General features: G+C 61.9%; 89 protein-coding genes and 2 pseudogenes (2 of these 91 only partly in view). 29 read left to right on the top strand and 62 right to left on the bottom strand.

The annotated features are described in order from the left end of the window. The 8 genes from EK373_RS13890 to EK373_RS13845 all read right to left on the bottom strand — a co-directional run. Positions 1–807: part of a calcium-binding protein coding region (locus tag EK373_RS13890; protein WP_232831085.1), annotated on the bottom strand (this coding region is incomplete at its 3' end). 3,109 nt of the annotated region lie to the left of the window's left edge; the window shows 807 of its 3,916 annotated nt. Next, on the bottom strand, positions 807–1,169 hold the full coding sequence (locus EK373_RS13875; RefSeq protein WP_232831084.1) for a hypothetical protein: 363 nt from the start codon (positions 1,167–1,169) through the stop codon (positions 807–809). The genes EK373_RS13890 and EK373_RS13875, both read right to left, overlap by 1 nt. A gap of 9 nt (positions 1,170–1,178) precedes the next feature. Beyond that, positions 1,179–1,649: a hypothetical protein gene (locus tag EK373_RS13870; RefSeq protein ID WP_129643214.1), complete on the bottom strand. Its 471-nt coding sequence runs from the start codon at positions 1,647–1,649 to the stop codon at positions 1,179–1,181. A 26-nt stretch (positions 1,650–1,675) separates the two neighbouring features. Next, complete coding sequence (locus tag EK373_RS13865; protein WP_129643213.1) at positions 1,676–1,981, bottom strand: hypothetical protein; 306 nt, start codon at positions 1,979–1,981, stop codon at positions 1,676–1,678. Positions 1,982–2,029: 48 nt separating this feature from the next. Continuing rightward, positions 2,030–4,660 carry a cupin-like domain-containing protein gene (locus EK373_RS13860; RefSeq protein ID WP_129643212.1) on the bottom strand — a complete coding sequence of 877 codons (2,631 nt, stop codon included), beginning with the start codon at positions 4,658–4,660 and terminating at the stop codon, positions 2,030–2,032. 5 nt (positions 4,661–4,665) lie between these two features. After that, positions 4,666–6,039, bottom strand: coding sequence for an HlyD family type I secretion periplasmic adaptor subunit (locus tag EK373_RS13855; RefSeq protein WP_129643211.1), 1,374 nt, complete (start codon positions 6,037–6,039; stop codon positions 4,666–4,668). Positions 6,040–6,041: 2 nt separating this feature from the next. Then, positions 6,042–8,213, bottom strand: a complete 2,172-nt coding sequence (locus EK373_RS13850) for a peptidase domain-containing ABC transporter (RefSeq protein WP_129643210.1) — start codon at positions 8,211–8,213, stop codon at positions 6,042–6,044. Between the two features lie 307 nt (positions 8,214–8,520). Beyond that, positions 8,521–9,003 carry a winged helix-turn-helix transcriptional regulator gene (locus EK373_RS13845; RefSeq protein WP_129643209.1) on the bottom strand — a complete coding sequence of 161 codons (483 nt, stop codon included), beginning with the start codon at positions 9,001–9,003 and terminating at the stop codon, positions 8,521–8,523. Between the two features lie 219 nt (positions 9,004–9,222). On the opposite strand from EK373_RS13845, the gene EK373_RS13840 reads away from it, so the two are divergent. The 3 genes from EK373_RS13840 (at position 9,223) to EK373_RS13830 (ending at position 12,055) form a co-directional block, all read left to right on the top strand. Next, a complete protein-coding gene (locus tag EK373_RS13840) occupies positions 9,223–10,389 on the top strand; it encodes an MFS transporter (protein WP_198683289.1) in 1,167 nt (388 codons plus the stop codon). A 63-nt stretch (positions 10,390–10,452) separates the two neighbouring features. Continuing rightward, positions 10,453–11,595, top strand: coding sequence for a DEAD/DEAH box helicase (locus EK373_RS13835; protein ID WP_129643207.1), 1,143 nt, complete (start codon positions 10,453–10,455; stop codon positions 11,593–11,595). Between the two features lie 7 nt (positions 11,596–11,602). Beyond that, positions 11,603–12,055 carry a YaiI/YqxD family protein gene (locus EK373_RS13830; protein ID WP_129643206.1) on the top strand — a complete coding sequence of 151 codons (453 nt, stop codon included), beginning with the start codon at positions 11,603–11,605 and terminating at the stop codon, positions 12,053–12,055. 3 nt (positions 12,056–12,058) lie between these two features. Here EK373_RS13830 and EK373_RS13825 read toward each other — a convergent pair whose 3' ends face one another. The 6 genes from EK373_RS13825 to EK373_RS13800 form a co-directional block, all read right to left on the bottom strand. Beyond that, the gene (locus EK373_RS13825) at positions 12,059–12,916 is read right to left on the bottom strand and encodes a creatininase family protein (RefSeq protein WP_129643205.1); all 858 of its coding nucleotides are present in this window, start codon (positions 12,914–12,916) and stop codon (positions 12,059–12,061) included. Positions 12,917–12,945: 29 nt separating this feature from the next. Continuing rightward, entirely contained in the window at positions 12,946–14,019 is a 1,074-nt protein-coding gene (locus EK373_RS13820; RefSeq protein ID WP_129643204.1) for a hypothetical protein, read from the bottom strand. Between the two features lies 1 nt (position 14,020). Continuing rightward, entirely contained in the window at positions 14,021–15,352 is a 1,332-nt protein-coding gene (locus EK373_RS13815) for a COG4315 family predicted lipoprotein (RefSeq protein ID WP_198683288.1), read from the bottom strand. Positions 15,353–15,370: 18 nt separating this feature from the next. Next, a complete protein-coding gene (locus tag EK373_RS13810) occupies positions 15,371–16,705 on the bottom strand; it encodes a DUF1552 domain-containing protein (protein ID WP_129643203.1) in 1,335 nt (444 codons plus the stop codon). An 18-nt stretch (positions 16,706–16,723) separates the two neighbouring features. Next, positions 16,724–18,472: a DUF1588 domain-containing protein gene (locus tag EK373_RS13805; RefSeq protein WP_129643202.1), complete on the bottom strand. Its 1,749-nt coding sequence runs from the start codon at positions 18,470–18,472 to the stop codon at positions 16,724–16,726. Between the two features lie 82 nt (positions 18,473–18,554). Next, positions 18,555–21,617, bottom strand: coding sequence for a TonB-dependent receptor domain-containing protein (locus EK373_RS13800; protein WP_129643201.1), 3,063 nt, complete (start codon positions 21,615–21,617; stop codon positions 18,555–18,557). A 269-nt stretch (positions 21,618–21,886) separates the two neighbouring features. Between EK373_RS13800 and EK373_RS13795 the strand changes: the two genes are divergently transcribed. Continuing rightward, entirely contained in the window at positions 21,887–22,813 is a 927-nt protein-coding gene (locus EK373_RS13795; protein ID WP_198683287.1) for a PaaX family transcriptional regulator, read from the top strand. Between the two features lie 196 nt (positions 22,814–23,009). Here the strand turns inward: EK373_RS13795 and EK373_RS13790 are convergent, their stop codons facing one another. Both EK373_RS13790 and EK373_RS13785 read right to left on the bottom strand, forming a co-directional pair. Then, positions 23,010–25,940: a TonB-dependent receptor domain-containing protein gene (locus EK373_RS13790; RefSeq protein WP_129643199.1), complete on the bottom strand. Its 2,931-nt coding sequence runs from the start codon at positions 25,938–25,940 to the stop codon at positions 23,010–23,012. Between the two features lie 184 nt (positions 25,941–26,124). Then, a complete protein-coding gene (locus tag EK373_RS13785; protein ID WP_157994359.1) occupies positions 26,125–26,562 on the bottom strand; it encodes a COG4315 family predicted lipoprotein in 438 nt (145 codons plus the stop codon). A gap of 344 nt (positions 26,563–26,906) precedes the next feature. Between EK373_RS13785 and EK373_RS13780 the strand changes: the two genes are divergently transcribed. Next, positions 26,907–27,143, top strand: coding sequence for a hypothetical protein (locus tag EK373_RS13780; protein WP_129643197.1), 237 nt, complete (start codon positions 26,907–26,909; stop codon positions 27,141–27,143). A 39-nt stretch (positions 27,144–27,182) separates the two neighbouring features. Here the strand turns inward: EK373_RS13780 and EK373_RS13775 are convergent, their stop codons facing one another. From EK373_RS13775 to EK373_RS13680, 20 genes are all read right to left on the bottom strand, one after another. Continuing rightward, positions 27,183–28,286, bottom strand: a complete 1,104-nt coding sequence (locus EK373_RS13775) for a peptidyl-alpha-hydroxyglycine alpha-amidating lyase family protein (protein ID WP_129643196.1) — start codon at positions 28,284–28,286, stop codon at positions 27,183–27,185. 62 nt (positions 28,287–28,348) lie between these two features. Beyond that, the gene (locus tag EK373_RS13770; protein WP_129643195.1) at positions 28,349–31,249 is read right to left on the bottom strand and encodes a TonB-dependent receptor domain-containing protein; all 2,901 of its coding nucleotides are present in this window, start codon (positions 31,247–31,249) and stop codon (positions 28,349–28,351) included. A gap of 386 nt (positions 31,250–31,635) precedes the next feature. Next, positions 31,636–32,922: a cytochrome c gene (locus EK373_RS13765; protein ID WP_129643194.1), complete on the bottom strand. Its 1,287-nt coding sequence runs from the start codon at positions 32,920–32,922 to the stop codon at positions 31,636–31,638. Positions 32,923–32,949: 27 nt separating this feature from the next. After that, positions 32,950–33,234 carry a high-potential iron-sulfur protein gene (locus tag EK373_RS13760; RefSeq protein WP_129643193.1) on the bottom strand — a complete coding sequence of 95 codons (285 nt, stop codon included), beginning with the start codon at positions 33,232–33,234 and terminating at the stop codon, positions 32,950–32,952. Positions 33,235–33,251: 17 nt separating this feature from the next. Further along, complete coding sequence (locus tag EK373_RS13755; protein WP_157994358.1) at positions 33,252–33,680, bottom strand: c-type cytochrome; 429 nt, start codon at positions 33,678–33,680, stop codon at positions 33,252–33,254. A gap of 20 nt (positions 33,681–33,700) precedes the next feature. Continuing rightward, entirely contained in the window at positions 33,701–34,150 is a 450-nt protein-coding gene (locus tag EK373_RS13750) for a c-type cytochrome (RefSeq protein ID WP_129643191.1), read from the bottom strand. Between the two features lie 200 nt (positions 34,151–34,350). Beyond that, positions 34,351–35,466 carry an MmcQ/YjbR family DNA-binding protein gene (locus EK373_RS13745; protein WP_198683286.1) on the bottom strand — a complete coding sequence of 372 codons (1,116 nt, stop codon included), beginning with the start codon at positions 35,464–35,466 and terminating at the stop codon, positions 34,351–34,353. 54 nt (positions 35,467–35,520) lie between these two features. Beyond that, complete coding sequence (locus tag EK373_RS13740; protein WP_129643190.1) at positions 35,521–36,879, bottom strand: COG4315 family predicted lipoprotein; 1,359 nt, start codon at positions 36,877–36,879, stop codon at positions 35,521–35,523. 48 nt (positions 36,880–36,927) lie between these two features. Next, the gene (locus EK373_RS13735; RefSeq protein WP_129643189.1) at positions 36,928–38,262 is read right to left on the bottom strand and encodes a DUF1552 domain-containing protein; all 1,335 of its coding nucleotides are present in this window, start codon (positions 38,260–38,262) and stop codon (positions 36,928–36,930) included. Positions 38,263–38,282: 20 nt separating this feature from the next. Further along, a complete protein-coding gene (locus tag EK373_RS13730; RefSeq protein ID WP_129643188.1) occupies positions 38,283–39,986 on the bottom strand; it encodes a DUF1588 domain-containing protein in 1,704 nt (567 codons plus the stop codon). Positions 39,987–40,217: 231 nt separating this feature from the next. Then, a complete protein-coding gene (locus EK373_RS13725) occupies positions 40,218–41,597 on the bottom strand; it encodes a sigma-54-dependent transcriptional regulator (protein ID WP_129643187.1) in 1,380 nt (459 codons plus the stop codon). Then, positions 41,594–43,468: a sensor histidine kinase gene (locus EK373_RS13720; protein ID WP_198683284.1), complete on the bottom strand. Its 1,875-nt coding sequence runs from the start codon at positions 43,466–43,468 to the stop codon at positions 41,594–41,596. The genes EK373_RS13725 and EK373_RS13720 overlap by 4 nt, the downstream gene beginning before the upstream one ends. A 100-nt stretch (positions 43,469–43,568) precedes the next feature. After that, the gene (locus tag EK373_RS13715) at positions 43,569–44,840 is read right to left on the bottom strand and encodes an MFS transporter (RefSeq protein WP_129643746.1); all 1,272 of its coding nucleotides are present in this window, start codon (positions 44,838–44,840) and stop codon (positions 43,569–43,571) included. 384 nt (positions 44,841–45,224) lie between these two features. After that, positions 45,225–47,516 carry a YncE family protein gene (locus tag EK373_RS13710; RefSeq protein ID WP_157994357.1) on the bottom strand — a complete coding sequence of 764 codons (2,292 nt, stop codon included), beginning with the start codon at positions 47,514–47,516 and terminating at the stop codon, positions 45,225–45,227. A gap of 308 nt (positions 47,517–47,824) precedes the next feature. Continuing rightward, on the bottom strand, positions 47,825–50,743 hold the full coding sequence (locus tag EK373_RS13705) for a TonB-dependent receptor (protein ID WP_129643185.1): 2,919 nt from the start codon (positions 50,741–50,743) through the stop codon (positions 47,825–47,827). Between the two features lie 196 nt (positions 50,744–50,939). Next, positions 50,940–52,175, bottom strand: coding sequence for an AGE family epimerase/isomerase (locus EK373_RS13700; RefSeq protein ID WP_198683283.1), 1,236 nt, complete (start codon positions 52,173–52,175; stop codon positions 50,940–50,942). Further along, positions 52,160–53,062 (bottom strand): ROK family protein, encoded by a 903-nt coding sequence (locus EK373_RS13695; protein ID WP_129643184.1) that lies wholly within the window; start codon positions 53,060–53,062, stop codon positions 52,160–52,162. Before EK373_RS13695 ends, EK373_RS13700 begins: the two co-directional genes overlap by 16 nt. Before the next feature lie 124 nt (positions 53,063–53,186). Beyond that, positions 53,187–54,413, bottom strand: a complete 1,227-nt coding sequence (locus EK373_RS13690) for an ROK family transcriptional regulator (RefSeq protein WP_129643183.1) — start codon at positions 54,411–54,413, stop codon at positions 53,187–53,189. A 28-nt stretch (positions 54,414–54,441) separates the two neighbouring features. After that, complete coding sequence (locus EK373_RS13685; RefSeq protein ID WP_198683282.1) at positions 54,442–54,810, bottom strand: thiol-disulfide oxidoreductase DCC family protein; 369 nt, start codon at positions 54,808–54,810, stop codon at positions 54,442–54,444. Then, positions 54,803–55,786 (bottom strand): fatty acid desaturase family protein, encoded by a 984-nt coding sequence (locus EK373_RS13680; protein WP_157994356.1) that lies wholly within the window; start codon positions 55,784–55,786, stop codon positions 54,803–54,805. Before EK373_RS13680 ends, EK373_RS13685 begins: the two co-directional genes overlap by 8 nt. Before the next feature lie 268 nt (positions 55,787–56,054). On the opposite strand from EK373_RS13680, the gene EK373_RS13675 reads away from it, so the two are divergent. Beyond that, a complete protein-coding gene (locus EK373_RS13675; protein ID WP_129643180.1) occupies positions 56,055–56,774 on the top strand; it encodes a lysozyme inhibitor LprI family protein in 720 nt (239 codons plus the stop codon). A 180-nt stretch (positions 56,775–56,954) separates the two neighbouring features. On the opposite strand, the gene EK373_RS13670 is transcribed toward EK373_RS13675, so the two are convergent. Then, positions 56,955–58,220 (bottom strand): metal-dependent hydrolase family protein, encoded by a 1,266-nt coding sequence (locus tag EK373_RS13670; protein ID WP_198683280.1) that lies wholly within the window; start codon positions 58,218–58,220, stop codon positions 56,955–56,957. A 557-nt stretch (positions 58,221–58,777) separates the two neighbouring features. Here EK373_RS13670 and EK373_RS34270 point away from each other — a divergent pair. From EK373_RS34270 to EK373_RS13640, 6 genes are all read left to right on the top strand, one after another. Further along, on the top strand, positions 58,778–59,284 hold the full coding sequence (locus EK373_RS34270) for a GNAT family N-acetyltransferase (protein WP_129643179.1): 507 nt from the start codon (positions 58,778–58,780) through the stop codon (positions 59,282–59,284). Between the two features lie 230 nt (positions 59,285–59,514). Then, positions 59,515–62,670 carry an outer membrane lipoprotein-sorting protein gene (locus EK373_RS13660; RefSeq protein WP_129643178.1) on the top strand — a complete coding sequence of 1,052 codons (3,156 nt, stop codon included), beginning with the start codon at positions 59,515–59,517 and terminating at the stop codon, positions 62,668–62,670. A gap of 2 nt (positions 62,671–62,672) precedes the next feature. Next, positions 62,673–63,899, top strand: a complete 1,227-nt coding sequence (locus EK373_RS13655; protein ID WP_322095823.1) for a DUF1302 family protein — start codon at positions 62,673–62,675, stop codon at positions 63,897–63,899. A gap of 62 nt (positions 63,900–63,961) precedes the next feature. Continuing rightward, positions 63,962–64,312, top strand: coding sequence for a cupin domain-containing protein (locus EK373_RS13650; RefSeq protein WP_129643176.1), 351 nt, complete (start codon positions 63,962–63,964; stop codon positions 64,310–64,312). 175 nt (positions 64,313–64,487) lie between these two features. Beyond that, positions 64,488–67,376 (top strand): glycoside hydrolase family 9 protein, encoded by a 2,889-nt coding sequence (locus tag EK373_RS13645; protein ID WP_129643175.1) that lies wholly within the window; start codon positions 64,488–64,490, stop codon positions 67,374–67,376. A gap of 153 nt (positions 67,377–67,529) precedes the next feature. Beyond that, complete coding sequence (locus EK373_RS13640) at positions 67,530–68,084, top strand: hypothetical protein (RefSeq protein WP_129643174.1); 555 nt, start codon at positions 67,530–67,532, stop codon at positions 68,082–68,084. Positions 68,085–68,316: 232 nt separating this feature from the next. On the opposite strand, the gene EK373_RS13635 is transcribed toward EK373_RS13640, so the two are convergent. From EK373_RS13635 to EK373_RS13605, 7 genes are all read right to left on the bottom strand, one after another. Beyond that, positions 68,317–68,607 carry a hypothetical protein gene (locus EK373_RS13635; protein ID WP_129643173.1) on the bottom strand — a complete coding sequence of 97 codons (291 nt, stop codon included), beginning with the start codon at positions 68,605–68,607 and terminating at the stop codon, positions 68,317–68,319. Beyond that, on the bottom strand, positions 68,604–69,827 hold the full coding sequence (locus tag EK373_RS13630; protein ID WP_198683279.1) for a TolC family protein: 1,224 nt from the start codon (positions 69,825–69,827) through the stop codon (positions 68,604–68,606). Before EK373_RS13630 ends, EK373_RS13635 begins: the two co-directional genes overlap by 4 nt. Positions 69,828–69,847: 20 nt before the next feature. Continuing rightward, positions 69,848–70,153, bottom strand: a complete 306-nt coding sequence (locus EK373_RS13625) for a DUF3240 family protein (protein WP_129643171.1) — start codon at positions 70,151–70,153, stop codon at positions 69,848–69,850. After that, positions 70,150–73,236, bottom strand: a complete 3,087-nt coding sequence (locus EK373_RS13620) for a CusA/CzcA family heavy metal efflux RND transporter (RefSeq protein WP_129643170.1) — start codon at positions 73,234–73,236, stop codon at positions 70,150–70,152. Before EK373_RS13620 ends, EK373_RS13625 begins: the two co-directional genes overlap by 4 nt. 7 nt (positions 73,237–73,243) lie before the next feature. Beyond that, a complete protein-coding gene (locus tag EK373_RS13615; protein ID WP_129643169.1) occupies positions 73,244–74,365 on the bottom strand; it encodes an efflux RND transporter periplasmic adaptor subunit in 1,122 nt (373 codons plus the stop codon). Positions 74,366–74,454: 89 nt separating this feature from the next. Further along, positions 74,455–75,843, bottom strand: coding sequence for a sensor histidine kinase (locus tag EK373_RS13610; protein WP_129643168.1), 1,389 nt, complete (start codon positions 75,841–75,843; stop codon positions 74,455–74,457). Further along, positions 75,830–76,495 carry a response regulator transcription factor gene (locus EK373_RS13605; RefSeq protein ID WP_129643167.1) on the bottom strand — a complete coding sequence of 222 codons (666 nt, stop codon included), beginning with the start codon at positions 76,493–76,495 and terminating at the stop codon, positions 75,830–75,832. The genes EK373_RS13610 and EK373_RS13605 overlap by 14 nt, the downstream gene beginning before the upstream one ends. 275 nt (positions 76,496–76,770) lie before the next feature. On the opposite strand from EK373_RS13605, the gene EK373_RS13600 reads away from it, so the two are divergent. After that, positions 76,771–77,238: a universal stress protein gene (locus tag EK373_RS13600; protein WP_129643166.1), complete on the top strand. Its 468-nt coding sequence runs from the start codon at positions 76,771–76,773 to the stop codon at positions 77,236–77,238. A 17-nt stretch (positions 77,239–77,255) separates the two neighbouring features. Here EK373_RS13600 and EK373_RS33730 read toward each other — a convergent pair. Further along, a pseudogene (locus tag EK373_RS33730) lies at positions 77,256–77,825 on the bottom strand (NAD(P)-dependent oxidoreductase). A gap of 180 nt (positions 77,826–78,005) precedes the next feature. On the opposite strand from EK373_RS33730, the gene EK373_RS13590 reads away from it, so the two are divergent. From EK373_RS13590 to EK373_RS34265, 3 genes and pseudogenes are all read left to right on the top strand, one after another. Next, positions 78,006–79,094, top strand: a complete 1,089-nt coding sequence (locus tag EK373_RS13590; RefSeq protein ID WP_129643165.1) for a glucose 1-dehydrogenase — start codon at positions 78,006–78,008, stop codon at positions 79,092–79,094. 15 nt (positions 79,095–79,109) lie between these two features. Next, positions 79,110–80,924: a glycoside hydrolase family 15 protein gene (locus EK373_RS13585; protein ID WP_129643164.1), complete on the top strand. Its 1,815-nt coding sequence runs from the start codon at positions 79,110–79,112 to the stop codon at positions 80,922–80,924. Between the two features lie 11 nt (positions 80,925–80,935). Beyond that, positions 80,936–81,592, top strand: a pseudogene (locus EK373_RS34265) (zinc-binding dehydrogenase). A 12-nt stretch (positions 81,593–81,604) separates the two neighbouring features. On the opposite strand, the gene EK373_RS13575 reads toward EK373_RS34265, so the two are convergent. From EK373_RS13575 to EK373_RS13565, 3 genes are all read right to left on the bottom strand, one after another. Continuing rightward, positions 81,605–83,065 (bottom strand): phospholipase D family protein, encoded by a 1,461-nt coding sequence (locus EK373_RS13575; protein WP_129643163.1) that lies wholly within the window; start codon positions 83,063–83,065, stop codon positions 81,605–81,607. A gap of 18 nt (positions 83,066–83,083) precedes the next feature. Beyond that, on the bottom strand, positions 83,084–83,959 hold the full coding sequence (locus EK373_RS13570) for a universal stress protein (protein ID WP_129643162.1): 876 nt from the start codon (positions 83,957–83,959) through the stop codon (positions 83,084–83,086). Between the two features lie 122 nt (positions 83,960–84,081). After that, positions 84,082–84,417, bottom strand: a complete 336-nt coding sequence (locus tag EK373_RS13565) for a TFIIB-type zinc ribbon-containing protein (RefSeq protein WP_129643161.1) — start codon at positions 84,415–84,417, stop codon at positions 84,082–84,084. Between the two features lie 199 nt (positions 84,418–84,616). On the opposite strand from EK373_RS13565, the gene EK373_RS13560 reads away from it, so the two are divergent. Next, a complete protein-coding gene (locus EK373_RS13560) occupies positions 84,617–85,279 on the top strand; it encodes a Fe2+-dependent dioxygenase (RefSeq protein WP_129643160.1) in 663 nt (220 codons plus the stop codon). A gap of 24 nt (positions 85,280–85,303) precedes the next feature. On the opposite strand, the gene EK373_RS13555 is transcribed toward EK373_RS13560, so the two are convergent. Beyond that, positions 85,304–85,729, bottom strand: coding sequence for a universal stress protein (locus tag EK373_RS13555; protein ID WP_129643159.1), 426 nt, complete (start codon positions 85,727–85,729; stop codon positions 85,304–85,306). 227 nt (positions 85,730–85,956) lie between these two features. Between EK373_RS13555 and EK373_RS13550 the strand changes: the two genes are divergently transcribed. Then, the gene (locus EK373_RS13550; RefSeq protein ID WP_129643158.1) at positions 85,957–88,362 is read left to right on the top strand and encodes an arylsulfatase; all 2,406 of its coding nucleotides are present in this window, start codon (positions 85,957–85,959) and stop codon (positions 88,360–88,362) included. 21 nt (positions 88,363–88,383) lie between these two features. Here EK373_RS13550 and EK373_RS13545 read toward each other — a convergent pair whose 3' ends face one another. Both EK373_RS13545 and EK373_RS13540 read right to left on the bottom strand, forming a co-directional pair. Continuing rightward, positions 88,384–90,063 (bottom strand): GMC oxidoreductase, encoded by a 1,680-nt coding sequence (locus EK373_RS13545; RefSeq protein ID WP_129643157.1) that lies wholly within the window; start codon positions 90,061–90,063, stop codon positions 88,384–88,386. A 1-nt stretch (position 90,064) separates the two neighbouring features. Next, entirely contained in the window at positions 90,065–90,607 is a 543-nt protein-coding gene (locus tag EK373_RS13540) for a gluconate 2-dehydrogenase subunit 3 family protein (protein WP_129643156.1), read from the bottom strand. Between the two features lie 228 nt (positions 90,608–90,835). Here EK373_RS13540 and EK373_RS13535 point away from each other — a divergent pair, with 228 nt between their 5' ends. Next, a complete protein-coding gene (locus EK373_RS13535; RefSeq protein WP_129643155.1) occupies positions 90,836–92,260 on the top strand; it encodes a family 43 glycosylhydrolase in 1,425 nt (474 codons plus the stop codon). Between the two features lie 9 nt (positions 92,261–92,269). On the opposite strand, the gene EK373_RS13530 is transcribed toward EK373_RS13535, so the two are convergent. Continuing rightward, positions 92,270–92,785, bottom strand: a complete 516-nt coding sequence (locus EK373_RS13530; RefSeq protein WP_129643154.1) for a hypothetical protein — start codon at positions 92,783–92,785, stop codon at positions 92,270–92,272. A 389-nt stretch (positions 92,786–93,174) separates the two neighbouring features. Here EK373_RS13530 and EK373_RS13525 point away from each other — a divergent pair, with 389 nt between their 5' ends. Further along, positions 93,175–94,959 carry a glycosyl hydrolase family 18 protein gene (locus EK373_RS13525; protein ID WP_198683275.1) on the top strand — a complete coding sequence of 595 codons (1,785 nt, stop codon included), beginning with the start codon at positions 93,175–93,177 and terminating at the stop codon, positions 94,957–94,959. Positions 94,960–95,023: 64 nt separating this feature from the next. Here EK373_RS13525 and EK373_RS13520 read toward each other — a convergent pair whose 3' ends face one another. Further along, the gene (locus tag EK373_RS13520) at positions 95,024–96,400 is read right to left on the bottom strand and encodes a PhoPQ-activated pathogenicity-related family protein (RefSeq protein WP_157994354.1); all 1,377 of its coding nucleotides are present in this window, start codon (positions 96,398–96,400) and stop codon (positions 95,024–95,026) included. Positions 96,401–96,545: 145 nt separating this feature from the next. On the opposite strand from EK373_RS13520, the gene EK373_RS13515 reads away from it, so the two are divergent. Continuing rightward, positions 96,546–96,950, top strand: a complete 405-nt coding sequence (locus EK373_RS13515; protein WP_198683274.1) for a c-type cytochrome — start codon at positions 96,546–96,548, stop codon at positions 96,948–96,950. Between the two features lie 17 nt (positions 96,951–96,967). On the opposite strand, the gene EK373_RS13510 is transcribed toward EK373_RS13515, so the two are convergent. Continuing rightward, entirely contained in the window at positions 96,968–98,218 is a 1,251-nt protein-coding gene (locus tag EK373_RS13510) for a DEAD/DEAH box helicase (RefSeq protein WP_129643150.1), read from the bottom strand. Positions 98,219–98,464: 246 nt separating this feature from the next. Here EK373_RS13510 and EK373_RS13505 point away from each other — a divergent pair, with 246 nt between their 5' ends. Beyond that, positions 98,465–100,564, top strand: a complete 2,100-nt coding sequence (locus EK373_RS13505) for a PAS domain-containing hybrid sensor histidine kinase/response regulator (RefSeq protein WP_129643149.1) — start codon at positions 98,465–98,467, stop codon at positions 100,562–100,564. Between the two features lie 10 nt (positions 100,565–100,574). On the opposite strand, the gene EK373_RS13500 is transcribed toward EK373_RS13505, so the two are convergent. After that, a complete protein-coding gene (locus EK373_RS13500; RefSeq protein ID WP_129643148.1) occupies positions 100,575–101,324 on the bottom strand; it encodes a 3-keto-disaccharide hydrolase in 750 nt (249 codons plus the stop codon). A 245-nt stretch (positions 101,325–101,569) separates the two neighbouring features. Here EK373_RS13500 and EK373_RS13495 point away from each other — a divergent pair, with 245 nt between their 5' ends. The 6 genes from EK373_RS13495 to EK373_RS13470 are packed head-to-tail and all read left to right on the top strand — an operon-like array spanning position 101,570 to position 106,766. Beyond that, positions 101,570–102,592 (top strand): AAA family ATPase, encoded by a 1,023-nt coding sequence (locus EK373_RS13495; protein WP_129643147.1) that lies wholly within the window; start codon positions 101,570–101,572, stop codon positions 102,590–102,592. A 2-nt stretch (positions 102,593–102,594) separates the two neighbouring features. After that, complete coding sequence (locus EK373_RS13490) at positions 102,595–103,449, top strand: DUF58 domain-containing protein (protein ID WP_129643146.1); 855 nt, start codon at positions 102,595–102,597, stop codon at positions 103,447–103,449. Beyond that, positions 103,446–104,303 (top strand): hypothetical protein, encoded by an 858-nt coding sequence (locus tag EK373_RS13485; protein WP_129643145.1) that lies wholly within the window; start codon positions 103,446–103,448, stop codon positions 104,301–104,303. Before EK373_RS13490 ends, EK373_RS13485 begins: the two co-directional genes overlap by 4 nt. Beyond that, positions 104,300–105,313 (top strand): vWA domain-containing protein, encoded by a 1,014-nt coding sequence (locus EK373_RS13480; protein WP_129643144.1) that lies wholly within the window; start codon positions 104,300–104,302, stop codon positions 105,311–105,313. The genes EK373_RS13485 and EK373_RS13480 overlap by 4 nt, the downstream gene beginning before the upstream one ends. Continuing rightward, positions 105,310–105,846, top strand: coding sequence for an MxaK protein (locus tag EK373_RS13475; protein ID WP_129643143.1), 537 nt, complete (start codon positions 105,310–105,312; stop codon positions 105,844–105,846). Before EK373_RS13480 ends, EK373_RS13475 begins: the two co-directional genes overlap by 4 nt. Then, positions 105,843–106,766, top strand: coding sequence for a VWA domain-containing protein (locus EK373_RS13470; RefSeq protein WP_129643142.1), 924 nt, complete (start codon positions 105,843–105,845; stop codon positions 106,764–106,766). The genes EK373_RS13475 and EK373_RS13470 overlap by 4 nt, the downstream gene beginning before the upstream one ends. A 17-nt stretch (positions 106,767–106,783) precedes the next feature. Here EK373_RS13470 and EK373_RS34000 read toward each other — a convergent pair whose 3' ends face one another. From EK373_RS34000 to EK373_RS13440, 6 genes are all read right to left on the bottom strand, one after another. Continuing rightward, positions 106,784–108,499: a methyl-accepting chemotaxis protein gene (locus EK373_RS34000; protein ID WP_269813548.1), complete on the bottom strand. Its 1,716-nt coding sequence runs from the start codon at positions 108,497–108,499 to the stop codon at positions 106,784–106,786. 149 nt (positions 108,500–108,648) lie between these two features. Next, on the bottom strand, positions 108,649–109,323 hold the full coding sequence (locus tag EK373_RS13460) for an RNA polymerase sigma factor (protein WP_129643141.1): 675 nt from the start codon (positions 109,321–109,323) through the stop codon (positions 108,649–108,651). Positions 109,324–109,345: 22 nt separating this feature from the next. After that, positions 109,346–109,879, bottom strand: a complete 534-nt coding sequence (locus tag EK373_RS13455) for a DUF4142 domain-containing protein (RefSeq protein WP_129643140.1) — start codon at positions 109,877–109,879, stop codon at positions 109,346–109,348. Positions 109,880–109,954: 75 nt separating this feature from the next. Further along, the gene (locus EK373_RS13450) at positions 109,955–110,716 is read right to left on the bottom strand and encodes a LytR/AlgR family response regulator transcription factor (protein ID WP_129643139.1); all 762 of its coding nucleotides are present in this window, start codon (positions 110,714–110,716) and stop codon (positions 109,955–109,957) included. After that, a complete protein-coding gene (locus EK373_RS13445) occupies positions 110,706–112,487 on the bottom strand; it encodes a histidine kinase (protein WP_157994353.1) in 1,782 nt (593 codons plus the stop codon). The genes EK373_RS13450 and EK373_RS13445 overlap by 11 nt, the downstream gene beginning before the upstream one ends. An 82-nt stretch (positions 112,488–112,569) precedes the next feature. Further along, positions 112,570–113,385 (bottom strand): tetratricopeptide repeat protein, encoded by an 816-nt coding sequence (locus EK373_RS13440; RefSeq protein ID WP_129643137.1) that lies wholly within the window; start codon positions 113,383–113,385, stop codon positions 112,570–112,572. 239 nt (positions 113,386–113,624) lie between these two features. Here EK373_RS13440 and EK373_RS13435 point away from each other — a divergent pair, with 239 nt between their 5' ends. Continuing rightward, positions 113,625–113,996 (top strand): UrcA family protein, encoded by a 372-nt coding sequence (locus EK373_RS13435; RefSeq protein ID WP_129643136.1) that lies wholly within the window; start codon positions 113,625–113,627, stop codon positions 113,994–113,996. Between the two features lie 29 nt (positions 113,997–114,025). On the opposite strand, the gene EK373_RS13430 is transcribed toward EK373_RS13435, so the two are convergent. Continuing rightward, on the bottom strand, positions 114,026–115,343 hold the 3' portion of the coding sequence (locus EK373_RS13430) for an AAA domain-containing protein (RefSeq protein ID WP_129643135.1). 3,272 nt of this gene lie beyond the right edge of the window; only the last 1,318 of its 4,590 coding nucleotides appear in the window; the start codon falls outside the window, past its right edge; the stop codon is at positions 114,026–114,028.

Genomic DNA, 115,343 nt, shown 5'->3' with positions numbered 1-115,343 from the left:
CGTTGGCGTCGGCGGCGTTGGCGTTGGCGGCGTCGGCGTCGGTGGTGTCGGCGTCGGTGGGGTTGGCGGATCCGGATCGTTCGGGTTCGTATCTTCCTCGTTCGGCACGCCGTCGCCATCGATGTCCGAATCGTCGTCGTTGTGTATGCCGTCGTTATCCATGTCCGGATCGGCGTAGTCCGGAATGGTGTCCTGATCGATGTCCTGCTCGTAATCGTCCGGATCCTGCTCGTTCGGCAGACCGTCGTTGTCCTGATCGGGGTCGACTTCGTCAGGCACACCATCGTTATCGGCGTCGTAGCCTATTGGCGTCGCATCGAACTCGTTCGGCGTGCCATCGTCATCGATATCGGGATCCTCGTGATTGGGAATGCCATCGGCATCGAGGTCCTGCGGGACGCTCGGCAAAGACTCCACGTCATTGGCATTATTGCCGGGCCAAAGATCGCCTTCGAAGCCGTCGGTATCGAAGCCCGCCTGCTCCAGCGCCTCCCACACGAAGTCCACGCAACTGTTGTCAGCGACGTCGTACTCCATGTCGAACCCGCTCGCTGCCGGGTCCTGCAGGAAGTCCAGCATCTCGCGGTACTGCTCGTCGGTCAGCTGGAAGTCGCGCTCATAGGAGATCTCCTCGTAGCGCGTATTGTCGTCGTTGATCACGTGCCCCGGCCCGAACAACTCCGGTTCGATCGGCCCGAAACCATAACTGCCGTTGGGCGTATCGATCCACATGTGACCGCCCCGGGATGTTTCGCCGTCGGTTCTGCGAGTGCCCCGGTCGACAATGAACACTGTAATCGTCGGCATTATTCAACTTCCTTTGTTGTGATCTGAGCGACACGGCCTTGTGAAAATTCAACAGTGAACGAGACGGCGCCAGCCGTCGCAAACTGGGTCGAGTTACGAAACGTCATGGCGATGACGCTGGCGTCGGGCTGCAGGGTCTGCGCCTCCAGCACTCGCATCGGGTTGGCACCGCGCGGCCACACGGCCGGATCGGCCTTGACGTGATAGGTGAAAGCGCCGCCCGCGAGCCGCGCCTCGAAGGGCGTCATGCCGACTGCGACAACTCCTTTGAGCACGTTATCGCGATGTTCCTCACGAATCGCCGAGGGATCGTCGGATATCACTTTCTGTGCCAATGCGGCGCGTTTGTTCTCGCTACTCATGCTCATCTCTCACTTCGGACACAGGGTTTTGGGCGGCTGTTGCACGACCAGCTCTGCAAGAGCCGATAGCAACTGCGATGGAATATCCCCGCTCGCAATCGTCAGCTGATATTTGCCCGGCTCCAGAATCGTGCTGGCGATTGCAAAGCTGGAGAGCGTCGGGCTCTCGCCGAAATGCTTGGCGCGAACCGATTTTTGCAACACTGGCTGGGCTGCCTCATTGCGCAACTCCACGCGCATCTCGACCGGCAATTCTTTGTTCACCAGCAGAGCCTCGTACTCGCGCATGCGCCCCTCTCGATGGTGCAGACGCAGAGTCAGCTCGTACACGCAGCGATATTCGATTTCGATCGGCGTCTCCACCGTTCGATTGGCGAGCTCGCGCAACGGCAGCTCGAGGCGCAGCGGCACGGGGTCACGAGACAACCCGCAACCGCTCAGCAGCAAGCAACCGGTGACAGCGAGCAAGATGTATCGCACGACACGAATACCTCGACTTGAAACTTCTAGCATCGAGCGCTGCGAAACCGATGTCTCGCAGTTATCTCCCGTACCGACAGCGTCACGACCGATTCCACAGGTTCAGGCGCCGGGTCTGCCATGGCGTCGACGATCAGCTTCTGCAGCGGCGATTTCGTGTTGCGTTGCTGGAACTCGGCATCACTCTCGAACCGAGCCCCGAAGCCGGCAAAGTCCGATACTTCGCACGCACCCGCGTGCGCCGCAACGGCCGCGGCCGGAGCTGGCGACTCTCCAGCACAAGCAGCGAGCGAGAACAGCAGCCACACCAGCCATCGGCGTACGAATCTCACGCTACGACCTCCTGAGGCGGGAGCAGGGTCCCGGCTCGCGAGCACCACTTATCTGGGATAGTCCGCCGAGAACTGATTCGGCGCGTTGAAATTGGTGAAGCTGACGCTGATGGAAACATCCAGCGCCTCCACGCAATGCCACCAGCCGACCGGAATGAACAGCGACTCGCCCGGCTGCAACAGCACCTCGATCGGGCGCACGTTCTTCATCATCGGGTGACGTTTCTCATCGAAGTTCGGATAGTCCGCAGCGCTGAACACGCCGGTGTCGTTGTAAACGTGTGGGACTTGCATCGCTGGAATCAGCGTCACGCGCTTCCTGCCCAGGATCTGCACCAGCATGTTGTTGGTGAGATCGTGATGGAGCGGCGTGAACGTGCCCTGCGGTCCGAACCAGAAGAAATTGCCGGAGCGAAGTGTCGCCGCCTCGCGATAGCCGGCCGCAAAGTCGCCGACGTCGGCAAACAGCTCCTCGAGGCTGGCCAGGCTGTTGCGAGTATTGTTGGCCGTCATGTAATAGTCGTTGGCGCGCCCGCCGTCCACGACCATCGCGACGAACTCACGCATCAGCATTTTCTTTTTGTGCCGGCCGGAGTTGCGCTCGTATTGCGGATCGCCGTCGCGGCCGAACTGCACTTCGATCTGACGATCGCCGAAAGCGTCGCGCAGATACTGCGGCGTCCACTTGCGAAGGGCTGCCCAGTGATCGACCGCGCCGGTCAGCACCACCGGCAGATGTTTGCTGTAGTACTCACGCACGAACTCGTCAAAGCTCGGCGCCGATCGCACCTCGACCTGTCGGCTGTAGCGCTGATCGAGCGCGGCCAGACGGTCGCAAGTACGCAGCAGCCAATTGCGTTTGCCGAGCGTCTGATAGATATCCTTGCCTGCTTGCAGATAGGGGTGCTGCTGCAGGAGATGCAGCTCTGCCGCAACGGCCACGTGAGAAAGACCCTGCGCTCGCATCGTTCGCTGCAGATCGTGCGGAGCGCTGCCTTTCATCAGGCTCGACGCCAGCCACTTGCGCCAGTTCGCGCTGAGCATGGAAGTGCCGCCCCGCTTGCGCAGCGCCAGCACCGCGCGCTCCTTTAGCAAGTGGTCGTACCAACGATTGAGCTCACTCAGCCAGTACGCGTATTTGTCGCTGCCATTGCGTTTCAATCCGGCCAGCAGGTTGAGATAGAAAACCGTCGTGTAGTGCTCGACCAGCAGCTTGTTCAGCTTTCGTTGCGTCAGGACTTCATAGCGCCGCGCAATGCGTTCCGTCAGATCTGGCGAACTGAGGTTCACCGCCGACAGGTCCTGGTGCACATCGCCGAACTTGCAGTTGCCGAAGTCCAGCACCGCGGTCACGCGCTGATGATTCTCATCGACCAGGATGTTGCCGCCGTGCAGGTCGAAATGGCCGAACACCACATTCCCCGCTGGCACCTGCAGCGCCTCGTGGTTCCGTACGACAACCTGGAGCAGCGCTGTGATGGCTGAATCGGTCTCCGTACTCAGTTGCTCCTTGATCAGCGCCGTCGACAGTTGCCAAGAGGGCGCCGGGTGAATGCCCGCCTGTGCCGCTTCGTCGGCGCCGATGGAGTGCAACGTCACCATGACCTGCGCCAACTGCGCAGCCAGTGCATTCTTGTGTTCGTCGGAGAGTTTCTCGTAGCGCGCCTTATCGAACACGCCGCCCGGCAACTTCGCAGATCGGGCCAAGAGCAACGGCGATGTATGAATGCTGAGATCCGGCACTGCGACCTCGAGCCGCTCGCGCACGAAGTTCGTTACGGCTTGCTCCAGCTGGATGCCTGTCACACCGCGCGCCGGCCGAGGCAATTTGACGATGTAGGTTTCGTTGATCTCTGCGACCACACTCTCCTGCGTGCCGCGGAACAAGCGGACGGAGCGCACAGGCTCGTTCGGAAACACACTCTCATAGGCCCGCTGCACGGAGGTCTCGTGGGTGTTGCTCAGGTATCCATCTCGCACCGCAGGCAATCCCCGGAACGATTTCTTGCCCGGCTTACCTTCGCACAGACACATAGTCCGTTTGGCGTAGGTCGGATCATCATCGGACTGCCGCGATAGAATCTCGACGCTCGAGTACAGACGGCGCACGAATGTGAGCTGCTCCTGCTGCTGTTCCTCGCTGCCATGCGCCTCGAAGATCATGGTCTTCGTCAATTCGGTGCAAGTCTCGAAGGCCGCCTGCCAGCGCTTGACCCACAGCGACAGATTCAGGAAGAAACATACGTCGACCGGCTCGCCGAGCACGAAGTCGCGCAGCATTCCCAGATCTTCCTTGTCCAGATCGAAGGCGTAGAAGCTCAAGTTGTGCGCGCGATTGACCGCGCGCAGCGTGTTCGCAGCGTTGATGCACTTGATGTTGAAGTCGACGCCGACGCCAAGCTCGATCTTCGGCGCCAGTGCGTGCAACAGACCGCCGTTCGAGCAGCCCACATCCAGCACCCGCTTGCCCGCAAAATCGTAGCCGGCAATCTTCGCGAGCCGCTGTTCCGGATCGCGCTGACCCTTGAAACGCTGACCCTCGATCGATACCGAGTGATAACCGGCATAGAGCTCGCGGCTATCGAACCAATCCTTGTTGGATTTGGAATAGTCGAGCACGCGCAGCGCCGACTCGACCCCGCGGCTGAGCGGGACCACATCTTCTATTCTCTTGGCCATATCGGCTAGCGCTCCCTCGCGGCCTCGTGCAGTGACTTACTCACCGGAGACAACAGATATTCCATGACGGTGCGGGTGCCCTGTTTGATTTCCGCTGCGACGTGCATTCCGGGCACCAGCGGCCAGTGCGAATCGCCGGCGACGAGTTGCTGGCTTTCGAGCTTGATCACGGCCTTGTATGGAGAGATGCGAGAACGCTCGCTGGTCTCTTCATCGGGCGAATCTTCTTCATTCGGCGTCGGCGCCGCATCGGCGGCGATACGCACGACCGTTCCATCCACCATGCCGTATTTCTGGAACGGAAACGCCGCCAGCTTCACCTTCACCGTCTGGCCCTCGCGCACGAAGCCGACATCCTCGTTGGCGACCATGACCTCGGCCACCAACTCTTCATCGACCGGCACCAGGCTCATGAGCACGGTGCCCGCACTGACGACGGCGCCCACCGTGTACGTCACAACGTCCTTGATCACGCCATCCTGCGGCGCGCGCAGCTCGCTCAGCTCGCTGCGATGGTCTTGTTTGGCAAGCTCCTGCTCTGCCCTGGCCAATGCGGCCTGGGCTTCCACACGTTCGGTCAACAACTGTTCGCGATACTGGGAAGTCACGCTTTCAATGCGAGCCTTCGACGCGGCCACTCGCGCCTCCAGACTCGCTACGGTGCGACGCTGGGACGCGAGATTTTGTTCGACATCGATGCGCTCCCGCAGTTTCTCCGCCGATTGAAACTTCGGCACGAGGCCGCTCCTGGCAAGCTCGGCGAGCGACTCGGCTTCGCCGCTCAGTATGGGCAATACCTGCTCCAGCTTGACGACCTGCGCCCGGGAGCTTTGCAGCTCTTCTTCAGCCTGGGCGAGCGCCGAGCGTTCCGCTTCCAATGCGTTCTGATACGTTCGGCTGCGTGCACGGGCCTGCATCTCGACCTCGCGATACAGCCCGCTCGCGACCTCCCCGGCACGCAGCGACATCTCGCGCCCGCTGATTTCGGCTTCGATACGACGCAGCTGCAAGCGGCGGAACTGCACTTCGTTGGCCACGATGGTGCGGTCGGCGGCGGACATCGTTGTATCCAGCCGCAGGAGCAGTTGCCCGGCGCGCACATGATCGCCCTCGCGCACCAGGATCTCCTTGACGACGCCCGAGTCGGCCGGCTGCACGATCTTCAGATACGTGCTCGGCACCAGCTTGCCTTGCGCGGTGGCGACGATGTCCAGCTTGCCGATGAACGACCACACGATCAGAACCGCCACCAGGATCATCAGAACGTGCAGCACCAGGCGCGGCAGCGGCGCCGGCGGACGTTGCTGGACGGCGATGATCTCGGGCGCGAAATCCAGCGCCGCCGTCCGTGGGTTGAAGCGCTCCCAGCTCCATTTCATACTCAAGCCTCTGTCGCAGGACCGTCAGCGGCGCGTCCGCGAATGATCTCGAAACGTTTCTCTTCGCCGCCGGGCTTGCCGATTTCATATACCGCATCGAGCTTGAGCGAGCGCGGCAGCTGATGCGTGATGAACACGATCGTGACCCGACCCTTTAGCGAGTTGATGGTCTTGCCGAACTGCTCCGCGGTGTGCGCATCCAGGCTGCTGATCGCCTCGTCGAAGATCAGGACTTTGGGACGTTTCAACAGCGCGCGAGCGATCGCGATCCGCTGGCGTTGCCCGCCCGACAGCCCGACGCCGCGCTCGCCGATGACTGTCTGATAACCTTTCGGCAGTTTCTCGATGACCTCGTGAATCTCGGCCATTCGACACGCCTGCACGATCTGCTCGAACGTCGCGTGCGGATTGGCGAGCTGCAGGTTTTCGTAGACCGTGCCCGAGAACAGCACGGTTTCCTGCGGCACGACGCCGAGGTGCTGACGCAGCTCGTTGGCGGAGAGATAGCGCGTGTCGCGATTGTCCAGAAGAATCTGGCCTTCGGACGGCCAATAGAACCCCTGCAGCAGTTTCGCGAGCGTGCTCTTGCCGCTGCCGCTCGGTCCCATGATGCCGATACATTGTCCGGGCTGAGCGGTCAGGCTCAGTTTCTCGTACAAGAAAGGCAGTTGTTCGGAATAGCGAAACGCGATCGCCCGCATCTCCAAACGCCCGGCGCCGCCGCTCACATCACGCTGCGGAACGACCGAGTACGGCTCGGTGGGCGCATTCATCAAATCGCCGAGCCGGCGCACGGAGATATCCGCCTGTTGAAACTGCTGCCACAAGCCCACCAACCTGAGCAACGGCTGCGACAGCCGCCCAGCAAACATCTGAAAAGCCACGAGCATGCCGATCGTGAACTGCGGCTGCTTCATCACCAGATACGCGCCGTAGCACAGAATCGACAAGGTCATCAGCTGTTCGAGCAGCTGCGCGAGCGTGTGATACGTGTTGCCGAGCTGCCGCGTCTTGAACCCCGCGCTCATATAGGTTGCGAGCATGTCGCCGAAGCGGCGTTTCAGCTGCGGCTCCATCTGCAACGACTTGAGCGTCTCCATGCCGGAGATGTATTCCGTGAGAAACGCCTGGTTGCGCGCGCCTAGCAGGAACTGCTGATTGAGCCGGTCGCGCAAGATCGGTGCGACCGCGATACTGAGCGCGATGATCACGCCCAGAATCAGCAGGCTGAGCAGCGTGAGCGGCACGCTGTAGTAGAACATGATGGCGAGGAAGATCAGGAGGAACGGACAGTCGAGCAGCACGGTGACCGCGGCGCTGGCGATGAACTCGCGAATCTGCTCGACGCCTTGCAGTCGCGCCACGACCGTGCCGGTCGGGCGGCTCTCGTAATACCGCAGCGGCAGCTTGATCAGGTGCTCGAAGACGCGGGAGCCGAGCACGGCGTCGATGCGATTGCCGGTGTGCAGAATCAGATACTGCCGCACCCAGGACATGATCGAGGAGAACACCATGAAAGCGGCCATCGCGACGCCGACGACCACGAGCGTATTCATCGTGTGATGAACCACGACCTTGTCGATCACGACCTGGGTGAACAACGGCGTAGCTAGCGCCATCAACTGGATGGCCAACGACGCGAGCAGAACGTCGCGCCATATCGACCGGTACTTGAGCAACTCAGGCACGAACCAGCGGAACCCGAAGGCCCGCGAGGCTGCGCCGTCCTGCTCTTCCGTCGTCGCCTTGGCGGCCGGGGCAGCGAAGAACACTTCGCCCGCAAACATCTCCGCAAAGGAACTGCAAGGCAGCGTGCTTGGCGCCGTGTCTCCGGCTTTCAACAACAGCACACGCTCCGCGTCCGCTTGTAGCACAAGTGTCGGCCGCGGCTCGTCGCTTGCGCCTCCGGAGCGAACAAAGGCAATGCAGGGAAAAGCCCAGCTGCGCACGTCCCCCGCCTGCTCCGCCCGCAGGCCGCACTTCAAACCGAGCTGACCTGCCGCTTCGATCAGCGTCAGCGTGGTGTGCGGACCGGGATACTGGCTAGCGACGAGCGCGTGATCGAACGGCTGGCGATGGAGCTGGCAGAGACTGGCCAGACACCAGAGGAACTCTTCGACCGAAAGTGCCGTCGCAAGCGGGCCGGGGTGTGCTGGTTGCCGTTTCCACTGCATGCGCCATCCGTGACGTTATTCTGCGAGATCATCCGCTGATTCCCGAACGACGCATCGCCTTCGTTGATTCTGATTGCGATGTCCCCGGCGGCTGTATCTGACCGCAGCGGACACGACGTGTCAAGCCCGATGCAGTTGCAACTATCCCTGAATGTTTCCTCAGCGAAACCAGCCAGCCCAGTACCCTCACATGCGGACGAGTCAACGGCGTTGACATTGCGGCACCACTCTGGTGGGCATAGACTCGCTCGACCGCTGATTGGCAAGCGCAACCTCGCCCGTGTTTCAAAGCAATGAAGGCTCTGGTTCAACGAGCTGCCTTGCGTTTGCGCGCTCCAGATTTTTCACCGACCTTCTGAACGCGCGCGTCATTCCAGCGAAGCACATGGCCATCTCTCGACCGCAGCTCGAGTTGAGCGACAGGCGCGTTCTTCGCCGTATCGACCAGCCGCGAGCGGTGCTCGCCCTTTTGGTACAAATGACCTTCACCCCACTGGCGAAGCGCGACGACGACGAGAAACAAGCCGCGGCCCCGCTCCGTCAGGACGTAGTCCCGATACACGCTGCCGTCTGAAGCCGGCTCCGTCGCGAGGACGCCGCGCTCGACGAGATCGCGCAGTCGGGCCGCCAACATTCCTTTTGCGATGCCCAGTCCTGACTGGAAATCACTGAAGCGGCGCACGCCGTCGAAGGCGTCGCGAATGATCAGCAGCGACCATCGGTCGCCGATCACGTCCAGCGCACGAGCCACCGGGCAATCCGCCTCTGCCAGGCTGATCCGCTTCGCCATCGGGCGACCTCCTGAAGCACACCATGGTGGTCCTAAAATAGAACTAGACTTGCGGATCTGCAAGTGGTCTTAATATAGGACCACCAAGCACCAGGCGAAGCGAGCATGACGGCAGCGGCAGGCAGAGACATCGAGACCAACGGCGCCGGAGCGCGTCAGCCCGGCCAGGCCTGTGGACTGACACCCACCCTGCTGCTCGTATTTGCCATCACATGCGCAATGAGTGTCGCCAATATCTACTACGCGCAGCCCCTGCTCGATTCGATCTCCGCCGCCTTTGCGATCAGCCCGGCCTCGATCGGACTCGTGGTTACGCTGACGCAGGTGGGCTATGCGCTCGGCCTTCTTTTCATCGTGCCGCTCGGCGACCTGGTCGATCGCCGCAAGCTGGCCGTCGGGCAAACATTCCTGTCAGCAATCGCGCTCGTCGTTGTCGGCACGGCGCATCGCGCCAGCGTGCTGTTCGGCGCGATGATCGTGGTCGGACTGCTGGCCGTAGTGGTGCAGGTTCTCGTTGTCTCTACCGCCACGCTGGCCACGCCGTCCAAACGCGGACGCGCCGTGGGTTTCGTCACCAGCGGCGTCGTGATCGGAATTCTCTCGGCCCGCTTCGTATCGGGGGTTATCGCCGATCTCGGGGGTTGGAGGACCGTTTATCTCACCTCCGCTGTGTTGATGTTAGTCATGAGTGCATCGCTCGCGTGGCTCCTGCCGCGCAATGCCACCATGCCGACCTCCGAAAGCTACGGAACAGTACTACGCTCCATTCCAACGCTCTTCCTGCGCGATCCGGTTCTGAGAGTCCGCGCCGTCCTGGCTCTCCTGGTTTTCGCAAGCTTCAGCACGCTTTGGACCGCAATGGTCTTGCCGCTGAGCGCAGCGCCTGTATTTCTCTCGCACACCGAGATCGGTCTGTTCGGGCTGGCCGGATTGGCGGGCGCTCTCGCCGCGAGCGGCGCGGGCCGTCTTGCCGATCGTGGACTGGGACAATGGACAACCGGAATCGCGCTGGTCCTTCTGACCTGTTCCTGGCTGCCAATCGCACTCCTGCACTCCTCGCTCATTGCTCTAGCCATCGGCGTCGTCTTGCTTGATCTGTCCGTGCAAGCGGTCCACGTGACCAATCAGAGCCTCATTTTTGCCGCGCACCCTGAAGCCCGAAGCCGCCTCGTCGGTGGGTATATGGTGTTCTATTCCATCGGCAGCGGCATCGGCGCGATCTCGGCAACGACAATCTATGCGTTTCTCGGTTGGCTCGGTGTCGCTATTCTCGGCGCGGCCTTCAGTGCAGCGGGTCTCGTGTTCTGGTGGCTGACCCGACACATCGGACAGCGCGGAGCAGTCAGTTCTCCTTGTACGGATGGCGCTCGATCCCTCGCAGCTTGATGGACGCCGTGCCTGCGTCTCTATAAGATTCCCGCGGCTTCGACCGAAAGATGCTTTTGATCCATGACATTCATCGAGCTGCGGCTAGCGCCTGAACTGATTGCCGCGCTCGAGCAGCAGCAGATCAGCCGCCCCACCCCGATTCAGAGCGCAGCGCTGCCGGTCTTATTGGACGGGCGCGATGCATACCTACACGCGGAAACCGGCACCGGGAAAACGCTGGCATACCTGCTGCCGATTTTCTGTCGACTCGACATCGATCAAGCCGTCACTCAAGCGGTGATCCTTGCGCCGACGCACGAACTGGCGATTCAGATCCATCGTCAATGCTGTGAGCTGGCGCAAAATTCCGGTTGGCCGGTGCGTTCGCTGCTGCTGATCGGCGGGACGTCCACCGATCGACAGATCGAAAAGTTGAAAAAGAAACCGCACGTAGTGGTCGGCTCACCTGGCCGTATCGCGGAGTTGCTCGGCAGGGGCAAGCTCAAGGCACAGCACCTTCGCACCATCGTCATCGATGAGGCCGATCGGCTGCTGAGCGAAGCAAGCCTGCTTGCCGCTCGCGCCATCGTCCAGGCCGCACCACGCACCCGGCAGCTGATATTCGCGTCAGCAACGCTGGAGCGGCAGAGCACAGAGATCGTCAAGGAGTGGGCGCCGGAAGTCCTCATGCTCGAGGCGCGCGCCGCCGCGGTCAACGAAAACATCGAGCATCTCTACCTCGTGTGCGAGGAGCGGGACAAGCCAGATGAGCTGCGCAAACTTTTGCGTGCGCTCGCGCCGGAGCGCGCCATCGTTTTCGTCCACCGCAACGACGCAGCCGAGAAGGTCGCGCTCAGACTGGCGCACCATAAGATCCCCGCCGCCGATCTGAATGCGGCGCTCGGCAAGGAGGATCGCAAGCGCGCGATGGATGGTTTTCGCAAGGCGGAGATTCAAGTGTTGATCGCCTCGGACATCGCCGCTCGCGGCTTGGACATCAAAGGCGTCACGCACGTTTTTAACTTCGACGTACCCACCCTGAGTCAAGCGTATCTGCACCGCGCAGGCCGCACTGGCCGTGCTGGCGCCAGGGGACTGGCGGTCACACTGATGACAGAGGTGGAGACCAGGTTGGTTCGGCGCTACGAGGAAGAGCTCGGCATCGAGATGCGGTGCGTGCGCATGCGTGACGGCAAGATGGTCCCGGCAGGATCGAGAAGCTGAGCCTCCGATGCAGATCTGGGTCGACGCTGACGCATGTCCAAACGCGATCAAAGATATCTTGTTTCGTGCCGCTGAGCGCGCGCGCGTGCAAGTCACACTGGTCGCAAACACGGCGTTGCGGATCCCGCCTTCGCCCTACCTTCGCCTAGTACAGGTGCCGGCCGGATTCGATGTTGCGGACAAACGCATCGTTGAGCTGCTCGCTCCGGCGGATCTGGTCATCACCGCCGATATTCCGTTAGCGGCGGCGGCGATCGAAAAAGGCGCCCACGCCCTGAACCCGCGCGGCGAGCTCTACACGAAGGACAACATTCGTGAGCGGCTGGCGATGCGAAACTTCATGGACGAACTGCGAGGCAGCGGGGTTGCAACGGGCGGGCCCGGCGCGCTCAACCAAAAAGATCGTCAGGCATTTGCAAACAGCCTCGATTCGTTCTTGGCAAAGCGCGCGCGTGGATAAGGCTCAGCGGCTGGCCTGAAGCGCCTTGATCTGCTTCACCGCCGTCTCGACCTTGTAGTCGAAGAAGCGCTTGCCGATCTGCGCAGTCGAGCGGCGGGCGTCGCCGGTGATGCCGTTGTTCAGCGGCTTGTAGCCGGGCTCGGGCTTCTGGCCGCGAGGGCGCACGGGATCACCCAGCGCATTGGCGATCTGATCACGGCGCACATATTTATTATCGGTATCGAGATACAACATCAGCGAGGTGTCGAGGATGCCGGCGTGCGCACCTTGCGGGTAGCCTTCCTTGACCAGGATGTCGCTGAACTCGCGATTGGCTTTGGTGTAGCTCTCGTTCGCGTAGAACACGCGCACGCCATTGGCCTTGTGTTTGTCGTCCAGCTTCTTCGCGACCGAGGCATACACACCGTCCGGTCCCTGACCGCCACCGCTGTCGCCCATCAGAATCACAGTCTTGAAGCCGCTGACGATGGCGTCCTCGGCGAGCTGTTCCAGCACCGGACCGAGCAACGTCACGGGCAGATCGAGGCTGCCTGGTAACTCCGCCGACATGCCCGTTGGCGAGAACGGCAGCACCGGCATCGCGATGGCATTGCCGAGCTTCTCGGCGATGGCCTTCACGATGGGACGCGCCATCATGTTGTGGCCGCCCAAGGCGTTCTGCGGGCCACGCTGCTCGACGCCACCGGTATAGAAAAGCGCCGTGGTCTTGCCGGCCGCCAGGGCCGCTTTCAATTCCGGCCACGTCATGTATTCGAGTTCGATCGAGGAGTTGGCCGCATCCGCGCGTGCAGGCTCCGCCTGCATGACGGCAATACCGGACAACAGAGTCAGGGCGACGAGCGCACTACGATAACCGCGCATGTGTTCAGAAATTTCCCGTTGAATGTGGATCAATGCTTGGCATCCGACAGCTGCTGCTGGTCGGCGTCCGGATGCGAAATGAATGCCTGGACCATGTCGAGCGTGAGCGCCGAGGAAATGGCCGTCATCTCGCCCTTCTCGTTCGGATAAGCATCGGCCATCTTGCGCAACGCCCAGTAGAACTCCGCCGGATCCAGCCGCCCATAAGAAAGGTGGTGAGTGGACCAGGCGGTGAGCCACGTGTAGTAGCTCTCCACGTCCATGTAGCCGGCAATCAGGCCATTCGCCGCCTCGGGGGTGAGCTTCAATTGCAGGCGCATGTCGCGCCAGTTCAGCAGCGTTGGCACATCGTTATAAATCGCCCAAGGATAGATACCTTCCTTGATCGGCTCGGTGGTCAGCACGCCCGCGACAATCTTGCCCTTCAGGTGCTGAATGATCGGCTTGCCCCAGCGCATATCGATACGCTGCGTGCCGCCCGGAGCTACACCTTCACCTGTAGCGTCCAGCAATACCGGATCGCGGCCGCGATAGATGGTCACGGTAACGTTGTCTGATTTGGTCAGACTGTCGACGTTCGTGATCTCGATCAGCGTGCGATTCCAGGTCGAGGTGCGGACGAACTTGTTACCAAACAATTGCAGCTGGCCTTCGGGCCGGCGGAACTGCGCATTGCAGCCGAGAACTTTCTGCAGCGCGTTGTCGATGCCCTGCTCCCCCGTTGCACTGACATAGTCGTTCGGTCCGACCTTGCCGTCGAGGTTCACGCCGACACCGAGCGTCGCCTTGGAATAGATGTAGGGGAACTGCATCGGCTTGTCGTTGGGGAAGAACTTCAGGCTCTCCCGGGCGAGCTGGGTCTTTTCGACCGGACCGCCGTTCGGATACAGCTCTTTGAAAGTTTCGCGCGGCCCATAGCCGGCCAATCCTTCGGGGCAGTCCTTGTCCACATCCTGAGTTTGGTGAAATGCCCAGTGCAGGTCGGTGGTGACGTAACCGATGGTGCGGGTGTCTGCGATCGATCCGCTGCCATCTGCCAAAGCAAAGCTCGCGGTCAAGCTCGTCACCGCCAGCGCCGCCAACGTCTTTGTTACGTGTCGCATATCAGATCACCCGAATCCAAAATGCCCGGAAACCATTGCGTCGCCCCTGCCACTCGCCCATCGAGTGACCGCGGAATTCGCCGGGTTGTTTATCGCCTGAGTAGGTGTACACCGGCCGACCGCGGAAGGCCCACACGCGTACCGAACCGGCCTGCCCGGCAGACACCTGGCGATCGGTTTTGGGATCAACAGAGATGATCGACCACACGCGGCTGTCGCTTTTCTCACCCGCTGCCGCCGGTACGAAATGCCACAGCTCATGGCAGCGCGCCCAATCCCCGCCGCCGCAAATAGCCATGCGGTACTGCTGTGGACTGTCCAAGGTATCGCACGATAGCTGGTCCGCCGAATCGTCCCCGCAGGTATAGAAATAAACTGTCTTGCCGCTACGTTCGGCAAGCACATCGCCATAGGTGGTGTTCTGGACGGTGAACGACTTGGGGTACTTTGCTCCCGACTGTGCGTACACGTTGTGCCAGCCCGGTTCGTCACTGCCGTCATAGCTCATCGGGCGGGTGTCGCGGATGTGCGTGTACAGCGGCTGTTTGCGGAACGCCCACTGACGCACACCGGTCGAGCGCTCAACCACCGACCACTCGCCCTGCGGCTGCGCCGTTTCGGGCGCGAGTATCGGCAGCCAGCGCTGCAAACAAACATCCGTGGTGCAGTTGGATTTGTTCGGTCCATCGGCTTCGGACACATAGACGGAGTAGCGCTTGTCATTCACCAGCAGCCGGCCGTTCAGTGTGCCTTCCACGCGAAAGCCCGGCGGCAGATCCGTTGGCGGTCCGACCGGCGTACGCTCGGCCGGAGTATCGCCGCCCCTGCGGAACATGCTGGTACCGCCCAGAGTGTCCCCGGGAGATTGATCGAGGTGCGAGGTGTACAGCGGCTGATGGTCATAGGCCCACTGCAACGTGCCATCGCTGCGCTTGATGATGGTCCAGTCGCCCACCGGCTTGGCTTTCGCATCGGCGGCCACCGGCGGCCACAGCGCTACGCAGCTCTTGCGCGTATCAAGATCCGGCAGGTCCAATCCGCCTGGATACGGGCTCATATAACCACCGGTCTTGGTCGTGACCTTGTCCTCACAAGCCGACTTGTCCTTGGGATCGCCTGCGTAACCGTTACGCAACGAAGCGATGGGCCACTTATATAAGGTGCGCCCACGCGAGTCTGCGAACACCGGCCCTTCCAGCTCGGTGGAAACCACCTTGAATCCCGGCGGCATCGGCACCCTGACATACGCTTCACGGGCAGACGGTTCCGCCGCCGACGCGCAGCCCATGCCTAACGCCAGCAGAATCCCCGTCACTCCAACTAGTCGTCTCATTTGCTCATCCCTTCGAAGTCAGACCAGAATCTCGCTGATTTCCTTCGAGGTGTTGTTCGACTGAGTCCCCCAGGAGGGAATATCGACACCCAGGGTCTTCATCATGGTGTATCCCAGGCGCGTGCCGGGCGTGCCGCCGCCATCGATGTGCAAGCCGGTCTTGATCCTGCCGCCGGCGCTGCCGGCAGAGAACATCGGCAGACCGTCGATGGAGTGGATCTTGGCGAAGGACTGATCCGTGGATGCATAGATCAGCATGTTGTCCAACAACGTTCCGTCGCCTTCCTTGACCTTCGCGAATGCTTCGACGAAGTACACCCACTCCTCGAAGCCACGGCGCAGGAACCAGGACACCATGGGCTGATAGCCCAGCTTCGGATCCAGCGGCTCTTCGTGCGAGGCCGTGTGGTGCGGCTTCTCGTAGCCCGCCTTGGTCGTGGACGAGAACGACTTCGAGTAGGTCGCATTGAACACGCGGGTCTGATCGCAGGCCACGGCCATGACCAACAGGTCGGTGAACAAGCGGTGACGTTGAGCCACCAACTGGAAGTCCACGCCGGTGGCCAGCTCCGGCGGAAGTTTCGGCTTGACACAGGCTTCCCGCGGCTCGGGCTTTTCCAACTGCCGATCCAGCTGGCGCTCGAGCTCGCGCAGGTTGGTGAAATATTGCTCGATGCGAGCCTTGTCTTCCGCGCCCACCTGAGTCATCAGTTTCTTGGCGTCCTCGCTGACGCTGGACAGCACGCTCTTGCGCACCAGAATGTTCGGGCTGGGCTTGAAGTCCTTGGCGTTGGGATCCTGGTAGTCGGCGCCGAACAGACTCGAATACAACGCCAGCGGCGAGCCTTCGGCGTTGTTCACCGAAGTGGCGCTCTCATAGCTCTGCGTGTCGCGCGGATCGCCGGTGGCTGTCACGGTAAGCATCGGGAAACGCGTGGTCGTGCCGATCTTCTTGGCAACGGTCACGTCGATGGTCTCGCCCGGCTTTGAATTCTGATTCAACGGCGCGCTGCCACTGCGAAGAATGACCCAGCCGGTGGTGTGACACAGGTTGGGAGCAGCGTCGCGGAAAGCGTTGTAGTTGGTGTACAGGTTCATCTTGTCCCGGATCGGCGCGAACATCGCGATCTCTTCGGGCAGATCGAAACCCGGACCGGTCTTCTTCGGTACGAAAATGGACTTGCTCATGCCCAGGCCCCAGCTCCAGGTGCCGAAGCGCTGTGGGATGGGCGCACCGCTGGCAAGCGCGGTGCCGTTGTCGTTCAAGAAACAGTTCAGCAGCGGCAGGCCGACGGCCACCGCCGTGCCGTTGAACATGCCACGCAGTACACGGCGTCGAGTGATTTTTTTCATTCGAATAGCTCCTGAAGCTTATTGAGCCGCAGTCTTGATCGCCGGAACCGGCGCAGCGGGAGGTTCGGCCACATTTCCAAAGGCAGGACTCAACACGATGGCGCGCAGCAGATCGGGGATCCGATAGCCGGAAGCCTCGAAACGTTTGTTGAGATATTCCAGTTGTGGCTTGTCGACCGCGGTGGTCATGCCACCCACCCCATAGCCATACATCCGCTTGACCAGGCAGGTGGGCAATCCAGGATGATCGTGCAGGGCCTGCGCAAGGCCTTGCGGGTTGTTGAACGCCTTGCCGTCCAGACTCCCGCTGGCATCGATGGTCACGCCGCCTTCGCTGGTCCGGTACTGCCCTGCTCCGTCGAAATTCTCCATCGCCAGGCCGATGGGATCGGTGATCTTATGGCAGCCCGCACACACCGGATTGGCGCGGTGGGCCGTCAGACGCTCACGGGCAGTGTGCAGGTTCGCATCCGGATCTTCGACCGCGGAGAAATCTACATTCGGCGGCGGTGGCGGCACGACCTGACACAACAGCGTCTCACGCAATGCCTTGCCACGCAGCGTCGGTGAGCTGCGACCCGGGTGCGAGTGCAGCGCCAGGAAGCTCACGTGATTCAAGATGCCCGCACGCGGACTGTCCTCAGGGAACGCATAAGGCGCCCAACCCGGAACTGCAGGAACGTTATAGACCGATGCGAGTGCCGGCGACATGAATGTGTCGCGGGTGGTGAACAGATCTCGATAGTCACGATTGCGCACGATCAGGTGGTCGTACGCCGTGCGCAAAGTCTGTTCGCGAGCATCCTTCAACACGGCGCCGCTTTCCCTGGAATAGACCATGCCGTCTTTCGCCAGGGAATCGAATTTGTCATAGGCGAGCATATCGTCGAAGAACGCCCGAACGCCGTGCTCCACACGTGGGCTGGACAGCATCATCTCGACCACGCGCGCGCGTCCGGCGGGAGTCTGGATCTCACCGCTTTCGGCAGCCTTCAACACCGCATCGTTCGGAACAGAATTCCATAGGAAGAACGACAGGCGCGAGGCCAGGGAATATGCATCGAGGCGGCGCTGCCCGGGGCGCGCCGGGTCCGGCTCGGTGGTATCGACCACCATCAGCACCATGGGATCGATCAGCATGCCCTCGAGCACGCCCGCCAATCCGGCATAGAAATCTTTTAGATGCTCGGCGCCTTGGTGCGCCTTGCCGACCCAATCCGCCACCTGCGCATCGTCCAGCGAACGGCGGAACAACAACCGGCCGGTGGAACGAATGAACTTCGCCGCGCAAGCGTCATCGGGAGCGTTATCCGCTTTCGGCTTGCACGGCACGAGATAAGAACGGTGTGCCGGCAACTCCTTGCCGATATCACCTTTGTCCACCACCTGAGTGGCGATGGACGTGGCCGCGCGCTGTAACTGCATCAACTGGCCGCCGGGGATACCCACCGAGCCGGCAGTGGTGGACAGCAGACCATCCGGCGCGCGCATCAGAGGAGGAATCGGCGTTCCTATCTGAATATCGCTGCCGAACACATCGGCAATCATGTTGGAGTACTGCTGCGCCGTCATGAAGCGCGCGCGAGGCACGCTGCCGACATCCACTGGACCCAAGTCAGCAGCGGGTTGTGTATCAGCCGAGCGCTGATCCGTCATGTAGTTGGCGCATCCTGCGATGCCGAGGACGAGCGCGGTCGTCAGCCCCGTCCAGAACAAGCCGCCGAACCTTCCCAGAGATCGGATCCGTCGAGTTTCAACCGATTGCACCTACACTCCCCTCCGTCATGATCAAGAGATCGTCGCAGACGCCCCGCGCTGGATGGCAGCGCGGGGACGTTTCAGTCACGATTCAGAACTGCACTCGGAAGCCTGCTCGATAGAAGCGGCCAAGCACATCGTACAGAGCGCTGTTCGACGGCGAGAAGTCCCAGCCGGTGCCGGACTGCTGACGTGCGGCGATGGCCGGGTCCTTGTCGAGCAGATTACGAACGTTGAAGAACAACTCGGTATCGAACTTACCGACGTCGAGCTCGTAGTTCATGCCCAGGTCCCACCAGATCCCACCGGCAATGTGGTTTCGAGTGGTGGTGACGTAGTTCGCCGCATCGACTGCCGCCTGCGATCCGGCGGGACCGCCTGGGAATGTCGGGCAGTTCGTCTGACACTCGATCCACAGGTTGTTATACACACCGGAGCTCACACCGCGCATGGTGAGCGTGGTGCTGAAGCGATCCAGCGCGTACATGGCCTGCACCTGGTACTTCCAGTGCGGCAGGCCGCCACTGAAGTTGTTACCGATGCGGTCGTTGGGCAGCACATACGGGATGCCGCCGTCTTCGATGTCCTTGATGTAGTTCGTCGCCGAACCACGGAAGGCCAGGTCGCCGTTCCAGCCGCTGATGATCGAGTCCGCCGACATCCGGTAGCTCGCTGCGATCTCCAGGCGCTCGGCTTTGCGGCCGTTCGAATTGTTCGGCACCAGTCTCATGCCAGTGATCTGGTCCGGCACCTGGTACACGTTTCCATCGGCGCCCGTCACCGGGTGATAACCACTGACGGTGAAAGCGTCGCAAGCCGCCTGAATGCCTGCCATCACGCAGGAATCGTAGGTCTGTTGCGCGGACAGGGTGTTCACGCCCCGCTCGATGTCGATCCAGTAATAGTCCATCGAAAAGTTGAAGCGCGGCAGCCAGGATGGTTGATACACGAACCCGACGATCGAGTTGGTCGCACGCTCCGGTTGCAGATCCGGATTACCGGTATTCGTCGACTGGAAAGTGATGTTCGCGGTGTTGACGCGTTTGTCGGTGATGTTGTTCGACGTGGTGGTGCCGCCCTGATACATGTCGATCAGCGTCGGCTCGCGAATATCCAGAGAGCGCACCAGCCGGATACGCAGGTCATCGATCGGATTCCAGTTCAGGCCGAGCTTCCAGGTGCCGGTCGAACCGAAGGTGTCGTAGTAGGTTCCGCGCCCGGCAGCGCTCAGATCCAGAGCCCTCACGAACGGCACATCCTTCGCGAGTGGGACGTTGGTCTCGAGATATACATCCGTCACAGCGAAAGAACCCGAATACGGCAGGCCCGCGGCCAGGAACCAGCAACTGCCACTATCCTTGGTCGACCCGGGTGCGCAAACGTTCGGCGCCGCGCGCTCCAGGTCATTGGCGGAGGCATCGGTCTCCTCGCGGCGGTGTTCCACGCCGAAGGCCAACGAAATGGGTCCGGCCCAGCCTTCCCAAGGCGTACCCTGGACGTTCACAGCTCCCACGGTTTGCCTCAGCTCGGCGGCGCTCCATGGATTGCCGCCGACGTAGGCAAGCGCTTCCGGACTAGCCACGCCCAGGCCGAACAAGTTCAGCGGCACACAGCCATTGTTCGGATTGGTCAGCGTCGAACGGCACACGATGTTTCCGTTCGGATCACGCACGGCATCGATGGCCATGTCGTACTTGACCTGGTTGATGGTGTTGCCGGAGATCACGTGCTGCGTGCTGCGGCCGTAGGACAGGTAGGCGTCCCAGGTCCAATCGGTCTGGAACAGATTGAAGTCGCCATCGATGCCCGTCAGGAAACGATACACCGAGCGTTCGGTGATCGGGTGCTGACCGCCGATGTCGCCATTGATGGTGCCGAAGTTGAAACAGGGCGCGCTACTCGCGGTGTTGCAGTTGGCGGCCGTGGAGATATTGGCCGGAATGAAGGCGTTGTCGCCGGGAACGTTCCAGCTCAGCTTGTAGAACACCGGCACGCTGGCCGAGAACGACTCCAGGTGGCCGTAGGAAGCCTGGAAGTAGATCTCACCGCCGTTCTCCAGATCGTAGCTGGTGCGCAGGAACAGATTCTGGCGCTGCTGGTCGGGAGTCAGGCCCGCGCCACCTTTCTGGTTGCCCACCTGCAGCAGCGGATTGTTCCAATCCCCTCCCGACATCACCGCGCCGCTGATGAGCGGTCCGTAGTTGACCGGGATCTGCTCGCCGTTGGGGCCGAACATGACAGTGGTTCCCTGCGGGAAACTTCCGATCTGGCCACGGGTGTTGTTGATGATGCCGCCCCAGGAAGCCGTCGCCAGGCTGAACTGATCTCCGAAGATCAGCCGCGGCTGGCCGTTGGTCGCGGTAAAGGCCGGGTTGTTCACGAAACCATAGCCATAGTTGTTCCAGGGCCGCTTGGCCACCAGCAGGCCCTCATCGTCGCTGGCTTCGCCGCTGAGGATGAGATGACCACGCCCATCGGAGAAGGTCGTGCCGAAGGTCAGCGATCCCTTCCAATTGTCGTTGTCGTTGTAGTTGGTAGTGCCGGCGGATGCTTCGGCCTTGAAACCGGTGAACTTGGTGTCGAGCACGAAGTTGACCACACCGGTCAACGCATCCGAGCCGTAGCTGGCGGAGGCGCCGCCGGTCACCACGTCGACACGCGTAATGAGCTGCTGTGGCAATTCACTCACGTCGACCGTGCCTTCCAACGTCGAGCCCACCGTACGCTGGCCGTTGACCAAGGTCAGAGTGCGCGTAACGCCCAGGCCACCGATGTTCAAACCGTTGACGGCCTGGGTGCCGGAAGTCACCGTGACCACCGAGGACTGCGGGGTCGCGCTGCCCTGGAAATTCGGCATCGTGTTGAGTGTGTCGGCGAGATTCGATGTCGCGTTGGCCTCCAACGCCTCGGTGCTGATCACCGCCACCGGCGTCGGCGCCTCGAATCCTTCGCGCTTGATGCGCGAACCGGTCACCGTCACTTCCTGGAGCGTCTGGGCTGCCACATCGGCAGTCGAGGCTCTCTCCTGAGCGTAGGCGCCCCCCACCAGCAGAGGGGTGGTGCAGACAGCAGCCAATGTCGCGCGCACGGCCGTCCTTACCAGGCCATTAACTGCACGACCGTTGATGTCAAACGGGTTTACCGTCGAACTCATAAGTTCAAATCCCCCTAAAAATCTTTTTTCTCTGATGACGATCGAAAGACAAGCGTCAGCTTCATCTCAGACACGCGGGGACCAGCGGCGGTAGTTTGAATCTCAGCTTTTCCCCAAGCCAGGAGATGACCAGTTCTTCGACTGTACCAAGCGCGGGCCGTGACTTTTTCCGAAAAAAAGCGCCGGACGAGCATCAATTACGCCAGTTCCGGCTCAGTCCGACCGCCACTCTGGCGCACCAACGCAAGCGCGCTTATCGTCGCTTTGCCATGCATCCAGCCGCGCAAATCCAGGCGATCCTCACAGGCTTTCGTCGTCAGAAACCGCTGCGCGCAGGCTCACTGCTCGTGACTATCCTGGGCGACGCCATCGCACCCCGCGGCGGCTCCATTTCTCTTTCCAGCCTGATTGCACTGGCGCGCCTGTTTGGCATAAGCGAGCGGCTGGCTCGCACTGCTGTGGGCCGGCTCGCGAACGACGACTGGGTGACCTCGGCACGCAGCGGCAGATCGAGCTACTACACGCTCAGTGCGAAAGGACGCGCGCGCTTTGCGGAGGCGACTCATCGCATCTACTCGTCGCCAATCGATTCATGGAATGGCGCGTGGACCCTCGCCATCCTCTCGGCGACGCTGGAGCGGAAGGCACGCGAGAAAGTAGGCGACGAATTGCGCTGGCTCGGCTTCGGCGAGGTGAACACCGGCGTGTTCGCACATCCAACTCACGAAGGAAAGGACTTGCCGCAGCTCGGCGCAACCGACCCGCTCATCGTGTTTCAAGGCGGCGCCGTCGATCGTGAATCGGAAGTGAAGCTCGTTGCCAAGGGCTGGGACCTCGCCGAGCTCGCCCGACGCTATCGACGTTTCGTTGCGATGTTCGAGCCGGTGGATCAGGCCGCAACTGTGTCGGATATTTCCGGAGCGGTCGGCGAAACGGCGTATGTCCTGCGCACATTACTCCTGCACGAGTACCGCAAGATCCATCTGCGAGACCCGTTGCTACCGAACCGGCTGCTGCCGGCGGACTGGGCGGGCAATGACGCTCTGGAGCTCTGCAGACGCCTGTACATCAAGACCTTCCAGATCTCGGAGCGGTATCTGTCCGAAACGGTGCAGACGTTGAACGGACGATTGCCGCCACCGAGCCTGGATATCTATCAACGGTTCGGCGGGCTCCCGACCTCTATCACGCGTTGAAAAGAGATGCCGTGTTGGCAGGCCTTGTTGCGGATCGCCGATTCAGTACGGCGTAGCAACTTGGCAGCCTGCCCTGGCGATATGCCCTGCCCGGCCAGCTCACGCAAGCGCCGTATATCCGCTAAAGCCCACGCATTGGGGTACGCGCCTTTCCTGAATTGATCGAAATGTTTCCAGCTTCTCATGACTGTTTCTTTCAGAACTTGACTCGTACGCCCGCGCGATACTGACGACCGACGCGGTCGTACTCAGCGTTGCCCTGCCCCTGCCAGTAGGAATTGGTGAGCGAACCGCCAATCGTCGGCGGCTGATGGTTCGTCAGATTTTCGATGGTCGCGAACAACTCGAAGCTCTGGAACTGGTAGGAGCCGGCAAGATCGAGCGTGGTCATGCTGGCGATATCGTTGTCCTCGATGGTCGGGGCCTCGGGCGTCGACTCGGGGCAATCGGTAGTGCACTCGATGAAGCCATTGGCGTAGACACCGGGACCTGTGTAGTGAGCCATCAGGGTCACTGTGATCGGATCGCCCTGGTAGCTGACCGAGAGGAAGCCGCGCAGCTTCGGTGAAGTCAGGCCAGCGAACGGCGAAATCGCGCCCCAGGCGCCGACGACGCCGTTGCCATCGTAAACGGTGCCATCGGTATCTTTGGTCTCGAGCTTCAACACCCGGCTGGCCATGGCGCGGATCATCAGGTCGCCACTGAAGGAGCCAACGATGCCGGACAGCGGGAAGCGATAACTCGTCTCGACATCGACGCCGCTGGCTTGTTGCCCGATCAGGTTTTGCGGCTGAGTGATGACCTCGAAGATCTGCCCGACCGGAAATGGATCGCCCGGAGCGACCGGGTTTCGAGTAATCGCCTGGCAGAGAATCGCATTTCCCTGGAAGCACAGATCGACCACCTTCTGCGCGCCCGGCGCTTGCACCGAACCTTCGACGTCGATGTTGTAGTAGTCGATCGCCATCTGGAAGCCCGGCAGGAAGCGGGGCGCCATCACGACACCGAAGCCCGTGGTGTCCGCTTCTTCAGGCTTTAGATTCGGATTGCCCTTGGTAGTGGAGAAAGCTTGGGTACGAAGCTCGGGAACACCGTTGGTGGCGCGAAATGGATCCTGCAATGTGCCGCCTGAACCCGCTTGGCCGCCGGTGAACAACTCGCCAAGATTTGGCGCACGAATGTCGCGTGAGCGCGTAAAGCGGAAGCGCAGATCTTCGATCGGCCGCCACGTCAAGCCGCCCTTCCAGGTCGTGACGTAACCGGACGTCGAATAATTGGTCGCGCGCACGGCGGCGTTGAGATCGAGCTCTTGCGCCACTTTCATGTCGCGGGCCAGCGGCATCACGGTTTCAACGTAGCCTTCGGTGACATCGAATTTGCCGTGGCTGGCGTGGTAGTTGCCCGCGAAAAAATCGGTCGCCTCGTCGTGCGCGGTGGCCCAGCCCGATACTTGTTCGATACGGTGTTCGGCGCCAACCGCCAGCGACACCGGACCGGCCCAGGAACTGAACGGCTCGCCGCTCACGTTGAAGGCGGCAACATCCTGCTGCAGCACTTCACGACGATAGGAAACGCCCACGACGTAACCGAGCTGGCTCGCGTCGTTCACGCCGATCCCGAATGTGTTGTAGGGCACGCAGGCTGGATCGTCGTTGGACGGGTCTGCGTCGGCGTTCACGCGGCAGGTCGGCGTGTTGTTGACCATCACGGAATCGAGCGCCTTCAGATAGTTCGGCGTAATTCCATTGTTGTAGGTGCGCGGCTCGAGGGTCGTCTCGCTGTGTTGAATATAAGTGTCCCATTTCCAGTCCGTGCCGAAAGCGTCGAACGCGCCATCGAGGCCGCCAGCGACCCGGTACAAGGATCGGTGATAGTCGCCTCTGAACCGCCCCATATCGGCGTTCGTGCTGCCCATCTTGAACGATGTTTCGCCGGCCGCCAGCAGTTGGTCACGCAGCGACTGCGGCAGGTAGGCGTTGTCGATACTGATGGTGTTGTTGCCCAAGCGGCGGTTCGGATTCGCGGTGTTCGTGGTGCGCGTCGCCGAATACTGGCCTTCGAAGTACGCACTGACGTTGTCGGTCAGGTCATAGCTGGTGCGGAGGTACCCGACGTTGCGATCGACACTGCCCGCGATGTCGATGCCGTTCTCGATGCGCGAATATTCCCAATCGCCGCCCTCTTGAAAGTTGTTGCCGACGTTGGTGCCGAAATCGTAACCGTTCAGAATGGCGCCGTTCGGCCCGAAATATGTTCCCCGGAGGGATCCGCTCGTGATGATGCCGCCAGGCGTACCGGCGACAAGGCCGAGATCGCGGCGAACGAGGTAGCGCGGAACAGTCGTACTCTTGCCGGCGCCCGTACCGTAGTTCGGGTTGACGATCACGGCTGCGGGCAATCTCGCCCACGGCCGACCTTCGGTGCCATCGATGCCGTCGCTGTGTGTATGTTCGCCGGAGATCAGGAAATGCCCGCGGCCATCTGCGAACGGCGCGCCAAAGGTCAGTTGAGCACTGAGACTCCTGTCGTCGTGATATTTTGTCTCGCCCATTTGAACTTCGCCCTTGAAGCCGGTGAAGTCGTGATCGATCACGAAGTTCACGACGCCCGACAAGGCGTCCGAGCCATAAGCCGCCGACGCGCCGCCGGTTACAACGTCGACGCGTTCGATCAGTGCATTCGGGAAAGAGTTGACGTCCGGGGCGCTGTTGCCTGAAGTGATGGCCGCGTTGATGTAGCGCTTGCCGTCCAGAAGAACCAGCGTGCGGTTCGTCCCCATGCCGCGCAAATTGAGCTGACTCACGCCGGTCGCGCCGCTCGACAGGTTGCCGTTCTGCGAACGCGGACTCGCCGAACCTGAAAACGCCGGCAGCGTATTCACTGCATCGGCGACGTTCACCGTGTTCAATGCGTTGAGCTCATCTGCGCCCAGCACCGAGACGGGTGTTGGCGCTTCGTAGCCGTCACGTGTAATTCGCGAGCCGGTGACGACGACCGAGTCGAGCGTTGCGGATTCGACGTCTTGCGCGTACGTGTTGGTGACGACAACGGTTGCAAGTGCAGTGGCGCCGATCGTTGACAGCGCCAAAACTATCGCACGCCGACGAGCCATACTGGATCGAATCATTCTGGGTCCCCCTGGTTAGCTCGACTGGCGAAGGTGCAATCCCTATGCCACGCACGCGAAGGTCCGGCGCCGCAGGCGGCGCCGTGAAAATGTTTGAATACTCAAACGCTACGTGGGGAAACTCGCAGGAAGATCGGCAGGAATTTGCCGATTCGCCGAATCTTCATCGGCGGAAAGTGGCCAGCTACGGCTGCAGCAGTTCTGCCGTTGCCTGATTCTTTTTGGCTTTCTCTGTCTTTGCAGCGACGGACGAGGGCGGCGACAGTTCCACACCGACACTCGCGAGATAAGCGTACGCGCGCTCGTCCAGATACCAATCCATGTTCTTGCCGACACCCTTCGCATCGTTGGGACGGTCCTCGAAATAGGTGTACACCGGACGGTTCTTATAGGCCCACTGCAAGCGACCATCGTCGCGTTTCACGATGGTCCAGAATCCCACGGGCTTGTCATTTTTCTCCGCTCGAATGATCGGCCACACCGCCGTGCAATCCCGATTGCACGACGAGCGGCCCGCCGGTTCGCCCTTGAAAACATAGAGCGGCAGGAGCTGCGGGAAAGATTTATAGATCCACGCGCCAGCGGCGCCTTGCGATAAGGCGACGGCGCCGGGATAGGACATGCTCGGGTCGGAAGGCTCTGCCGCGGCTGCCGATTGACTCCAAAGAACCCATGCCGCTGCGAGCGGGACGCAAAGCCTACGCATTTTCAACCTCCGCCGTTCGGGGATGGTGTGCTGACGGTGATTCGGATCTCGCTGAACGATAGTCTAGCTCGGTTGATTTATCGACTGGAACCGCGTTGCCACCGGGGCGTTAATTCCAACATAACAGCAGCAGTTCTCGGAGGTGTTTAATGCAATCCGGCACCTTGCGCCATGTGCTTTGCATGGGTCTACTCGCGATGTACTGTCAGGCGTCCCTGGGCGATGACAAATCTTCAACTCCGTCTGCACCCACATCAACCGTGAAGCGCGCTTGCGTCAACGCAGAACCCGCCACGAAGAAAGAATGCGAGAAGGTCGCCGCCAAGATCGATGCGCAAGCCACCGATCCGGCAGCGTCTGCCGATGAAGCTCAAACCAGCGCCGACTACGTCCATCACTCCAGCCCCGCCGTTCGTACGCCGGCCGAGGTTGCGAAGGACAAGGCCGAAGCAAAGTCGGAACGGAAGAGCGACGGCAACAAGCCCGATCCTAAGTGAGGTCCGCCCTCACCCAACTGCTCGAAAGCGCTGCCGCGGTTACTCCCTCAGCACCAGCTCCTTGCCGATGAGCTGCGCCCGGTTGGCGTTCTTCTTCGGCACGAACTTCTGCACGCGATTGTTGTTCGCGTCGGCGACGTAGAAGTTTCCTGCGTTGTCGACGTCGATCTGGTGCGCGTTGTCGCTGACGCCCGGCGCGTCCCCCAGCGTGCCCCACTGGGACACGAGCTTGCCGTTGAGGTCATAGCAGGCATAACGGCCATACTGCGTCGCCGACACACACACGCGCTTATCTTCCGTCGTGATGACACGAGTCACGCGCGCCGTGCCCGGCCACTGGTCGAGGAACTTGCCATCGTGGTCGAAGACCTGGATGCGATCGTTGCTGCGGTCGGCGACATAGACGCGATTGGCATCGACAGCCACCGAGTGGACCAGCCTGAACTGGCCGGGGCCCGAGCCCTTCGTGCCCCACGACATCAGGTACCGGCCGTTCTTGTCGAACTTCACGACGCGCGAGTTGGTGTAGCCGTCCGCGACGTAGAACGAGCCATCCGGCAGGAAAGCGAGGCTGGCGGGATCGTGGAAGTGATTTTCGTCGTTCCCCGGCACGCCCTTCTCACCGACCTTGAGCAACAACTGCTTGCCGTCGTTGCTGAACTTCAGGATGCGGTGATTGAAACGATCGACCACCCACACGGCGTGCGCCGGATCGTACGGATCGATGATGATGTGGTGCGCGATCGAGACTTCGCTGTTCCACTGCGACCAGTTCTCGATGACCTTGCCGTCGGCATCGAGAACCATGATGTTGTTGACGTCGCCCTTGTCGAAGTTGTTGTTGTCGCGGACGACGGTGGTCTTCTCCTTCATCACTTTGCCGTCGGCAGACAACATCGGATGACCTTCGCGAGTATCGTTGCGGTCGACGGCGCCGATGAAGACTCGATTCGGATCTTCGGCATTCACGGACACGACGCGCTGATTCCAGCCTTCGATGCCCGGCTTGAACCAACCGACCACCACCTCGTACGGGCCGGTCAGGTCCAGGCCGCCTTTTTCCTGGGCGACCGCGGGCGCGGCGGCGGCGATGCAGAAGGCGGCCAAAGAGACGCCCCAGAAGTCGTTGGTCTTTTTCATCATCTGAAGCTTGTCGGCAGCTTGCGAAAAGAGCGAAGTCGGCAGCGCCGACTTCGCCCGCTCTCTCAGAACTTGACTCGTACACCCATGCGGTACTGACGGCCGATCCGATCGTAATCGGCGTTGCCCTGGCCCGACCAGTGAGCCGAGCTCAGGCTGCCGCCAATCGTCGGCGGCTGCTTGTCGGTCAGGTTTTCGATCGTTCCGAACAGCTCGAAGCTCTCGAACTTATACGAGCCGGACAGATCGACGGTCGTCATGCCGGCGATATCGTTGTCCTCGATGGTCGGAGCGAAGGTCGTCGACACGGGGCAATCGCTGGCGCACTCGATGAAGCCGTTGGCATACACGCCGGGACCGGTGTAGCGGACGATGGTAGTCACCGAGGCCGTATCGCCTTTGTACCCGATCGACAGGAAGCCGCGCAGCTCCGGCGAAGTCAGGCCCTGGAACGGCGGAATGCTGCCGCCCCAGTTGCCGACGACACCGGCGCCATCGTAGACATTGCCATCGAGATCCTCGGTATCGAGCTTCAACACGCGAGTCGCCATGGCGCGGATCACCATGTCACCGCTCAAGGCGCCGACCAGGCCGGACATCGGGAAACGATAGCTCGCTTCGACGTCGATGCCGCTGGCCTGTTGCCCGATCAGGTTTTGCGGCTGAGTGATCACCATGAAGATCATGTTGGGGTTGACGGTGTCGTAGATGATCGAGTTGCAAAGCGTCGTATTTCCCCTATCGCAGAGGTCGATCACCTTCTGTCCGCTCGGCGCTTGCACCGAACCCGAGACATCGATGTTGTAGTAGTCGATCGCCATCTGGAAGCCCGGCAGGAATCGAGGCGCCATCACTACGCCGAAGCCGGTTGTGTCGGCTTCTTCAGGCTTGAGATTCGGGTTGCCGCGGGTGAGCGAGTAGCCGTTGGGATTGCTCACGCCTGTGTCTGGATTGAATAGCACGTTGCCCGAACCAGTTTGACCGGCCGTGAACAGCTCGCCGAGGTTCGGCGCGCGAATGTCGCGTGAACGCGTGAAGCGGAAACGCACATCTTCGATCGGCCGCCACGTCAAACCGCCCTTCCAGGTCGTAACGTAGCCGGAGGTCGAGTAATCGGTCGCACGCACGGCAGCGTTCAGATCGAACTCTTGCGCGAACTTCAGATCGCGCGCCAGCGGCACGAGTGTCTCGACGTAGCCTTCGGTGACATGGAATTTGCCGTGGCTGGCTTTGTAGTTGCCCGCAAAGAACTGGGTCGCTTCATCGCGCTCGGAGGCCCAGCCGGACACTTTTTCGATGCGGTGTTCGGCGCCGACCGCCACCGAAATCGGACCCGCCCACGAATCGAACGGCTCGCCGCTCACGTTGAAGGCGGCGACATCCTGCTTGAGCGTTTCATTGCGGATGGAAACACCCGTGACGTAGTCGAGCGCGGCCTGGCTGTTCACACCGATACCGAACGGGTTGTATGCGACGCAGGCCGGATCGTCGTTGGTCGTGCTTGCGTCGGCGTTCACGCGGCAGGTCGGACTGCCGTTGACCATGACCGAATCGATCGCCTTCAGGTAGTTCGGCGTAATGCCGTTGTGAGAGGTGCGCGGCTCGAGGTCGGTTTCGCTGTGCTGGACATAGCTGCTCCAGGTCCAGTCCGTGCCCCAGGCGTTGAAGGAGCCATCCACGCCCGCGGCGATGCGGTACAGGGAACGGCCGTAGTCGCCTACAAACCGGCCCATATCGGCGTTCGTGGTGCCCATCGAGAAAAAGCCCGTTGTCGGGTTGACCCCGCCCGCGATCGCTTCCTGACGCAGCGACTCCGGCAGGAAAGCGTTATCGATATAGACCCGGTTGTTGCCCAAGCGGCGGTTCGGGTTGGCGGTATTCGTGGTGCTGGTGTCTGAGAACTGCCCTTCGATGTACGCATTGACGTTGTCGGTCAGGTCGTAGCTGGTGCGGAGGTAGCCGATGGTGCGCTTGACACTGCCCGCGATGTCGATGCCGTCTTCGATGCGCGAATATTCCCAATCGCCGCCTTGTTGAAGGTTGTTGCCGACGGGGGTGCCGAAGTCGAAGCCGCGGTTGATCTCGCCGTTCGGCCCGAAATAGGTTCCTCGCAGCGGCCCGCTCGTGATGATGCCGCCTGGTGTACCGGCGGCCAGACCGACGTCACGACGAACGACGTACCGAGGCTGGCCATTGCCCTCTGCGTAAGCCGGATTCTGAATGACCGCCGCGGGCAATCGGGCCCACGGGCGATCGTTCGTACCATCGATGCCGTCGCTCTGAGTATGTTCGCCCGAGATCAGGAAATGACCGCGGCCGTCCGCGAACGGGGTACCGTAGCTCAGCTGGGCGCTGATGCTCTTGTCGTCCTCGTACTTGGTCATGCCGGTCTGGACTTCGCCCTTGAAGCCGGTGAAGTCGTGATCGATCACGAAATTGACGACGCCCGACAAAGCGTCCGAGCCATAAGCCGCCGACGCGCCGCCAGTCACGACGTCGACGCGTTCGATCAGCGCATTCGGGAAGGAGTTGATGTCCGGGGCGCTATTGCCCGAGGTGAGCGCCGCGTTGATGTAGCGCTTGCCGTCCAGCAGGACCAGCGTGCGGTTCGTGCCCATGCTGCGCAGGTTGAGCTGGCTGACACCCGTCGCACCGGTCGAGAGGTTGCCGTTCGCCGAACGTGGACTCGCCGAGCCGGAGAACGCCGGCAGGACGTTCACTGCATCGGCGACATTCACCGTGTTCAATGTATCGAGCTCGTCGGCGCCCAGCACCGAGACGGGTGTCGGGGCTTCGTAGCCGTCACGGGTAATTCGCGAACCGGTGACGACGACCGAGTCGATGGTCGGAGATGCGGAGTCTTGCGCTTGCACGTTGGTGACGCCAACAGCTGCAAGTGCAGTGGCACTGGCCGTCGATAGCGCCCAGACTTTCGCGCGGCGACGAGCCGTTCTGGATAGCAACATCAGTGTTCCCCCTCGTTAGTTCGGCGCGGCCAGCGCGCGTATCAATTATTTATTGGGCCCTGCAGACCACGGCGTAACACGCGCGTTTGCCTGTGCCCGGCTAACGAGATTGCAATCCCCATGCCACGCACCTGCAGGCCAGGCGCCGACATCGGGACCCAGAGAATGTTTGAATACTCACGCTGCACAGGCGGGAAAATGCGTACGGTGATCGGCAGAATCTTGCCGATCCGTAGAATCTCATCGGCGGAAAGTAGCCTATGCACGAGCTGACGAAATGATTCAGCTACGCGAGTGAGAACACATCGAAGAGATGTTCGGCGAAAGCTCAGGAAACAAGCGATGCGGAAGGTGGCGTTGCTCACCGCCACCTCGGTGGGTTGGCCTCAGCGCTGCTTGGCCACCCGAGCGGCATCGACTGGCGGGGCGGCATTGCCCCAGGAGCCGCGCACATAGTTCGATACATTGGCGATGTCCGTATCGCTCAAAACATCGGCATACGGCTTCATGGTTTCCCATGCGCCGAGTTTCATGCCTTCGGCTGGTGTAGCACCATACAAAACGGCATTGATGAGCGAATCGGGATCGGCAGATTGCACGGTGGGATTGCCTGCCAGCGGCGGTCCCGAGAACATACCGCCACGTCCGGAAGCGCCGTGACACTTTTCGCAGCGATCTTTATAGATGGTTTGTCCCAGTGCGGCCTGTTCCGGCGTCACTGGTGATATCGTCGCCTCGCCTTCCGGCGGAATCTTCAGAGGCAAACTCTTGATATAAGTTGCCATGGCGCGAGCATCCTCCAGCGTGAGCTTGGAGGTGCTGTTGCCGACAACATCATTCATCGGCCCCCAGGCTCCGCCGCGCAGACTGAAGCCCGTGTGCAAGTACTTGGTCAGATCGTCCACCGACCATGTCTTCAGACCGTCGGCCGATGACGTGAGATTCACCGCGGCCCAATCGCGAACTTTGTCAGCAGTGACATACTCACGCAGGCTGCTGCCCTGATAAGCCTGCTCCGGCATCTCCGCCATGAAGGTGTTGCGCGGCGTATGACAGGCCCCGCAATGACCCAACGCACCTACCAGATACGCGCCCCGATTCCATTCCGGAGTCTGTTTCGGATCGGGCTTGAAGCGTGCCGGTTCGAAGAACAGCGCATTCCAGATGGTCATGGCCCAACGCTGCTTGAACAGAAAATCGTTCGCTGGCGGCCGATATTCATCCGCCGCCACCGTGCGCATATATGCGTACAGTGCAGCCACATCCTCATCGGTCATCTGCGTAAACGAGGTATATGGAAACGCGGGAAACAACCGATATCCATCGGCCGCAACGCCCTCGTGCAAAGCACGCCGCAGATCCTCGGCCGTCCACTTGCCAATGCCATTCTCGAGGCTGGAAGTGATGTTGGACGAGTAGATCGTGCCGACCGGCGTTTCAAACTTCACACCGCCCGCATACGGAGCTCCGCCGCGACGCGTATGGCAACTGGCGCAATTACTCGCCAGTGCCACATAGCGCCCACGCTCAACCAGAGCATCGGCGTCGTTGGTTGCACCCGAGCTCAGATTCGATCCATCAGCTTCCACTGTCCGGCCGGCAAAGAGCGCGGTGAGGACAGCTACACCCAGTACTCCTGAGACCCAGTACGGCGGCTTACGCAGACATCGCATGATCGGGGCTGATGAATCTTCGCTGGCTTAGCCTTTGGGAGACCACGAATCGCAATGTCCCGAGGCAGGAACGTTGCAACTGAATATCTGGCAATGGCCGCAGGCGGCGTCCCCCCCGTCGTACAGTCCACAACCGCCGCACTTCTGATCGGCCTTGGGCGATTGTTCCGTGAAGTTCAACGCCGTCGCCAGACCTTCGTTCATCTTGCCGTCGAGGCAGGCTTGTTCGCTTCGAGCCACGCCGGCGACCGACGCCACGGCTCCAGCCAACGTAACTTGCAACAATCCACGCCGCGTCATTCGTGATGCCATTTGCACACTCCCAAGCGTCAGAGCTTCTTCTCGTCACGATAGACGTCGTGACAACCCTTGCAGGGCAACGCTTCGATCACGAGCATCGCCGCCTGATCGACCCCCTGCTCCCGCCCGACCTTGGCCATCTCGGCGGACTTGTCTGCAAACTCTTTCATCCGTTTGGAGAAATCCGCCCAGTCCTTCCAGACTTCGGGCTTGGCCGCGCCGCCGGGCACCTTGGCCTCGAATGACTTCAGCGCGACCGACGCCGTCAATGCCAATGTTTCCATATGGGCCAGGGTGTTCTCGGCCGGCCCGGCGCCGGAGAGAATCTGCCCGAGTACGGCGGTCTGGTGCTCCAGCGACTTCATGATGTGCTGGCGATAGTCCACCACATCCTTGTCATCGGTATGACCCACCATGGGCAACAACACCATGAGGCTCAGGGCCACTGCTTTGCTCACGCGTTTCATCGGTGCTGGCCTCACTTCTTCTGTACCCGGTAAACATCGTGGCAGCCCTTGCAGGACAGGCTGCTCAGCTTCGGCGTCACCGCCGCCACGCCCCCTGACTTGGCCGACTTGGCCAGATCGTTGGCCGCGGCCACCATCTCATCCAGGCGTTTGGAGAAATCGTCCCACTTGTCCCACACCTCGGGCTTGGCTTCGCCGCCCAGGACCTTGGGCGTGAAAGCGACCTTGGCCACGCCGGCGGTGATGCTGAGCACTTCGGCGTGGGTAGCCACATCCGCGGCAGGCGCCTTTCCTTTGCTGATCTGATTGAGCGCAGCGAACTGCTCGCCCAGAGTCTTCATGACATGAGAGCGATAGTCCCGCACGTCCTGGTCATCGGCATGACCGCTGATGGGCAACAAGGTCCCAGCGAGCGCAATTCCTGCCCAGGCAAGCCTCGGCAGCGCGGTGGATCTATTCAAAACATTCCCCTCCGAATACAACGCCGCTGTACGCGGCTCGAGTAGGCTGTACGGCTGTGAGCGGTACACCAACACTTCTTTTCCTGGATGCTACCAGCCGACCGATATTCGCCTGAAGGCGAGGGATTTTTTGACCAATAGGAGACCGCAAAAGAGGAAATTTCTTCCTCCTTCCCCGGTCTGGTCACGTGCTCGTGCAATTATTCGCCAACGGCTTCGGTCTGCGCGCCGGCGCCCCGCACACTGGAGATGGCCTGCTCGCCGCGCTCCTCGTGCAGGATGTAGGCTTGAACGAACTTGATCTCCCACGCCATGGATATCGCGGTGTTCTCTCCGGTCTTCGGGTCCGGATAGCCGTCCGCATTCTTGCGCATGGAGCGATACTCGGAAGTCATCGGTTCCGCGCCGTAGCTGCGATGATGGGTAGACCAGTTCTGACCGAGCGAATTGTAGTAGCGCTCGATGTCCGTGTACCCCGCCATCAAACCTTCGGCGCTTTCCGGCGTCAGCTTGAGCTTCACGCGCCAGGCACGCACCGACAGATAAGGCACCCCGCGCGCTTGTGATTCGGGGAAAGTGACATCCGACGGCTCGGTGGTCAGCACACCGTCCTTGATCTTGCCGCGCAGGTGATAGATGAAGCTCTTGCCCCAGCGGAAGTCGATCCGATGCGTGGTGCCAGGCGTGTACGCGCCGAGCGTGTCCACCATCAGCGGATCCTTGCCGCGATAGAGCGTGACGTCGACGGCGTCGTCATTGGTAAGGTCATCGACGTTGGTGAGCTCCACCAGGAAACGGTTGTAGTTGAACTTCCGCATGTAGTCCTGAATGAAGTGTCGGTAAGACCCATCCGGCCCCCGGTAGTTGTCGACGCAGCCGAGCACGCGATACATCTGATTGTCGATGCCGGGCTCGCCGTCGGGGCTCGTGAAATCGTTGCGACCGACTTTGCCATCCAGGTTCATCCCGATCGCAGTCGTGCCTTGGGCTTCCTTGAAGTGCAGCTTCGGCTCCGGCTCGGTCGTCGGGTTCCAGATCTGCCCTTCGCGCTCGAGCTGGGTCTCGACGAACTTGTAGCGAACGCCGTTCTCCATGGGATAGAGCGTCTTGAACTGCTCGCGCGGGCCGTCGTTGATGCCTTCCGGGCACTCGACCTTGCCGTCCGGCGACTGCCAGATCGCTACGTTCTTGGCGGTCAGAACATAGCCGATCGTACCGGCGCGCAACGGGCTGTCCGCCGCCTGGGCAGTCGCCACGCCGAGCGCGCAGCCCAGCAGGCCTGCAACGGCCGGTCTCACCGATCGATATGACTGCATAAACTTCCCCTATTCGATTGCCGATGCTTCGTTGGCGAGCATCTGGAGCCAAAGTCAGCGTGAGCTACCGGCGTTTCCGCCAAAGTCATCGCGCAACCAAAACGCCTTGTAGCCGTTGCGCGCGCCGTTGAACTCGCCCCAGGTATCGCACTCGATGTCTCCTGGCTTTTTGTCACGCGCGCAGTAATACACTGGCCGATCGCGATAGGCCCATACGTGCAACGCATCCGAGGCGTTGCGAGCGGCCTTCTTGCCAGTCTTCGGATCGATGTCCATCGTGCTCCAGATGTGACTGTTGCTCTTCGCACCCTTCGGCGCGATCACGTAAGGAAATTGCTTCAGACACAGCTCCGGATCGCCGCGACCGCAGATGGCAAAGCGATACGCCTGCGGTGTGTCGGGATGGTTGCAGGCCAGCTGGTCGACGGCATCGTCATTGCAGTTATAGATATAAATTGTCATGCCCTTCGCGTCGCCGAGCACCTGGCCGGAGTGCGTGTCGTTCACGGTGAAACCCTCGGGCGGCGGCGGCGCCAGCTGGGTGTAGGCGTTGTGCCAGCCGGGCACATCGCTGCCCTCGAGGCTGCTGCCTTTCGCATCCAGGGCACGCGTGTAGAGCGGCATCTTGCGGAACGCCCACTGCTTGACACCGGGCGAGCTCTCGATGATGGACCAGTCGCCCTGCGGTCGAACGGTCTCGGGCGCGAGCACCGGCAACCAGTCGTGCAGACACTTCAAATCGCAGTTGGACTTGCCCGGCGCATCGTGGTCCGAATAGTAAACAGAGCGCCCGGTAGCGCCGATGGTCAGAAGATGGCCGGTCGCGACCGTACGCACGGCGAACTGCGGCGGAATGTTGGGCGGCGGTCCCACCGGCTTGCGCTGCGCACCGGCTTCGGAGGTGCCTCTCAAGTCACTGCCGCCGAAGACGTCACCTGGTCCGCGATCGAGGACCGAGGTGTAGAGAGCGTAGCCGTCGTACGCCCACTGTTTAGTGCCGTCTTTGCGATCGAGGATAGTCCACTTTCCGACCGGCTCCGCGTTGGGCTTGGCCAGTACCGGCGGCCAGACATCGATGCAGCTGGGTCGGGTCTCGACTTCCGGCAGCTCCAGTCCGCCCGGATACGGGCTCATCAAGCCCGCGTTCTCGGTGTACTTGTGATCGTCGCAGGTGGGCTTGCCCTTCTGCTCGCCGGCATCGCCGTTACGCAAATTGGTGATGGGCCAGTTGTAGAGCGTCTTGCCGTCTGCATCGGCGAAGACCGGCCCTTCGAAATCGGTCACGATCACCTTGAAGCCGCGCGGCATCGGCTCGCGCACGTAGTCCTCCAGCAACTGCTTGTTCTTCGCCTCCGCCGGTAACATTACAAACGTCGCCGCCAGAACGCCCATCAGGCCTACGATCTCTCGCATCAGTCCCCCTTTCTCTCAGCCAAAGCCGACATGATCCGCAAGCGCGGATCAGGCCAGCATCTCGCTGATGACTTTGCTGGCCTGGTTGCTCTTGGTTCCCCACGAGGGAATGTCCAGGCCCATGACCTTCATTGTGGTAAAGCCGAGCTGGGTTCCTTGCGCACCCTTGCAGTCGATGTGCAATCCGGTTTTGACCCTGCCGCCGGCCTTGCCCGCCGTGAACGCCGGCATCTCTTCGAGCGAGTGGATGCGCGCATTGGCCACGTCGGTGTTGGCCATGATCAAACAATTGTCGAGCAGCGTGCCGTCGCCCTCCTTCACGCTATTGAAGGCCTCGACGAAATACGCCCACGATTCCATCGACCGGCGCAGGAACCACGATGCATTCGGCTGATAGCCAAGCTGTGCATCGGTCGGCTCCTCATGAGTGGTCGTATGGTGCGGCTTCTCGTAACCGGGCTTGGTCGTGTTGGCCTGGGCGTTCGAGTAGGCCATGTTGAACACGCGCGTCTGGTCGCACGCGACGGCCATGACCAGCAGATCGGTCATGATCTTGTGACGCTCGGCGACCAGGCTCGCTTCGTTGCCGAGCTTCGGATCTTCGGCAGGCGCCTTAGGCAGCACACAAGCCGCGCGCGGCTCGGGCTTGGTCAACTGATGGTCGAACTGCTGCTCGAGGTGGCGCAGGCCCGTGAAGTACTGATCGAGCCGCTGCCGATCCTCGGCGCCCACTTTCTTTTCGAGCCCCTTGATCTGCTCGCTGACCGCCGACAACGCGCTCTTGCGCGCCATGATGAGCGGACTCGGTGCGAACGTGGGGGCGTTCGGGTCCTGGAAATCCGGGCCAAACAACCGCTTGTAGAAATTCACCGGCGAGAACTCCGGCGAGTTCGGCGTGTTGGGATTCTCGTAGGACACGACAGTACGCACGTCGCCGGTCGCGGTTGCAGTCAGATTTTTGAAGCGCGTGGTGCGGCCAATCTGATTGGCGACGATGACATCGAGCGTCTCCGCGGGCGCCTGGTTGGCGACCGTAGGTGACGTGCCCGAGCGGAACACCATCCAACCGGTGAAGTGGCAGAAGAACGCACCATCGCGAAAAGCCGTGAGGTTGGTGTAGAGATTGATTTGATCGCGCACGTTCTTCAGTGCGACCAGTTCCTCGGGAAGATCGAAGCCCAAGCCCGTCTTCTTGGGCACGAACACGTTCTTGCTCATCCCCAAGCCCCACAGCCAGGTGCCGTAACGAATGGGCAGCGGCGTGCCGTCAGCATAGGCATTGCCGTTGTCGTTGAGAAAGCAATTCAGCAGCGGCAATCCGACCGTGACGGCTCCGCCCTGGAGTATTCCGCGAAGAACACGACGACGTGTGAGTGTTTTCATTGGTATTTCCCCCTCATTCATCAATTCGCAGAGCTGGCTGTCTTCACAGCCGGCGCCGGCGACTTCGGTTCGACGATGGCCGAAAAAGCATTGCTGAGCGCGATGGTGCGCAACAGGTCTGGCACTCGATAGCCCGCTTCGGCAAAGCGCGCGTTGAAGTAATCGAGCGTCTTCTTGTCCTCCGGACGAAGCGCTCCGCCAGAGCCGTAGCTGTACACACGCTGCACCAGGCAGGAAGTCAGGCCCGGGTAATCCCGCAGCACCTGCCCGAGGCTCGCTGCGCCGGAGAACGATTTGCCGTCGAGCGAGCCGCTCGCATCGATCTTGGTGCCCCGCTCTTCCTCGCGAAAGCGACCGCTGCTGTCGAAGTTTTCCAGCGCAAGTCCCATCGGGTCGGTGATCTTGTGGCAGCCGGCGCAGACCGGGTTCTTCAGATGGAACGCGACGCGCTCACGCTGGGTCGCGAACGGCGAGTCCGGATTGTCGACCGCCGAAAAATCGACATTGGGCGGCGGCGGCGGCACGCGCTGGCACAACAAGGTCTCGCGCAGCGCTTTGCCGCGCAACGTCGGAGAAGAGCGCGTGGGGTGCGAGTGGAGTGCAAGAAAGCTGACCTGGCTCAACAGGCCGGCGCGGGGACTATCGGGCGCTTCGGTGTAGGGCGTCCAACCGGCTGGCGCGGGCTCGCCGTAGAGCATGGCGAGTGCCGGCGAAATAAACGTTTCGCGAGTTGTAAAGAGATCGCGGTAGTCGCCGCGCTTGTTGACCAGATGATCGACGATGGTTCGCAACGTCTGCTCGCGCGCATCCTGCGCCACCTGGCCCGTGAACTGCGGATAAGTCGCCGGGTCCTTGGAGAGCGAATTGAAATCGTCGAATCCGAACATGTCGTCGAAGAAGGCGCGTACGCCGGCGTCGAGGCGACGGCTGGAAAGCATCATATCGACGACGCGTGCGCGGCCCTCGGGCGTCTGTATCTCGCCGCTCTCGGCTGCCTTCAGCAGGTTGTCGTCAGGCACTGCATCCCACAGGAATAGCGACATGCGTGTGGCGAGAGAAAAAGCATCGAGACGCTGGCGCCCCGGACGTTCGGGATCCGGCTCCGTCGTCTCAGCGACAAACAACACGTTGGGGCTGACCAGCATGGCTTCGAGCGCAACGCCGATGCCCGTGTAGAAATCTTTCAGATCGTTCGCCGACTTGTTGGCCTGGGTGACGAACACGTCGAGCTCTTCCTGCGTCATCGGCCGACGGTGCAGCAGCCGTCCTTTCTCCTTCAGGAACTGGGTGGCGCAGGCCTTGTCCGCCTTCTTCTCGTTCTTCGGCTTGCAGGTGATCAGAAATGCACGATATTTCGGATCGATCACCGTGTTGGCAATCGTCACCGCAGATTTTTGATACAGCTCCAGCTGGGCCGTGGTCACGCCTGTAATCGAAGAGCCGAGCGCCAGCAGACCGTCGCGACGCTGCGCCGGAGGAAAATGAGGCTCGGGCGCGACGTCGGGCCCGAAAACATAACGGACGCTGTTGAGGTACTGATCCTCGCTGAGCAATCGCAGCCGGCTCAGAGACGCCGTGTCCTGCGGCTCCTGCAGGGGCGCTTTTGTTTCTTGAGCCTGGTCGGAAGTCGCTGCACTTTGCGAGGCAGTTGATGTTCCGGAATAACTCGCTAATGCGATGGTGGCTAGCAATCCCGCTGCAGATCCACTCAACATCAAACGCATGTAACCCCCTCCTCAAGCCTACGAACCTGCTTCTTTCAGCAGATACAGCAATCGACGTGCCACTTTTCCGTTGCACGCCGCGTGCTACGTAAATACCTTGTTGTAGAGGGTTTTTCTTGGCGTCGTGGAGGCTGTTTTTGGGAGGTACTGACGACTCGTGGCGCGCTAGCGGCGCCGATCAGCGGAAATCTGCCGATTCATAATTTGAGCATCGGCCAAAAACCGCCCATGTCAGCCGTGGCCGTGCGCACCGGCATCGCGCCCTGGCCTGATCAATCCGTACTTGACCATCTTTTCATTCAACGTACGCCGTGGAATCCCCAGCACCTCGATGACGGTGCTGATCGAACCGCCATGATCCTTCAGGGCGGACTCGATCAGTTGCCGCTCGTAAGCGGCTACCCGATCCGCCAGCGCCGAGCCGACGACCGTCGGGCTCTGCGTCGCCTTGCCCAGGATCTCCGGCACCGTTCGGCCCATCGATTTCAATCCCAGCGCATAACGCTCGGCAACGCTTTTCAATTCCCGCACGTTGCCGGGCCAGCTGTGGGTGAGCAATGCCTCGACGTCGGATGAGGACAACGAGCGGTGCGGCTGTCCTGCAATCGAAGCTGCGCAGGTCGCAAAGTGTTCGAACAACAACAGAATGTCTCCGTCGCGCGCCTTGAGCGGGGGCAACGGAATTTCCGCGCCTGACAGTCGATAGTAAAGATCGGGACGGAACCGGCCGAGCCGGCCCTGTTCCTCGAGATCGTATTTGGTTGCAGCGATGACCCGCACGTTGACCGCCACGCTCTTGTTCGAGCCGACGCGTTCGACCACCCTTTCCTGCAGGACGCGCAACAACTTCGCCTGTAACGACAGCGGCATGCTCTCGATTTCATCGAGCAGCAGCGTACCGCCGTGCGCGAACTCGAACTTCCCGACCCGCGCGGTGCGCGCCCCGGTGAATGCGCCCGCCTCGTGGCCGAACAATTCGCTTTCGAACAACTCTTCGGGCAGGGCCGCGCAATTGATGGCGACGAAGGGCGACTTCGCACGCGGTCCGAAGTCGTGTAAGGCGCGGGCAACCACTTCCTTGCCCGTGCCGGTCTGTCCGGTAATGATCACGTTGGGATCGTGGTGGCACAGTTCCGCCACCATGTCGCGAACCCGAGCGATCGCCGCCGAAGCGCCGACGATGTGAGCCTGCAATCCTTCGTGGGCGGCAACGCGTCCGGACAGCTGCTGCAGTTCGTGTTTCAAGCGACGTTGTTCGATCGCTCGCGCAACGACTGCCGATAGATGCTCAGGCACATACGGCTTCTGTAGAAAATCGTAGGCGCCCTCGCGCATCGCCGCGACCGCGAGTGGCACGTCGCCATGTGCGGTGAGCAGAACGACAGGAATATCGGGCTCGAAACGCTGCAGTTCTCGCATCAGGTCCATGCCTGATTTGCGCGGCATCTTGAAATCCGTCAGTACAACCTTGGGCGCCCTGCGCCGGATCGCAGCCAGCGCGGCATCCGCATCTGCCGCCGTCTCGACAGTGTGACCGCCGAGCTCCAGCCATTGCGCGATCGAGTGGCGTACCTGCTCTTCATCATCGACAACGAGGACTGTGGGATTCATGTCTGAATTGCAACAGCGGTGTGAGGGGCCAGGATGCCGGCGAGCGGCACGACAATACGAAACGTCGTGCCTCGATCCAAGGTGCTCTCGACAGAAATCTCGCCGCCCATGTCCTGGATGATTCCGTAGGAGATCGACAGCCCGAGGCCGAGCCCCTGGCCAACATCCTTGGTGGTGTAGAAAGGATCGAACACGCTGCTGAGGTGTTCCCGAGCGATGCCCCGACCGGTGTCGGAGACCTTGAGGCTCGCGCGCCGTTCTTCGCGCTCCAGCTCGATCGTCAGCTGCCGCTGCGGCCGCTCGCGCATGGCGTCGAGCGCATTCGAGATCAGGTTGACGATGACCTGTTCCAGGCGAACGGCGTTGCCGATCACGTACACCGGCTGCTCGGGAACCGAGAGGTGCAAGGTCACGTCCTGCTCTCCGACGCGATAGTCGACGAGGCTGAGTGCGTAGCGAATGGCGGCAGTGATGTCCGTCGCCTGCTTGGATTCAGTGTCCTTGCGCGCAAACGTCTTCAGGTGCTGGGTCAGCGCCCCCATGCGGGTGACGATTGCCGAGACGAGTTTCAGATTCGACAGGGCCGAGTCCTTGTCGTTTCTATCGAGTAGCACGCGCGCCCCGGCAATGTAGGTCGTCATCGCGGCGAGCGACTGGTTGATCTCGTGGGCAACGCCCGCCAGTGCCTGCCCGAGGCTTGCCATCTTGGTTGCGTGCACGAGGTTGTCCTGCGCTCGACGCAGGTCCCGCTCGGTCCTGATTCGTTCATTGATCTGCGCCGACAGCAGCGAATTCGTCGCAGCCAGCTCAGCCGTGCGCTCGGTCACCCGCTGTTCCAGGATGTGATGCGCGTTGAGTTTGGCGCGCACGATATGCCGGCGCTGATGCGTGACGAGGTAGATCAGCAAGGCGGCGAGCACTGCCAGCATCACAGCGGCGGCAACCACCGCAGCCTGCTCCTGCACGGCTCGCAAAGGAAACAGGACCACCATGTTCCAACCGTGCTTCGGCACGGGCTGACTGAACACGACGTACTCATGGCTGGTGTGCTCCTTGGGTTCGTTGATGCGCACCACCTTCTGGCCGTGATCGGTCCGCTCGCCAACGAATAGAGGATTCAGATCGTCGATGTCACGACCGTATTGACGCGTATCACGCAGCAGCCGCAACTGTGATTCCGACAGGTGTGAGATCGGCCGGTACTGCCAGGTCGGGCGGCTCGTCAGGAAGATCACGCCGTTCGGATCGAGCATGGCGACCAGCGCGCCGGTGCTCTTCCATTCGTTCTGCAACGGGTGCAGGTCCACTTTCACGACCGCGACGCCTACTCCCGTGTGGGCGGCGTTCTCGTTGGCCGAATGCCAGAGAAAATAGCCGGGCTTTCCGGTGGTTGCACCGACAGCGTAGTAACGGCCTTCGTCGTTGTTGAGCGCTTCGGTGAAGTACGGGCGGAACGCGTAGTTCCTGCCGATGAAATTATGTTTATCGAGATAGTTGCTCGCCGCCAGCGCGACGCCGCTGTGATCGAGCACATAGATGTCGGACGAGCCGGCTGCCTCGTTCAACGATTTCAGATATTTATTCGCGGCCTCTCTGGCCTGCGGCGACTCGGGATGCTCATAGACGGCCGCGATCGGCGCCGCCTGGGCGAGCGCAGTCGGCAGATAGCGGAATCGCTCGATCGTGGCGTCGAGCGTGAGCTGAAGCAGCGACAGCCGATCGTTCGCCGTACGCTGCAAGCTGCCGAAGCCGGACTGCAGCGCCAGCTCATAAGCAAGCCATCCGGATCCGGCGATCATCGCCGCGATGAGCATGACCACCGCTGCGCGGCGCACGCGAAGAGACTGCCAGGTCTTGGCCGCGGACTTCATGAGCGAGGGTCGTGCGGATTTTCTCGGCTAGTTGTTTACCCAACGTGATACGTGCGTCGGACCTCTTGGCGATGTTAGCAGCAATGTGCGGATGCGTCTGTCAGTCGTGCCGGTTCATCGCGGAGGTCTTCTTGGTGTCGCGCATGAGCAGGTACACCACGAGCGACGTAGCGATACAGCCGGTCAAGTAATAGTAGAACCAGTGCTCGCGACCGATCGATTTGAACCACAGCCCGATGGACTCGGCGGTGCCGCCGAAGATGGACACTGTGATTGCATAGGGAAGTCCGACGCCAGTTGCACGGACCCGCGTGGGGAATAGCTCCGCTTTCACCACTGCATTTATCGATGTGTAACCTGACACAATTATCCATGCGAGGGCAATCAGGAAGAACGCCTGAAGTGGATCCCGGGCCGCCTGCAATGCTGTCAGCAGTGGAATGGTAAACAGCGTACCGGCCACGCCGAAGCCGATCAGCAGCCACTTGCGGCCGATCTTGTCGGAAATCGCCCCATAGATCGGTTGCAGCAGCATGGCGAACAGCAACGATCCGGCCGTCACCATGGTCGTCTGGTCATCAGTGAGATTGACCGAGAGCTTCAGGAACTTCTGCATATAAGTGGTGTACGTGTAGAACGCCGCCGTGCCGCCCATGGTCAGGCCGACGACGAGCATCACCTCGCGCGGATATTTCATCAGCGCCTTGGTCGAGCTTTCACGCGGAGCGGCTTTCCTCGCTTCGACGAACGCATCGGTCTCGTGCAAGTCACGGCGCATGACGGCCGCAACGATCGCCAGACAGGCGCCGATCGCGAATGGAATTCGCCAGCCCCAATCCATCAACTGTTCGTGAGTCAGGAACACCTTCTGTAACAGCAGCAGCACCAGGATGGCCAGCAACTGGCCGCCGATGAGCGTCACATACTGGAAACTGGCGAAGAAGCCGCGATGATTCTCGTGCGCGATCTCGCTCAGATAGGTGGCGCTGGTGCCGTACTCACCGCCGAGGCTCAGCCCCTGGATCAGGCGTGCAACGAACAGCATCACCGGCGCGACGATGCCGATCGAGGCATAGGTCGGCGTCACGGCGATCATCAGCGAGCCGAAACACATCAGCAGCACCGACAGCGTGAGCGCCGTGCGCCTGCCATAGTGGTCGGCCAGATGTCCGAACAGCATGCCGCCGAGCGGACGGACGATGAAGCCGAACGCGAACAGCAGCGCAGCGCTCAGCTGCTGAACGACGACGTTCTCGCCCGGGAAGAACAGGTGCGCGAAGTACAGCGCGAAGGCCGCATAGGCGTAGAAGTCGTACCACTCGACCAGGTTGCCTACCGATCCGATGAAGATCGCCTTGATACGCCGACGCATGTCCGCAGCGTCGAGGGGCGCAACTTTCACCGCTTTCGCAATGTCGGCATCGACCGCCAGCTCAATTTGTCCCATTTTTTGTGATACCGCGCTGATTACGTCGTCTGTGCCAGCAAGGTTGCAATCCCCATGCCACGCATCTAAAGGCCAGACGTCGCAGTCGGGACGTGAGTATTTTCGAATACTCACACTGCAGCGGCGGGGCAACTTGCAGAGCAATCGGCAGAATCTTGCCGATCCGCGCAATCCCATCGGCGGAAAGCGGCCTATGCGTCGACCGGTTTAGCGCACGAGACCGGCGCCGGCAGTCCCGAAGAGGTCACCTGGTGCCGCCGAGCCGATGAAAGATCGATCCGCAGCAGGCCAAAAACTACCCGATCTGCGCTAGTCGACCGAATCCGGATTGGGCATGTAGATGACGCGTCCATCGAATGCGATGGCGGCGAGATCCACCTCATTCACGCGAATCAACTTGCGTACCCGCCCGGTAACATCCAGTGGAGAGATCATGAGTGGCGCATACGTGCGTGTGTCGAAGACCTGCAGAAAATTGAGACCGCAATCATCTTGATTCGTATAGCCAACGCAGCTCGCCACATAGGCGCGATTGCGTGCAGCGTCGATGGCGACGGGCCCCCATGCAGGCGTAGCAAAGGCCATCGAGTACGGCACGCTCACGACACCGTGGCCGCTGAGCGGTCCGAGCGCGAATATCCCCGTTACGATGCCGGCCTCGGGATCGAACACCACGCCCGTGTCGCTGTAGAGCAAACTTCCTGACTGTGTGAATCCGGTATGGAACGGAAATGGATGCACACTGCTGAAAATGTTGTCGTAGTGCCATAGCGGTGTAATGCCGCCATTGCTGGTATCGGCGCTATCGATCCAGAAGCCACTGCCCTCCGAATCAAACACGTAGAACCGATCGGCGCTCTCACCCCAGGCGGGCTGCATGGACCCGCCGGACAGCACGCCGCGAGGCGTGATGTCGTCGTAGATCACCGGTCCCACTGCCACGGTCAGAGGCCTGCCGGGTGCGGCGCGCAGGAAACCAGCCGGCCACGCACCGCCCACACCGCTCACAAGCGCTTCGGACGCAAACGTCGGCAGCCGCAGACGCTCGAACGAATCCGTGCCCGTCACGTACAGGAACTGACCGTCATCGGTCACCTCGATTGCGTGCACAGGAGTGGGCCGCGCGACATAGCTCGGTGTGTCCAGGCGCTGAGGATCGAATATCGCGATCTGCCCGGCGTGAGCAGCAGCGTCCTGTGCAACGGCAACGTACAGCTGCGAGCGTTGTGCATCCCACGCGAGGTCCACGGCGCGTGGCAGCACCGACGTGAATTGAACGAGATCGGCCCGGTAGTACCCGCCCGTTGGTTCGCCAGGCACGACGCGCACGAGGTTTGTACCGCCGGCTGCCACGAACTCTCCATAGACGATGAGCAACTGCCCGTCCGAGGTGGTCATCGCCAGGCCGTCGGCGCCAAAGCGGATCATGTTGGTGATCTTGCTGCCCAGTGGAATCCGAGCGAGAGACAAAGGAAGGCGCGCAGTGTGCAGCAGCTCGCGCGTGTCCTCGCGATAGACATCGATCTTATAGAGGATGCTGGCATCGACCGCTTCTTCCAGCCGCTCGGCAAAGAAGACCCGATTGTTGGCCGAATCGGTCGCGACCTGGGCGTTCGTGTATGGCGACGTTTCTGGACAGGAACGTGCGAATGACGGCAATGCCTGCAGGGTCGTTGCATCGATCACGTGGCCGCAGTTCGTATAGATTCGACCGGCGTCGCTGGCCAGCATTCCGAAGACGCGATTGTTGACCGTAGTCGAGCCCTGCGGAGTCACTGTGACGCTGCCGGTGTCGTAACGCGCGAGCGTCGCTCCCCAACCAAAATCATATAGCGCCAGCACCGTGTTCGAGTCCGCCCACGCCAGTACTTCGCCCGGCTGGCGGATCTCCGGGCCCAGCTGGCCGGGGGGAGCGAGCATCGGACTCTGGCCGTCGTAAACGATCATCCGCGCGAAGGTCTGCAGGGAGACGGCGAATTTGCCGGGCGCGCCGGGTGCGGCTGCGATGTCCAGCGCGAACTGCGGATGTCCCGAGTTGGTGCCAGCGGAGTTCATCGGAATCGGCGCCGTGAAGTCACGCGTCAGTGCTGGCACCGAGAAGCGGCTGACCGTGTTCGAGCTGCGGAAGCCGACATAAAGCTTCGAACCATCGTCCGACACGGCAATCGTGTTCGGCTCGCTGCCGGCAAACGCCGAGCCAGACAAGGCGCCGGTCACCGGGTCGAAAGCGACGATGGAGTTGGGCGCAACGGACGATCTGGCGCCGAGTGCGAGATACATCACCTGGTGATTGCGATCCCAGGCAACGTCGTTGACGCCGATGTCGGAAGCGGCGAAGCGCAGCGCCGGCGTGCTCACCGCTATCGTCGCTGTACGCGTGAGGGTGGCAGCGCTATTTCTATCGGTGCAACGGTAGGTGAACGTCGTAGTGCGATAGATCCGTCGGTTCAGCGTCGAGCTCACGAATGGAGCATGCAGCGGATTACTGTCGTCCGGATCGTCGCTGCGGAGCTCGCAGGAAGTGGCATCATTGGATGAGTAAAAGAGCGAGATCGCCTCGCCATAGGACGCAATCGTGGTGCTCGGCGTAAGCGTGACCACGAACGTGGTCGGCGGAGGACCCGGCGGCTGTGGTGACGAAGGCGGGGGTGAGGGGGCCGGGCTACCGCCACCGCCGCCGCCCCCACCGCAGGAACTAAGCAGCACGAGAAGACAGACCGCTGAGACGGACTGGCGCATGTGATTTTCCGTAATCTTTATGAATGAGTACGGGCTGCGCGCCGCCGAGGCCAGCTCGCTCGAACCCCGGCCCCATGGTACATAGTCGGACCCGGATCGACCAAGCTTGAATGGAACCGACGTGCGATGCCCGCCGATCCGGGCACCGCACGTCGGCGCATCGCTACCGATCAGAACTTGCCGCGGAGGCCGGCAATGAACCGTCGCTCATATCCGAACTGGTACGCCTTCTGACTTTCCCACTGAAAATAATAGTTCTCGTATTCGTTGGTCAGATTGAGCCCCTGCAGATACGCCGTGAAGCTCGGCGTGACGTCATAGCTCACTGAGGCGTCGATATAGCTCGTGGACGACTGGTACACCGTGAGTCCTTCGGCGCCCCAGATCTGATTGAACGCCTCGGCTCGCTTGCTGCGGTAGTTGTGAGCGATACGCGCTTGCAAGCGGTCGCTCTCGAACCACAACACGAAATTGGTCTGGTGCTTGGAATTGCTCGGGAACGGCAGCTTTTGGCCGGCAATGTCGGTACGCCCGGAATCGCTAGGCGAGTAGGTGTAGTTGGCGTCCACACCGAAGTTACTCCAGATGCCCGGCAGCTCCGAGAACGCGTGTTTCGCCGAGAGCTCCACGCCCTCCAGCGTGCCGCCCTCGCCCTGAACGTTCGTCAGCACGTTGACCGTACGCCGCACGACGCCGTCCTGATCGGGCAACGCCATCGGCACCGTGCCACGCTCGATGAAACTGTCGACCTCGATGTGGAACAACGCCGCGGCCAGCATCGTCTGGTCGTTCAAATACCATTCGATCGAGCCGTCGAAGTTCTTCGAGCGCCACGGATCGAGCTCCGGATTGCCGTTGGAGTTGGCGCCAACGATCACGAAGCGTCCACCCTCGGCGTTCGAGATCGCATAAGAAGGCGTCAACGCACCGCCCCACTGCTCCAGATCCAGCAGCGTCATGGTCTTCGAATAGCCCATGCGCAACTTGACGGAGTCGCTCAGATCGAACGTGAAATTCAGCGACGGCAGGTAGTCGTTGAACTCGCGATCGGTAACCACATCGCCGGCATCCATATTTGCCGCACCGTACGGCTGCGGCGCGCCGACATTGTTCTGGACCACGTTCAGCCTGGTCTTGACCATGCGCAGGCCGATGTTCGCCGAGTACGGCACGTCGTCGCCGCCGTTCAACCTTCCCTGCAGATAGGCGGTCGTTTGATCCACGTCCACGCCGAAAGAGTTGCCGGGATTCATCACTTTTACGTTGCCGGGGAACAGGCCGTTGTGGAACGCGAGCGGGTCGTCCATCGCTTCGGGGTCCAGCACGTACACGGGCGGCACACCCTGCGCGTCGCCATAGTCGGTCACCCGGATCACGTTGTTTCCAAACGAGGACAGCGGCATGCGGCCCAGCGCCGTGTAGAAGCCACCCGCATCACCCGCGGTGCACGCGCCGTTTATGCCGCCGCCGCCCAGCACGACGTCGGTGGCCTTCCATTTCACCAAACATCCGCTGCCGTTCGAGGCAGCACTACCGTAGAACGGCGCGAGATAGTCGTAGCCGAGCTGGTTGGTTTCCCGCTCGCTGTAGCGAACACCGGCGTCGAGCGCGAACTTGTCCGTGAACTCGTAACTGCCGTCCAGCCGGAATGCAGTCATGTCGGCATCGCGGTCGAAATTGTTCTCAGAGGACAGAGCGCCGATCGAGTAGGCATCGAGGTTGTTGACGATGTCCGGAATGCCCGAGAAGCGCACGTGCTCGCCGCGATAGTCCACGGTGATCTGCGGGAAGCCGGCGTAGCCATTCGGATAAGGATTCTGCGTGCCGCCAGGATAATAGTTGTTCTGAATACCCCACTGGCTGCCGTTGGAAAGATCGATGTCCGCGTAGCTGTTGACGATGTTCTGCTCGGCGTCCGCCAGGATGGCGCGCGCGCTGCCGGTGAACTTTCCGCCGTTGTCGAAGCTCAGCTCCAGGTTGAAGTTCTGCGATTTCGCATCGGTACGCGCGACCTGCGAGAACGACTTCAGGCGCCTCGTGTCCAGCAGGAACTGATCGACCAGGATGAGCTCGCGATCGTCGATCATCGCGCCGCTGCCTCGCGAAGACAATGGCGTGAACCATTCCCATCGCTGCCACTTGTCTTCGGCGGCCATGCCGGCAGTGCGAACATACTGTTCCTGATCGGTGTAGAAGGCATCGGCCGTCAGCTGCACGGCATCCGTGATGCGCGCCTGGAAGGAGGCGTTCAGGCCGATGCGGTCGCGCTCGGTGAAACGATTGAACGCCGTGTGCCCCTGATAGGAAACGATCATGTCGTCGGTATCGCCGTCGCCGTTCACATCGCCATTCACGTCGCCGGGCCAATTGCCGCCCTCACTGGGGCGTCCGCTCCAGCCTTGATCGCCTTGCATGCCGCTGTAGTAATTCGCCAGGTTGACGTTGGAATACGCCACCGAGACCAGCGCGCCGAAACGATCGTTGTTCCAGGCGACCAGCAGATTGCCCTGCGGATCGAGCTCTTCGGCGCCGTCGCCGTACGTGCCTTCAACCGCAGCCGACGCGGTGAGGCCTTGCGGCAGATCGAAGGGGCGGCGGGTGCGTAGATCGACGGTGCCGGTCAAGCCACTGTTGAGCAAGCCGGACGTGGCGGTCTTATATACATTCGCCCCCGCAAACAGCTGCGAGGGTACGTCGGTGAAGTTAGGTTGTACGGTGGTGATGGAGTTGGCGCCGAGAAACTGCTCGCCGTTGAGCAACGTGGACACTTGCGGCAAGCCGCGCACCGCAATCTGACTGCCTTCGCCGGCGTCGCGGCGAATCTGGATGCCGGGGATGCGTTGCAGGGAATCGGAGATGGTGACGTCGGGCAATTTGCCGATGTCTTCAGCGGAAATTGCATCGACGATCTGCAGCGAGTCGCGCTTGATATCGATGGCAGCCTGCTGAGCGGCGCGCACGCCGGTGACCACCACTTCCTCCAGCTCGCCCGCGCTCTGATTCTGGGCAAGGCCGGTATTAGCGAACAGCGCTACGCTCGAGGCCGCGAGCCACGAACCCCGTCGCCATCGCACACTGCGTGTAGGCATCTCTCATCCCCCTGTTTGACTACCGAACCGTTCTTTGCCGGCCTTCGGCTGATCGACGCTTGCGCCCGTCCCGAGCCCGCGTGAATCGCGCACGAGGCCATTGAGCGTGATTCTGCTGCGGCCGTTTTGGCCTTGTCAATAGATTCTTATATTTGTTTTATTTAAATGCCCGGCGGTAATGTTTGCTCGCGTGAATTCATTCTTTAGCGAGACGCAATGACGGGCGCCCTACCCGGTTCAACGTGGCATTGAGGTCCGCGATCGCCGCCACCAGGTGATAAAAAGAGCTGGCGGGCGCGGGCTCCTCAATGAATTCGCCTTGCTCGGACATCTGATCGCGCCACAACCCCACCGTCTCGGTCTGCAGATACCGTTCGAGCGCAGCCGCGGAGCGTTGGGCCATATCCAGATAGCGTGGCGCGCGCGTCAACTCCCAAGCGACGCAAGCGGCCTTCAATCTTTCGGTCTGCGGCCACAGCCTGGCCCGCCGATCGCGGGCTTTGCCGTCGAGCCAGGTCGAGTTGACGGCTACGTCTCTTGACCGATCCACGCCGTGGCTTTCCGCCGCGTCGATGAGATTCGTCGCGAGCTTCAAAGCTCGTGCCTCTCCTGTACTCGAATACCAACGCAGCAGTAGCCAGGCCCACTCGAACTGATGCCCTGGCTCCACGATCGAACCCGCATCGCCTTGCGCGGGTTGCCAGTCATCGGTGTAGAACTCTCGGATCTGCGAGCTCGACGCGTCGATGAGCTTGGTAAACGCGAGCTCAACGATGTCCGCAGCCAGGCGACGCCACCGTACGTCGTGGTCTATCACCTGCCACGCCAGCGCCGCCTCCAGCAGATGCATATGAGAGTTGCTCGTGGCCGTGAGCGGTCGATCGGGCGTTTCGAAGAATCCGCCCGCCGGATTCGTGAGACAGCCTTGCGTCGCTGCGAGCAATGCATGGGCGCGCTGACGCAGCGATGGGTCGTTCAACACATCGTAGGCAGTCGCATAGCCGAGCAATGCGAACGCTTGATCGTAGAGCAGTACGGAATCGTCGACGCAGTTGCCGTCGGGTGCGACGCTCATGCGGATGAGCCCATCGGCTCGCACATAATGGCGCAGGAAATATTCAAGCGCGTGTGCAACCGCCGGCTCCGTCATTCCGTCGTGGCCCAGGTCGTCCGCCAGGCTGAAGGCAAACATCTGCCGCGGGTGTAGTCGCGCACGGCGCGGTTCATTGACAGGCTGGCTATCCTGTTCGAGACGCTCGTGAAAACCGCCGTGTTGACGATCTACGCCACGAGACCACCAAAGCGGATAGGCATCTTCGAGGAGCCAGCGCATCAAGCGCGCCCTGCTCGCATCGAGCAATCTCAGCGGCACCGCCTCCGTCGACACAACGATGGAGACCTCCCTCTCCATCGCGCTCACTTCAGCGGCCATAGTCGCGCCGCGCCTCTGACACCGGAGGAATCTCCCCAGTGTGCCTGCACGATGCGCGGCTCCCAGCTATCGGCGAACACATACGAGCGCACCACTGCCGGCAGCTTTTCATAGAGCTCACGAACGTTCGACATGCCGCCGCCAAGCACGATCGTGTCCGGATCGACGATATTGGCGATGACCGCGAGCGCCCGCCCCAGACGGTGAATGTATCGGTGCACCGCGCTCTGCGCCGCATCTTCGCCTGCTCGGGACAGCTCGATGATCTCTTCGGCGCACCTTTGGATATTCGTGTGCGCGACGTAATCTCGCTGCAAGCCGCTGCCAGACACCCAAGTTTCCAGACAGCCGCGCTGACCGCACCAACAGCTGGGCCCCTCGACCTCTTCGTGCGAAGGCCAGGGCAAGGAGATGTGCCCCCATTCGCCGCCGACACCGTGAGCGCCTTCGACGAGTTGTCCATGGACGATGAGCCCGCCACCGCACCCCGTTCCCAAGATGACGGCGAAGGCAATCTTCGACCCGACGGCCGCGCCGTCGATCACCTCGGAAAGCGCCAGACAATTTGCATCGTTAGCGATCCGCACCGGGCGGCCCAGTGCGGAGCTCATGTCCTCGAGAAATCTGCGTCCGTTCAACCAGATCGCGTTGGCGTTACGCATCGCGCCGGTACGCGGAGAAACAGATCCGGGCGTACCGATCCCGACGGTGCAATTGTTTGTTCCAGCTTGTTGCTCGGCGCCCTGCACGAGCTCGCAAACCGTTTTGATCGCTGCCTCGTAGTTCCCCGGCGTCGCCGCGCGAATGCGAGCACGGAATTCGCCGTCACCGTCGATGGCAGCTGCTTCGATTTTGGTGCCTCCGAAGTCCACGCCGATTTGAATCAAAGCTCGCCCCCGCCGCTGACGCGGTTCCCCCTGCCCACGCGAAGAGCGTACTTTGGCGAATTAAAAAAGTAAATTTATTTAATGAGCCAATCGCAGGACAGCCCGAAGGCAGCGGCAGAATGGCTCAGTCTGCGGAGACCTTCATCAGCGCCGAGCGAGACGGCAGCAGTCGTTCCTGGAATGGAAGAATGGCCGCCCCGATTGCTGGAGCGTCGGTGGCCATGGCAGCGCGCATGACCGGCGCGATCTTTGGAACATCGCCTGCCCTGCTGCGCAGACGTTGATTGAGCCGCTCCGCGAGCTCATCAACCAGCCCACCGGGCAACCGGCCGCCGATGAACACGGCCTTGGGATTGACCAGACAGCTGACCGCGAGCAGCGGGTCCGTCAAGAAGTCCGCCGAGTCGGCAATCCAATCTGCGACGACCTCTTTGCCCTTGGCGTCGAGGGACAGCAGGTCCTCGGGCCGCGCTACAGTGCGATTTTTCTCGGCCAACAACTCATACAGCGCGGACAACGAGACCGCTGCTTGCAACGAATGCGCCTTGGTACGACGCGAGCGCAGCGGCAGGAAGCCGATCTCTCCACTACGACCGTCCGCGCCACGGAAGTAACTGCCGTCGATGACCAGACCGCCGCCCAAAGATGCGCTGATCAGCAGATAGAAAAATGTCGGGCTGCGCAGGCCGTGTCCGAACTGGAGCTCGCCGATGGCGGCTGCGGCCGCATCGTTCTCGACCAGTATGGGTTCGGGCAACACGTTGGCCAGCATCTTGTTCACATCGACGGTGTTCCAGACGCCGTAGCTGGAAGGACGGTGCGGCAGGTCGATCTGTCCCAGATCGTCGGGCAAGGCTACGCCCGTTCCGATGATCTTGCTCTTCGCGAACTGGCGCGCACGTAACATCTCTTCCATCGCCGTTCGGGCAAAGCTGACCACGGCGTTTGGCAGCGCGAAATCGATCTCGTCGGTGATGCGCGCCCGGACGTTTCCCGTAACGTCCAGCGCCACGGCCGTGACGTGGTCGCGATCGATATTCAAGCCGATGGAGAAAGCACCGTCCGGATTGATGGCCAGGCGCTTCGCGGGCTGCCCGCGCTTGCCACGCAGCCGGCCGAGCTCGACGATCAGGTCCTCTTGCAGCAAACGATTGGTGATATTGGCGATCGAGGGCGGGGTCAACCCCGTGATGCGGGCCAGATCCTGGCGGGTGATCTCGCCATTCACGCGGATCGCCTGCAGCGTCACTCGCTGGTTGTAGTCCGCCGCGCGCTCCAGGTTGGTCCCGGCGAGGCTGCTGTGTTTGGGCGATCGCTGGGCGGCCCGGCGCACACGGTGGTTGATCTGCATGTTGTTCGGAATCGGGACTCGAGTTGGCTCACCAGCGCCGGCGGGCGCGATTCAATGCATATAAGCCCGCCGCGAAAGCATTGTATAGCCATCTCGAGAGAACGTGCAGGACTGGCAGCCGTATGAGCCGGGCCCAACGGGTCTGTCCCGGCGTATGCCGCCAGAGAACCTCAAACGCATCGGCGCCGACCTTGAGCTCGCCCTGCTCGTCGACTACGTGCAAGCGCTCCCTGACGAACTCGCGTTCGGCGCCAATCTCACAAACGGCGTCGGCGTCCCTGTGAATGTCGATCCACTCGACCTGCGTGCCGCAGGACTCCATGCGTTGCCGCTGGTCCTTGATGCCGGCATCGCAGACCGGGCACGCGCTGTTGTAATAGACCTTCACCTTAGACACGCGGAGCCTTCCTGACCTCATAGATGTCATGCAGGGTGGCGAACATACACTGCGGCGTCGCGGGCGCACCGCTCGCCCGCTGCAGGGACATCAGGTGGCAACTCGGCACCTGCGGATGCTCGTGGTGCTCGGCGTGACAGTTGAAGTTCAGGTCGTACAACAAAACACGGTCCAGCCAGCTCGGCCGATGAGAACGCACCACCGGCCCGCCGCCCGCACCGAGCTCTCCATGTTCGGCGATTCCGCGCAGCTGGCTGAAGAACAGCCCGAACGTAGCCCCCGACACAAATGGCAGGATGGCCAGAATCGGATATCGGCCGAACCCCGTGACGAGCGCCAGCACGACGCTTTGCACTAGCGCAACGATCACGATCTCGCCAGTCCGCACTGACCTTGCGAGATTGCTTGGCGCCAGCAGGCTCTCGCCGATCACGTGACGCAGTTTCAAACCGAACAGTGGCTCGACCAGGTGCCGGAGCAGACCCCCGGGCGTCGTCCTGGCAAGATCGAGATAGTGGAATCCCTGCGGATCGCCAGCTCGCCCATACAGGCGATGATGCCGCCAATGCTGGACGCAAAACCGGTGGAAGTCGACGCCGCTCAACGCGCCCAGCAGCAGCCCGACCTTCGCGTTCGTCGCGCGACTGACAAACAGCGTGTGATGAGTGCAGTCGTGCATCACCACGGTGATTCGATAAAGAAACAAGCCGATCGCAGGAGTGAGGAGCCAGGGCACGAAGGCATTGATGCGAACGAGCGCCGGCGCTATTCCCAGGAGCGCCAAGAGAGGCATTAGATTGCGTGCGATCGCGCGCCAGCCGTAGGTGTCAGAGGGTTCGAGCCACTCGGGCTTCAGCACGAAATCGTCACTGGCCGGTTTCGGAATTTCGCGAGGTTCTCGGATTTCGAGATCCTGAGAAACATCTGAAATCATCGCGCGCCGCGGGAACGTCATGTGATATTTCGATCCGCTCACCAGACATCGCCAGTGTACTCCGGCCCGGAGCATCACCAAACATTTGTTGGTGACGCGGACGGCCTTCTTTGTCGAGATCGAAGTCACCCTATTCGCTGTGCCCCGCTTACGCCAGGCAGCGTTGCGAACGCCGGGCACACCAAGGCGGCAAAGATCGGCAGGCCATGGCTCGTCGCCTCCATCGCGAGGCCAGTGAGTCCCGGGCCGAGCAAGGCGCCTACTCCCCAGGCCACTGCTTCGTGCAATCATACGGGCCCGTAGCTCAAGGATGAGAACCACCCGAACCATGTGGCAGCCTCGAATCCCTCTGGTCGCAGTCCCTCTCATCGCGCTCTGCGCGCTGCCAAACGCAACTGAAGTGCGTGCTGCCAGTTTCGATTGCTCAAAGGCGAACAGCCGGGTCGAGCAACTTATTTGCCAGGATGAGGAAGTGTCCGCGCTCGATGATCATCTCGCCCGCTACTATCGAGCCGCACGCGTTGTCCTCGGACGGGGCGGCGAGTGTCTGAAGACAGAGCAGCGCCAGTGGATCGCGAATGTGCGCGGCCGCTGCACTGAGCGGGACTGCCTGCGGCGCGTCTACCTTGCGCGACTGGCGGAGCTCGATGGCTTGCAGCCGGGAGCGACTGCGATCCAGGGGATCGATTTGCCGCAGGGCGCGCGGATGCTAGGAATTCTGCCCGCTGCGGAGGATCAACTGGCCGCGCCACGTACATCTGAGTCCGCTCCGGTGGAGATCAGCGGGCGGATCGTCGATGAAGTCGAGACAGGCGATGGGTTCGTACTGCGCGACGGGCGCGGCAAGAGTTATTTGCTACGGCCGCTCATGTTCATCGAGCCGGAGGACGCCAATCTGCTTGCGTCAGCCATCCGGGACCAGGAATCGACGTATATCGTGCGAGGATTCCTCGAGACAGGCGAACAGTCAGCCTCTTTCGCCGTAAGCCAGTGCGCTTACATTTACCGACTGCCGCCGGCTCAACGCTAAACCCGAATGGACCAATCAACATTGATAGGCAGGTTAGGCAACTGAGTTTCATCAGCTCCACGATCCCCGGAACATCGCTCGTGGATCCATCTGCCGATGAACTTTTCTCTTTCGCAAGAGCAAGAGCGGCTGCGCGACGCCATACCGGGCGATGGCTCAGCCACCGCCCGGCTGTACATCTTAGAGCGTGGCCACCTTGCCGCTCTTCATCACGAAGCTCACACGCTCCAGCTCGGTCACGTCCTGCAGCGGATCGCCCTTCACGGCAATCAGGTCTGCCAGCTTGCCGGTGGTCAGCGCGCCCACCTCGCTATCGATCCGGTTGTGTTTGGCGCCCCAAACCGTGGCGGAACGGATCGCATCCAGCGGCGAGAGGCCAGCGGACACCATCAGTGCGAACTCCTTTGCGTTGTCCCCGTGAGCTGACACGCCCGAGTCCGTACCGAATGCGAACTGCACGCCGCCCTGATGAGCACGACGCGCCATGTCCACCATCTTCGGACCGACTTCCTGCGCCTTCTCGCGCACCGGCGCCGGCATCCAGCTGGCAGTACGAGCACGCTCGGCCACGGTAGCGCCGGCCAGCAGCGTCGGCACGAGATAGGTCTTGTTGGCCTTCATCATCTTGATGGAATCGGCGTCCAGATAAGTGCCGTGCTCGATGGAGTCCACGCCAGCGCGCAGCGCCGCGTTGACACCGTCCGTGCCGTGCGCGTGGCACACCACACGACGACCCAACGCATGGGCGGTCGTGACGATGGCCTGCAGCTCATCGTCCTGCATTTGTTGGCTCAGCCCAGCAGCAGTGTTCGACAGCACACCGCCCGTGGACGCGATCTTGATTACATCGGCGCCACGTTGCACGGCCTGCCGTACGGCGCGACGGCAGTCGTCGGCACCAGAGCAACGACCCGGACGAGCAAACAGATCGGTGATGTCGGGACGATAGCCGTGCACGTCGCCATGGCCGCCGTGCGCACCCACGCCGCCTGCGGCAATGATGCGAGGGCCGAAGGCGCGACCAGACTGAATGGCATCACGCAGAGCGATGACGGCGTCAGGGTCGCCACCCAGATCTGCCAACGTGGTGAAGCCTGCGCGCATGGTTCGCTGCGCGTACATCAAACCATCCAGCGTGCGATCGGCGGAGGTCTTCTTCACTGCATCCACCTCGGAGGTCGGGCCGCCTTCGGAGGTGATGTGCACGTGGCTGTCGATCAGGCCCGGCAGCACGAAACTGTCGCGCAGATCGATGGTGTCCCCGCCCTCGGGCGCGCTGTGATAGCCATTGCGCACTTCCACGATCTTGCCGTTGGCAATCACCAAAGTGCGTTCCTGCTCCACCCGGCCATTGCCGGGATCGGCCAGCAGACGGCCGGCCTGCACGAACACCTGCTTGCCCTGCTCGGCCGCGACCGCGCTTGGCGCCCAGGCCGGGGCGCTCATGCCCATTCCGAGCAAACTGATTCCCAAGAGACGGCGTACCGCCGTAGTTATTGTCATGGTTATGCCTCGCAGAGGATGCCGATTTGTGAGCTTGTGTAGTGCCATCGATACGATTCGATTGTGCCACCGTCCCATGCTCACGCGACAAAGCGCTCGCAAGCCGGCACACAATTGCAAGTCTGACGGCGCAAAGCGCCCGTCACGCGCAATAAAAATGCGCCGCTCCTTCGCAATAACCTGGCGATTGCCGGTGCGCAGGTCGACGGCGATCGGGGCCAATCCGATGCTGGGGCCTACGTCGATGGCAATGCGCTCACTGCCCCCCTCGTCCAAGCCAATGTTGCGCCGACGGCATCCGATACGAGCAGGCGCCGACGGACGAGATCGAGCGCCATGCTCTTGGGTGAACCGAACGTTCCTGTGACGCCGTTGATTGTCGGCCGCCGCAGGAGTCATCGTCTTGGAGAAGATTGCGCGGTGTAAAGCCTGAATGTGATTGCCTCATCGCCAATGGCCGACATATATATTCGCCGTCAAATCTCAGGTGGCCCAGAGCCATGCCGCAGGTAGAGTCAGAGTCGATTCAACTCATCCAGCTCAGCGTGCCCGACCTGCGTCGGCTCGCAGCTTCTGAGCCCGTCGAGCTCCAGGGATTGAAAATTCCCGAGGGGGCACTCCCCCCCGCAAAGACCGTCGCCCGCGCTGTGAAGCAGCTGGACAGCGGCACGTCAGCTTTCTGGTGCGTTCCGTTCCTGATTGTTTCCACATCGCGCTCAACACTGCTTGGGGCGTGCGGGTTCAAAACTGCGCCCGTCAACGGTACTGTGGAGATCAGCTATGGCATTGCGCGCGCAGAGCGAGGCCGCGGAGCCGCAACCATAGCTATCGGGCAGCTCTTGCGACTGGCTGCATCCAGTGATCTGGTCGAGCAAGTCGTTGCTCACATACTTCCGCGCAACGTCGCGTCCTCCAGGTTGGTCGCTCGCCTGGGATTCTCGCAGGCAGGCTCGCTGGTGGATACAGACGGCGAGCGGGTTACGCGTTGGGCGCTCATGCTTCGGTGACCCGCCGTCACTATGTTGAGGAAAATTGCGGTGATCCCACCTCTCGCGCCATAACGAGCGAGCATCGAGTGCTTGCAGACCCACGCGGCGGAGATCCGGGTGGCTTTTTCATTTCGCTGCCTGACTTCTGATTCCCGCGTCGACCCCTTCTGAGCGCCTGGATCGTCTTTGCCAAAGGGCTGGCCATTGCCGCCCTTGGATCTCGTTCGTTCAAAGACGCCGGAGACTCGATGCGCGCCTATCTAGAATGGATTGTCCGCTGCCGCTGGCTGGTGCTGGCTTTGACCGTGCTGGTGGCAGGATTGCTGGCCAGTCGCATCGGTCAGCTCAGAATCGAAATCGACCCTGCCCGTTTCCTGCCGCAATCCCATCCATACGTCGTGACCTCCGATCGCGTCGAGGATCTGTTCGGATCGAGATATGTGCTGGTGATCGGCATCACTCCCGAGCAAGGAGATGTCTACACTCCCGAAGTACTGGGCAAGGTCGAGCGCATCACGCGCGGGCTGCGGGAAGTTCCCGGGGTCGTGAAGAACAACATCCTGAGCTTCTCGGCGCACAAGGCCAAGAGCATTGCCGGCAGCGAGGACGGCATGGAAGTCCAACCGCTGATGAGCGAAGTCCCGGCCACACCCGCAGCGCTGGCCGCGCTCCGCAAGCGTGTCGCCAGTAATCCGGCCTATCTCGACGTGCTCGTTTCAAAGGACGACCGCTCGGTGGCGGTGCTAGCCGAGTTCAAGGACAACCCGAAGGGATTTCAGGCCATCCTCGATCAGATCAACCCGATCGTTGATGCCGAACGCGATGCGAGCGTGAAGATCGCGATGGGCGGGCTGCCGGTGCTGCTCGGAGCCATGGAGACCTTCTCGCAGCGCATGGGATACCTGTTGCCGCTCGCCATGATGCTGATTGCCATCGTGCTGTGGTTTGCGTTTCGCAGCATCCAGGGTCTGGCCCTGCCGATGCTGACCGCTACGCTTGCGGTGCTGTGGTCACTGGGCATCATGAGTCTGCTGCGTGTGCCATTGGACGTCTTCAATGCCACCACGCCGGTGCTGATCCTCGCAGTCGCCGCCGGGCACGCGGTACAGATTCTGCGGAGGTACTACGAAGAGTACGCCAGGCAAGCAGCATTGACGCCCGAGCATCTGCCTCTAGCAAATCGGCGCGCTGTCATCGAATCGCTCAGCCATGTCGGCCCGGTGATGCTGATCGCCGGAGTGATCGCTGCACTGGGATTCCTGTCGCTACTGATCTTCGAAATCTCGAGCGTGCGCACGTTCGGACTGATGGCCGCTTGCGGCATTCTCAGCTCGTTGGTGCTGGAGCTGACATTGATTCCGGCCATGCGTTCGGTGATGCGTGCGCCGCGTGTTCGCACGTCGCCGGCCGTCCCCTCTTCGACCAAACCTTCGGGCATGGAGCGCGCGATGACGCGGCTGACGCAAATCGTCACTGACCGCGCGACCGCGGTAACGATAGTCGCGCTCGTCGTCGTGGCACTGTCGGCCTTCGGTATCGCTCGCGTTCGCAACGCCGACAGCATCAAAGTCTCATTTGCTTCCCACCTGCCGGTGATCCAGGACGACAATCATCTGAATCGGGCATTCGCCGGCACCAACAGCCTGTACGTGCTGGTCGAATCCGCCACCCCGGACCGCATGAAAGATCCGGATGTGCTGCTCGCGATCGATGAGACGCAGCGTCGCTTGCAGCAGGATGCGAACGTCGGACGCTCGCTGTCGATCGCCGATTTCGTGCGCCGGATGAACCAGGCCATGCACGGCGACGATCCCGCTCATGACGCGATCCCGACCGATCCCGGGCTCGCCGCTCAATATTTGTTTCTTTACGCCAACTCCGGCGACCCGGGCGACTTCGACACCTATGTCGATTACGACTATCGCCATGCCAGCATCCGGGCATTCCTCAAAGAGCACGACACCGAGAAGCTGCAAGCGTTGGTCAAAGATCTAACAGCGTTCACCGCGAGTCGGTTTCCGAAGGACATCAAGGTCAGTTTCGGCGGCAGCGTCGCGCAAGGCACGGCCATCCATGAAATTGTCAGCCGGGCCAAGATCCTGAACATGCTCCAGGTGGCGGCCGTGTTCTTCGTGCTTGCCTCGCTGGCGTTCCGCTCGTTGATGGCTGGCCTGCTGGTGCTGGTGCCGCTGGCCATCACCGTCGGTTTCAATCTCGGCCTGATGGGCTGGACCGGCATTCCCTACACCACCAACAACTCCATCACCGCCGCGATGGCGGTCGGCATCGGCGCCGACTACGTGGTCTACATGCTGTTTCGTCTCCGCGAAGAATTCGCGAAAGACGGCTCGGCGAGCGAAGCCATGCGACGCACCCTGCTCGGCGCGGGTTCGGCGATTGTGTTCGTGGCGGTCGCCATTGCCGCAGGCTACAGCGTGTTGATCCTCTCACCCGGCTTCTGGAATCACATCTGGATGGGCATCCTGATCAGCACCGCCATGCTGACGAGTGCGCTCGCTGCGTTGACGCTGGTGCCTATGCTCGTGCACCGACTGCGCCCGGCGTTTATCTACGGACGGCGCGCCAAGGCCCAGCCTCAGCCAGCGATTGCCGCGTGGCTTCTGGTGATTGGCGCGGCACTCGTGCAGATCCCGCATGCGCGCGCCGGGGAGCCAATGTCGGCTGTCGACATCATGCAGCGCAATTACGCTGTCGATAAAGTTGCGGGCTCGCAATCGAGGGCAATCCTGCGTTTGCGCAATCAGCGCGGCGAACAACGTGTGCGCGAGTCCGATACTGTCACGCGCCTGCAGGAGAACGGCCGGGACAATCAACGCCTCGTGCGCTTTCAGGCGCCCGCCGATGTCAAAGGCACCGGCATCCTCATCAACGAGCACTCGCAAGGCGACGATGACATCTGGATCTATCTGCCGGCGCTGAAAAAAGTGCGGCGGTTGGTCGCCTCCAACAAGAAGGACAGTTTCGCCGGCACCGACTTCAGCTACGGCGACATCATCGGTTATCCGGTCGAGGAATGGACCCATACACGCCTGCCGGATGGCGCATTCGAAGGGGAGCCGTGCTTCATGATCGAGTCGCGGCCGGCGACCGCCGCGGCGAAGGACAATTCCGGCTATTCAAGCCGCGTGAGTTGCATCAGCACGGAGCGCTTCACGACGCTGCGAACGGAAATATGGGACACGGAAGGAGAAAAGCTCAAGGAGACCGAGCACCGCGGCTTCGTGCATGTCGATCCCAAGGCGGACAAATGGTGGGCGATGCGCGCCACCGCGCGCAACCTGCAGACCGGACACAGCACCGAGGTGAGCTTCGAGGACTATCGACTCGATGCAGCTATCCCCACCAACATGTTCACGACGCGGGCGCTCGAGTTTGCACGGTGAAGATGCGGGCTCTGGTGTTGGCATTGTCGGTCTACTTTGCAAGCGATGTGAATGCCGGCGAGATCGAGAGCAGCGTGCGCGCATCGACATGGTCGTCGTCGCGTGCGCTGGACGATGAATCCCTACTGGCTCCGCTCCAAGTGTGGCTGCGTGCCGATCAATCGGTGCCGACCGAAACAGTCACGCTGCGCTTCTACACGGAAGGCTGGGCGGAATTGGAGGCGCGCGGCGCGCACGACGATAGTCATTGGGACGGCCGTGTACGCGAAGCCTACGGGCAACTGAGCACCGACACGCTGGAAATCCGTGCCGGCATACAGATCATTGCATGGGGACGCGCGGATGCCATCAACCCGACAGACAACCTGGCGCCGCGTCAGCTGACGTTGCTGACGCGGGAACCGGAGGACCAGCGATTCGGAGTCCCAGCGTTGCGAATGTCGTGGTACTCGGAGTCGACGTCGGCCAGCATCATCTGGCTTGCGGGCTTCGAACCGAGCGAGTTGCCGCTGCCGCCCGGCGCACCCTTCACGACGCAGGAGCCCGAGAACGAATCGCACCAGTGGGCTGCACGATTGGAGTATGTGGGAGGCGAGTTCGAGGGCAGCCTCTCCTGGTTCAACGGCTACGACGTTCTTCCTTCGCAGGCACTGCCCGCGGCCAGCCCGCTGCCGATCATCAATCTCCTGCACGAACGGGTGCGCATCGCCGGACTCGACTTCGCCAAAACGATCGGCCGATTCGGCGTACGCGCCGAAGCAGCGTACTCTTCGCCGGTTGACGCCAAAGTCGGCGCGATTTTCGCGAGGCAACCTCAATGGTACGTGGTTGCTGGCGGCGATCGCACGTTTGGCGAGTACTTGAATGTAAACCTGCAGACGTACTATCGAAACGTCACCGCCTCCGCCCTGACTGCGAGCTCGGATCCGTCACAACTGGCTGTGTCACGTGCGCTGGCAATAGCCACGCAGCAGTTCAATTCTTCCGATTTCGGGCTCAGCTTCAGAATCAGCAATCAGTGGCTGCACGAGACGCTTGAAGTCAGCATCAGCGCTGTCGCCTCCCTCACCCGCAGCGGCCACCTGCTCAGGCCTGTCGTCAGATATCGGTTTCGGGACAACTGGTCGATCGCCGCCGGCGCCGAGATCTTCGGCGGCAGCAATCGCTCCGCCTTCGGCGCGTTACAGAAGAACTGCGCCGGCTATGTCGAACTACGCCGCGGCTTCTAATCCCATCGAAGATCCCGTGGTGACCATGCCCACGCCCCATTGAGCAAACGCCGGAGTCGACCATGATTTTGAATCGAAATGCCACGCGTACCTGGTCGGAGACCGGACTTGACGGCATCGTGAGTTGTGCGATCTGGACCGGCAACGACGGCGATGGCGGCTACCTGGCGAAGCTCGCGGCGGGTGCACGCTTCCCGAGGGGTCGGCACCAGGGTTGGGAACAAATCGTGGTCCTGAGCGGAGCGGTGCTCTTCAACGACACAGAGTTACGCACCGGCGACGTGCTGCAGGTCGACGGTGACGATGAGCACGAAGCACTGGCGCTCGAGGACGCCGTGCTGTTCGTCGCACACCATCGCGGCATCGTGTTTACAAGAGGACTGGATCGCCAGGGCTCAAATGAGCCGCGCTGACCGATGAAGTTTTTAGCCTCCACCTGCGAGCCGTCGCCGTTTGCCCGAAATTCGGCATTGACAGCGATGTCTTTTTGCGTAATTTTGGAGCCCACGTGTGGCGAGGAGCGTTCTCACACGGGCGGAGCGCCGCATTCGGGCGCTGGCATCCGCTTTACACATGGAGCGTGGAAACATGGATGTATCACTGCGCGCCGCGCGTTTCATCGTCGCGTGCTTCGTGCTCTTCTCGCCGCCACTTCTGGCGCAAACGTTCAATTACGCCGAAGCGTTACAAAAGTCCCTGCTCTTCTATGAAGCCCAACGCTCCGGCGACCTGCCGGCGTCCAATCGATTGAACTGGCGCGGCGACTCGGGGCTGCAGGACGGCTCCGATGTCGGACGCGACCTCACCGGTGGCTGGTACGACGCCGGCGACCATGTGAAGTTCGGCCTGCCGATGGCCGCCAGCGCCACGATGCTCGCCTGGGGAATCGTGGAGTATCGCGCCAACTACGTGCAGGTCGGTCAGCTGGATGAGGCGCTCGATCAATTGCGTTGGGCGACGGACTATTTCATCAAGGCGCATACCGCGCCGAACGAGCTCTATGGCCAGATTGGCGCCGGTGGCGCAGATCACGCGTGGTGGGGTCCAGCTGAAGTCATGCAGATGGCGCGCCCCTCCTATCGCATCACCACCTCGTGCCCGGGCTCGGATCTGGCAGGTGAGACAGCGGCGGCGCTCGCTGCAGCATCCATCGCATTCCGGCCTAGCGATCCCACGTATGCAAACACGCTGCTCACGCACGCGCGACAGCTCTATTCGTTCGCGGATACCTACCGAGGCAAGTATTCCGACTGCATCACCGACGCTGCGTCGTTCTACAACTCCTGGAGCGGCTTCAACGACGAGCTCGTGTGGGGCGCAATCTGGCTTTACCGCGCAACGAACGAGGCAGCGTTCCTCACCAAAGCGGAAAGCTATTACGCAAACCTATCCAACCAGCAGCAGACAAGCGTCAAGTCGTACAAGTGGACGCACGCGTGGGACGACAAATCCTATGGCAGCTATGTGCTACTCGCGAAGCTCACGGGCGCGACGCGCTACCACGAGGACTCACAGCGCTGGCTCAATTGGTGGACAGTGGGCGGCACTGCCTTTGGAGCCGATGGCACGCGCGTGAACTACAGCCCGGGCGGGCAGGCAGTGCTCGACCAATGGGGCTCGCTACGCTATGCGGCGAACACCGCGTTCGCTGCCCTCGTTTATGCAGACGCGATCACCGACACCGTTTTGAAAGCTCGCTATCACGACTTTGGCGTGCGCCAGATCAACTACGCACTCGGCCAGAATCCGCTGAATCGCAGCTTCGTCGTGGGCTTCGGCACGAATCCGCCTCGCAACCCTCATCATCGAACTGCGCACGGCTCGTGGACGGATCAGATCGGCAACCCGACGATCAGCCGTCACATTCTCTACGGCGCGCTGGTCGGCGGCCCGACGTCGCCCAACGATCAGTACACCGACGATCGGTCGGACTACACCATGAATGAGGTGGCCACGGACTACAACGCCGGCTTCACCAGCGCCCTGGCGCGCCTGGTCGGCGAGTTCGGCGGCACGCCGTTGGCAAATTTCCCAACGCCCGAGGCCGTCGTCGGCAACGAAATCTTCCCCGAGGCGTCCATCAATGCGTCGGGCTCCAACTTCACCGAGATCAAGCTGCTCCTCAACAACCAGTCCGGATGGCCGGCTCGTGTCACGGATCGGCTCTCGTTCCGCTATTACTTCACGCTCGAGCCCGGCGTCAGCCCCAGCCAGATCACGCTCGCTGCGAACTATAACCAGTGCTTGCCACCGACCGGCCCCACGCAGCACTCCGGCAGCATCTATTACGTAACGGTGAGCTGCAACGGAACGAAGATCTATCCAGGAGGACAGCAGCACTATCGTAAGGAGGTGCAGTTCCGGATCGCGAGCTCCGGTGCGTGGGATCCGAGCAACGACTGGTCGTTCTCGGGAGTGTCGACGACGCCGGGCTCGACGCCCGTGCTCGTACAGCGCATTCCGGTCTATGACAACGGCGTGCGCGTATTTGGAAACGAACCGGGCGGCGGAGTCGTCGATACTCAACCGCCCACCACGCCCGCAAACCTGCGCACGACCGGCACGACGAGCTCAACCGTTGCTCTCGCGTGGGACGCGTCGACGGACGATGTAGGCGTCACTGGTTATCAAGTCTTCCGTGGCACAACGCTGGCGGGCAGCGCCACTTCGACCACGTTCACTGACACTGGACTCAGCCCAGGCACGACGTACTCGTACACCGTCCTTGCTCAGGACGCATCGGGCAAGCAATCGGCGGCGAGCGCAGCGGTCAGCGCGACCACTACTGCCGTAACACAGGACTTCTCCATCGCTGCGTCTCCCGGCGCGCTCTCCGTTGCGCGAGGTTCGAGTGGCACCGTATCGATCGCCATTACACGTTCAGGGGGTTTCACCGGTGCAGTTGCCTTGACAGCCAGCGGTTTGCCGAGCGGGGTCACGGCGAGCTTCAATCCGGCGTCAGTGACCGGCGCTAGCTCGACGCTCACGCTGACGGCATCCAGCAGCGCTGCAACAGGTGCAGCTACAGTGACCATCACAGGCGCCTCCGGCACGACGACGCGCACCGCCACCGTGACGCTCACCGTAACCACTCCCGGCGGGGACGGCACTGTCACTGTGACACCGGCAGTCACGAGTAGCGGCGGCTACTACGTCGAGGAGCAACTGCGCATCGCAAACACGGGAACGCTCACCGCGCTGTCGGTAACCATCGTCGCTCAACGCACCACCGGCATCAGCTACTCCGGGCAATACAACACCGTGGGCTCGGGCATCACTCAGAGCAGCACCAGCACAGCTAGCAGCATCACGTATCAATACACGCTGTCGGCAGGACAAACGCTGGGTGCATCTACGAACCGAACGTTTGCTGCCCAAATGAGCGGCACGGGGACGACGCACCCGACCAGCGGCGACACCTACACCGTGACTTACACGACCGGAGGACAGAGCTTCACTGTTTCGGGAACGTTCTGACGGAAGAGGACGCGCCCCAGGCGCAATCGTATTTCAAAACGACGGAATGTGATGTGCATCACAGGCCGCCGGCAACCGCATTTGTAACTTCGCGCCGCTACATGCGAGCGTGCATGGCTAGCATCGTGCCGTGCCGACAAGGAGAGGCGCCCCGTGAAATCAGTGCGTAGTTGCGTGATCTTTCTGGCCACCGTCCTGCTGGCTCTTGCCGTGCCTCCCTCTTCAGCGGACCAGACGCTCGAGGCCGAGCCAGGCACTGGTCTCGCGTTCGGCGCGTTCGATATCACCGAATCCGATCTCGCGGTCACGCATGTGGTCCTCATGCGCATCAAGCCCACAAAAATGTATATGGGCTCCTCTGGAGAGAAGGCTACGGTGACCTATACCAACGGCGAATTTTTCTCGCCCAACCTCTCGCCGGGCGTCTACGCCGTGATGGGCTTCTTCTCGGGCAACAAGTTCTTCGCGCTGGAGAAAAGCCTGAAAGCCAACACTCTGCAAGTCGAACCCGGCCGCGTCACCTACGCCGGCAGCTATAAGCTCACGCTGGAAAAGGGCGGTCTGTTCCGGCAGGACAAAGGCAGCTTCGCTCGCATCGACACAGCGGACGCCGAAACGCAGCTCCTTCACTGGCTAGCGAAGGAGCTCGGCGCCACCGGGTGGGCTTCGAGTGTGAATGCGAGCTTGCACAAAGATGGTTCCCAGTGACGATCGAACATTGCGTCCTTTGCAACCGGAGCGTCGAAGCGAGCAGGCAGATCGGCGCAGGCACCGTCATCCTGGTCCTGATCACAGGTGGGCTCTGGCTGTTCGCGATTCCGTTCTATTCGCTACGTTGTCCGATCTGCAAATCGGACCAGCTCGAAGCTTCGCGCGTCACCTCCGTGAACGATGACTACCGTGGCGAACGTGGCCGAAGGATAGGCGCCTGGCTTGGGCGTCAGGTTCGTAGATTGCGCAGATCCGGCTCATAGCGGCTGCCGTCGGGTTGCCAGCCGAGTTTGCGCAAGCAGCGTGAGACACGCAGGCTGGTCGGCGGCAGGTTCATGCGCTGATTGAGTCGACCGGGCTGAAGCCGTCTGCATTTACGCAGCGTGGCTTCGAAACTCTGGTTGGTGTCCACGTTCCGTCGATCCGACACCGCCACGGCGCTGGACGAGCAGCCGCTGACCGCAAAGATTGCCGCCAGCGCGCAGGCGCGCACTACACGCAGCAGCTCGTCAGACATCATTCTTCATCCCGACCATGTTCCGGATGCCACAGATCGTGACTGTCGATGCGCACGCGCAGTTGTGCTTCATGAGCGGCGACGCGAGCGCCCAGTTCTTGATAGGCCATCTCCCGAGCGCGTCGGGCAGCCAACAAGCGTTCCGCCAGTCCGGTTTCACCCAGTTCCCAGGCGCGGTGGGTCCGGTTCGCGGCGGCTCTCATTGCTTCATGCGCCTCGCGCAGCGCACGCCACTGACCCAAAGCATCGGCTGCGAGCGCGACTTTCAGATGCGCATCCTTTGCGAGCACGCGCCGGATCACGTCGACATCGCGCAGGCGGGCACGCGCTTCTGCGCGCTCCGCGTTGGCCAGCTCGCGTCGGTAGCGTCCTGTCAGAGGCATGGTGAACACGAGACCAACGGCACGTTCCTGGCCATCTCGTTCGTTGAAGAAACGAACGCCGAGGGTCGGGTCGGGAATGCGATCCGCCCAGGCGCGCTTGGCCGTGGCATCCTGACGCGCCGCCTCCTGCTCGGCCGTCGTCAGCTCGTAGCTGTCGTTGACGATCCGTGCCTGCCACTCATCCCCGGTGCCGGGCAGTGCTTCGGGCTCGGGCAACGACGGCGCCCGGGCCGGCAACGTGATTTGAGGAAAATCAGTGTTGAGCGCATGTCTCGCCGCGGCCAGCAGCGTCGCAGTCGTCACCGCCGCGGCTCGGGCCTGCGCAAGCTCTGCGGTGATCAAATCCAGATCCAGCTGTGCGGCGTCACCAATCTCGACTCGGCGCATCAACGAAGCGTGTTCCGTTTGCAGCGATTGCAGTTGCGCTCGCGCCTCGTCATCAGTCGAGGTGGCGCGCAGCCATTGCATCCATAGCTCCAGCAGTCGAAGCGCCGCTTCATGTGCAGTTTCGCCGCGTTCGAGCGCAGCGATTGCACGCGAGCGAGCGCCGATTTCCCGGTCGAGCGGCGCTTTGCCAGGCAAGCGGAAGGCGCGACCCACCTGAGCTTCGAACTCATCCAACGACTCGCCTGCGTTGGTGCGCCGACGCTGCGGAATCACACTCGCTTCGAACTCGTGACTGCCAATGGCGATCGCTCGAGCCTCTGCGTCAACCGCAGCGGCACGCTCATCTGCGGCGAGCACTTCGGCCTGCTGGGCTATCGCATCCATCGCCACTTCGAACGGCGGCAGGTAACTCTGCGCCGCGATCGTCTGCGACACTCCCAACAAGCAGAGCATCGAAAGCCTGAGCCGCGGCATTACGCGAGCCTCCCGAGTTCCAGCACAGGCTCGGACCACCACACGACGTCGTGCGAACGCACCCGCGCGCGAATCGACTCGATCAATGGCTGCAAAGCTACGGACTCGAGCACGATCCAGACGATGCGACGATCGACGCTGCCACGAACCTGCTCGGCCGTGGAGGCGTGTGGGAAATCGTTGCCGTGCCCCTGCGCGTGCACCAAAGTAAAGGCCGGCGCTTGCGGCGCGGTGATCAATGTTTCTATCAGCGCCGCCTCGATGGCGGGAGGAAACACCAGAGTCAGTCGAACGAACGCGGTCATGCAGCCGATTCCACAGCAGAGGGGCGCGCCAGGCCGAAGCGCCGATACAGGACAGGCAACAGCAACAGCGTGAGCGCGGTAGAGCTCACCAGCCCACCGATAACGACGATCGCCAGCGGTCGTTGAATCTCCGAGCCGGGGCCGGAGGCGAGCAGCAGGGGCACCAGGCCGAGCGCGGCGATGGTTGCGGTCATCAACACAGGCCGCAAGCGGCGCTGCGCGCCTTCACGCACGACTTTGTCGATGCTCTCGCCGACGTCGTGCAGATGATTGAAATGAGACACCAGCACGAGCCCGTTGAGCACGGCGATGCCAAGCAAGGCGATGAAGCCCACCGCGGCCGGCACCGACAGATACTCGCCTGACAACCACAACGCGACGATGCCGCCGACCAGCGCGAAAGGAACATTGCCCAGGATCAGCAATGCCTGGCGCGCCGAGCCGAACGTTGTGAACAGCACGACGAAAATCAGTCCGATCGCCACTGGCACGACCAGTCCGAGCCGCGCGGCCGCGCGCTGCTGGTTTTCGAATTGACCGCCCCATTCCAACCGATAGGACGCCGGCATGGGCACGTCACGCGCGATCGCTGCCCGCGCCTCTTCGACGAAGCCAACCAGATCGCGCCCGCCGACGTTTGCTTGCACGACCGCGAAGCGCGAGCCGTTCTCGCGGTTCACTCTCACCGGACCGGACGCGGCTTCGATGTTTGCAAGCGAAGCCAGCGGCACTTCACCGTCATCGCCGCGAGCCAGTCTCAGGTCGTTGAAGCGTTGCACCGAATCGCGCACGCCGTCGCCACCGCGCACCAGGATCGGAATGCGTCGATCGGGCTGGATCACGGTGCCGGCCGGGACACCCTCGATCTGCGCACGCAATTCATCTTGCACGTCCGCGACGGCCAGGCCGGCGCGACCGGCCGCTTGTGGATTGATGACCACGCGCAGATAGGCAACGCCATCCGTCGTCTGCGTGAGAATGTCCTGCGCGCCGTCCACTTTGGCGAGCGCGTTGGAAATGCGTTGCGCCAGCTGACCCAACTGATCCAGATCCGGACCGAAAATCTTGATCGCGAGATCGCCGCGGCTGCCGGTGAGCATCTCGGAGATGCGCATTTCGATGGGCTGGGTAAAGCCGAAATCGACGCCCGGGAATTGCGACATCACGGCGCGCAACTGCTCCGCCAACCACTCCTTGTCCGGCACGCGCCATTCGCTCTTCGGCGCGAGCACCATGAAAAGATCGGTTTCGTTGAGGCCCATGGGGTCCAGGCCGAGCTCATCCGAGCCGGTGCGCGCTACCAGGCGCCGGACCTCCGGCACCTGCTGCAGGATGGCCTGCTCCATGCTCACGTCCATATCGAGCGATCGCTGCAAGTTGATGGTGGGCGCCTTCTGCGTCTGAATCAGCAGGTCGCCCTCGTCCATCGTCGGCATGAAAGTCTTGCCGGTCGCCAGGTATGCCACGATTCCGAGCACCAACGTGATGCCCGCACCCACGAACACGCGCGTGGGGTTGTCGAGCGCTCGATCCAGCAACGGCGCATACAGCCGCGACAAATGGCGCATGACGAACGGATCTCGATGTGCGTGCTCCTTGAGCAACATCGACGACAACACGGGCACCAGCGTCAGCGACAACAGCAGCGATGCGCCGAGCGCGAAGACGATCGTGAGCGCGACCGGCGCGAACAGCTTTCCTTCCAATCCTTCCAGCGTCAGCAGCGGCAGGAACGTGAGGCAGATGATGAGAATGCCGGATGCGACCGGCGTTGCGACCTCACGGGCCGCCGCGAACACTCGGTGCAGTCGCGGCAGATGAGAGCCGGGGGCATTGGGATCGAGGCGGCTCACCGTATTCTCGACGACGACGACCGCGGCGTCGACCAGCATGCCTACCGCGATGGCGAGTCCACCGAGGCTCATGAGATTGGCGCTTTGCCCGGTGACGTGCATCAACAGGAATGTGCTCAGCGCCGCGAACGGCAGCATCAACGCGACCACCATCGCCGCACGCAACTCACCGAGGAACAACAACAGCAGCACCACGACTAGCACAGTGGCTTCGAGCAACGCGCTTTGCACCGTCCCCACCGCACGCTGGATCAATGAGCTGCGATCGTAGAACGTCGAAATCTTCACGCCGGGCGGCAACGTGGGCGCGAGCTCATCGAGCCTGGCGCGAATGCCCTTCACGAGCTGAGATGCATCGGCGCCGCGCAGGGCGACCACGATGCCTTGCACCGCCTCCCCTGTTCCGTCTTGAGTGACCGCGCCGTAACGAGTAAGCGAGTCGACGCGAACTTCGGCCACGTCGCCGATCCGTACCGGCGCGACTCCGGAGCGAATGACGATGGCCTTCAGATCCTCCAGTGAGCGGATCGCACCCTCGGCCCGCACGATCAATGTTTCTTCGCCCGCGCCGATGCGGCCCGCGCCGTCGTTGCGATTGTTGCGAGTGACCGCTTCGACCAGGTCGCTGAACAGCACGTTATTGTCGTTCAGGCGTGCGCGATCGGGCACGACGACGAAGCTGCCCACGTGACCGCCGAGCACATTCACGTCGGCCACTCCGGGCAAGGTGCGCAGCGCCGGCCGCAGCGTCCAATCGAGCAGGGTGCGCCGCTCGGTCAGCGACAACCCCTCGCCCTCCACGGTGAACATGAACACATCGGAGAGCGGTGTGGAGATCGGCGCAAGACCGCCGCTCACATCGCTCGGCAAGCTGTCGGCAGCGTTGGCGAACCGCTCCGCGACCTGCTGGCGCGCCCAATAGATATCGGTGCCTTCTTCGAAATCGAGCGTGAGGTCGGCGATGGCGTATTTGGCCATCGAGCGCAACATCACGCCTCGCGGCACTCCCAGTAGCTCCATCTCCAACGGCGCCACGACTCGCGTCTCGATCTCCTCCGGCGTCATGCCCGGCGCCTTCAGGATCAATTTGACCTGTGTCGGAGAAATATCCGGGTACGCATCGATGGGCAGCCGCAGGAAAGCCATGATGCCGGCAGCGGCGATGCCCACGGCCGCGAGCAACACCAGCACGCGCTGACGCAGCGAGAACTCGATCAAACGTGCGAGCATGATGCGCTCACTCCGCCGCAAGCAGTGGCTTCAGCGCGCTCGCACCTTGGACCACGACTTGATCGCCGGCTCGAACGTCACCACGAACGATGGCTTGTTGCCGGTCTCCACCCAAGCGCTCGACACGCACCGCGCGGTAGGTTTTTCCTGCGAGCACGTAGAGCACGTGCCCGTCGCCCTCGGTGATCAACGCCGCCGTGGGCACGCCAATCGAATCGGTCGGCGCCGGGGCCAATAAGGTCAACTCGATATGTTGACCAGCCACCAGCCCGCGATCGTCCTCGGCGCGGGCTCGCACACGCAACCGCTGGCTGGCGCGATCTGTATCGGCGCCGACAGCGACGACGCTGCCAGAGCTTCCATCCGGCAGGCGCACCTGCATTCCTGGTGCGACACGCGACCGCGAGCTGACGGGTACGCTGAACATGAGATCCAGGCTGCCCGGCGCCGCCACCGCATATGTTTCTTCGAGCGCGGCCACCGCCTGTCCGGGAACGACCCTGCGACGTAGCACCTGGCCTGCGATCGGCGCCAGCAACTCGTATTCACCAGGCACGCCGCCGGCTACGGTGCGTAGGCCTGACAATGCTCCTTCGGCCTGCTGGAGAGCAGCTTCCGCCGCTGCCGCGCGGGCGCGGCTCTCTTCATTGCGCGAGGCGGCGATGATCCCTTCTTTCAGCAGCAGTTCGTTACGTTCCGCCTGCTGCAGGACTGCAATCGCGTCACTGCGCGCCCGAACCAATTCGGCCTGTGCGCTCAGCAACTCGCGACTTTGAATGCGCACCAGCGCATCGCCTTTTGCTACGACATCGCCTTCATCGCGCAGAATGCGTGTCACGACGCCGGCATAGGGCGCCGCAATCCGCGCGCTGGAATCCAAGGGAGGTGCGACTTCGGCCGGCAAGCCGCTGATAGGCATGGTGGTCGCGGCCACCGCCGCTTCGGTTTGCAAGCCGAGCGCGCCCGTCTGCACCGAATCCAGCGTCACACCGCCATTTTCATCGACGGCAGCTTCGGATGCCGTCGTGGCCTGTGGCGCGTGCTCGCGATCGAACAGAAACCAGCCGCCCAGAGCAACGATCGCAATGACAATGATCGACCGCGCGGGCCGAGACGATAGACGGAGCATCGGCGAGCAATCCATGAATCCAGGCGAATGCCGGCAGCATGCCCGACGAAGCTTTGCTCAAGCTTTGGACGCGGCGTGGATGAACGGATTCACAGTGCGGGGAACGGACCGAGCGTGACGTACAAACGCGCAGCGCGCAGCTCGAACTTCAGTTGCAACTCGAGCGACCGGGCGAGCGCGAAGGCTAGTGCGAGGCCCAGGCCGGCGTGCTGTGCCGTTCCGCCCTCGTGCGGCTTGCGCCAGAAGCGCGTGCCCAGGTGCACCAGGTCTTCTTGCGCCAGCTGCGGCGCCTGATTGTCGATACAAATGAAATATGCAGGGTGTTTGTCGTGCCGGGTCTGGGTGATCGAGCAGTTCACGTCGCCGCCGACGGGCGCATAGTCGACAGCATTCTGCAGCAGGTTGGTGAGAATGCGCTCGAGGATGCCGACATCACTGTGCACCCAGACCTCCGCCGGAGCGCGCAGAGTCAGCGCGATCCGGTTGGCGGCGGCCGAACGACGCATCGTTTCGATCTGAATCGCGGCAAGTCGGGTCAGATCCAGCGGATCCAGCGCCGGCGCTTCCTGACCGGATTCGAATCTCGCGAGCGCCAGCAGTGTGTCCACGCTTCGCTGCATGCGTTCGGTCGCCGCGATGGCGGTGACCAGACCGTTGCGCAGGGCCGCGCTATCGCCATCGTGCAACGCCACCTCTGCAGTCAGGCGCGTTTCAGCCAGGGGCGTGCGTAGCTCATGAGCAATGTCACGCGAAAAGCGGCGTTCGCGTTGAATCGCACCGTAGAGCCGGTCGATGCCGACGTTGAACGCAGCTGCGAATGGCGCGAGCTCCGCGGGCAAATGCTCGCCAACGCGCCCGGGCGGCTTTTCGGCGTCCATCGTCGCGATGCGCGCGCCTTGCTCCAGCAGCGGCGCAAGAGCACTCCGCACCATCCATTGCACTAGCACCAGGACCACGACGATCGTGACCGCGATCCCGCCGAATAGCACGGAGTGAATTCCGCCTTCGGCGTTGTTCCAGGCTTCTCGTTCGGTGGCTACGACCAGCAGGCGACCGCTCTCGTGATTCTCCAACGCCACTGCCAACGCACGGCCCTTGTGACCATCCGGCGTGAGCACATCGTAGTAAGCGGGAAGCGGGAGATCGTGCCCGGGCGCAGCCACGGCGACGCCGTGACTGTTGCTCGAACCAAGCACCATCCGGGCATCTGCACCGTAGACTGTGAAAAATTCGGTGTGCCCGGGGATGTCGTAATAAGGCAGTAGCCGGCCGAGTGTTTCCGGATCGCTGTGATTGAGCGCGTAGGCCAGACTGCGAGCCTGATTCGACAGTACCGAATCCAGATGATCATGGGCGCCGGCGTCGATCCAGTGGTCCATCGATACGAACAGCAGCGCCAGCACTGCCCCGAGCGCCAGCGTCACACGCACCGTGAGGCGGCGCCGGATGGACCAGAGATTCGCTTCAGCCGACGACATACCCAAATCCACGGCGGGTTTGCACAGGATCGCCCGCGCCCGCCCTGGCCAGCTTGGCGCGCAGTGTGCTCATGATGACTTCCACGGCTTTGTCGGAAGAGTTGCTCTCGCTGGCATACAGCTTCTCAAAAATCTGCGTACGCGACATGACCCGCCCGCGTGAGCGCAACAATAATTCCAATAGCGCGAACTCTTTGGGAGTTAGTTGCAAATCTTCGCCGTGCCAGCGAGCGACACGCGAAAGAATTTCGAGGTGCAGCTCGCCGTGCATGAGCACCGGCCGCGGATCATCGGTCGGCCGACGACTCAACGCGCGCAGTCTGGCCAGCAACTCGTCCAGCGCGAACGGTTTGACCAGATAGTCGTTCGCTCCCGAATCCAGCGCCGCGACCCGGTCGGCCACTCGATCCCGAGCAGACAACACCAGCACCCAGGTCGGATAGCTCCGCTGCCGGATCGCGCGCAGGACCGCGAATCCGTCCAGTTCCGGCAGCATCAGATCCAGCACCACCAGGTCGTATTCGTAGCCCTCGACGAAGCGCAGCGCCGCCCTGCCGTCGCCGGCGTGATCGCAGATGTAGCCTTCGCCCTTCAGGCTCTTGAGCAACGCCGCGCTAAGCGGAGCGGAATCTTCCACGACGAGCAGACGCATGATCCGGAGGCCGACACTGAGATGAGGAGCCGGACAGTCTACGTTGGCGCGACGGGTCGAGCGACTGCTCCCCTTCGGATGAAGTTCGAGCTTTCACTCTGCGGCGGGATTTGATATGGGCGAGAGCTGACGTTCTGCAGCTCTGTCCTACAAGGCGCGCCGAGCGAAAATGTTTAGTTGGACCAAAGCCCCCTTGATCCCTCGCTGAGCTGCGCTCACCGTTCGGTGTGTCATACGTCATGAATGCGCCGACGCCGGCAACGGGAGACTGCATCATGTACTCACGAATTCTCGTTCCGGTCGATGGCAGCGAGGCGTCCACTCAGGGTCTCGATGAGGCCATCGATCTTGCACGTCATTTGCTGGCGCGGTTGCGGCTCGTGCACGTCGTAGAGCCCTACGTCACGGTGACGCTCGAGACCATGCCGATCACCGTTCACCAGATTGCACAAAGCAGGCGCGAGACCGGCATCACGCTGCTGCAAGAGAGCGAGAACAAGGCGAAGAATGCCGGTGTCGAGGCCGAGGTGGAGTTGATCGAGACGCCCGGCGGCTCGGTCGGCGAATATATCGTGAAGCAAGCCGAAGAAGTCGATGCCGACCTCATCGTTTGCGGCACTCACGGGCGTCGCGGCATGCGCCGAATGTTGATGGGCAGCGACGCGGAATACATCGTGCGACGCGCTCCTGCTCCAGTGCTTCTGGTACGTAGCAAAGAGACAGCAGCAAGCAAAGAAGCCTAGCTACATCGATGGGCGCATCAGTGTGGCATGGGTGCGTCCATCACGACGGCATTGACCGCGTAGCGAGGTGCATGGCCACCCAGGACGCGCGCGGCCTCCTCCGCAGCAGTCCGCCGGACGTACTCGATCGACTCTTCGGAGTAATAGGCCGCGTGCGGGGCAATGATCACGTTGGGCAACTGAAAGAGCGGGTTGCTCGAACGGAATTCCTGCTGCTTGGCCGGCTCTTCCTCGATATCGTCCAACGCAGCGCCTGCGGTCCAACCTTCCGATAGCGCCGTGTGCAGGGCCGCGTCTTCGACGATCGGACCCCGGGCAGTGTCGATGAGCACGGCGCTCTTCTTCATGCGACGCAGGCTCTGCTCATTCAAAAGATGATGAGTCTCGGCCGTGAGCGGCGCCTAGACGATCAGATAATCGCTGCCCTCGAGCAACGAATCGAATGAGACGGGCTGCGCCCCTTGCTCGCGAATCGAAGCGGCTTCGATGAACGGATCGTGCGCCCAGATCTCGACGCCGAACGCCCGCGCGCGCTCGGCAATCCCGCGAGCTATCGCGGCCGTCGGGCGTCCGCCCTTCGCTGTCATTGATAGACGGGGAGTTCGAAGGCAAGACCGCGCAGACTACGCATGTCTGGATGTTGCTCTGAGCGCCACGCACTGCCTAGTTGCCCCCTGGGCCTAGGTAATCGGTGATGGTGCGGTCAACGACGATCCTGCGTAGCCTGCCACCGAGCATTCACTCGCTGCCGGTGCGGAGACCAGAGGATGCAAGCTCTCGCAGTCCTTCCTGAAGAGCGCAAGCTCGAACTGATCGACGTTCCCAGACCGAGCCCGCGGGCGGCAACCGAGGTTTTGTTGAAAGTGCGCGAGGTCGGTCTTTGCGGCACTGACCGAGAGATCAGCTCATTCGAATACGGCGAGCCGCCCGCCGGCGATCGTTATCTCGTGCTCGGACACGAATCTCTGGCCGAGGTGGTGGAAGTCGGCTCGGCGGTGCGCAGCTTTAAACCGGGCGATCTCGTCGTGGCTCTGGTTCGTCGTCCCTGCCCGCACGCCGAGTGCCTGCCTTGCCGCGCGGATCGCTCGGACTTCTGCCACACCGGCGACTACACCGAGCGCGGCATCAAAGAGGCGCATGGCTTCCTCACCGAATACGCCGTCGACGACGTGCGCTTTCTGGTGCGGGTGCCGAAGGCTCTCGCCGAAGTCGCCGTGTTGATCGAACCGCTCACCGTCATCGCCAAGGGATTCGCCCAATCGCACGCGATCTTCGACAGGCTGCCCTATGAGGGCGGACCTCGGCGTGGGCTCATTCTCGGCGCGGGACCGATCGGTCTGCTCGGCGCGATGGCTTCGACCGCCGATGGATTGGAAACAGTTGTCTATTCAAGGGGACCGGAAAACGGCGAGCGCGCGGACCTGGTGCGTTCGTTCGGCGCCTCTTTCGTCTCCGCCGATGAGCAGCCGCTCGAGTCATTGGCCGATCGCACCGGCGAGTTCAAGCTGATTCTGGAAGCCGTCGGGGTGGCGTCGGTCATGATGGCTGCGCCGCGCGTTCTGCAAGCAAACGGTGTCGCCATCCTCACCGGCATTCCCGCGGAAGGCGCAACCGTAGAGATGGATGTCGGTCGTCTGCTGCGCGACCTGGTCCTGAAGAACCAGGTGATGTTCGGCACCGTCAACGCCGCGCGCCAGGATTATATGTATGCGATCGATCAGCTCGAACGCTTCATGACTTTGTTCCCGCAGAGCGTCCGCAAGCTCATCACCGAACGCGTGCCACTCACTGAGGCAGCCGCAACGTTGCTGCACACAGGCGGCATCAAGAGCGTCGTGCAGCTCGATCGACCCTGAGCGAGCGTGAAGCACATGGGCGCTGCCATCGAAGATTACGGCATGATCGGCGATTGTGAGAGCGTCGCGCTGGTGGGCCGCGACGGCTCCATCGACTGGCTCTGCTGGCCTCGTTTCGACTCGGCCGCCTGCTTTGCCGCGCTGCTGGGGACGCCGGCGAACGGACGATGGTTGCTCGCGCCTGCTGCAGCGATCAAGAGCACGAGTCGAAAGTATCGAGCTCACACGCTCATCCTGGAAACACGCTTCGAAACAGCGGACGGTGCGGTAACCGTCATCGATTTCATGCCGCCGCGCAGCGGTCACTCGGAACTGGTTCGCATCGTGCGCGGCGACAGCGGTCAGGTTCATATGCAAATGGACCTGAAGCTTCGTTTCGACTACGGCCTGTCCGTGCCTTGGCTCACCTCGATCGGCGAATCCCTGCTGCAGGCTATCGTCGGACCGGATCTCATCGTCATCAACGGCGGCCATCCTTGCACTCAGTCCGACGGTACTGTGACGACTGACTTCACGATTCGCGCCGGCGAGACCGTGCCATTCGTGATCATGCACGGCCCTTCGCACCTGCCGGCGCCCTGGCCCATCAGCGCCAGCGCCGCGCTGGCGCAAACGGAACGGTTCTGGCTCGACTGGGTGAGTCAGTGCGAATACCGCGGGCCGGCAGCAGATGCGGTCGAGCGCTCGCTCATCGTTCTCAAGGCGCTGACTTACGCATCGACCGGCGGCATCGTCGCGGCGCCGACGACCTCCCTGCCGGAGGAAATCGGTGGCGAGCGCAACTGGGATTACCGTTACTGCTGGTTGCGGGATGCGACCTTCACTCTGCTCGCCTTCATGAACGCGGGCTATCGGGCCGAGGCCGTAGCGTGGCGCGACTGGTTGATGCGAGCCGTTGCCGGCGAGGCCGCGCAGGACCAGATCATGTACGGCATCGCCGGCGAACGCCGCTTGCCCGAGTGGGAAGTCGCGTGGTTGTCTGGCTACGAGGGCTCCAGACCGGTGCGCGTCGGCAACGCCGCGGTCAGCCAGCTCCAGCTCGATGTCTACGGCGAAGTGGCCGATGCACTACATCAAGCGAGGAAGATGGGTATGCGCGACCCCGAACAAAGTGCCGCGCTCGAAAGGGAGTGGATCGAGCACCTCGAGGAGATCTGGATGGAGCCCGATGAAGGCATCTGGGAAGTGCGCAGCGGGCGGCAGCAGTTCACTCATTCGAAAGTCATGGCGTGGGTGGCGGTCGATCGCGCGATCAAGGATTTCGAGCAGTTCAACCTGCCAGGCCCACTCGATCGCTGGCGTGCTTTGCGCGCGGAGATCCACGCACATGTTTGTGAGCACGGCTTCAATGCCAGCGTGGGCACGTTCGTTCAAAGCTATGGATCGACTGCACTGGATGCGAGCCTGCTGCTCATCCCGCTGCTCGGTTTCCTGCCGGCCGCCGATCCGCGAGTGGTCGCTACCATCGAGGCGATCGAACGCAAACTGACGGTCGATGGGTTGGTGCTGCGCTATGACCTGGAGAAATCCGAGGACGGCCTGGCCGGCCATGAAGGAACATTCATTCTCTGCAGCTTCTGGCTGGTCGATTGCCTGATCATGCTGGGCCGGCGCGACGACGCTCAGCGCCTGTTCGAGCGTTTGTTGAGCCTGCGCAGCGATCTCGGCCTGCTCGCGGAGGAATATGACCCCGCTGCTCGCCGGCAACTCGGTAACTTTCCCCAGGCGTTCTCACATATCGGACTGGTCAACTCCGCAGTCAATCTGAGCCGCGCCATCGGGACCGTGACTCAACGCACCGATAGCGAGCCCGGCCAGGTCGGTGCATGAGGAAAACAGCAATGGCGAAGACGATGCAAGCAGCGGTCGTGCACGCGTTGGGACAACCACTCAGCATCGACGAAGTCGCGATCCCGACGCCTGGACCCGGCGAGGTACTCGTCAAGGTCAAGGCCAGTGGCGTGTGTCACACGGACTTGCACGCAGCCGAGGGCGACTGGCCGGTCAAGCCCTCGCCGCCTTTCATACCCGGTCACGAAGGCACCGTATGTCGTGGCATTGGATGTAGCGGACGACAAGCTCGCGCTCGCCAAAACATTGGGCGCGGACGTTACCGTCGATGCAAGGGCGCCGGATGCAGCCGCTCAGGTCATCAAACAAACGGGCGGCGGCGCGCACGGCGTACTGGTCACGGCAGTTTCACGAGGCGCTTTCAATCAGGCTCTCGATCTCGTTCGACGCAAGGGGACGATCAGCCTGGTCGGCCTGCCCCCGGCCACTTCGATACGCCAATCTTCGACGTCGTGCTCAAGCGCATCACGATTCGCGGCTCGATCGTCGGCACGCGTCACGACCTGGCCGAGTCGCTCGCATTCGCAGGTGACGGCAAGGTGCACTCTCATATCCATCGACGCTCGCTCGGCGACATCAATCGCGTCCTGGCGGACCTGAAGGCGGGCACCGTCGATGGCCGCATCGTGCTCGACCTGGCGGCATGACGGCGCCGCCGATCACAGCAGCCAATCGATCGGCAAGGTGGCAACCAAGGCGAGCATCATCCGCTGGAAAGCATTCGTGTGCGGCTCGATCCGATACGTCTTCTCTCCCGCCGGAGTCGTTTCGACCCATTCAAGGTCATCGTGCTCATCCAGCCGTACTCGATACGAGTGCGCCGGCACCTGCGTTGCAAAGAAATGGTTGAGCCGGCGCGCGAGCTGCGGGCTGTCGAGTAGCAAACCCATCTCTGTGTTGAGATACGCGGAACGCGGATCGAAGTTGAACGAGCCGACGTATACGTAACGGCCGTCGATCTCGAAGGTCTTGGCGTGCAGGCTCGCCGCGGAGCTGCCCCGAGTCAGGGATGTTGAGGTTGGCTCGACGCGCTTGACCTCGTAGATCTCCAGGCCGGCCCGTAGCAACGCTTTGCGACGCTTGGCATAGCCGGCGTGCACGGCGGCGACGTCCGTTGAAGCGAGCGAATTGGTGAGCACGCGCACCCTGACGCCCTGCTTCGCGAGCTGGACGAGGTCCTTCGTACCCGTGATCGCAGGCACGAAATAAGGCGACACCAGATCGAACTGCACACGGGCCTGGCCTGTCAGCTGCAACAGCCGCGGCAACATGAGCAACTCCTTTGGCGGCTCTGCGTGCAACACTTTCGCCGGATCGTCCGAAACGAGGCGCGCGCCGACCCACTCCATCGCCAGCTGCCCCTCCTCCAGCTGTGTCACGAATCCCTTTTCGTCCAGCGCTTCAAGGTACTGCCTCGAGCCTGGTTTCGCGTGCACTGCTGCGAAGGCGGCCTTCAGGTTATGCATCGCCTGGATCGACGCCTTGCCCAGCAGTCTTCGGGCCGGGTGCGCCGACTCGCTGTTGAAGTACAGATCGAAGTTGCTCGACACCTCGGTCGCGATCGGGCCGACGGCCAGCACGTCGAGGTCGGCAAAATTCATCGCGCTGCCGGCGTCGAAATATTCATCGCCGACGTTGCGCCCGCCGAGCACACTGACTTCATGATCGACGGTGAACGACTTGTTGTGCATGCGACGGTTCACACGGCGAAAGTCGAGCAGATAGTTGATCCAGCGCAGGCGCCGATAACGCAGCGGATTGAACAGGCGCACCTCGATGTTCTCGTGAGCATCGAGCGCGACGAGCGTCTCGTCGAGGCCAGCCGTGTTGTTGTCGTCCAATAGCAGGCGAACGCGCACGCCGCGTTCCGCCGCACTCCAGAGCGCCTCGAACATGAGATAGCCGGTCACGTCGGCGCGCCAGATGTAACACTCGACGTCGATCGAGCGTTCTGCGGCGGCCGCGAGAAGCGCCCGCGCAGCGAATGCGTCCCGGCCATTTTCCAGCGCATAGATCCCGCTCACACCGGGATGCGCGCGCAGCGTCGGCTCGATTGCCTCGTGAAGGCGAGATGCTTGCGCGCCCGTCGTCGAGAGCACGCCCTCAGTTGAAAAGGACATACGTCGACCGTGCTCATGTCAGCTCTGCGGTACTACCGCAACGTCACAAACGGCGCGCTCCAGCACCCGGCGCGTTACGCTGCCCAGAACCTGCTCTGACAGCCAGGATCGGCCTTGTTTTCCCATCACGATCAGCGTGCACTGACTCGCAGCCGCACGCTCGTAGATGTTTACTCGTGCGTCTCCCATCTGCACGGTGCTGATCACCGGCTGACCGAGCGGAGTCGCTGTGAGCTCGGCCATGCTGACAGTCGCCTCGCGTTGCAACTCGTCAGTGTAAGCTGCGACGCCGTCCTCGGTAACGCCCGCGCTGCGTAACCTTGGCTTGAGAGAAGAGTCGAGCGCATGGAACACGTGTAGCGTCGCACGTGGCGCCAGCTTGGACGCGAACTGCAGCGACGGCGCGGAGTATCGCGAGAAGTCGACGGGCACGAGCACGTTGTCGTAAGGGATCTGCGGATCCTGCTTTACGACCAGCATGGGGCACTCGACCATCCGTGCGATGCGCTCTGCCGTAGAGCCAAGAATGAAATCACGTAGCGGATTCACGCCGCGCGGCCCCAAGACCAACAAGTCACTGCTCGCGCTGACCGCGAGAATCTCGTCCATCACGCGACCTTCGCGCAGCACCCGATCATGGACCACGCCGCCCGCGGCGACTATGTCCTCGGCAAGCGAATCGAGACCGCGTTTGGCCTCGAGGCGCAGCGGCTGCTCCACGTCGAATGCTGGCGACCGGCGTAGCAACAACTGCGCCGTCGAGCTATCGACGACGTGTAAGAGATCCAACTTGGCGCCAATGTCCTTGGCGAGCGCTCCAGCACGCCTCGCCGCTCGATGGGCCGAGAAGGAAAAATCAGTGGCTGCGACGACGGCGCGAACAGGAGGGGTCATGGAGCGGTCTTCGCTTCGGCAGTTGCTTCGTGCTGAAGCAACGCTCGTGGCCGAATCGAAGGTGGGGGCCGTTGTGTTGGACCAAGGCCCCCTTGACTGATCGAACGGCGGCTACGCGTCCATCAATCGAAAATATCGAAGATGGAGCGCTTCTTTCTATAGCCGCCGTAGCCATACTCGCCGCGCTCGCCCCGCTCTCCGCGTTCTCCATACTCGCCGCGTTCGCCGTAGCCGCGGTCCGAATAATGAGGAGGCGGCGGCTGCATCGGTTGTCGCTGGCCAGACCCAGAATGTTGATCGGCCCCAGCCGCGTCTTCGGCCGTCGAGGCCATGAGTTTTTCGAGCTCGCCGCGGTCCAGCCAGACGCCACGGCAGACCGGGCACATGTCAAACTGCACGCCGGCGCGGGTCACCGTGGTCATGGAACTGTTGTCGTTCGGACATAGAAGCAATGGCATTGCGCTTTCCTCGTCGAAATAGGGAGGCGCAAACGCGTCAAACGTGGGCCTCCGCCTGAAAAGTGTGCGTCCGACATCACGACGGTCAACTCCCGTCGTCAGAGGGGCCCGGTCCGCGCCCTCACCTTATGAGAGGAAAGAATTGAAAATCAAGTCCTGCATTCCCGCACACCGCACGCCCGCCGCAGAGTGAGACCCGATGCTAGTCCTTGATGACATATTGAGCACTGACGAAGTCGCGCGCGTCCGCGAGAGCTTGAAGCACGTGCCGTTTCGGGATGGCCGAGTCAGCGCTGGCCCCGCCGCCCGCGAGGTCAAGCAGAATGAGCAGGCTGACCGGGGCGATCCCGAGGCTGCCGCGCTTGCTCGCCTGGTGAAGATGGCGCTCGAACGTCACCCCACCTTCCCTGCGCTGGTCCGGCCGATTCGATGGTCCAACCTGATGTTCTCTCGCTATGTCACCGGGCATCGCTATGGTTTACATACCGATGACGCGTCCATGGTCGACGAACACGGCTGGCTGCTTCGCACTGACGTGAGCTTCACTCTGTTCCTGTCGAGTCCGGATGAATACGAAGGCGGCGCGCTGAGATTCAGCGGCGCGGCCGGCGAGAACACTTTCAGGCCTGCAAGCGGTTCGGCAGTAGTCTATCCAACGGGCGTGCTGCACGAGGTGACCCCAGTGACCGGCGGCGTGCGACTGGCGTGCGTCGGTTGGGTACAAAGCCTGATCCGCCGCGCGGACCAACGCGAGCTCCTATATGACCTCGAGCGCGCCCGCCGCGACTTGACTTCGAGAGAGGCGCAGCTGCTGCTCGATAAGTCGATTGGAAATCTTTTGCGGATGTGGGGCGAAGGCTGAATCGCGCCCGATCCGAGCCCATTCCTATTTGACGATCGTGACCGGGCACGGCGCGAGCTGGATGACTTTCGACGCCACAGAGCCCAACAGCATGCCGGTCACTCGCCCGCGGCCCCTGCTGCCCATCACGATCTCGCTGCGCCCACGACGCTTCGCGAGTTTGACGATCGTCGCGGCCGGATCGCCGATCAGCACGCCGACATCGGCTTCGAGCTTGCGTCGCTTGAGCAGCGCGCGCGCTGCCTCGAGGGCCGCACCGGCAAGCCGATGCTGATGCTCTGCAATCATCTCGCGAGACACGTAGCGACTCGCCGGCATCCCGAGTTGCACATTGAAGACCACGAGCGAGCCCTTGTCCGCCATGGCCACTCGATCCACGGCATATTCCAGCGCGCGCGTCGACGCGTCCGAGCCATCGACGGGAACGAGAATCGTCTGAGTTGATCGCATCGTCGCACTCCATCGGCAACTGGAGAAGAAACAAAGCGAGTCGCGCTTAGTTCCTGCAACGTGCCTCGGCGAGATGCTCTGCGCTGGCTTCGGGCAGCCGCCTTTCACTTTGTGCGTACGGCAATTTCATCCGTGCACTGCGCACGTCCCCTTTGACGAATTGAACTGATAATCGAAGAAGCTACCCTGTGCACCATGGCAAGTCGGCGTGATATCAGGGGAGAGCAATGAGAAAAGTTGAACGCAAGAAAACACGCGCCGGCAACCACGAAGATTTTTCGCGCGAAATCCTGCCGATCCCCGATCAACCCCGCACCGGCCTGGTCACGTTCGATGCGAAAGATCCGGAAACGCAGTTCGCGCCGATCAAACAGTTGCGCCCGCCGCGCGGCGCGCCGAGCGTGCTGCTCATCCTGCTGGACGATGTCGGCTTTGGCGCTCCCAGCGTATTTGGAGGCCCGTGCAACACTCCAACTGCAGAGCGACTGGCAGCGCGAGGGCTCGCATACAACCGCTTCCATACGACGGCGCTCTGCTCGCCGACGAGGCAAGCACTGCTCACCGGACGCAACCACCATTCCGTCGGCATGGGCGGCATCACGGAAATTGCGACCGGTGCGCCAGGTTATTGCTCGGTGCTGCCGAATACGTGCGCGCCGCTTGCAAAGACGCTGAAGCTCAACGGCTACTCGACCGCCCAGTTCGGCAAGTGCCACGAGGTGCCCGTCTGGCAGACGAGTCCCGCAGGTCCGTTCGATGCATGGCCTACCGGCGGCGGCGGATTCGAATACTTCTATGGGTTCATCGGCGGTGAGGCGAATCAATGGTACCCCTCGTTATACGAGGGCACGACGCCCATCGAAGTCGACCGCACGCCCGAAGAGGGCTATCACTTCATGGAGGACATGACCGACAAGGCGATCGACTGGATCGGTCAGCAGAAGGCGCTGATGCCGGACAAGCCGTTCTTTGTTTACTTCGCGCCCGGTGCGACGCATGCCCCGCACCACGTCCCGAAGGAATGGGCAGACAAATATAAAGGGAAGTTCGATCAAGGCTGGGACAAGGTGCGCGAGGAAACGTTCGCGCGCCAGAAAAAGCTCGGTGTCATCCCGAAGGATTGCAAACTCACGGCGCGGCACAAGGAGATACCGGCGTGGGACGAAATGCCGGCAGCGCTGCAGCCTGTGCTGGCCCGGCAGATGGAGGTGTACGCCGGATTTCTCGAGTACGCCGATCACCACGTCGGACGCCTGATCCAGAGTCTCGAGAAGCTGGGCCAACTGGACAACACGCTGATCTACTACATCCTGGGAGACAACGGCGCCTCGGCCGAAGGCACGCTCAACGGCACGTACAATGAAATGATCAACTTCAACGGCGGAGCGGCGCTGGAAACGCCGGAGTTCCTGCTGGCGCACATGGACAAGCTCGGCGGTCCCGAGTCGTACAACCATTTTGCGGTGAGCTGGGCGCATGCGATGGACACACCCTATCAGTGGACGAAACAGGTAGCTTCCCATTGGGGAGGTACGCGCAATGCCACGATCGTGCATTGGCCCGCTGGCATCAAGCCAAAAGGCGAAGTGCGCACGCAGTTCCATCATGTGATCGACGTAGCGCCCACAATCCTGGAAGCCGCAGGTCTGCCGCAGCCGCTTGCCGTGGACGGTGTGCAGCAACGTCCGATCGAAGGCGTGAGCATGCTCTACTCTTTCGACGACGCAAAAGCGGCCGAGCGCCACGAAACGCAGTACTTCGAGATGTTCGGCAACCGCGGCATCTATCACAAGGGCTGGACCGCGGTGACGCGGCACAAGACGCCGTGGCTGCTGGTGGGCGAAAATGTGCCGCCGTTCGACGAGGATGTCTGGGAACTCTACGACACGACGAAGGATTGGTCGCAGGCAAACGATCTCGCGAAACAGATGCCCGACAAACTAAGTGAGTTGCAGCGGCTCTGGCTGCTCGAAGCCGCGCGGTACAACGTGTTGCCGCTGGACGATCGAGGAACGGAGCGAGTCAACTCGGATCTTGCCGGTCGACCGCTGCTCATCCGCGGCACGTCGCAGATACTGTTCGGAAAGATGGGACGGTTGTCCGAGAACTCCGTGGTGAACATCAAGAACAAGTCACATTCGGTCACCGCCGAGATCACGGTCCCGAAAGGCGGTGCGCAAGGAGTGATCATTGCGCAAGGCGGTAATATCGGCGGTTGGTCGCTGTACATGAAGGACGGCAAACTGAAGTACTGCTACAACTTGTTCGGCCTGCGGTACACCTATATCGAATCGCAGGCGCCGATTGCCGAAGGCAACCATCAAGTGCGCGCGGAGTTCAAATACCAAGGCGGCGGCCTGGGCAAAGGCGGCACACTTTCTCTCTACGTCGACGGCGCTCGCGCGGGCGAAGGCGAGATCGATGCCACTGCGTCGATGGTGTTCTCAGCGGACGACGGTTGCGATGTCGGCAGAGACACCGGCGCGCCGGTCGCGCAAGACTACGGACCGCGCGGCAACGCGTTCACAGGACGCGTCAAAGGTGTACAAATCGCGATCGCCGAAGCGGCGGAAGCAGAGGGTCATTTGGTAGCCCCGCAAGAAGCCCTGCGGATCGCGATGGCGCGGCAGTGAAGGCAAGCCTCCGCTGCCGCTCTAGATCTCTCCCTTCCGAAGCCGCTCTACCGCATAGGCCGAGGCGCGCGCGGTTAGCGCCATGTAAGTGAGCGACGGATTCTGAGTTGGCGACGACACCATGCATGAGCCGTCGGTGACGAACACGTTGGGGACGGCGTGCACCTGGTTGTAGTTGTTGAGTACGGAAGTCTTCGGATCGCGCCCCATGCGCGCCGTACCCATTTCGTGGATCACGCTGCCGGGAATGGTTTCGCGGTTGAAGCCCGAGACATTCTCGACATCGGCGGCTTTGAGCATCTCGACGGCATCCGCCATCATTTGCTCGCTCATGCGGCGTTCATTGTCGCGGTAGCTCATGGACACGTTGATGGTGGGCATTCCCCATGGATCCGGCCGATCCGGGTCCAGCCACACCCGGTTGTCTTTATAAGGGAGGGTCTCGCCATAGCCTTCCATGTAGACCTGCCATTGGCCGGGCCGGGTGATCTCGTTCTTGAAGCCCGCGCCAAACTCGGGGGTTTCCAGGCCGCGGCTCCAGTTCTGGCGTGAGGTGTAGACCTCGTATCCATAGCCGCGCATGAAGTTCTTCTCGCGATGAGCGACGTTGCGGAAGCGCGGGATGTACATGCTCGTCGAACGACGACCGCGGTAGTAACGATCCGCCAGTCGAGAGTACGAACCGACAGCGCCGCCGCCGTTGTGATGATCCATCAAATAATGGCCGAGCACGCCGCTGTCGTTACCGAGACCCTGGGGAAAGCGCGACGAGCGCGAGTTCAGGAGAATGGCGGTAGAGGCCAGTGTCGAAGCGCACAGGAACACCACTCGCGCGAAGTATTCGGTGGTTTGTTTCGATTGGGCGTCGACCACGCGCACACCGGTGACGCGTCGTTTCGAATCATCGTAGATCAGGGAATGAACGATGGAGTCGGGCTGCAACGTGAGTCGCCCCGTCGCCGCAGCGGCAGGCAAAGTGACGCCGTTGGATGAGAAGTAGGCGCTGAAGGGGCAGCCGCGCGCGCACTGGTTACGCCCCTGACAGGGGCCGCGACCATTGTGTTCGCGCGAGAGAACCGCGGTGGCGCTGCAAATCAGCTTGCGATCGGTGAACTTCGCAGCGAAGCGTGAGCGAATGTGCTTCTCGAACGCGTTCATCTCGAACGGCGGCTGCAGCACCTGGTCAGGCAGTTGCGGCAAGCCCGCGTTCTCGCCGCTGGCGCCGATGAATCGTTCGACGTGCTCGTACCACGGCGCGATGTCAGCGTAGCGAATCGGCCAGTCGACGCCGGTGCCTTCGCGCAGGTTCGCTTCGAAATCCAGATCGCTGTAACGAAAGACGTGGCGCGCCCACATCAGCGAGCGACCGCCGACGTGACTGCCGCGGTACCAGTTGAACGGCTGCGCCTGGGCGTAGGGGTGCTCCCGGTCATTGACGAAATGCTGCTTCGTCGACTGATCGTACAGATACAAAGTCGATTGGATCGGTTGAGCGGCGCGATCCTGCTGACTGGGCCGGTTGTAGTGAGGCAGTTGCCACGGATCCTGGAGCGCCGTGTGGTAATCGACGATGTGACGAAGATTGCGCCCGCGCTCCAGCACCAGCGTCTCGAGCCCGCGCTCGCTCAGCTCCTTCGCGGCCCAGCCGCCGGACATGCCGGAGCCCACGACGATTGCATCGAACCTGTTCGACTTGGCCATCTCAGATCGCCCATGCCTTCTGATCGGCCGCCAGCGGAATATCGCCCTGGAATCCGCCTGGCACGCGTTCATAGGCCAGCGCTTTGGTAGCGCCGATTTCGGAATGGAAGTAGCCGGTCAAGGTGTAGTCCTTGAGGATTTTGAAGAACGACTCGTCGTACGACAGCACCACATCGGACGCCGCGCGTCGCTGCAACCAGGCGAGCCGCTCCTGGCCACTCATCGCATCGAAGCCATCCGCCGCAAGCGCCGCGAGTCCCCGCCGGAATGTCGCTTGTTGTTTCGGCGAAGCGCACGCACTCAGCGCCGCGTCGACGAACTCATGCGTGCCTGCGGCAGTGGCGGCCGGGGAATCAGTTTCTGGAAGGATGAGATCTACGAGGACAGCGATGCGACCCAGCTCGGCAGCCGACAGAAAGATCGGATCACCTGCACTCGCGGCAACGGCGGATCGACTCGCGAGAAAAGTAGCGACGAGTTGAGAAAAACCCGCGTGGGCCATCAACACGGATGTCCCCTGCAGAAAGTTGCGTCGATTGATCATGGACCCTCCCCCGCCTCACTGCGCGTCCACGCAATTCAGTCACCTGCCGCTCGAATCGCTCGCCGGCGGCTTTTGCTTGTTACCGGTAACACCGGTTGGGAGGGATACTAGAGCCAAGTCGGGCGATGGAGCAAGAACTCCTGGGGTGCGTGGCGAAACTCCTGGTCCCCGTGACTCGGGGCGTCCAGTGCGGCACAATTGTCTGAGTTTATTCAATGAGCTCTCCCGATGACTTACCTCTCGCGCCGCCTGTTTCTTGGCGCAGCCACAGCTCTAGCCGCGTCCCCTATGCTTGCCCGATCAACAACTTCTGCGTCTTCCGCAGCCGCCGAAAATCCGCTCGTGCGGCAGCGGGCGGATGCGCAGGTCTTCCGTCATGACGGCAGCTACTACATGGCGGCGTCCGTTCCCGAGTACGACCGCCTGATCATTCGGCGCTCATCGACACTCGCGGGTCTGGCGACAGCGGACGAAGCAGTGGTGTGGCGGCGGCCAGCAAGCGGCCGCATGGCGGGTTACATCTGGGCGCCTGAGTTGCACCTTCTCGACGGTCGCTGGCACATCTATTTCGCGGCCGGCGATGGTGACGACAAGTTTCGCATCCGGACTTACGTGTTGCGTGCTGCGGGCTCCGACCCGATCACGTCGAAGTGGGAGTTGCTGGGCAAGCTCGAAACGCCGTGGGACACGTTCACGCTGGACTCGACCATCCTCGAGCACCGCGGCGTGAGGTACATCAGTTGGGCGCAACACGAGCCAGGCTTCGGCAACAACACGAACGTTTTTCTTGCGCCGCTCGCCACTCCTACGACGCTCGCAAAAGCGCCGGCGCGCCTTACCGCACCGACGCTCGAATGGGAAATTCAAGGCTTCAAGGTCAATGAAGGTCCGGCGTTTCTAGCGCGCAATGGACGGCTGTTCATGACTTACTCCGCGAGCGCCACCGATGCTCGTTACTGTCTGGGCCTGCTCACCGCGCCCGATGACGCGGACATCATGAACCCCACCGTGTGGACCAAATCGCAGCAGCCCGTGTTCGTCAGCTCCTCGGCCACCAGCGTATACGGCCCCGGCCACAACAGCTTCACTGTCGATGAGCAAGGTCATGACCTGCTCGTTTATCACGGACGCGATTACGAGAAGATCGTCGGCGATCCGCTCTTCGATCCGAATCGTCACACCCGCATTCAGCGGCTCTACTTCCGAGCCGACGGCACACCGGACTTCGGCATTCCAGTCGGCAATGGTCCGTTGCCCAATCGCTGGTCGCCCCTCGACCGCCCCGAGCAGTTCGTACGCGTCACCAGCGAACGGGTCACCGTCGGCACCGGCCCGGTGGAGACGACTCAGTTCAGGCAAGTGCCCAGCCGCTTGGATCCTAATCACATCTCGCTGGTACACATCGAGTCGCCCGCGAGCAAACTCGTCGTCGGCAGCGATTCAACCGTGACTCTGGCGCACGACGATGGCAGCAACGCGTTCGCTCGGCGCAGCAGCTTCGTCAAGCAGCAGGGACTCGCGGATCCGAAAGGCGTCAGCTTTGCCTCCGGCGCTTCGCCGGCGACTTACTTGCGGAACATCAGCGGCGCTTTGCGTCTCGGCAGCGTGAGCTCCGCGGCGGATCGAGTGTCAGCGACTTTCGTGGCGAGTTGATGACACTGATCAAGCGGCGGCCGCGATTGCGAGCAGCCACGCGGCGATCTCCAGAAGGAACAGGATGAGGGCGATCTGCAGTGCCACTCGCAGTCGCTGGATCACCCTCCAATTGTCGGCGCGGTCAGCTTCCATACGAAGAGCGAGCTCTCGATGCATCCGCGCCAAACTAGCGGGAGCGTCCCGGTCGACGTATGTACTCAGCAACTCCGCAGGGTCGAAGCGGAACTTGTATCTGTGAAACGGCCAGAGCATGAAAACGATGAGGACGCCGAGACCGAACAGCAATGCGATGGCGAGCCAGTCCCAGATGCCGAGCCCGTCCGACAAGGCCCGATTGCCGAACATCGAGCTCACAAATGCCGCGGCAAAGATCAAATTTCCCGACCGGGAGTTCAAGTTCTCCACCAGACCTTGCTGTTGCACGAGTCCGCGAAGCGCTTCTTTGTAAATGAACTCTAGACGCTGATCGTTGCTCGCCAACCTCTCGACGGAGTTCGTCTCCTGCATTTGCTGTTCCATCATGCGCGCGCTCCAGCATTCCTCAGCAGCGAGTTCGATGTAGCGATACAAGAAGGCCCAAGCGCGTGCAAGGCGAATCGTTCATCGAGAAGTGCCGCTCACACGCCGCTGCTCAGCGGCCCGGCACTTCGCTTGGCGTGTAATTGGTACGCAAGACAATACCTTTACAATACCAATCGTCAACCGCGATGACTCGACAGAGGGCGCATATCTGGTTATTTTTGTTCAGGTTCTATCCACTTTCAGTATCGACTTCGCCAACGCTTGCGTTCCATTTTTCATTGGTACTATATTGGACCTACGTGGTACCACTCTGGCTCGACGCCTGCGCCACGTGCGAACGGAATCCACAATGGAGCTCAGCGCTCCTGACCATCACGGAGGAATTTGCAGTGACAGCATCAATTGCACGGGTCCCCCTAGGCATCGTCGCGGTGTTTCTATGGCTGTTGTGTTCGCTCGCGATGGCGCAAGCGCAGCCATGTCCCTATCCCGCGTGGAACGGCAGCTCCATATATACAAACGGCAACCGCGTAACGTACCAAGGCGCAGCGTACGAGGCGAAATGGTGGACGCAGAACGAAATTCCTTCCCAGTCCGGCGAATGGGGAGTGTGGCGCAGGCTGCACGATTGCAGCAGCGGAGCGAATCAACCCCCGACCGCCAACGCCGGAGCGGATCGCAATGTCACTCCCGGCTCCGCCACGACACTGGCGGGCTCCGGAACGGATGCCGATGGTTCCATCGCCGGTTATCTCTGGACACAAACAGCGGGACCGGGCGTCACACTGGATGGGGCAAGCACGGCAACGGCCAGCTTCACCGCGCCGTCGTCGAATGCGACGTTGACGTTCCGTCTCAGGGTCACCGACAACCAAGGCGCGACCGCGACCGATGACGTCACGATCACTGTCACACAGACTCCCGGCAGTGGCGGCAAGCAGGTCGGTGCCTACTTCACTCAGTGGGGCATCTATCAGCGCAACTATCATGTGAAGAACATCGATACCTCCGGCGCGGCATCGCGGCTGACATTCATCAACTACGCATTCGGCAACGTCTATGACGACGGACGCTGCGGCATCGTCACCCGGGCAGAAACCGGCAACGGCGATGGCGGCGATGGTTATGCCGATTACCAGAAGTCCTACGATGCCGCCGGCTCGGTGGACGGCGTCGGCGACGTGTGGAGCCAGCCGCTGAAAGGCAACTTCAATCAGTTGAAGAAGCTCAAGGCGCGCCATCCGCAGATCAAGATGTTCATCTCGCTCGGCGGCTGGACATGGTCGAAGAACTTCAGTCGCTTCTCGCAAACCGACGCGGCACGCCAGACCCTCGTCGCCTCCTGCATCGATATTTATCTCAAAGGCAATCTGCCGGTTGCGGACGGCGCTGGAGGTCCGGGCGCAGCCGTGGGCGTATTCGACGGCATCGACATCGACTGGGAATTCCCGGGCGGTGGCGGCATGCCGTACAACACGGTGAGCCCGGCGGACAAAAGCAATTTCACGCTGCTGCTCGCCGAGTTCCGTCGTCAGCTCAATCAGCTGAGCGCGCAGACCGGACGCCAGTACTCCCTGACGGTCGCGATCGGCGCCGGTGCGGACAAGATCGACAACACGGAGCCCGCGGCGTACTCGCAGCACCTGGATTGGATCAATCTGATGAGCTACGACTATCACGGCGGGTTCGAGCCGCAGGGTCCGACGAACTTCCAGTCGAACCTGTACATGGATCCCAACAATCCAGCGACCGGCGTGGTGAAGACCTACGCCACCGAGACCGCCGTGAACAAGTTGCTCGGCGCCGGCGTGCCGGCGAGCAAGTTGGTGATCGGCATTCCATTCTATGGTCGCGGCTGGACCGGTGTTGCCAATGGCGGCACGAACGGTTTGTATCAACCCGCGAGCGGCCCCGCGTTTGGCACGTATGAAAGAGGCATCGAGGATTACAAGGTGCTCGCGCCGCGCAATGCGCCGAAGTTCTATCACCCGGTGACCAAACAGCTGTGGACTTACAACGGCACCGAGTTCTGGAGCTTCGATGATGCGACGGTGATCGCAACCAAAGCCGCGTACGTCAATAATCTGGGACTGGGCGGTTTGTTCTCATGGTCGCTGGATGGCGATGATGCCAACGCGACCTTGTTGAAGGAGACAGCGAAGGTTCGCCAGTGACGAACGACTGAGACGATCGCCAGGGGCGTCGATCTTCACGGCTCGACGCCCCCTTCCGCGGATTTCAGCACTCCGGCGTCTTATCTTCGTCGCTCCCTACCAGGCACACCGTCGTCGTCGTGGAAAAGACGGGGCTGCCCGGGTCACGGAAAGCTGTTTCGGCGAAGACTGCGAAATAGCCCTGCTCTCCACGCCGTGCCGAGCAAACATAGCCGTCGCGGGTTTTTTCGCACGGGCGCGATGACCAATGCGCCTCGCGGAAATCCCGGGTGGAGCTGCGTGCGCTCCAGACGATAACGCGTCGTGGCGGCCGATCCGGGTTCACGGTCACGATCACGTTCCGATCTCGAACTGCAATCGACCAGCCTGTGCGAGGCAAGGGCCTGCCCGCCGCAGCGTAGCGATGGACCGCGCTCAGGCCACCGATGACGCGATTGACGTCCCGCAAGCCATGGCCTTGATTGGGCACATACAGCACATGCTTGGGATCTTGCAGATCCGGCCAGTAGAACTTCAGCGCGTCGAGCGGCCAGTAGCGATCGTTCGTGCTGAGCAAGATCAACTTCGGCTGGATCAGTTGCGCGCGATAGCTGAAGGGGTCGACGATCGACAGCAACAGGCTGCCGCGCTCTGTCTCGAGCCGACGCGGCAAGTCGAGCGACGAATAATCGCTGATCTGTTCGGAGACCTCGCCCCAAGTCGCGCGCTGATATTCCATCTGCGCGCGCATGTTCAGCACGTCGATCACCATGGGTGCGACAGCCATCACGCGGCCGTCGACGGCCGCCGTCAGCCACGCGGTCCAGCCGCGTTTGGATGCTCCTGCGACGGTGAAGGATTCGAGCGTCGCGCCCCAACGCTCTTGCGTGATCGCTTGAACCGCGTCCATCGCGCGAGTCGCGCTCTTCACCATCGGCAGCAGCAAGGGCCAATCGCTTTCGCCGGTCCGTAGATACTGATCGAACGTGTAGGCGATCAACGCATCCTCTCTGCGATCGAACAGCGGCTGAAACGGCACCTGCCGCAACACCGCCACTGGCGCGTGGATCGATTCGGCAAGCCGGGCGAACAAGGCCGCTTCGCGCGGCAACTGTGTTTCCTTGCGTTCGCCTTCGTACTCGGGTTTCCAGCGCCCGCCATGGATGAACAGCAGCGCGTGCTTCGCGTCGCGCTCCATGTTCGCTGGACGCAACACGAAGAGTTGATGTTTCCAGGGAATGCCTCGCCAGGTTTGCGAGGTCAGCAAATACTCGACGTAGTCCGTCCTCCCGACCCGGCCGGATATCACTTCCCGACGCGAGAAACTCTCATCGGGACGCAGGACATACTCCATGAGCTCGCCCGGCGTGGCTCGCTCGCTCGACCACGTCGGCGCAGACGCGGCGCAGATCAGCACCGTGATGAGTAGGAAATCGCGAAGCAAGATCCTGAACCGGGCCATGGCGGCAAGTTCGGTTGCGTATGTGCGAGCTAGATCGTATCGCTGACCAGGGCGGACGGCCAGCGCGGCATGGGGGCAGTTGGAACTACTACAGCGAGCGCCACGTTGCTCCGGTACCGGCGGCGGACTCATCCGTGGAGTTGTCATGACCTCCATCACGCGTGGCGTAGTTGTTCGCGGGCTTACAGTTGCACTGGCGACTGGGATGGCGATGCCAACCCTTGCAGCCGAGGTCGCACCGGCGGCTTTCAACAATCACTGCAGAACCTGCCACTCCGTGAAGGAAGGCGACAATCGACTCGGCCCTTCGCTGCACAACATTCATGGCGCCAAAGCAGGATCGTCCTCCACCTACGCCGCCTATTCGCAGGGCTTGAAAAGCTCGGGTGTCGTCTGGGACGACGCGACCCTCGACAAGTTCATCGAGAATCCGGAGCAGCTCATCCCGAACAACAACATGAAACCCTACAAGGGCATCGGCGATGCGGCCGTGCGTAAACAGATCATCGATTTCTTGAGGAGTTCCAGCAAGTCGGCGGACGGTGCATGAGCTGATATCGAACGGCGCTAGTTCAGACCGCCGCGCTCCCGCAGTTTGTCTTTCTTGCTCTTGCGCTTTCCCTTGATCCCGCCGGTTGTGGCGCCTGAGGCGACCGGCGCCGCTGTTTCCACTGGCTCGAATCCCGCAACGATCTCGCGCGGCAGAGTCATCCGGTGCCGCTTCTCAATCAATCTGAAATGCGCCTCCGTGCTGGCGCTCACGAAGCTCACTGCCGCACCCGATTGACCGGCACGTCCGGTGCGGCCGATGCGGTGAATGTAATCGTCGGTGGACCGCGGCAGGTCGTAATTCACGACAGCAGGCAATTCCACGATGTCGATACCGCGGGCAGCCAAGTCGGTTGCAACCAGAACCTGCAGCTGCTGTGCTTTGAAATCCGCCAGTGCTTGCGTTCGTGCTCCCTGGCTCAGCTCGCCGTGAATTGCCGCAGCCTTGATTCCTGCCCTTCGCAACTTCTCCGCCACGTGCTCGGTCGAGTATTTGGTCGCGACGAACACCAATACACGACTCCAACCTTGCTCCCGAATCAGGCGAAGCAACAGCTGAGTGCGACGAGGCGCATCAACGTGGATGACGCGCTGAGCGATGTCCGGCACAGTCGCGGGTGTGGAGGGAACGTCGACTCGCAGCGGATCGCGCAGCAGCGTCTCAGCAAGAACGTTGACCGCGGGCGGAAACGTGGCGGAGAACAGCAAGTTCTGACGGCGCTCGGGCAACAAGCTCAAGACCTTGGCAAGTTCTTCGCTAAAGCCGAGGTCCAGCAAGCGATCGGCCTCGTCGAGCACCAACGTCGTAACGGACCGCAGGCTCAATGCGTTGTGCTCCACCAGATCCAGCAATCGACCGGGTGTCGCAACGACCAAGTCGGCGCCGCCGCGCAAGGCCATCATCTGGGGATTGATGGACACGCCGCCGAACACCACCGCTACTTTGACCGGCTCGGGCAAATAGCGCGCGTAGCTTTCGATCGATGCACCGACCTGTGCGGCAAGCTCGCGCGTCGGTACGAGAATCAGCGAACGAATTCGCCGCGGCGTCTCGCGCCCGGCTTCCGAATATCGCTGCAATAGTGGCAAGGCGAACGCAGCCGTTTTGCCCGAGCCCGTATGAGCGCACGCCCAGACATCCTGACCGCTCAGCACGCCGGGGATCACGGCAGCCTGGATGGGGGTCGGCGCGGTGTAATTTCTCTCTGCGACGGCGCGAACGATCGGCGGAGACAGCGCGAGCGAGACAAAGGTCGAGGATTCAGTCATTCGCCATGATCGCACGAGCGGGGACCCCTTGTGCGCACCGTCACATTTCGTACAGCTACGCGTTGACAATCCGCTCCGGGAAAATGAGACCCACGTTCCGCATTCGGCAACAGGCGCTGCGTCGCGTCACAAAGCGCCAGCCCGGCCCTGGACAGTGATAACGCTACCTTGCGATGGTCGTCCTCTGAAGAACAGGGGCGCGTTGTCTTACGCCACGGCGCCGATCGTCGCTGCAGGGTGGAGCGCATGGTTGACCAACAAACATATCTATGGAGCCTGGCCGGGCTGGCCATCGCCTTCTGCCTGCCTGTCGTCTATCTCGCCGCCCGGCTGCGCGCCGTTCAGCGCACGGGCAACGATCGCCAGTCGGGCGAACGCGCTCTGCTGCGCACGGTGATCGACAACGTCCCCGACTTCATCTATGCGAAGGATGTGAACGGCCGGTTCCTGGTAGCAAACATCGCCGTCGCCCGCAATCTTGGCATGACGCCGGACCAGTTGCTGGGCAAGCACGACTTCGACCTGTTTCCTCCCGAGGTCGCCAAGAGCTTTCACGAAGACGAGCAGGCGCTGATCCACTCCGGCCAGCCGCTGGTCGAGCGCGAGGAGATCGTGACCGATGCGGCCGGCCAGCCGCACGATTTTCTGACCAGCAAGATTCCGGTGCGCGACGCTCAGGGCCGTGTGACTGGCCTGGTCGGCATCGGCAGAGACATCACTTTAGGCAAGCGCATGGTCACCGAGATGCGCGCGGCTCGCGAGGCAGCCGAGGCTGCCAACCGCTCCAAGAGCGAGTTCCTTGCGAACATGAGCCACGAAATCCGCACGCCCATCAACGGTGTGCTCGGCATGGCGGAGTTGCTGCTCGATACATCGATGGATCACACGCAGCGCGACTACGCGCGCACCATTCACGAGAGCGGCAAAGCGTTGCTCACCGTGATCAACGACATTCTGGATTTCTCCAAGATCGAGGCCGGCAAGCTCGATCTCGAGCAGGTCGACATGGATCTGCGCAATATCGTCGAAGACGTCGGGCGGATGATTGCGTTCCAGGCGCATCGCAAGCGGCTCGAGCTGGCGCTGGATATCGATCCGGAATTGCCGGTAGCGGTCAAAGGCGATCCCGGGCGCTTGCGCCAGATCCTCACCAATCTAGGCGGCAACGCGCTGAAGTTCACGGCCGCGGGCGAGGTGGCCATCAAAGCCAACGTTCTGGAATCGGACGCCAGCGGCACGCTGGTGCGCTTCGAAGTCCGCGATACCGGCATCGGCATTCCAGCCGATCGCATCGATCGTCTGTTCCAGCCGTTCTCGCAGGTCGATGCGTCCACCACCCGTCAGTTCGGCGGCACAGGTCTGGGACTCTCCATCGTGCGTCGACTGACCGATCTGATGGGTGGCCAATGTGGTGTGAGCAGCGTGCCCGGCCGCGGTTCAACTTTCTGGTTCACCCTGCGATTTGCGCCCGCAGACCAGCAGATCCAACACCGAACCCCTGCGCCGCTCACGCTCAAGGCACGTCGCATCCTGGTGGTGGACGACAACCAGACGAACCTGAAAATTCTGGCCGGTCAGATGGCTCGCTGCGGCGTGCTGGCCACGTGCGTGTCTTCAGCTGCCAAAGCGCTCGAAACACTGCGGCTGGCAGCCGCGGCCGGGCTTCCCTACGAAGTCGCACTACTCGATCACGACATGCCCGAGATCGATGGCTCGCAGCTCGGCGCACTCATCAATGAAGATCCCGCAATCCACTCCACGCGCGTGGTGCTACTCACCTCCTCTGGCCAGCCTGGGGACAGCTCGCACTTCTCGCGCATAGGATTCGCCGGTTATCTGCTCAAGCCCGTCAGCCACGGCGATCTGGTGGATACGTTGATGATGGTGCTCGGCGCCGCGCCCGACGATCGAAACGCCCCCAAGCCTCCGATCGTGACTCAGCACGAATTGCTGGCGATGCGCGCCCGGGAGAAACGCACCCGGGTGCTGCTCGCCGAAGACAACCTCGTCAATCAGAAAGTCGGCGTCAAATTGCTCGAGAAAATCGGCTGTACGGTCGAAGTTGCCGCCAACGGCAAAGAGGCGGTCCGCGCCTGGGAGAACGGCCACTTCGATGTCATCCTGATGGACTGCCAGATGCCCGAACTGGACGGCTACCAGGCGACCCAACAGATCCGCGCTCGTGAATCGGCATCCCACCGCACTCCGATCATTGCGCTCACGGCGCACGCCATGAAGGGCGCCGATGAGGAATGCCGTGCGGCGGGCATGAACGACTACATCACCAAGCCTATCGATAGCGAACTGTTGAGAGCCTGCATCGCTCGGCACACCGGGAAAAGCTGAAACACGAACGTCACAGCTTCCGCAGCCAGATATTCCGGAAGCGGACCTCGTGCGAATGATCCTGCAGGCGGATCGGCAGGTTGCCGTGAGCTTTGTAGATTGGCGCACCGATGTAAGCGGTAGCGCCTTTCAGTACGGCGTTGTTCTGTATCAGCACGCCGTTGTGGAGCACCGTCATGCGCGCCGGCGACTTCACCGCACCGTCCGGCGCAAAACGCGGCGCCGTGAAAATGATGTCATAGGTCTGCCACTGACCTGCCGGCAGGGTTGCATTCACCAGCGGCGGATGTTGTTTGTAGATGGCGCCTGCCTGGCCATTGACATAGGTTTTGTTCTGGTACGAATCGAGCACTTGTACTTCGTACACGTCCTGCAGGAACACTCCGCTGTTGGCGCGATCTTGATCGACTTTGTCCGCCGGCAATTGCGGCGCGTACCATTCGACGTGCAGCTGCACGTCGCCAAAGCTGGCGCGAGTTTGGATGTCGCCGGTCCCCGGCGCGACCACGAGCTCGCCCTGCTCCACGCGCCACTTGGCCGGTCCGCCATCCTTCTCGCTTTTCCAGGCATTCAGATTCTTGCCATCGAACAACACGACAGCGTCCGAAGGCGGAGCGCCGACAGTCGCCCCCGGCGTCACCTTGACCGGCACCGGCGACCACACTTCGGTGGCTTTCGGGTCCCCGGCAGGCGCGTTCGCCGCCTGTGCGCCCAGTGCCAACGAGCTCGCGAGCAATGCCAAGAGTCCTGGTCGAAACATCGGCCCTCCGACGAAAAAAAGATCGGGCGCTGAGACGCCGCTGCCGTTTTTTACCACAGGTGGCAAATCGCCGCGAAAGTCACCAGACTAGTAAAACAGCGACGTGGGCATCCTGCCACTCGCGCTGTGGCGCAGGGGGAAAAAAGGCGCGACTTTTCCCCCTGCGCTCGCCGCCTGTGGCGGCGGGCACATCCCTGTGCCTGGGGTGGCACGTGTCGCAGGTCGGTAGAGCGAGGGCCGGTCCGATGGCTTCCGACGAACAGCTGCAGGATTGGCGGGATCGGGCGTTACAGGTCGAGGAGGAAGTCGGCAAGGCCATCATCGGCCAGCGCGACACCATCCGACTGATCAACGTGGCGCTGTTCGCTCGCGGGCACGTGCTGCTCGAAGGCGATGTCGGCGTCGGCAAGACGACCATTCTGCGCGCGTTTTCTCGCGCGATCGGCGGAGATTTCGAGCGCGTCGAGGGCACCGTCGATCTGATGCCGGGCGACCTCATCTATCACACCTACGTCGACGCCGAAGGCAAGCCGAGGATCGAGGCCGGCCCGCTGCTCCGACACGGCGAGCGGCTCGCGACATTCTTCTTCAACGAGATCAACCGCGCGCGCCCCCAGGTTCAATCGTTGCTGCTGCGGGCGATGGCCGAGCGCACCGTCTCGGCATTCAATCGCGAGTATCGGTTCCCGCACATGATCGTGTTCGCCGACCGCAACCGGGTCGAGAAAGAAGAAACGTTCGAGCTCGCCTCCGCGGCGCGCGACCGTTTCATGTTCGAGCTGCGTATGCCCACGCCCGTCGCGCCGGAAATACGCAGGGCGCTGGTGTTCGACCCTGACTTTCACGATGTCGATCAGCTGATCGAACGTGTCGCGCCCGCCATTCTGCCCTGGCAGCAGCTCAATGAGATCGGCGCGGCAATCCAGCGCAGTATCCACGCGAGCGAGGTGCTGGAGCGCTACGTCCTGGATTTATGGGATGCGAGCCAGGCCCCGGAGCGCTTTGGCGTACGCTTGGACGGCGTCGACATGAGCAAACTGATTCTCGCGGGCGTCAGCCCGCGAGGCATGATGTCTCTGACTCGCGCCGCGCGTGTCGTCGCCTGGCTCGCCGGCCGGACTCACATCACTCCAGCAGACATCCACGCCGTCGCTCCCTGGACGCTCGGCCATCGAGTGTTCTTCACGCCGGTCTACGAACTGCGGCGTACGCAACTCGCCACGGCGCTCATCGAACAAATTCTGGAACACGTCCCAACGCCGCGCTGACGATGAGCACCTCACGCGAGTTTCACTACAGGTTGCCCCGCCGCTCCGGCGGCTGGCGACCTGGCTCGCACCCCGGTTCGAGCCTCGGCGCCGGCCAGGAATTCGTATCGCACGTGAGCCTCTACGACCGGCCGGATCCGCGCCGGTTGGATCTTCGCGCCAGCCTGCGCGAGGTTCGAGGAGATTGGCTGGTTCGCGTCAACCGCCAGCGGGTCAGTGTGCCGGTCCATGTCATCGCCGATGTTTCGACATCGATGAGCTTTGGCCTTCCCAAGTCGAAGCTGCACATCGTCGCGGATTTTGTGACAGCGCTCGGGCACAGCGCCTTTCGCGTCGGCGATGCGCTGGGCATGTTCGCCTTCGACGCGCACGAGCGCCCCGACCTGTTCGTACCGGCGCTGTTGAGCCGTGGCGTCGGTGACGTGATGGCTTCGATGCTGACAAACTGCACGGGCGCGGCCGGCAGCGGCGAGGGATTGGAAGAAGCCGTTTTGCACCTGGCCGGACGCCCCGGCTTGATCTTCATCGCATCCGACTTCCATTGGCCGCTGGATCGATTGGATGGCGTGCTCGATCTGCTCACGCACGCCTACGTCGTGCCGCTCGTCATCTGGGATCCGGCCGAGATGCAGCCCCCGAAGCGTGACGGGCTCATGCCTTTGCGAGACCTGGAATCTGGTCGTCGCAGCACCGTCTGGTTGCGGCCAGGCATGCGTGCGCGTTGGCACGAAGCCGTGCAACGCCGACGCGCCGAGTTGAGTGCGATATTCAGTGCTCGTGGCATTCGACCTTTCTATATCAGCGGCGAGTTCGACAACGAGGCGCTATCGCACTACTTCTTCGAGGTCACGGCATGAGTGTCAGAACGGGACTCGCCCTGCTGGCGCTCATGGCCCTGACCGATGCGCTCGCCGCTCAGCATTCATCGCCCGCCATCGTCGAACAGCCTCGAGCGTTCGGGTACGTGATCGGAGATGTGATCATGCAGCGCGTGCTGCTGACGAACTCGCGCGGCGATTTCAAGCCCACCGCGATGCCCCCGGTACAACGCGTGAATATCTGGCTCGAGCGGCGAGCGTCCAGAATCGAAAAGACGTCGGATGGGCGTCATTGGCTGGTTGTCGATTATCAGTTGATCAACGCGCCGCCGGCTCTCACCACCGTACAGCTGCCCGCCTGGGCGATCGTGGACCAGGCGCACGGCGAGCGGATCGAGATTCCATCCGCACCGATCAGCGTCGCCCCGCTGATTTCCCATGCTTCCAGCGCCGATCAGCTCCGGCCGGATCGCGAGCCATCGATCATCGATACTGCCCCGGCACGCGCGCGCCTATGGCTCTGGTCGATCGCGTTGGGTGTGACATTGGCAGCGTGGCTTGCCTGGCTGCAATGGCGCAACTGGCGGGACAGTCATAACCAACCGTTCGCCCGAGCCCTCCACCACTTGCGTCACATCGACGAGACGGCGCCGGAGGCATGGCAAGCCGTGCATCGCGCCTTCGATCAGACGGCCGGCCGTGTGCTGCAAACAGAAACGTTGCCGACGTTGTTTGAACGCGCCCCGCATCTGCAGCCGCAGCGTGCGGAGATCGAACGCTTCTTCGCCCAATCGAACGAGCGATTCTTCGGCGCCGGCTCGCCGGGCAATCTGCTGTCGGTGCGCGCACTCTGCCGTGAGCTGCGCCGAATCGAAAGGCGGCACGAGCAATGAGCAGCTCGATCGCCTTCGAGCATCCCTGGGCGCTGGCACTCCTGCCGCTTGCACTGCTGCCCTTGTTACGCAGGCGCCGTGACACACTCGCGTTTCCGTCCCTCGCCTGGCTGCCGCCCGATCGTGTCGGTCAAATCATCGGCTGGCTGTGGCCCGTGTTCGCGGTCCTCGCTCTGGCGAGCAGCATACTGGCGCTCGCTCAGCCGGGACGCCCGCAGACACAAGTTCAGCGGACTGGCAAAGGCGCGGAGATCCTCGTGCTCCTGGATCGGAGTCGCAGCATGGACGATCGGATGCTGCCGGCAAACTGGCGAGAGATCGATCCGGCCAACTTGCTGTATCACCTCGCAAAGGGCCCGCAAAAGGCCCAGGTGGCACGTGAGCTCTTGTCACAGTTCGTCAGCCGACGTCCCGACGATCGTTTCTCACTGATGTATTTCAGCAATCGACCGCTGGGTGTCGTGCCGTTCACCCAGCACGATGCGGTCATGCAAGCAGGCATTGCGGCCGGCGCCATTGGCCGTGGGTTGGCCGATACGGAAGTGGGTCGCGGACTCATCGCCGCCATCGCCCAATTCGACCAACGCGCTTACTCGGGCAGTCGCATCATGTTGTTGGTGTCGGACGGCGGCGCGCATCTGGACGCTGAGACCATGCAGCGGATCCGCTTCGGGCTCGCGCGCAATCGTATCGCGCTCTACTGGATCTATCTGCGCTCCTACAACAGCGCCAAACTCGATTCGACCGAGCCGCGTTGGGAGAACGCCCCCGAGATGGCCCTGCACCGCTTCTTCCGGACGTTACAAACACCGTATCGCGTGTATCAGGCCGAAGATCCTGGGGAGCTCTCGCGAGCAGTCGCCGACGTCGAGCGGCAACAGAACCTGCCGTTGGACTTTTTGGAGCAGATTCCGCGCCAGGACTATAGCCGTGTGTTTCTCGCCGTTGCCGCGTTCTCGTGCGCGATGCTGCTGTTGTATCGATCCATGTTACTGCGGAGCCTGCCATGAAACGATCGATCGTTCACGGCGCGTTCGCCGCAGTCGCGCTCGCGTGCGGAAGCCTGGCCGCCCATCACGCGCTTCGCCTCGACCGGATCAAACGCACGAACGCGGCGATCACGAGCGCGCGCGTTTCGGATTTCGAAGCATCGGTTCCGGAAGCCCGCTTTGCGCGTGCGCTTGCCTTTGCCCGCGCCGGTGAGTCCGAGGCAGCGGTAAAAGCATACAAAGCGCTGATCGAGGGCGACCGCCGCGATCTGGGTCGGGCTGCGGCCTATAATCTGGGCAACCTGTACATGCGCGATGCGCTGGCGAATGGCGCCAGCGAAGCGTTCAGATCGCTGCCCCTCATCGAGCTCGCGAAACAGCGTTATCGAGACGTCTTGCGCAACGAGCCGGCGCACTGGGATGCCCGATACAACCTTTCGCGCGCGCTGCAGCTGGCGCCGGAACTCGAGCAGCAGATCGAAGAGAAGGAAGAGCCGCCGGAGAGGGAGCAAAGCACGAGCACCCTGCAAGGGGTGAGGATCGACCTTCCATGAGATCGCTGCGCCTGTCAGTAGACAAGGATTCAAGGACCATCGCGCTCGCGCTAGTGCTACTGCTGGCGGCGATCGTCATTCCGCCCGTCGACCTGCCGCACGATACCTACGATTACCTGCTGGTCTTCGATATCAGCCAGAGCATGAACGTCGAAGACTACGAGCTCGACGGAGCGCCGGTCAGCCGCCTTGCCTTTGCACACGAGTCTGCTCGCCGCATGTTGCGAGCAATGCCGTGCGGCTCTCGCGTCGGCTGGGCTGCATTCACCGGATATCGAACCATCCCGCTGCTCGCGCCCGTCGAAGTCTGCGCGTACTACAACGATTTGCTGGCCTCGCTCGAACAGATCGATGGCCGCATGCGCTGGTCCAATGCGAGCGAGATCACCAAGGGCGTGTACTGGTCGGTGCTGGCCGCGCAAGAAACCCAGCTGGCTGCGGACACTCATCCCGACATCGTCTTCATCAGCGACGGCCAGGAAGCGCCGCTGCTCGATCCGGCTTATCCGCCCCGTGTGTTAGAGGATCTGCAGAAACATTCGATCCGCGGCTGGCTCATCGGCGCGGGCGCCGACGCACCCAGCCCGATCCCGAGAATCGATGAGGAGGGACACCGGCAGGGTTTCTGGCGCGCCGACGAGGTCATCCAGCCGACCGCCTTCGGCGATAACAACGCGCCTCCCATCGAACATCTGTCCGGGCTTCGCGAGCCGCACCTGCGAGCGCTCGCGGACCAGGTCGGCTTCAACTACGCGCGCCTGACTGGCCCTGCATCGCTGAGTGAAACCCTGCGCGATCAGCGCTATGCACGGCGCCGGCCAACGCCGACCGATCTGTTCTGGCTGCCCGCGTCCATCGCGGTGTTATTGCTGGCGATGCGCTTCCGGCCGGATTCGAAAGCCGAACCCTTCAATCGCTAAAAGCGCCGAAGCGGGCGTCAGGCTGCGACATCGAATTCGACTGACGACGTTCTGGATGCGCTGCCAATACTCCTGTTCGAGTGAACGCGTTCCAACTGCGCATGCTCGTCCGAGTCGGAGAGCTGGAACACCGCGACCGCGGCGACCAGTTCGCGGCCCTGCTGTTCGAGCATCTCGGCGGCAGCCGCCGATTGCTCGACCAGCGCCGCGTTCTGCTGCGTGACGCTATCCATCTGGGCAACGGCATGGCTGATCTGAGTCACTCCCGAGCTCTGTTCGGAGCTGGCAGCGCTGATCTCACCGGTGATGTCGGTAACCCGCTTGATGGCGGCCAGCAGCTCCGTCATGGTCGCGCCGGCCTGATCGACGAATGCGCTGCCCTGCTCGACGCGCCCCACGCTGTCGAGAATGAGCGTTCGGATCTGCTTGGCCGCGTCGGCGCTGCGCTGAGCCAGCTGGCGAACCTCGGCCGCTACGACGGCGAAGCCGCGACCTTGCTCTCCCGCGCGTGCCGCTTCGACGGCTGCGTTCAGCGCCAGCAGGTTTGTTTGGAAGGCGATGCTGTCGATCACGCCGATAATATCGGCGATCTTGTGCGAGCTCTCGGTGATCCCTTGCATCGTCTCCACGACCTTGCCGACCACCTCGCCGCCGCGAGCAGCAATCGTGCTCGCGCCACGAGTGAGCTGATCCGCCTGCGTGGCATTGTCGGAGTTGCGATGAACGGTGGCGCTGAGCTCTTCCATGGAGGAGGCAGTCTGCTCGAGCGCGCTCGCCTGCTCTTGCGTGCGCGCGCTCAGATCTGCATTCCCCTGCGCAATGTGGCCGCACGCCACGGCGACTGAATCCGCATTTTTCCGAACATTGGACACGACGCTCACGAGCCGCGCTCGCATGTCGGCCATCGCACCGAGCAGCGCTGCGACCTCGCGCGGCCCGCTCGGGGCGACCTGAATATTCAGACGCCCGGCCGCAATCGCGCCGGAGACACGCACCGCCTCGGTGAGCGACCTCGCGAGCTGACGATAGGCGAGCCAAAGCGAAGTCACGAGCAGCACCACCGTCGCCAATGCGATCGCCACCAGCATCGTGTACCAGAACGTCTTGTTGTTTTCAGCCGCTTCGATCGAGCCCTGCGTGCGCCGATCCACGGCGTCGAAGAACTCGTTGACCGGCTCCATGATCTTCGCTTTGAACTTGTGATAGTTCTCGTCGTGCATCAGCGCCTGAGCGTTGGCGCGATCGGCAGGGTTACCGCCCTCGAGCGCACTCATCGCGAGCGTTTCGGTGCGCACCAGATCGTTCGAGTTGCGCTCGGCCTCGGCGAGCTTGGCGAACTCCTCGGTGGTGAATCCGGCGCGCTTCATCAGATCGGTCAACGCCATTGCAGGCTCTTCGCCGCGCGCCGGGCGAATATCCGCCGCGCGGAAGTCCCAATAAACCTTGTGATACTGAGCCGGGCGAGGCACCTTGCCGGCGCGAATATCGAGGACTTCCTGATACTGATCCTTCCACTTGCGCTCGCCGGAAACGACATACGTACGTGCGAGCCGGGTCAGATCGTCCGAGCTTTGGCGCATTTCGTCCGCGAGCAGGTACGAGTTGTATCTCACTTCGTACGCGGCCGCGACGCCGGCGGTGGCAGCGCCCAAGCGCTGAATGCAGAAGCCGAGCGCGAGCATCGCGAAGGCTGTGCCGATCATCATGATCAGCATCATTTGCTTGAGGCTCATTCGCTGAGGATCTGGCGCGGTCGAAGCTCTTTGATTCACGGCTGCACGGTCGTCAATGGTCTACCTGGAATTTGACGGCATCGCGGCCAGAAACTTGATTGGCTGCAGCACGCGCAGCAGCTCAGGGATCGCCTCATCCCGCAGTAGTCTTATAAACGAGCGAAGACTCGGGCGATCACGCCATCACAATGCTTACCGCCGAATTCGAACAGGTCTCGCTCGGCCAGATCGATTTCCTGCGCCAGCGAGTCGCGCAACAGACTGCGTGCACGGAAGTGGCGGCTGCGCACGGTGTCTTCAGGAATGCCGAGAATCTGTGCCGTGTCCTGGACGCTGAGCTCTTCGACAGAGCGCATCACGAAGACCAAACGGAACGGCTCCGGCAGCTCATCGAGCTTGTGTTCGAGCAGATCCCGAATCTGCGCCCGACCGGTCGCCTGGTCGGGCCGCTCCAAATCCTGTGCGGGCACGATATCGACCTCGGGTCGGTTGGTTGAGCTGACCATGGGAACCACGTTCTGGCGGCGGTTGTGACGGCGCAAGCGCCCCGAGCATTCATTCAGAACCAGACGCGACAGCCAGGTGGACAGTGCCGCGTCCCCGCGGAACTGCCGCAACGACCGATAAGCCGACAGATATGCATCCTGCAGCACATCGTCTGCTTCGGCGGCATCTTTGAGCACAGCCCTCGCGAGTCGATAAAGACGACGGTTGTAGCGACGCATCAGCCGCTCGAAGGCGACCTGGTCGCCTGCGGCGATCCGACGCGCTATCGACAGGTCATCCTCTTCCGTCGGCAGCGAGGGTGCGATATCGGTCGTCATGGACTATCCACCGTGGCGGCGATCAGCTTCCGACCTTACCCAATGAAGCCTGCAAGTGCTTCGCATGTTCCCGATGCGCGACGAACGCGGGACGCACCTTGACGAGCAGTGCTTTCAACTCGGCGTTCTGCGCGCTGGGAATCAGTGTCTGGTCGAGCGCGTCCAGCACGGCCTGATGATAAGTGACTTCATGGTCGATGTAGGCTTTGTCGAACGCGGCGCCACTCAGCTTTTTCAGCGCCGCAAGATTGGCATCGCCGCCCTTCTGCAGACTCTTGCTGGTGTCGTTCGGCTCCGGCGTGACCTGAAGTTTCCTGACCAGCTCGACGGCGGATTGATTCACGCCGCCATGATCCATGACCATGCGTTGCGCAAAGGCTTTGACGTCCTTGGATTGAGTGCGGGCTTCGGCCAGCTTGCCCGCGTCGATATCGACCTGGTTCGCAGTCACCACGATGTCGGCAATCTGCGCATCCGACGGACCGGCATTCGCCGCTCCGGCGTCGCACGCAACGAGCGCCAGCGTCGCACCGAGCGCAGTAAGCCAGTTGTTCATTTCATCGCTCCTGAGTTGAGGGGCCGTACATGACATTCGATGTCACGGGTCGGCGCCCCGTTCCCGCCGGAGCGTTTACAGCTGAAGCAGCTCACGGACCCGCGTCGACTGGCGTTCGCTGACTTGAATCTCGCTTTGCTGAGCATCCTTCATCGTGAGCAGCAACGACCCTTTGAACATCGGGCTGATCGCCGCAACCCGGTCGAGATTGGCGATGACCGAGCGGTGCGCGCGAAAGAACGGCGGGCTCGACAACCTCGCCTCGAGGTCGCCGATCGCATAGTTGGTGCGATACCAGGCGTCGCAGGTCTTCACCTTCGTGACGCCGTCCTCGACGCGAAAGAAGCAGATCTCGGCCAGCGGGATCAGCAAGTAGCGATCGCGCTGAATGGCCAGCACGTGGTGCAGCGGCTGCGGCTGCGATCGCGCAACGGTGCTGGTTCGAATGACCTGTTGCGCGACTTCGGCCGGCTTCGGGACGAGTTGTTCGAGCCGCGCTACTACGGCCTGCAGGCGCGATGGCGCGACTGGCTTTAGCAAGTAGGCCACCGCATTGGCGTCGAAGGCCGCCAAAGCATATTCGTCATAGGCCGTCACGAACACGATCAGCGGCAATTCTTCCGGCGGCGAGGCCTGAACCACCTCGAAACCATTCAGACCCGGCATCTGCACGTCGAGGAACACCACCTGCGGCCGGCAACGCTGGATCGCCTCCAAAGTGGCGAGACCATCATGCGCTTCCGCTTCGATCACGATGCTGGGATACGAGGCGAGCAGCTTACGCAAGCGCGATCGCGCAGCCGCTTCGTCGTCGGCGATGAGCGCTCTAATTTCCATGCAGCGGCACCCTGATGGTCACTGACGTTCCGCGTCCGTCAGCTCGACGGCCAATTGCGAACTTGGCGGCTTCCGCATATAGCGCATGCAGACGCTCTGTCACGTTCCGCAGACCGACACCGAATCGCTCCTGGAAGTCCGGCCGCAAGCCCACGCCGTCGTCATCCACCTGGACTCGCAAGTATTCGCCCTCACGCTTCGCGGCCACACTGATGCAGCCTCCCTCGCGCAGCGGTGCGAGCCCATGTCTGATGGCATTTTCCAGCAGCGGTTGGAGCAACAGTGAAGGTACGGACTCGTTGCCCCGAGCATCGCCGCGTGAGAGTTGAACTCGCAGGCGATCTCCAAAGCGCTCCTGCTCGATGTCGAGATAGTGACGGGCGAACTCGAGCTCATCATCCAATGTCGACAGCTCCCGCGCATGCCTGGACAACGCGTACCTGAAACATTCGGCGAGACGCTCCGTCATGCGCTCGGCTCGCAGCGGCTGGGAGCCGATGAGGTCGGCGATGGTATTGAGCGTATTGAACAGAAAGTGCGGATCCACCTGTGTCCGCAGCGCCTTCAACTCAGCTTCGGTCAACAGTCGTTTGAGCCGCTCCTCTCGTACGTGCAGGGCGCGCTGCTCCTGCTCGAAGTAGATGGCATCCAAGCGGCGACTCACGTGCGTACCGATGGCAATCAAATAGCCGAGCTCGTCGGCCATCAAGGTACGCGCCTGATGGCTGGCGGAGACTTCGAGGCGATATCCGGGGCCGTTTTCTGTTTCAACCGGGATCGAGGCGAGAGCGTTCGCCGGGGCTGCGGACACATGGGCGACCGGCACCCAGCGCGCACCGATGCGCAGCGTCGAACGGACAGCGAGCAACGCGGCATCGAACAACTCTTCCCGATCGTAGACTCGCCGCACCGACTCTTCGAAGAGGCTTGCAGCTGCGAGGTAATCCGCACGATTCAGGTAGACGCGATCCACCAGCAAGTTCAGCGCACGTATGAGGAACGGTGCACTCAGCATCAAAGCGGCACAACCCAGCGTCGCGACGACCAGCATGAATCCCGGCGGCACATTGAACACGAAGGTGCTGGCCAACGCCGCAATCGACACGCTCGCGAGCAGCCAGAGGCTGCGCTTGAGGACGACATCGGCGTAGTGGATCTGGGCCAGTGAGACTGCAATGAGTATCGACCAGGGAATTGCCCAATGCTCCCCGATCAGACTCAACGTGGCGTGCACGCCGGCGGGCAGCCACGAATTTCTCAGGGTCAGCAATGCCGCGCTCACTTGCAAGACCGCGAGCAGGACCGCGCCGCGTCCAAACCAGCTCGGCCCCGATCCTGCCAGCTCGGAGTCGATCCTTTGCCGGCCGAAGCGATAGAGAATCAGCGCGACTGCGGTCACGATCAGGGCGACATAGAGCGACGCCTCTGGATACCAGCTGGCATCGAGATCGAACCCGTGAGTCGTTCCAACCCATGCGAACAGACTCAGGTTCAGGATGGATGCGACGCCGGTGAATCCCAGGAAGGCGCGAGCCAGGCGGCTCGTCGTTCCAAGCCGTGCCTGCAGGAGACGGCCGATCGCGATCGGACCGAGTATCGTGCAACTCCATGCCAGCGCTTCGGCAAAGCGCACGCTGTTTGCTTCCGCATCCCATCCCGCGAGCTGCAGCGTGTATCGCAAGAACCTGCCGAGCGTCCAGATGACCCCGACGACCCACAACAGCTGATATCCGCTGGGGCCGCCGGTGGCCCGATCGACTCGAAATTGCATGAGCCCCAACGACGCGCAAAGCGCAGCACCGGTTGCCATCCCGATGGCCTGAAGCGCTGAGTAAGTCAGCTCATTCTCCATATCAGTTGTCGGCGCCGGGCGCGTGACACATCGCGCATCTGGAACCGGTGCCTGAGCGTACCTGGGCAATTGCAGCGGGCGATACCGCTGCACCCTTCTTCAGATCTTCGAGCCGAGCGCGCGACTGTTCCGCCGCGAAACTGGAGGCGCCAGTTACTTGCTCGTACTCCCGTCGCGCCTTTTCGAGCTGGCCAGTTTCCACATATACATCTCCAAGCAGTACGTGCAGAACATCCTCGGGGCGCCGGCGTGTCGTGGCGTCCATTACAAACTTCAAGTCCGCCGTAACGGCTGCGGTATCGCGTAAGCCGATGGGCAAATGAATGATCGTAAATCCGCGCGTCAACCGAACGGGCGTTGACTTTGGCGCCTCACGAACCGCGGAGTTCATCTCCTCGATCGCGACCTTCAGCCCCGACGGATCCTGCTTTAGCGAGGCAATCGACATTCCCGCCATGCCGTGACTGGCCAGTAACAGCGCATTCTTCTTATCTAATGCGAGGGCGCGTGCATAGGCGTCGCGCGCCCGTTCGCCCACTCCGACGAGCACATCTGGATCTGGCTGCGACTGATACAACAGGCCTTGTTGTGACATATAGGCATTGCCGAGCGCTTCCCACAGATCCGCGCTGTTGGGCGATTGCGCGACCGCAGTTTCGAGGTCCTTCAGCAGCGGATCGACCGACTGCAGATTCCCCTGTCGGAACTGCAATTGCAACTGTCGGGCCCGAGCCAGCACCTCGACCTCTCGATCCGATGACGCAAGCGCGCCGGCGGCGAGACAAACGAGCATGAGAAATCCGATCGACCTGCGCATGAGGAGTCCCTCTGGGTGAGTTTTGACGCAGGTCGCAACTTAGCGGGCGACGCCGCTCGGGGACGATTGCTTTCAACCCAGCGCGGACCATCCGTCCACGAGCGCGGTCAGGCAGGCACGAGCGCGCGTGAAAATGCGGCCGCTGCGGGATTCACGCACTTATCACGGCCGGAATCACGCCTTTCGAACGGGCAAGTCCGACATTACACGGGCCATCCCAACTTTCCGGAGATCTGATCATGACCCGCCTGCTCGAATCGATACGAATCATCGGCCCGGCTTCGGCCGCACTGTTGTTGCTTGCCGTGAATCCCGCCGCGCAGGCCTGGCAATCCTCCCCAGAGAAGCAGATGGTTAGAACGGAGCGCGTCACTTACGCGGACCTCGATCTTTCCCGGCAAGCGGACGCCCAGGTGCTGCTCGGCCGGATCAAGAAGGCAGCTTACCGTGCATGCGGCGGCGATCCGCGGCGGCATCCCACCTACACCTTGACGCCTCGTCGTACTGAAATGGCGTTCAAGGACTGCCGCGAGGATGCAATCGCGCGCGCCATCGGTTCGATCGATGCGCCGGTCTTGTCGCAGGCTCGCCTGCAGCCTGCTGGGAACTAAAGCAGACGGGACGGCAGCCAGGTAGAACCCTAGGGCTGCCGCCCGAACTTCCGGCGCGGCTTGGCCGTCTTCTTGGGTGCGGATTCCGTGGGCTCATCCTCGACCGCGGCTGGCGCCGATGGAGGTGCTGCCAGGACAGGCCGGCCCATCATTTCCTGAAGCTCTTCGACCAGTGACTTCGCCGGCGCCTCTTCGACGGGCGCGATCGTTACTTCCTCCGGGCCGACTGGCTTGATGCCCAACTCCGCCAGACGATCGAACACGCGACGTAACGCCGCGTCCGGATCTCGATAGAACGCGCTGGCGCGGATGCGCACGAACTCCCAACCCAGGCGCTCGAGAACGGCCTGGCGTGCAATGTCCTCACCGAGGCTCTCGGGCGTGCGATAACGGTCGCCGTCGCATTCCAAAGCCAGCCGCTTGTCGTCGCTCTCGATCACCATGTCGATGCGGAAGTGTCCGATGCTCATCTGCTGTTTCACGCGATAGCCGGCAGCGCTCAGCCGCTTGGCTACTTCGCGCTCGAGCGGCGACTGCGGTTCCAGACGCTCGCGCTCGGCGCCAGGCGGCGCCAGATTTGGCTGTTGCACGTGCTGAAGCAACTGAAAGCGCAAGTCATCGATCTTCAAGTCGTGCTCGGCATCGAACGAATACACGACCCACAGCTGGTCTCGCGCGCGGCTCGCTGCAACGTTGTAACGTTTCTTGACCAGTTCGTACGCACCTTCGCGCACCGTGCGCAGTGCCGCTTCTTCCGGAGCACTGTCCACGAGCGACAACAAAATGATATCGCGCTCGTCGCCTTGGAACTCGGCCGAGATGCCGGCGAGGATGCGCCGCTTCTCCAGCTCCACGCTGTCGATGCGCTTGTGGAGCAGCGACTGGATCAACAGCGCCTGCTCCTCCTTGAGCATCGAGATCACGCCGATGGTCTTGCCTTCGTAGGCCGGATGGCGCGTCATCGCCTTGATCAGCGACACGATCGCTTCGGCCTCTCGCTGGTTGACATCGCCTTGCCGTACTCCAGCCACTGGATACGGAACGCACGCCGGCTTGATGTGCGTCGAGTTCGCCGCACGCAGCGGCAGGATCTTGCCGTCGTAGGACAGTCGATTGCTGAACGCGATGATCTCCGGCACCGAGCGGAAATGTTCGATCAAGCGCACCGCATCGCCGAACGCCTGCCGGCCGATGTCATAGATGGAGGACATCGCATCGAACAGATGCGCGTTCGGAAAGTCGTGCAGCATCGACTTGCGCAGGTTCTCGAGCGCCGTTTGCTCCTTGCCCACGCCCAACGGCGTCACCTGCTCGTGGTCGCCGACGATGACGACTTGCCGCGCCATG

Origin of the sequence: Peristeroidobacter agariperforans (assembly GCF_004138335.1) — a bacterium.
In the GTDB taxonomy this organism is placed as follows: domain Bacteria; phylum Pseudomonadota; class Gammaproteobacteria; order Steroidobacterales; family Steroidobacteraceae; genus Steroidobacter; species Steroidobacter agariperforans.
This window is presented reverse-complemented; position numbering and strand designations above follow the sequence as displayed.

What these genes read in the sequence shown, in the direction of transcription:
- EK373_RS13875 (WP_232831084.1), bottom strand. Translation starts at nt 1,169, where the DNA reads ATGAGTAGCGAGAACAAACGCGCCGCATTGGCACAGAAAGTGATATCC.
- EK373_RS13860 (WP_129643212.1), bottom strand. Translation starts at nt 4,660, where the DNA reads ATGGCCAAGAGAATAGAAGATGTGGTCCCGCTCAGCCGCGGGGTCGAG.
- EK373_RS13855 (WP_129643211.1), bottom strand. Translation starts at nt 6,039, where the DNA reads ATGAAATGGAGCTGGGAGCGCTTCAACCCACGGACGGCGGCGCTGGAT.
- EK373_RS13850 (WP_129643210.1), bottom strand. Translation starts at nt 8,213, where the DNA reads ATGCAGTGGAAACGGCAACCAGCACACCCCGGCCCGCTTGCGACGGCA.
- EK373_RS13845 (WP_129643209.1), bottom strand. Translation starts at nt 9,003, where the DNA reads ATGGCGAAGCGGATCAGCCTGGCAGAGGCGGATTGCCCGGTGGCTCGT.
- EK373_RS13840 (WP_198683289.1), top strand. Translation starts at nt 9,223, where the DNA reads ATGAGTGTCGCCAATATCTACTACGCGCAGCCCCTGCTCGATTCGATC.
- EK373_RS13835 (WP_129643207.1), top strand. Translation starts at nt 10,453, where the DNA reads ATGACATTCATCGAGCTGCGGCTAGCGCCTGAACTGATTGCCGCGCTC.
- EK373_RS13830 (WP_129643206.1), top strand. Translation starts at nt 11,603, where the DNA reads ATGCAGATCTGGGTCGACGCTGACGCATGTCCAAACGCGATCAAAGAT.
- EK373_RS13825 (WP_129643205.1), bottom strand. Translation starts at nt 12,916, where the DNA reads ATGCGCGGTTATCGTAGTGCGCTCGTCGCCCTGACTCTGTTGTCCGGT.
- EK373_RS13820 (WP_129643204.1), bottom strand. Translation starts at nt 14,019, where the DNA reads ATGCGACACGTAACAAAGACGTTGGCGGCGCTGGCGGTGACGAGCTTG.
- EK373_RS13815 (WP_198683288.1), bottom strand. Translation starts at nt 15,352, where the DNA reads ATGAGACGACTAGTTGGAGTGACGGGGATTCTGCTGGCGTTAGGCATG.
- EK373_RS13810 (WP_129643203.1), bottom strand. Translation starts at nt 16,705, where the DNA reads ATGAAAAAAATCACTCGACGCCGTGTACTGCGTGGCATGTTCAACGGC.
- EK373_RS13800 (WP_129643201.1), bottom strand. Translation starts at nt 21,617, where the DNA reads ATGAGTTCGACGGTAAACCCGTTTGACATCAACGGTCGTGCAGTTAAT.
- EK373_RS13795 (WP_198683287.1), top strand. Translation starts at nt 21,887, where the DNA reads ATGCATCCAGCCGCGCAAATCCAGGCGATCCTCACAGGCTTTCGTCGT.
- EK373_RS13790 (WP_129643199.1), bottom strand. Translation starts at nt 25,940, where the DNA reads ATGATTCGATCCAGTATGGCTCGTCGGCGTGCGATAGTTTTGGCGCTG.
- EK373_RS13785 (WP_157994359.1), bottom strand. Translation starts at nt 26,562, where the DNA reads ATGTCCTATCCCGGCGCCGTCGCCTTATCGCAAGGCGCCGCTGGCGCG.
- EK373_RS13775 (WP_129643196.1), bottom strand. Translation starts at nt 28,286, where the DNA reads ATGATGAAAAAGACCAACGACTTCTGGGGCGTCTCTTTGGCCGCCTTC.
- EK373_RS13770 (WP_129643195.1), bottom strand. Translation starts at nt 31,249, where the DNA reads ATGTTGCTATCCAGAACGGCTCGTCGCCGCGCGAAAGTCTGGGCGCTA.
- EK373_RS13765 (WP_129643194.1), bottom strand. Translation starts at nt 32,922, where the DNA reads ATGCGATGTCTGCGTAAGCCGCCGTACTGGGTCTCAGGAGTACTGGGT.
- EK373_RS13760 (WP_129643193.1), bottom strand. Translation starts at nt 33,234, where the DNA reads ATGGCATCACGAATGACGCGGCGTGGATTGTTGCAAGTTACGTTGGCT.
- EK373_RS13745 (WP_198683286.1), bottom strand. Translation starts at nt 35,466, where the DNA reads ATGCAGTCATATCGATCGGTGAGACCGGCCGTTGCAGGCCTGCTGGGC.
- EK373_RS13740 (WP_129643190.1), bottom strand. Translation starts at nt 36,879, where the DNA reads ATGCGAGAGATCGTAGGCCTGATGGGCGTTCTGGCGGCGACGTTTGTA.
- EK373_RS13735 (WP_129643189.1), bottom strand. Translation starts at nt 38,262, where the DNA reads ATGAAAACACTCACACGTCGTCGTGTTCTTCGCGGAATACTCCAGGGC.
- EK373_RS13730 (WP_129643188.1), bottom strand. Translation starts at nt 39,986, where the DNA reads ATGCGTTTGATGTTGAGTGGATCTGCAGCGGGATTGCTAGCCACCATC.
- EK373_RS13725 (WP_129643187.1), bottom strand. Translation starts at nt 41,597, where the DNA reads ATGAATCCCACAGTCCTCGTTGTCGATGATGAAGAGCAGGTACGCCAC.
- EK373_RS13720 (WP_198683284.1), bottom strand. Translation starts at nt 43,468, where the DNA reads ATGAAGTCCGCGGCCAAGACCTGGCAGTCTCTTCGCGTGCGCCGCGCA.
- EK373_RS13715 (WP_129643746.1), bottom strand. Translation starts at nt 44,840, where the DNA reads ATGCGTCGGCGTATCAAGGCGATCTTCATCGGATCGGTAGGCAACCTG.
- EK373_RS13705 (WP_129643185.1), bottom strand. Translation starts at nt 50,743, where the DNA reads ATGCCTACACGCAGTGTGCGATGGCGACGGGGTTCGTGGCTCGCGGCC.
- EK373_RS13700 (WP_198683283.1), bottom strand. Translation starts at nt 52,175, where the DNA reads ATGGCCGCTGAAGTGAGCGCGATGGAGAGGGAGGTCTCCATCGTTGTG.
- EK373_RS13690 (WP_129643183.1), bottom strand. Translation starts at nt 54,413, where the DNA reads ATGCAGATCAACCACCGTGTGCGCCGGGCCGCCCAGCGATCGCCCAAA.
- EK373_RS13675 (WP_129643180.1), top strand. Translation starts at nt 56,055, where the DNA reads ATGAGAACCACCCGAACCATGTGGCAGCCTCGAATCCCTCTGGTCGCA.
- EK373_RS13670 (WP_198683280.1), bottom strand. Translation starts at nt 58,220, where the DNA reads ATGAGCGCCCCGGCCTGGGCGCCAAGCGCGGTCGCGGCCGAGCAGGGC.
- EK373_RS34270 (WP_129643179.1), top strand. Translation starts at nt 58,778, where the DNA reads ATGCCGCAGGTAGAGTCAGAGTCGATTCAACTCATCCAGCTCAGCGTG.
- EK373_RS13660 (WP_129643178.1), top strand. Translation starts at nt 59,515, where the DNA reads ATGCGCGCCTATCTAGAATGGATTGTCCGCTGCCGCTGGCTGGTGCTG.
- EK373_RS13655 (WP_322095823.1), top strand. Translation starts at nt 62,673, where the DNA reads ATGCGGGCTCTGGTGTTGGCATTGTCGGTCTACTTTGCAAGCGATGTG.
- EK373_RS13650 (WP_129643176.1), top strand. Translation starts at nt 63,962, where the DNA reads ATGATTTTGAATCGAAATGCCACGCGTACCTGGTCGGAGACCGGACTT.
- EK373_RS13645 (WP_129643175.1), top strand. Translation starts at nt 64,488, where the DNA reads ATGGATGTATCACTGCGCGCCGCGCGTTTCATCGTCGCGTGCTTCGTG.
- EK373_RS13635 (WP_129643173.1), bottom strand. Translation starts at nt 68,607, where the DNA reads ATGATGTCTGACGAGCTGCTGCGTGTAGTGCGCGCCTGCGCGCTGGCG.
- EK373_RS13630 (WP_198683279.1), bottom strand. Translation starts at nt 69,827, where the DNA reads ATGCTCTGCTTGTTGGGAGTGTCGCAGACGATCGCGGCGCAGAGTTAC.
- EK373_RS13625 (WP_129643171.1), bottom strand. Translation starts at nt 70,153, where the DNA reads ATGACCGCGTTCGTTCGACTGACTCTGGTGTTTCCTCCCGCCATCGAG.
- EK373_RS13620 (WP_129643170.1), bottom strand. Translation starts at nt 73,236, where the DNA reads ATGCTCGCACGTTTGATCGAGTTCTCGCTGCGTCAGCGCGTGCTGGTG.
- EK373_RS13615 (WP_129643169.1), bottom strand. Translation starts at nt 74,365, where the DNA reads ATGCTCCGTCTATCGTCTCGGCCCGCGCGGTCGATCATTGTCATTGCG.
- EK373_RS13610 (WP_129643168.1), bottom strand. Translation starts at nt 75,843, where the DNA reads ATGTCGTCGGCTGAAGCGAATCTCTGGTCCATCCGGCGCCGCCTCACG.
- EK373_RS13605 (WP_129643167.1), bottom strand. Translation starts at nt 76,495, where the DNA reads ATGCGTCTGCTCGTCGTGGAAGATTCCGCTCCGCTTAGCGCGGCGTTG.
- EK373_RS13600 (WP_129643166.1), top strand. Translation starts at nt 76,771, where the DNA reads ATGTACTCACGAATTCTCGTTCCGGTCGATGGCAGCGAGGCGTCCACT.
- EK373_RS13590 (WP_129643165.1), top strand. Translation starts at nt 78,006, where the DNA reads ATGCAAGCTCTCGCAGTCCTTCCTGAAGAGCGCAAGCTCGAACTGATC.
- EK373_RS13585 (WP_129643164.1), top strand. Translation starts at nt 79,110, where the DNA reads ATGGGCGCTGCCATCGAAGATTACGGCATGATCGGCGATTGTGAGAGC.
- EK373_RS13575 (WP_129643163.1), bottom strand. Translation starts at nt 83,065, where the DNA reads ATGTCCTTTTCAACTGAGGGCGTGCTCTCGACGACGGGCGCGCAAGCA.
- EK373_RS13570 (WP_129643162.1), bottom strand. Translation starts at nt 83,959, where the DNA reads ATGACCCCTCCTGTTCGCGCCGTCGTCGCAGCCACTGATTTTTCCTTC.
- EK373_RS13565 (WP_129643161.1), bottom strand. Translation starts at nt 84,417, where the DNA reads ATGCCATTGCTTCTATGTCCGAACGACAACAGTTCCATGACCACGGTG.
- EK373_RS13560 (WP_129643160.1), top strand. Translation starts at nt 84,617, where the DNA reads ATGCTAGTCCTTGATGACATATTGAGCACTGACGAAGTCGCGCGCGTC.
- EK373_RS13555 (WP_129643159.1), bottom strand. Translation starts at nt 85,729, where the DNA reads ATGCGATCAACTCAGACGATTCTCGTTCCCGTCGATGGCTCGGACGCG.
- EK373_RS13550 (WP_129643158.1), top strand. Translation starts at nt 85,957, where the DNA reads ATGAGAAAAGTTGAACGCAAGAAAACACGCGCCGGCAACCACGAAGAT.
- EK373_RS13545 (WP_129643157.1), bottom strand. Translation starts at nt 90,063, where the DNA reads ATGGCCAAGTCGAACAGGTTCGATGCAATCGTCGTGGGCTCCGGCATG.
- EK373_RS13540 (WP_129643156.1), bottom strand. Translation starts at nt 90,607, where the DNA reads ATGATCAATCGACGCAACTTTCTGCAGGGGACATCCGTGTTGATGGCC.
- EK373_RS13535 (WP_129643155.1), top strand. Translation starts at nt 90,836, where the DNA reads ATGACTTACCTCTCGCGCCGCCTGTTTCTTGGCGCAGCCACAGCTCTA.
- EK373_RS13530 (WP_129643154.1), bottom strand. Translation starts at nt 92,785, where the DNA reads ATGATGGAACAGCAAATGCAGGAGACGAACTCCGTCGAGAGGTTGGCG.
- EK373_RS13520 (WP_157994354.1), bottom strand. Translation starts at nt 96,400, where the DNA reads ATGGCCCGGTTCAGGATCTTGCTTCGCGATTTCCTACTCATCACGGTG.
- EK373_RS13515 (WP_198683274.1), top strand. Translation starts at nt 96,546, where the DNA reads ATGACCTCCATCACGCGTGGCGTAGTTGTTCGCGGGCTTACAGTTGCA.
- EK373_RS13510 (WP_129643150.1), bottom strand. Translation starts at nt 98,218, where the DNA reads ATGACTGAATCCTCGACCTTTGTCTCGCTCGCGCTGTCTCCGCCGATC.
- EK373_RS13505 (WP_129643149.1), top strand. Translation starts at nt 98,465, where the DNA reads ATGGTTGACCAACAAACATATCTATGGAGCCTGGCCGGGCTGGCCATC.
- EK373_RS13500 (WP_129643148.1), bottom strand. Translation starts at nt 101,324, where the DNA reads ATGTTTCGACCAGGACTCTTGGCATTGCTCGCGAGCTCGTTGGCACTG.
- EK373_RS13495 (WP_129643147.1), top strand. Translation starts at nt 101,570, where the DNA reads ATGGCTTCCGACGAACAGCTGCAGGATTGGCGGGATCGGGCGTTACAG.
- EK373_RS13490 (WP_129643146.1), top strand. Translation starts at nt 102,595, where the DNA reads ATGAGCACCTCACGCGAGTTTCACTACAGGTTGCCCCGCCGCTCCGGC.
- EK373_RS13485 (WP_129643145.1), top strand. Translation starts at nt 103,446, where the DNA reads ATGAGTGTCAGAACGGGACTCGCCCTGCTGGCGCTCATGGCCCTGACC.
- EK373_RS13480 (WP_129643144.1), top strand. Translation starts at nt 104,300, where the DNA reads ATGAGCAGCTCGATCGCCTTCGAGCATCCCTGGGCGCTGGCACTCCTG.
- EK373_RS13475 (WP_129643143.1), top strand. Translation starts at nt 105,310, where the DNA reads ATGAAACGATCGATCGTTCACGGCGCGTTCGCCGCAGTCGCGCTCGCG.
- EK373_RS13470 (WP_129643142.1), top strand. Translation starts at nt 105,843, where the DNA reads ATGAGATCGCTGCGCCTGTCAGTAGACAAGGATTCAAGGACCATCGCG.
- EK373_RS34000 (WP_269813548.1), bottom strand. Translation starts at nt 108,499, where the DNA reads ATGAGCCTCAAGCAAATGATGCTGATCATGATGATCGGCACAGCCTTC.
- EK373_RS13460 (WP_129643141.1), bottom strand. Translation starts at nt 109,323, where the DNA reads ATGACGACCGATATCGCACCCTCGCTGCCGACGGAAGAGGATGACCTG.
- EK373_RS13455 (WP_129643140.1), bottom strand. Translation starts at nt 109,879, where the DNA reads ATGAACAACTGGCTTACTGCGCTCGGTGCGACGCTGGCGCTCGTTGCG.
- EK373_RS13450 (WP_129643139.1), bottom strand. Translation starts at nt 110,716, where the DNA reads ATGGAAATTAGAGCGCTCATCGCCGACGACGAAGCGGCTGCGCGATCG.
- EK373_RS13445 (WP_157994353.1), bottom strand. Translation starts at nt 112,487, where the DNA reads ATGCAATTTCGAGTCGATCGGGCCACCGGCGGCCCCAGCGGATATCAG.
- EK373_RS13440 (WP_129643137.1), bottom strand. Translation starts at nt 113,385, where the DNA reads ATGCGCAGGTCGATCGGATTTCTCATGCTCGTTTGTCTCGCCGCCGGC.
- EK373_RS13435 (WP_129643136.1), top strand. Translation starts at nt 113,625, where the DNA reads ATGACCCGCCTGCTCGAATCGATACGAATCATCGGCCCGGCTTCGGCC.